Annotated in this window: 113 protein-coding genes, 1 tRNA gene and 5 pseudogenes (1 of these 119 running past the window's edge); 70 read left to right on the top strand and 49 right to left on the bottom strand. The window is 34.5% G+C overall.

All coding sequences use genetic code 11. The features are described from left to right. The 7 genes from pyrF to ATE47_RS12510 all read right to left on the bottom strand — a co-directional run. Positions 1–48: the 5' end (the start) of an orotidine-5'-phosphate decarboxylase gene (pyrF, locus tag ATE47_RS12540; protein WP_062162293.1), read on the bottom strand. Its footprint begins 1332 nt before the window's first position; only the first 48 of its 1380 coding nucleotides appear in the window; the start codon lies at positions 46–48; its stop codon lies off the left edge, out of view. A gap of 198 nt (positions 49–246) precedes the next feature. Further along, positions 247–594 (bottom strand): YkvA family protein, encoded by a 348-nt coding sequence (locus tag ATE47_RS12535; protein WP_062162292.1) that lies wholly within the window; start codon positions 592–594, stop codon positions 247–249. Between the two features lie 83 nt (positions 595–677). Beyond that, positions 678–1217 carry a TlpA family protein disulfide reductase gene (locus ATE47_RS12530; RefSeq protein WP_062162291.1) on the bottom strand — a complete coding sequence of 180 codons (540 nt, stop codon included), beginning with the start codon at positions 1215–1217 and terminating at the stop codon, positions 678–680. A gap of 22 nt (positions 1218–1239) precedes the next feature. Beyond that, positions 1240–1803, bottom strand: a complete 564-nt coding sequence (locus tag ATE47_RS12525) for a thioredoxin family protein (protein WP_062162290.1) — start codon at positions 1801–1803, stop codon at positions 1240–1242. Positions 1804–1820: 17 nt separating this feature from the next. Next, entirely contained in the window at positions 1821–2891 is a 1071-nt protein-coding gene (gene aroC, locus ATE47_RS12520) for a chorismate synthase (RefSeq protein WP_062162289.1), read from the bottom strand. A 43-nt stretch (positions 2892–2934) separates the two neighbouring features. Further along, positions 2935–4575, bottom strand: coding sequence for an LIC_10190 family membrane protein (locus tag ATE47_RS12515; RefSeq protein ID WP_062162288.1), 1641 nt, complete (start codon positions 4573–4575; stop codon positions 2935–2937). 53 nt (positions 4576–4628) lie between these two features. Beyond that, positions 4629–5174, bottom strand: coding sequence for a YMGG-like glycine zipper-containing protein (locus ATE47_RS12510; protein ID WP_062162287.1), 546 nt, complete (start codon positions 5172–5174; stop codon positions 4629–4631). Positions 5175–5476: 302 nt separating this feature from the next. Between ATE47_RS12510 and ATE47_RS12505 the strand changes: the two genes are divergently transcribed. Continuing rightward, positions 5477–5923, top strand: a complete 447-nt coding sequence (locus ATE47_RS12505; RefSeq protein ID WP_062162286.1) for a hypothetical protein — start codon at positions 5477–5479, stop codon at positions 5921–5923. Between the two features lie 511 nt (positions 5924–6434). Beyond that, entirely contained in the window at positions 6435–6716 is a 282-nt protein-coding gene (locus ATE47_RS12500) for a hypothetical protein (RefSeq protein ID WP_062162285.1), read from the top strand. Between the two features lie 70 nt (positions 6717–6786). Here ATE47_RS12500 and ATE47_RS12495 read toward each other — a convergent pair whose 3' ends face one another. Further along, positions 6787–7608 (bottom strand): glycosyltransferase family 2 protein, encoded by an 822-nt coding sequence (locus ATE47_RS12495; protein ID WP_228376277.1) that lies wholly within the window; start codon positions 7606–7608, stop codon positions 6787–6789. Positions 7609–8387: 779 nt separating this feature from the next. On the opposite strand from ATE47_RS12495, the gene ATE47_RS12490 reads away from it, so the two are divergent. Together ATE47_RS12490 and ATE47_RS12485 are read left to right on the top strand one after the other, a co-directional pair. Next, on the top strand, positions 8388–12161 hold the full coding sequence (locus ATE47_RS12490; RefSeq protein ID WP_062162283.1) for a fibronectin type III domain-containing protein: 3774 nt from the start codon (positions 8388–8390) through the stop codon (positions 12159–12161). An 820-nt stretch (positions 12162–12981) separates the two neighbouring features. Then, entirely contained in the window at positions 12982–14031 is a 1050-nt protein-coding gene (locus ATE47_RS12485) for a tyrosine-type recombinase/integrase (protein WP_062162282.1), read from the top strand. Positions 14032–14067: 36 nt separating this feature from the next. Here ATE47_RS12485 and ATE47_RS18920 read toward each other — a convergent pair whose 3' ends face one another. Continuing rightward, a complete protein-coding gene (locus ATE47_RS18920; RefSeq protein ID WP_185097094.1) occupies positions 14068–14253 on the bottom strand; it encodes a helix-turn-helix domain-containing protein in 186 nt (61 codons plus the stop codon). A 448-nt stretch (positions 14254–14701) separates the two neighbouring features. On the opposite strand from ATE47_RS18920, the gene ATE47_RS19390 reads away from it, so the two are divergent. The 46 genes and pseudogenes from ATE47_RS19390 (at position 14702) to ATE47_RS12265 (ending at position 53041) form a co-directional block, all read left to right on the top strand. Beyond that, a complete protein-coding gene (locus ATE47_RS19390) occupies positions 14702–15631 on the top strand; it encodes a hypothetical protein (protein ID WP_228376276.1) in 930 nt (309 codons plus the stop codon). Between the two features lie 97 nt (positions 15632–15728). Next, positions 15729–16295, top strand: coding sequence for a T9SS type A sorting domain-containing protein (locus ATE47_RS19385; RefSeq protein WP_228376275.1), 567 nt, complete (start codon positions 15729–15731; stop codon positions 16293–16295). A 12-nt stretch (positions 16296–16307) separates the two neighbouring features. Beyond that, positions 16308–19715, top strand: coding sequence for a hypothetical protein (locus ATE47_RS12475; protein WP_062162281.1), 3408 nt, complete (start codon positions 16308–16310; stop codon positions 19713–19715). 8 nt (positions 19716–19723) lie between these two features. Continuing rightward, a complete protein-coding gene (locus ATE47_RS12470; protein ID WP_062162280.1) occupies positions 19724–23227 on the top strand; it encodes a DUF6443 domain-containing protein in 3504 nt (1167 codons plus the stop codon). Continuing rightward, a complete protein-coding gene (locus ATE47_RS12465) occupies positions 23224–23670 on the top strand; it encodes a hypothetical protein (protein ID WP_062162279.1) in 447 nt (148 codons plus the stop codon). Before ATE47_RS12470 ends, ATE47_RS12465 begins: the two co-directional genes overlap by 4 nt. A 223-nt stretch (positions 23671–23893) precedes the next feature. Continuing rightward, the gene (locus tag ATE47_RS12460) at positions 23894–24970 is read left to right on the top strand and encodes an RHS repeat-associated core domain-containing protein (protein ID WP_082632593.1); all 1077 of its coding nucleotides are present in this window, start codon (positions 23894–23896) and stop codon (positions 24968–24970) included. 7 nt (positions 24971–24977) lie between these two features. Further along, positions 24978–25376, top strand: a complete 399-nt coding sequence (locus ATE47_RS12455; RefSeq protein ID WP_062162277.1) for a hypothetical protein — start codon at positions 24978–24980, stop codon at positions 25374–25376. Between the two features lie 431 nt (positions 25377–25807). After that, a complete protein-coding gene (locus tag ATE47_RS12450) occupies positions 25808–26116 on the top strand; it encodes a hypothetical protein (protein WP_150114830.1) in 309 nt (102 codons plus the stop codon). Further along, positions 26113–26520: a hypothetical protein gene (locus tag ATE47_RS12445; protein WP_062162275.1), complete on the top strand. Its 408-nt coding sequence runs from the start codon at positions 26113–26115 to the stop codon at positions 26518–26520. Before ATE47_RS12450 ends, ATE47_RS12445 begins: the two co-directional genes overlap by 4 nt. Positions 26521–26724: 204 nt before the next feature. Beyond that, positions 26725–26985: pseudogene (locus tag ATE47_RS19570) on the top strand (RHS repeat-associated core domain-containing protein); the annotation flags it as partial. Further along, positions 26980–27696, top strand: a complete 717-nt coding sequence (locus ATE47_RS19565) for a type II toxin-antitoxin system death-on-curing family toxin (protein ID WP_442857092.1) — start codon at positions 26980–26982, stop codon at positions 27694–27696. The pseudogene ATE47_RS19570 and the gene ATE47_RS19565, both read left to right, overlap by 6 nt. 9 nt (positions 27697–27705) lie before the next feature. Continuing rightward, positions 27706–27945 carry a hypothetical protein gene (locus ATE47_RS12435; protein WP_062162273.1) on the top strand — a complete coding sequence of 80 codons (240 nt, stop codon included), beginning with the start codon at positions 27706–27708 and terminating at the stop codon, positions 27943–27945. Positions 27946–27982: 37 nt separating this feature from the next. After that, positions 27983–28882 carry an RHS repeat-associated core domain-containing protein gene (locus ATE47_RS12430; protein WP_082632591.1) on the top strand — a complete coding sequence of 300 codons (900 nt, stop codon included), beginning with the start codon at positions 27983–27985 and terminating at the stop codon, positions 28880–28882. Next, positions 28879–29457, top strand: coding sequence for a hypothetical protein (locus ATE47_RS12425; RefSeq protein WP_062162271.1), 579 nt, complete (start codon positions 28879–28881; stop codon positions 29455–29457). Before ATE47_RS12430 ends, ATE47_RS12425 begins: the two co-directional genes overlap by 4 nt. Positions 29458–29676: 219 nt before the next feature. Further along, a complete protein-coding gene (locus ATE47_RS12420; protein ID WP_062162270.1) occupies positions 29677–30138 on the top strand; it encodes a hypothetical protein in 462 nt (153 codons plus the stop codon). 42 nt (positions 30139–30180) lie between these two features. Then, positions 30181–30897 (top strand): M91 family zinc metallopeptidase, encoded by a 717-nt coding sequence (locus ATE47_RS12415; RefSeq protein WP_062162269.1) that lies wholly within the window; start codon positions 30181–30183, stop codon positions 30895–30897. After that, positions 30887–31459: a hypothetical protein gene (locus ATE47_RS12410; protein ID WP_062162268.1), complete on the top strand. Its 573-nt coding sequence runs from the start codon at positions 30887–30889 to the stop codon at positions 31457–31459. Before ATE47_RS12415 ends, ATE47_RS12410 begins: the two co-directional genes overlap by 11 nt. A gap of 334 nt (positions 31460–31793) precedes the next feature. Next, the gene (locus ATE47_RS12400) at positions 31794–32558 is read left to right on the top strand and encodes an RHS repeat-associated core domain-containing protein (protein WP_082632588.1); all 765 of its coding nucleotides are present in this window, start codon (positions 31794–31796) and stop codon (positions 32556–32558) included. 4 nt (positions 32559–32562) lie between these two features. Next, the gene (locus ATE47_RS12395; protein ID WP_062162265.1) at positions 32563–33117 is read left to right on the top strand and encodes a hypothetical protein; all 555 of its coding nucleotides are present in this window, start codon (positions 32563–32565) and stop codon (positions 33115–33117) included. A 179-nt stretch (positions 33118–33296) separates the two neighbouring features. Beyond that, positions 33297–34295 (top strand): RHS repeat-associated core domain-containing protein, encoded by a 999-nt coding sequence (locus ATE47_RS12390; protein WP_062162264.1) that lies wholly within the window; start codon positions 33297–33299, stop codon positions 34293–34295. A gap of 16 nt (positions 34296–34311) precedes the next feature. Next, positions 34312–34866, top strand: a complete 555-nt coding sequence (locus ATE47_RS12385) for a hypothetical protein (RefSeq protein ID WP_062162263.1) — start codon at positions 34312–34314, stop codon at positions 34864–34866. Positions 34867–35236: 370 nt separating this feature from the next. After that, positions 35237–35560, top strand: a complete 324-nt coding sequence (locus ATE47_RS12375; protein WP_062162261.1) for a hypothetical protein — start codon at positions 35237–35239, stop codon at positions 35558–35560. A 10-nt stretch (positions 35561–35570) separates the two neighbouring features. After that, positions 35571–35918, top strand: a complete 348-nt coding sequence (locus ATE47_RS12370; protein ID WP_062162260.1) for a hypothetical protein — start codon at positions 35571–35573, stop codon at positions 35916–35918. Between the two features lie 256 nt (positions 35919–36174). Continuing rightward, the gene (locus ATE47_RS12365) at positions 36175–36630 is read left to right on the top strand and encodes a hypothetical protein (protein WP_062162259.1); all 456 of its coding nucleotides are present in this window, start codon (positions 36175–36177) and stop codon (positions 36628–36630) included. Positions 36631–36693: 63 nt separating this feature from the next. Next, positions 36694–36876, top strand: coding sequence for a hypothetical protein (locus tag ATE47_RS12360; protein ID WP_062162258.1), 183 nt, complete (start codon positions 36694–36696; stop codon positions 36874–36876). 31 nt (positions 36877–36907) lie between these two features. Further along, complete coding sequence (locus ATE47_RS19560; RefSeq protein ID WP_236847944.1) at positions 36908–36997, top strand: hypothetical protein; 90 nt, start codon at positions 36908–36910, stop codon at positions 36995–36997. Then, the gene (locus ATE47_RS19375; protein ID WP_228376273.1) at positions 36984–37667 is read left to right on the top strand and encodes a hypothetical protein; all 684 of its coding nucleotides are present in this window, start codon (positions 36984–36986) and stop codon (positions 37665–37667) included. The genes ATE47_RS19560 and ATE47_RS19375 overlap by 14 nt, the downstream gene beginning before the upstream one ends. Then, entirely contained in the window at positions 37654–38187 is a 534-nt protein-coding gene (locus ATE47_RS12350; RefSeq protein ID WP_150114829.1) for a hypothetical protein, read from the top strand. The genes ATE47_RS19375 and ATE47_RS12350 overlap by 14 nt, the downstream gene beginning before the upstream one ends. A gap of 132 nt (positions 38188–38319) precedes the next feature. Then, positions 38320–39315: an RHS repeat-associated core domain-containing protein gene (locus tag ATE47_RS19555; RefSeq protein WP_062162255.1), complete on the top strand. Its 996-nt coding sequence runs from the start codon at positions 38320–38322 to the stop codon at positions 39313–39315. Beyond that, positions 39299–39847: a hypothetical protein gene (locus tag ATE47_RS12340; protein WP_062162254.1), complete on the top strand. Its 549-nt coding sequence runs from the start codon at positions 39299–39301 to the stop codon at positions 39845–39847. Before ATE47_RS19555 ends, ATE47_RS12340 begins: the two co-directional genes overlap by 17 nt. Before the next feature lie 125 nt (positions 39848–39972). After that, positions 39973–40164: pseudogene (locus tag ATE47_RS19550) on the top strand (RHS repeat domain-containing protein); the annotation flags it as partial. Between the two features lie 669 nt (positions 40165–40833). Further along, the gene (locus tag ATE47_RS12330; RefSeq protein ID WP_062162252.1) at positions 40834–41373 is read left to right on the top strand and encodes a hypothetical protein; all 540 of its coding nucleotides are present in this window, start codon (positions 40834–40836) and stop codon (positions 41371–41373) included. Between the two features lie 40 nt (positions 41374–41413). After that, positions 41414–41602: pseudogene (locus ATE47_RS19545) on the top strand (RHS repeat domain-containing protein); the annotation flags it as partial. Positions 41603–42315: 713 nt separating this feature from the next. Next, positions 42316–42714, top strand: coding sequence for a hypothetical protein (locus ATE47_RS12320; protein WP_062162250.1), 399 nt, complete (start codon positions 42316–42318; stop codon positions 42712–42714). Positions 42715–42965: 251 nt separating this feature from the next. Then, a pseudogene (locus ATE47_RS12315) lies at positions 42966–43226 on the top strand (RHS repeat-associated core domain-containing protein); the annotation flags it as partial. Positions 43227–43234: 8 nt separating this feature from the next. Continuing rightward, on the top strand, positions 43235–43924 hold the full coding sequence (locus ATE47_RS12310) for a hypothetical protein (RefSeq protein WP_062162248.1): 690 nt from the start codon (positions 43235–43237) through the stop codon (positions 43922–43924). Between the two features lie 6 nt (positions 43925–43930). Further along, positions 43931–44590, top strand: a complete 660-nt coding sequence (locus tag ATE47_RS12305) for a hypothetical protein (protein ID WP_062162247.1) — start codon at positions 43931–43933, stop codon at positions 44588–44590. 96 nt (positions 44591–44686) lie between these two features. Beyond that, a pseudogene (locus tag ATE47_RS19540) lies at positions 44687–45062 on the top strand (RHS repeat-associated core domain-containing protein); the annotation flags it as partial. A gap of 177 nt (positions 45063–45239) precedes the next feature. Further along, positions 45240–46793, top strand: a complete 1554-nt coding sequence (locus ATE47_RS12300) for a DNA methyltransferase (RefSeq protein ID WP_062162246.1) — start codon at positions 45240–45242, stop codon at positions 46791–46793. Further along, complete coding sequence (locus ATE47_RS12295; protein WP_062162245.1) at positions 46786–47895, top strand: hypothetical protein; 1110 nt, start codon at positions 46786–46788, stop codon at positions 47893–47895. Before ATE47_RS12300 ends, ATE47_RS12295 begins: the two co-directional genes overlap by 8 nt. Before the next feature lie 419 nt (positions 47896–48314). Next, positions 48315–49112, top strand: coding sequence for a hypothetical protein (locus ATE47_RS12290; protein WP_062162244.1), 798 nt, complete (start codon positions 48315–48317; stop codon positions 49110–49112). Between the two features lie 83 nt (positions 49113–49195). After that, complete coding sequence (locus ATE47_RS12285) at positions 49196–49480, top strand: helix-turn-helix domain-containing protein (protein WP_062162243.1); 285 nt, start codon at positions 49196–49198, stop codon at positions 49478–49480. A 61-nt stretch (positions 49481–49541) separates the two neighbouring features. Further along, a complete protein-coding gene (locus tag ATE47_RS12280; protein ID WP_150114827.1) occupies positions 49542–50132 on the top strand; it encodes a hypothetical protein in 591 nt (196 codons plus the stop codon). Positions 50133–50237: 105 nt separating this feature from the next. Next, on the top strand, positions 50238–50975 hold the full coding sequence (locus ATE47_RS12275; protein ID WP_062162241.1) for a hypothetical protein: 738 nt from the start codon (positions 50238–50240) through the stop codon (positions 50973–50975). 238 nt (positions 50976–51213) lie between these two features. Then, positions 51214–52089: a sce7726 family protein gene (locus ATE47_RS12270; protein WP_062162240.1), complete on the top strand. Its 876-nt coding sequence runs from the start codon at positions 51214–51216 to the stop codon at positions 52087–52089. Between the two features lie 40 nt (positions 52090–52129). Continuing rightward, the gene (locus tag ATE47_RS12265; protein WP_062162239.1) at positions 52130–53041 is read left to right on the top strand and encodes a sce7725 family protein; all 912 of its coding nucleotides are present in this window, start codon (positions 52130–52132) and stop codon (positions 53039–53041) included. 430 nt (positions 53042–53471) lie between these two features. Here the strand turns inward: ATE47_RS12265 and ATE47_RS12260 are convergent. The 8 genes from ATE47_RS12260 to ATE47_RS12225 all read right to left on the bottom strand — a co-directional run bounded on the left by ATE47_RS12260 (position 53472) and on the right by ATE47_RS12225 (position 59046). Continuing rightward, positions 53472–53542 (bottom strand) — tRNA-Cys (locus ATE47_RS12260). A gap of 61 nt (positions 53543–53603) precedes the next feature. Next, the gene (locus ATE47_RS12255; RefSeq protein ID WP_062162238.1) at positions 53604–54092 is read right to left on the bottom strand and encodes an RDD family protein; all 489 of its coding nucleotides are present in this window, start codon (positions 54090–54092) and stop codon (positions 53604–53606) included. Positions 54093–54110: 18 nt separating this feature from the next. Next, positions 54111–55475 carry a DUF4403 family protein gene (locus ATE47_RS12250; RefSeq protein ID WP_062163546.1) on the bottom strand — a complete coding sequence of 455 codons (1365 nt, stop codon included), beginning with the start codon at positions 55473–55475 and terminating at the stop codon, positions 54111–54113. 37 nt (positions 55476–55512) lie between these two features. After that, a complete protein-coding gene (folB, locus tag ATE47_RS12245; protein ID WP_062162237.1) occupies positions 55513–55884 on the bottom strand; it encodes a dihydroneopterin aldolase in 372 nt (123 codons plus the stop codon). A gap of 7 nt (positions 55885–55891) precedes the next feature. Further along, entirely contained in the window at positions 55892–56359 is a 468-nt protein-coding gene (locus ATE47_RS12240; RefSeq protein ID WP_062162236.1) for a hypothetical protein, read from the bottom strand. 52 nt (positions 56360–56411) lie between these two features. Continuing rightward, complete coding sequence (gene nadA / locus ATE47_RS12235) at positions 56412–57431, bottom strand: quinolinate synthase NadA (protein WP_062162235.1); 1020 nt, start codon at positions 57429–57431, stop codon at positions 56412–56414. A gap of 104 nt (positions 57432–57535) precedes the next feature. After that, positions 57536–58099, bottom strand: a complete 564-nt coding sequence (gene gmk, locus ATE47_RS12230; RefSeq protein ID WP_062162234.1) for a guanylate kinase — start codon at positions 58097–58099, stop codon at positions 57536–57538. An 89-nt stretch (positions 58100–58188) separates the two neighbouring features. Continuing rightward, positions 58189–59046, bottom strand: coding sequence for a YicC family protein (locus tag ATE47_RS12225; protein ID WP_062162233.1), 858 nt, complete (start codon positions 59044–59046; stop codon positions 58189–58191). 252 nt (positions 59047–59298) lie between these two features. Here ATE47_RS12225 and miaA point away from each other — a divergent pair, with 252 nt between their 5' ends. Then, positions 59299–60219: a tRNA (adenosine(37)-N6)-dimethylallyltransferase MiaA gene (gene miaA, locus ATE47_RS12220; protein WP_062162232.1), complete on the top strand. Its 921-nt coding sequence runs from the start codon at positions 59299–59301 to the stop codon at positions 60217–60219. A 143-nt stretch (positions 60220–60362) separates the two neighbouring features. Next, complete coding sequence (locus tag ATE47_RS12215) at positions 60363–60974, top strand: LpxA family transferase (protein WP_228376272.1); 612 nt, start codon at positions 60363–60365, stop codon at positions 60972–60974. A 49-nt stretch (positions 60975–61023) separates the two neighbouring features. On the opposite strand, the gene ATE47_RS12210 is transcribed toward ATE47_RS12215, so the two are convergent. The 4 genes from ATE47_RS12210 to ATE47_RS12195 all read right to left on the bottom strand — a co-directional run bounded on the left by ATE47_RS12210 (position 61024) and on the right by ATE47_RS12195 (position 67933). Continuing rightward, positions 61024–62436 carry an efflux transporter outer membrane subunit gene (locus ATE47_RS12210; RefSeq protein WP_062162231.1) on the bottom strand — a complete coding sequence of 471 codons (1413 nt, stop codon included), beginning with the start codon at positions 62434–62436 and terminating at the stop codon, positions 61024–61026. A gap of 173 nt (positions 62437–62609) precedes the next feature. Beyond that, positions 62610–65792 carry an efflux RND transporter permease subunit gene (locus ATE47_RS12205; RefSeq protein ID WP_062162230.1) on the bottom strand — a complete coding sequence of 1061 codons (3183 nt, stop codon included), beginning with the start codon at positions 65790–65792 and terminating at the stop codon, positions 62610–62612. A gap of 44 nt (positions 65793–65836) precedes the next feature. Beyond that, complete coding sequence (locus tag ATE47_RS12200; RefSeq protein ID WP_062162229.1) at positions 65837–66997, bottom strand: efflux RND transporter periplasmic adaptor subunit; 1161 nt, start codon at positions 66995–66997, stop codon at positions 65837–65839. Positions 66998–67336: 339 nt separating this feature from the next. Then, complete coding sequence (locus ATE47_RS12195; RefSeq protein ID WP_062162228.1) at positions 67337–67933, bottom strand: TetR/AcrR family transcriptional regulator; 597 nt, start codon at positions 67931–67933, stop codon at positions 67337–67339. A gap of 301 nt (positions 67934–68234) precedes the next feature. Here ATE47_RS12195 and ATE47_RS12190 point away from each other — a divergent pair, with 301 nt between their 5' ends. Then, positions 68235–68789, top strand: coding sequence for a thioredoxin family protein (locus ATE47_RS12190; protein ID WP_062162227.1), 555 nt, complete (start codon positions 68235–68237; stop codon positions 68787–68789). Positions 68790–68897: 108 nt separating this feature from the next. On the opposite strand, the gene ATE47_RS12185 is transcribed toward ATE47_RS12190, so the two are convergent. Together ATE47_RS12185 and ATE47_RS12180 are read right to left on the bottom strand one after the other, a co-directional pair. Next, positions 68898–69191, bottom strand: coding sequence for a DUF3892 domain-containing protein (locus tag ATE47_RS12185; RefSeq protein WP_062162226.1), 294 nt, complete (start codon positions 69189–69191; stop codon positions 68898–68900). 109 nt (positions 69192–69300) lie between these two features. Beyond that, positions 69301–70206, bottom strand: coding sequence for an AraC family transcriptional regulator (locus tag ATE47_RS12180; RefSeq protein ID WP_062162225.1), 906 nt, complete (start codon positions 70204–70206; stop codon positions 69301–69303). Positions 70207–70328: 122 nt separating this feature from the next. Between ATE47_RS12180 and ATE47_RS12175 the strand changes: the two genes are divergently transcribed. The 3 genes from ATE47_RS12175 to ATE47_RS12165 are packed head-to-tail and all read left to right on the top strand — an operon-like array spanning position 70329 to position 75495. Further along, complete coding sequence (locus ATE47_RS12175) at positions 70329–71558, top strand: MFS transporter (protein ID WP_062162224.1); 1230 nt, start codon at positions 70329–70331, stop codon at positions 71556–71558. A 1-nt stretch (position 71559) separates the two neighbouring features. After that, positions 71560–73038: a trehalase family glycosidase gene (locus tag ATE47_RS12170; protein WP_062162223.1), complete on the top strand. Its 1479-nt coding sequence runs from the start codon at positions 71560–71562 to the stop codon at positions 73036–73038. Positions 73039–73056: 18 nt separating this feature from the next. Beyond that, positions 73057–75495: a TonB-dependent receptor gene (locus ATE47_RS12165; protein WP_062163544.1), complete on the top strand. Its 2439-nt coding sequence runs from the start codon at positions 73057–73059 to the stop codon at positions 75493–75495. Between the two features lie 234 nt (positions 75496–75729). Here ATE47_RS12165 and ATE47_RS12160 read toward each other — a convergent pair whose 3' ends face one another. After that, positions 75730–76365 carry an MBL fold metallo-hydrolase gene (locus ATE47_RS12160; RefSeq protein WP_062162222.1) on the bottom strand — a complete coding sequence of 212 codons (636 nt, stop codon included), beginning with the start codon at positions 76363–76365 and terminating at the stop codon, positions 75730–75732. A gap of 165 nt (positions 76366–76530) precedes the next feature. On the opposite strand from ATE47_RS12160, the gene ATE47_RS12155 reads away from it, so the two are divergent. Then, the gene (locus ATE47_RS12155) at positions 76531–77742 is read left to right on the top strand and encodes a type IX secretion system plug protein (protein ID WP_062162221.1); all 1212 of its coding nucleotides are present in this window, start codon (positions 76531–76533) and stop codon (positions 77740–77742) included. Between the two features lie 131 nt (positions 77743–77873). On the opposite strand, the gene ATE47_RS12150 is transcribed toward ATE47_RS12155, so the two are convergent. The 5 genes from ATE47_RS12150 to ATE47_RS12130 all read right to left on the bottom strand — a co-directional run bounded on the left by ATE47_RS12150 (position 77874) and on the right by ATE47_RS12130 (position 80902). Then, entirely contained in the window at positions 77874–78122 is a 249-nt protein-coding gene (locus ATE47_RS12150) for a hypothetical protein (protein WP_062162220.1), read from the bottom strand. After that, complete coding sequence (locus ATE47_RS12145; RefSeq protein ID WP_062162219.1) at positions 78123–78350, bottom strand: hypothetical protein; 228 nt, start codon at positions 78348–78350, stop codon at positions 78123–78125. A 201-nt stretch (positions 78351–78551) separates the two neighbouring features. Further along, positions 78552–79574 (bottom strand): ferrochelatase, encoded by a 1023-nt coding sequence (gene hemH / locus ATE47_RS12140; protein WP_062162218.1) that lies wholly within the window; start codon positions 79572–79574, stop codon positions 78552–78554. Further along, positions 79574–80017, bottom strand: coding sequence for a hypothetical protein (locus ATE47_RS12135; RefSeq protein ID WP_062162217.1), 444 nt, complete (start codon positions 80015–80017; stop codon positions 79574–79576). Before ATE47_RS12135 ends, hemH begins: the two co-directional genes overlap by 1 nt. A gap of 6 nt (positions 80018–80023) precedes the next feature. Continuing rightward, positions 80024–80902: a NifU family protein gene (locus ATE47_RS12130; RefSeq protein WP_062162216.1), complete on the bottom strand. Its 879-nt coding sequence runs from the start codon at positions 80900–80902 to the stop codon at positions 80024–80026. 95 nt (positions 80903–80997) lie between these two features. Between ATE47_RS12130 and ATE47_RS12125 the strand changes: the two genes are divergently transcribed. Together ATE47_RS12125 and ATE47_RS12120 are read left to right on the top strand one after the other, a co-directional pair. Further along, entirely contained in the window at positions 80998–81588 is a 591-nt protein-coding gene (locus ATE47_RS12125; RefSeq protein ID WP_062162215.1) for a hypothetical protein, read from the top strand. A 4-nt stretch (positions 81589–81592) separates the two neighbouring features. Further along, on the top strand, positions 81593–82132 hold the full coding sequence (locus ATE47_RS12120; protein ID WP_062162214.1) for a gamma carbonic anhydrase family protein: 540 nt from the start codon (positions 81593–81595) through the stop codon (positions 82130–82132). Positions 82133–82232: 100 nt separating this feature from the next. On the opposite strand, the gene ATE47_RS12115 is transcribed toward ATE47_RS12120, so the two are convergent. After that, a complete protein-coding gene (locus tag ATE47_RS12115; RefSeq protein ID WP_062162213.1) occupies positions 82233–82676 on the bottom strand; it encodes a hypothetical protein in 444 nt (147 codons plus the stop codon). 83 nt (positions 82677–82759) lie between these two features. Here ATE47_RS12115 and ATE47_RS12110 point away from each other — a divergent pair, with 83 nt between their 5' ends. After that, positions 82760–84886, top strand: coding sequence for a helix-turn-helix domain-containing protein (locus ATE47_RS12110; RefSeq protein ID WP_062162212.1), 2127 nt, complete (start codon positions 82760–82762; stop codon positions 84884–84886). Between the two features lie 47 nt (positions 84887–84933). On the opposite strand, the gene ATE47_RS12105 is transcribed toward ATE47_RS12110, so the two are convergent. Beyond that, the gene (locus ATE47_RS12105) at positions 84934–85389 is read right to left on the bottom strand and encodes a hypothetical protein (protein WP_062162211.1); all 456 of its coding nucleotides are present in this window, start codon (positions 85387–85389) and stop codon (positions 84934–84936) included. 224 nt (positions 85390–85613) lie between these two features. Here ATE47_RS12105 and ATE47_RS12100 point away from each other — a divergent pair, with 224 nt between their 5' ends. Next, positions 85614–86618 carry an LLM class flavin-dependent oxidoreductase gene (locus ATE47_RS12100; RefSeq protein WP_062162210.1) on the top strand — a complete coding sequence of 335 codons (1005 nt, stop codon included), beginning with the start codon at positions 85614–85616 and terminating at the stop codon, positions 86616–86618. Between the two features lie 72 nt (positions 86619–86690). Next, complete coding sequence (ribB, locus tag ATE47_RS12095; protein WP_062162209.1) at positions 86691–87812, top strand: 3,4-dihydroxy-2-butanone-4-phosphate synthase; 1122 nt, start codon at positions 86691–86693, stop codon at positions 87810–87812. Between the two features lie 112 nt (positions 87813–87924). On the opposite strand, the gene fmt is transcribed toward ribB, so the two are convergent. From fmt to folK, 5 genes are all read right to left on the bottom strand, one after another. Beyond that, the gene (gene fmt / locus ATE47_RS12090; protein ID WP_062162208.1) at positions 87925–88872 is read right to left on the bottom strand and encodes a methionyl-tRNA formyltransferase; all 948 of its coding nucleotides are present in this window, start codon (positions 88870–88872) and stop codon (positions 87925–87927) included. A 66-nt stretch (positions 88873–88938) separates the two neighbouring features. Continuing rightward, positions 88939–90840 carry a RecQ family ATP-dependent DNA helicase gene (locus ATE47_RS12085; RefSeq protein WP_062162207.1) on the bottom strand — a complete coding sequence of 634 codons (1902 nt, stop codon included), beginning with the start codon at positions 90838–90840 and terminating at the stop codon, positions 88939–88941. Between the two features lie 78 nt (positions 90841–90918). Further along, entirely contained in the window at positions 90919–92376 is a 1458-nt protein-coding gene (locus ATE47_RS12080) for an OmpA family protein (RefSeq protein WP_062162206.1), read from the bottom strand. Between the two features lie 33 nt (positions 92377–92409). Beyond that, a complete protein-coding gene (locus ATE47_RS12075; protein ID WP_062162205.1) occupies positions 92410–93912 on the bottom strand; it encodes an OmpA family protein in 1503 nt (500 codons plus the stop codon). A 17-nt stretch (positions 93913–93929) separates the two neighbouring features. Continuing rightward, positions 93930–94349: a 2-amino-4-hydroxy-6-hydroxymethyldihydropteridine diphosphokinase gene (gene folK, locus ATE47_RS12070; protein WP_062162204.1), complete on the bottom strand. Its 420-nt coding sequence runs from the start codon at positions 94347–94349 to the stop codon at positions 93930–93932. Between the two features lie 19 nt (positions 94350–94368). Here folK and sppA point away from each other — a divergent pair, with 19 nt between their 5' ends. Next, the gene (sppA, locus tag ATE47_RS12065) at positions 94369–96126 is read left to right on the top strand and encodes a signal peptide peptidase SppA (RefSeq protein WP_062162203.1); all 1758 of its coding nucleotides are present in this window, start codon (positions 94369–94371) and stop codon (positions 96124–96126) included. Positions 96127–96194: 68 nt separating this feature from the next. Here the strand turns inward: sppA and ATE47_RS12060 are convergent, their stop codons facing one another. The 6 genes from ATE47_RS12060 to lnt all read right to left on the bottom strand — a co-directional run bounded on the left by ATE47_RS12060 (position 96195) and on the right by lnt (position 100109). Next, complete coding sequence (locus tag ATE47_RS12060; protein WP_062162202.1) at positions 96195–96458, bottom strand: GlsB/YeaQ/YmgE family stress response membrane protein; 264 nt, start codon at positions 96456–96458, stop codon at positions 96195–96197. Positions 96459–96529: 71 nt separating this feature from the next. After that, the gene (gene ftsY, locus ATE47_RS12055; RefSeq protein WP_062162201.1) at positions 96530–97483 is read right to left on the bottom strand and encodes a signal recognition particle-docking protein FtsY; all 954 of its coding nucleotides are present in this window, start codon (positions 97481–97483) and stop codon (positions 96530–96532) included. Between the two features lie 177 nt (positions 97484–97660). Next, a complete protein-coding gene (locus tag ATE47_RS18915) occupies positions 97661–97813 on the bottom strand; it encodes a DUF4295 domain-containing protein (protein WP_002976755.1) in 153 nt (50 codons plus the stop codon). 20 nt (positions 97814–97833) lie between these two features. After that, positions 97834–98016: a 50S ribosomal protein L33 gene (gene rpmG, locus ATE47_RS12050; protein WP_027373683.1), complete on the bottom strand. Its 183-nt coding sequence runs from the start codon at positions 98014–98016 to the stop codon at positions 97834–97836. A 3-nt stretch (positions 98017–98019) separates the two neighbouring features. Continuing rightward, on the bottom strand, positions 98020–98262 hold the full coding sequence (rpmB, locus tag ATE47_RS12045; RefSeq protein ID WP_002976757.1) for a 50S ribosomal protein L28: 243 nt from the start codon (positions 98260–98262) through the stop codon (positions 98020–98022). A gap of 212 nt (positions 98263–98474) precedes the next feature. Next, a complete protein-coding gene (lnt, locus tag ATE47_RS12040; protein WP_062162200.1) occupies positions 98475–100109 on the bottom strand; it encodes an apolipoprotein N-acyltransferase in 1635 nt (544 codons plus the stop codon). Positions 100110–100164: 55 nt separating this feature from the next. On the opposite strand from lnt, the gene ATE47_RS12035 reads away from it, so the two are divergent. Then, entirely contained in the window at positions 100165–100584 is a 420-nt protein-coding gene (locus ATE47_RS12035; RefSeq protein WP_062162199.1) for a VanZ family protein, read from the top strand. 77 nt (positions 100585–100661) lie between these two features. Here ATE47_RS12035 and murB read toward each other — a convergent pair whose 3' ends face one another. From murB to ATE47_RS12020, 3 genes are read right to left on the bottom strand one after another with little or no spacing between them, the layout of a single operon-like run. Continuing rightward, positions 100662–101675 carry a UDP-N-acetylmuramate dehydrogenase gene (gene murB, locus ATE47_RS12030; protein ID WP_062162198.1) on the bottom strand — a complete coding sequence of 338 codons (1014 nt, stop codon included), beginning with the start codon at positions 101673–101675 and terminating at the stop codon, positions 100662–100664. 4 nt (positions 101676–101679) lie between these two features. After that, entirely contained in the window at positions 101680–102153 is a 474-nt protein-coding gene (locus ATE47_RS12025) for a hypothetical protein (RefSeq protein ID WP_062162197.1), read from the bottom strand. A gap of 18 nt (positions 102154–102171) precedes the next feature. Continuing rightward, complete coding sequence (locus ATE47_RS12020; protein WP_062162196.1) at positions 102172–103377, bottom strand: pyridoxal phosphate-dependent aminotransferase; 1206 nt, start codon at positions 103375–103377, stop codon at positions 102172–102174. A gap of 284 nt (positions 103378–103661) precedes the next feature. Here ATE47_RS12020 and ATE47_RS12015 point away from each other — a divergent pair, with 284 nt between their 5' ends. The 4 genes from ATE47_RS12015 to ATE47_RS12000 all read left to right on the top strand — a co-directional run bounded on the left by ATE47_RS12015 (position 103662) and on the right by ATE47_RS12000 (position 107996). Continuing rightward, positions 103662–106262 (top strand): T9SS type A sorting domain-containing protein, encoded by a 2601-nt coding sequence (locus tag ATE47_RS12015; RefSeq protein WP_062162195.1) that lies wholly within the window; start codon positions 103662–103664, stop codon positions 106260–106262. A gap of 121 nt (positions 106263–106383) precedes the next feature. Beyond that, entirely contained in the window at positions 106384–106839 is a 456-nt protein-coding gene (locus ATE47_RS12010; RefSeq protein ID WP_062162194.1) for a DUF1801 domain-containing protein, read from the top strand. Next, the gene (locus ATE47_RS12005; protein WP_082632586.1) at positions 106817–107473 is read left to right on the top strand and encodes a YiiX/YebB-like N1pC/P60 family cysteine hydrolase; all 657 of its coding nucleotides are present in this window, start codon (positions 106817–106819) and stop codon (positions 107471–107473) included. Before ATE47_RS12010 ends, ATE47_RS12005 begins: the two co-directional genes overlap by 23 nt. A 208-nt stretch (positions 107474–107681) precedes the next feature. Then, positions 107682–107996: a hypothetical protein gene (locus tag ATE47_RS12000; RefSeq protein WP_062163542.1), complete on the top strand. Its 315-nt coding sequence runs from the start codon at positions 107682–107684 to the stop codon at positions 107994–107996. A 105-nt stretch (positions 107997–108101) separates the two neighbouring features. Here the strand turns inward: ATE47_RS12000 and murA are convergent, their stop codons facing one another. Together murA and ATE47_RS11990 are read right to left on the bottom strand one after the other, a co-directional pair. Beyond that, on the bottom strand, positions 108102–109409 hold the full coding sequence (gene murA, locus ATE47_RS11995; protein ID WP_062162193.1) for a UDP-N-acetylglucosamine 1-carboxyvinyltransferase: 1308 nt from the start codon (positions 109407–109409) through the stop codon (positions 108102–108104). Continuing rightward, the gene (locus tag ATE47_RS11990; protein ID WP_062162192.1) at positions 109410–110072 is read right to left on the bottom strand and encodes a DUF4290 domain-containing protein; all 663 of its coding nucleotides are present in this window, start codon (positions 110070–110072) and stop codon (positions 109410–109412) included. 190 nt (positions 110073–110262) lie between these two features. On the opposite strand from ATE47_RS11990, the gene ATE47_RS11985 reads away from it, so the two are divergent. Further along, entirely contained in the window at positions 110263–111693 is a 1431-nt protein-coding gene (locus ATE47_RS11985) for an alpha-amylase (protein ID WP_062162191.1), read from the top strand. A gap of 135 nt (positions 111694–111828) precedes the next feature. Here ATE47_RS11985 and ATE47_RS11980 read toward each other — a convergent pair whose 3' ends face one another. Continuing rightward, a complete protein-coding gene (locus tag ATE47_RS11980; protein WP_062162190.1) occupies positions 111829–112242 on the bottom strand; it encodes a thiol-disulfide oxidoreductase DCC family protein in 414 nt (137 codons plus the stop codon). Positions 112243–112252: 10 nt separating this feature from the next. Beyond that, a complete protein-coding gene (locus ATE47_RS11975; protein WP_062162189.1) occupies positions 112253–112714 on the bottom strand; it encodes a heme-binding domain-containing protein in 462 nt (153 codons plus the stop codon). A gap of 337 nt (positions 112715–113051) precedes the next feature. On the opposite strand from ATE47_RS11975, the gene katG reads away from it, so the two are divergent. After that, positions 113052–115331, top strand: a complete 2280-nt coding sequence (gene katG / locus ATE47_RS11970; RefSeq protein WP_062162188.1) for a catalase/peroxidase HPI — start codon at positions 113052–113054, stop codon at positions 115329–115331. Positions 115332–115343 lie beyond the last annotated feature (12 nt).

Raw genomic sequence — 115343 nt, 5'->3', positions numbered from 1 at the left:
GATACCCAGCTTGTAGCACTCCAAAAAGAATTCTTTTTTACTTTCCATTATTTTTTATTAGATGTTGCAAATTTAAGGAAATGATGTTAAAAGGCAATTTTTTTAGGTCAATTGTCAATTTTACTTCGTAAGTCAATTGTTAATTTTTTAAAAATGAAATATTCAATATTCAAAATGATTTTAAACTGACTTAGAAGCATTAGCTATTCACATCACAAAAAAACCATCGTTAAAGATGGTTTTAAATTATTTTATTATTTCGGCGTCTATTACTTTCGTGTTGCCCGAATTGTATTTTTGCTCAGCCTCCCAAAGCAGAAACTTGTCTACTTCTTTGATGAGTTTTGGGATCGCCAGCGATAAAACGGCAAGATCATCCAAAACACCAATCACGGGAACGGCAACTTCGGGCAAAAGGTCAATCGGGGAGATGACATATAAAAGTCCCAACAGCGGCAGGATAATATCAATGGATTTCATAGGATAATTTCCTTTTCTCCACATTTTTACCATTCTGAAAATATCGGGAATCTTTTTCACAAAGCCCTTGTGATTGATTGCTTCTTTTGCTAGGTTTAATTTCGAATACTTCATTTTCTGTGTTTAGTTTTAAATAATTTTTTAACTCTTTAAAATTCGCAAATTCTGTACCAACAAATTATAAATTTAGTTAAAACTTATTTGATAATATTATCGATGAACTGGTGTACAGATTCTGTGTTCCAGTCTCTTGACGCATCTTCTTTAATGATGATTCTTCCATTTTTGTCGAGAAGGTAAGTAGTAGGGAAAACTTTAGGAAGAATTTTCTCCGAAATCGGGCTTTGAGCAATATAAACGGGAACGTTATAATTATTTTCTTTTAAAAATTTTCTTACCGCATCTTCCTGATCATTCATCGCGATCAGAACAAAATCTACCTGGTTTTTTCTCGTATCATATAATTTTTGGATAGAAGGCCATTCTTTTCTGCATGGAGGACACCAAGTTCCCCAGAAATTCAGGAAAACGGCTTTATTTCTGAAATTTTTAAGATTGGTGTTTGGTGTATTAATCCCTTGAAGCTCAATGTTGTAATCTTCTTCACTTACATGAACTGCATTTTCAATGGTTGCGATCGGGAAGAACGTGTCCTGCAGTTTTTCTTTTACTCCCGGCACAAATGCAATCACTCCGATGATGACGATTAAAACAAGATAAATTATATTTTTTTTCATTTTTTACTTTTAATAATTAAAATTACAACAATTCCAATATTTCCTGAACAGCATCTTTTCCCCTGTTTTTAGCATAGTAAATCTGAAGGTCATTATAAAAAGTTTCCTTTGGATAAGCTTCAGGATCTGCTTTGTATTTCATTAACAATTCTTTTCCGTATTTTGAACGTGGTCCCCATGAATTTTTTACATTAAAATCTTTATCCAGGATAATAACTTTCGGAATAGACTCTGTTCCGTTGGTCAAAAATTGATTAATTAAACTTTTATCGCTGTCTCTGAGAAAAATTTTCACTTCATTTTTGCCTTCGAAAAATTTAACCAAAGCCGGCACGGTCGAGCTTGCATCACCACACCAAACTTCGGAAATGATTAAAATTTTTCCATCAAAGTTTTTAGATTCCAATTCTTTTAGCTGGTCTTCATCCGGAACATATTTTTTTATGGTCCTGTCGATTCTTTGAAGTCCGAGTTCGTAATATTTTTTATAGTCGATTTCCTGTTGAGAAGCAGGACTTTCCAACCTTTTTTTCCCGATTGTAAGATACTCTTCGAAAGAGATACTTTTTTCCCAGTAATTTTTCATTACTAAAAATATTTATATTAAAAATTATTTATATTTCTTGTTTTATTGATCAGAAATAGATCAGCCAAAACAAAAGCTGCCAGATTTTCTACTATCGGAACCGCTCTTGGAAGCACACAAGGATCGTGACGACCTTTTCCTTCAACAACTACCGGGTTTCCATCTTTGTCAACACTTTCCTGGGGTCTCAAAATCGTTGCCACAGGCTTGAAAGCTACCCTGAAATAGATATCCATTCCATTGGAAATTCCCCCTTGAATTCCTCCTGAGAGATTAGATTTTGTGGTAAAATCTTCGTTGAAAAGGTCATTGTGCTCTTTTCCGGTCATTTTTGCGCCGCAGAATCCACTTCCATATTCAAAGCCTTTTGCCGCATTGATGTTCAGCATTGCTTTTCCCAGTTCTGCCTGAAGTTTGGAAAAAACCGGCTCACCAATTCCGACAGGAACATTTTTAATCACGCAAGTAATAGTTCCTCCGATCGTGTTCCCTTCTTTTTTGATTTCCTTGATTCTTTCAATCATTTTTTCAGCAGTTTCCGCGTCAGGACAACGAACTTCATTGCTTTCCGTTTTAGAAAAATCCAATGCCTGATAAGGTTTTTCGCAGAAAATTTCGCCTACGGAAGAAACGTATGCATTGATTTCAATGGTTGAAATGAGTTGCTTTGCCAAAGCTCCGGCAACTACCCAGTTTATTGTTTCTCTGGCCGAAGATTTTCCTCCGCCGCGATAATCTCTCAAACCAAATTTCTGATCATACGTAAAATCTGCATGACTCGGACGATAAGAATTCGCAATGTGATCATAATCTTTTGACTTCTGATTTTCATTTTCGATGATAAAGCCGATGGGAGTGCCTGTAGTTTTTCCGTCAAAAATTCCTGACAGAAATTTCACGGTATCACTTTCTTTTCGCTGGGTTACGATTGCGGATTGTCCGGGTTTTCTGCGGTCTAATTCGTATTGAATTTTATCGAAATCAACCGTTAAACCTGCCGGAAAGTTATTAATGATTCCACCGTAAGCCAGACCGTGACTCTCTCCAAATGTTGTAAGACTGAGAAGATTACCTAGAGTATTTAACATGATACAAATTTACGGCTTTTTCTTCAGATAGAAGGTGCTAGAATTACTTCTGTTTATACGAATTGTTGATAGAATTGATAATGTTTTTCGCCTCGTTTTTTTCTTTTTGATTTAATTTTTTCCAGATGAATCCTTTTCTGATATTTTTTTCATCGACGAGCTGTGGAAAGATTCCTGCTTTTACATCCTCAGAGATGTAGTTTTCTGAGATTGCAGGAAGCTGGGTTTCAAAATTATAAGGATATTTTTTTGAAACATTAAATTGTAAATTTCCTATTTTAAAAGAATTAAAGCTATTGTAATGATAAGCTGAAGGTGTATACAGCTGTTTTGATTCAAATTTTCCCATGAAACTTCCCAGCCTGAAACTTGGCAAATAAATTTGAACAATATTCGGTAGAGTGAAAAATGTGATGAAAATTATACTTAAAACAGAAAATAAAGCAATTGACTTTTTAAAATTAAAATAATTAATAAAAATCACAAAAAAGATTACAAAAAACACATCCATGAAAAATCGGTACTGAGCGGAAAACAGAAGGACTAAAATACTTTTAATAACAAGTGAAATGCAAATGAGGCTGATGATTTTATTTTTTTTAATATAACTGAAAACAATAAATATAACTAAGCTTAAAACAAAAAAGATATTGATTTTTGATTTAATTCCATCTAAAAAAAGCCAGTTTTTAATATAATCAAAACCGGAAAACTCTTTGATTTGCTGATAAGAATACTGCATGTCATACGTTTTCTGAATGGCATATTGTGAAGATGTTTTCAGCACTTCGGGATTGGGTTTCCAGTTTATACCGATATCACCAATCGAAACCGGAAAAACGGGATAACCGAAAGTATAAATATTTTTAACAAAAAATAAGAATATGATTAAAATCCCAGGTAGCAAATATTTAAAACTTGATTTAACAATAAAAATAGAGTAAAGGAAGCTTAGAACCGGCAGCCATATCATCGTAGGTTTTATGGCAAAAACAAAGACAGAAAAAATGAATAGAAGAGAAGTTTGTTTATTTTCTTTTATAATTTCATTTAAGATCATTAATGAAAAAACAATCACCGGCAAATCTGGACTCGGAGATTGTGAAAACAATAGTAATACTGGAATAAAACATAGATGAATCCAACTTTTTTTTTCTACAACATATAAGGTATAAACAATTAATAATATTGAATTCATCCTTAAAAACGGATCAGAAAAATTGGAAAATCCAGCCTGGAAAATATGCCAGATCGACATCTGTCCCAAAGTGAAATCCAGATTTGAAATACCCTTAATAAGACCAAATTCCGTAAGCCATTTTATAGTAGGAACATAATATCCAAAGTGATCCAGTATATAAGGATAGAAGGAGCCGCAAAGTAAAATTATTAATGAAATAATTAAAACTAGTGAAAATTCTTTTTTTGAAAACGGATAAAATTCCCGGTATAATTTATTCTTAAAAAAGAAAATCAATCCCAATAAAACTGTTGGGATTTCTACATATATATTTAAAGGAATAAAAAATGCAAGAATTGTCCAAATCAGACTAATTCCTAAGATCCCTGAAGCTATTTTTCCGGCAATTCCACCAAACAAAGATCCGGAAAAGCCTTCTACAGCCTTACCCAGCCCCATTAAGACGGGAATCAGAAAAATGGTTGACAGGAGAATTAAAATCATAAAAAAAGATTGCTTAAAAATAAGCAATCTTTCAGTGTTATCGTGAAAAATAATTAATTACTTGGCTGTACTCTTCCGTCTTTTCGGTCGCCGGCTCTACCAATGGTGTAACCTGTTGCACCACCTACTACACCTCCGATTACTGCACCAAGACCTCTGTTTTTCTTAGCAATAATCGCACCTGCCGCTGCACCACCTACTGTACCGATGATCGTACCTTTTGCTGCTTTACTCATTCCTTTTTTCTGGGTTGTTGTACCCTGAGATGCGCTGGTTCCGTTATCAGCATAATTTCCATTGCTTGAACTTTGGCTAGGTCTGTCTCTATATACGGTATGTGTTTCTCTTATTACCTGTGGTTTTGAATTTGCGGCTGCGGTTTTAGCTTTTTGAGCTTCTACTGCACTGTCTGCTTTTTTCTGAGCTTCATAAGCCATTTTCTCTTTCTCGATTGCAAGCTTTTGCTTTTCAATTTCAAGTTGCCTCATCTGGAATTCAATTTTCTGTTGGTCCAGAGATTTTTCAGCTACCTGATCGTCCTTTTTACAGGCTGTCAACATAAAAACTGACAATAGACCTGTCAATACTATATTTTTCATAATTCAAATTTTAATAAGGTTTCAAAAGTTACAAGACTTTTGACTGTATAGTATTTTCAATTATGAAGCCAAAATTTAGTTAACTAATGTTAAAAAATAAAAAAATATTAAAAGAATACATAAACTGCCTCAGTGCGCGAAATAATTTTTACTTATTTAAAATAAAAAAATACGGTGTTTTAAAAATTGATTTGTTTTTTTTAATACTACTAATTGAACCAAAGATGTAACCTTTCGTTAATTTTATCTTTTTCTTGAATTGATATTTATTGATTAATTTTGATCTACCAAATTACATTATTATGAAAAACATTACAGCAAAAGCCTTACTTTTTGTTGGGCTAATCAGTATCGTCACCTCATTTTCTTCAAATGATGATTTAAGAAATGTTGAGACACAGAAAAGTGCAGTGAATTCAAAAGAAGCTTCAAAAACGAAAACGTACAATATCCGTTATGGCCTTCTTTCGCAAAGCGGTACGAAAATTCTTTCGGGAAGTTATGACGTAGGAAGTTTTGTTGCTACCAACAATGCTACCGGAGAAACCTTTGAAACCTATGCTGGAGGAGGATTTCAGTCGATTCCGAAATTTTATGAGGGCATTCCTGCCGGAACTTATACTTTCACCGCAATGCAAGGACAGGGTGGCTGGGTAGGATACGGATCAGTAACGGGAGAAGTTTCTGATGCTCAGGTAGATGCCGACGGATACATTACAGTGTATATTCCTATTGTTTGGGAAGAATAATAAAATTCAGTTTTGTTCCTAAATTATAGTTTTATATTCATTTAAATGTATGATTTTAAGAAATTTTATTTAAAATAATACTTTTATTCACTTTATATCGAAATAAGTCTTAAATTTAAATGCCTAAAAAACTGAGAACTATATTATGGAAAATTCTGACTTTTCACTTATTTTATTGCCAACTATTTTGTTTATATCATTAATGCTTGTTATCTTTGGCCTCTCTCGGATACTTCAAAAGAGGAGTTATAGATCAGGTTTTTTATATTACAATGATTTTACTCACTGGAAAAAATATTGTAAAAAGAAAATATAATAGCTATTGAGCTACGTAAGAGTTCTGTTCAGTGTATTCTGAATAGATTTTTTTCATCATTTGTGTTTTTACGGCCTCCTGCAAGGGAGGCTATTTTTATTAAAAAAATTTACCTTTATGATTCTGCTCATATTTTGTAATCTTCTAACGTTATAATTTTGAGATATAAATATTTACACCATAAAAAATATTCATATGAAAAAAGTAATGCTATTAATGCTAGGAGTAAGTCTTTTTGCAGTAAGCTGTAAGAAGCAGGAAACGACACAAGATAATACAATGAGTGACTCCGCTACTTCGGATACGATGATGTCTGCGGATGATACAGGAACGAGTGCTATGCCAATGGATACTACTGCGAGTGTTCGTGATAGTGCTATGAACCAGGGAAATAGAGCCGGACAAACGGCAACCCCAAATCAGCCTGCCGGAACAACTAATAATGCTTCGGGCTCAAGGGCAGATTCGGTGAGATAAGAACACTTTTTTAGACCCCATATACTTTTTTAAAAACTCCTCGGCCTGAGGAGTTTTCTTTATAAATAAATTAAATATTAAGTGTTGTTTTAATTTTACTCATTAATCTGTAAGGTATTTTAGTCTGGTAGCTTAGCAGATTGTAAATTTCATCAGAATTGGTAAAATTTTCAGGGACCGGAATATTATTAATTTTTGTAATTCCTCTTCTTTTCATTGATTCGTGAATTACTTTAGCAAAAGAATCTTTTGCACTTTGCTTGGAAGATTGTTGGGAAATTCCGTTGGAATGAAGTCTGTATTTATACAAAACCTCTTCGATGAATTTTGCATCCCCAATTTCAAGTAATTTTAAATATAAATCCTGATCTACAGCATTTTTCAGATTTGGATTAATTCCGCTGGTTTTAAGGTAAGCTTCTCTTTTAAATATGAATAAAGCTGAAATCTGGATTGGAGTATTGAAAAAATATTTGTTATTGTAAACTTGTTTTATTTTGGAAAATATATCTTTCGTATTAAGCTTTTCATCACAAAATACCAATTGTGAATAGGTTGCTATAATTTTATTATTTTTCTCAAATTCACCTACTGAACATTCAAGCGAGTGGGGTACCAAAGCATCGTCAGGATCCAAAAACCCGCATAAATCGCCTGAAGCAAGCTCAACGCATTTTCTTTTTGTAAAGCCACAACCTCTGTTTGTTTCATTTTGGGATAATTTAAAACGCTCGTCATTTTTTATAAGTCCCTTAATAATATCTACAGAGTCATCTGTTGAGCAATCATCTACTATAATCACCTCCCAATTCTCATAGGTCTGTGAGATAATGGATTTATAACAATCTTCAAAATACTTACCATTGTTATAATTTGCAATTAAAATAGACACTTTATTCACTTGTTAATGATTTACTTAATAAAAACAAATTTATTCAATTAAATCGAGAAAAAAAATGATCTAAATCATCGCTTTTCTCAATTATAATTCCTATATTTTAGAATTAAATACATAAAACACTAGATCCTACAGCTTGAATGTCCCTATTCATCATTAGTTTTGTAATATTTGATTTTCAATGGAAAATATAATTAAGTACATAAAGCCTTCTTTTTTAAATAAAAATTAACATAATAATAAAGTAGAATTTTTAATTAATTCTTTTTAGTGTACTTTTTCAATAATTTTTTTACTAAAATTTGTGATTATGATTCGGCTCATAATACAATAGTGTTATTATGATTAATTTTACAATAGAATTAAATTAATTGATTCCGATATAAAAATTTTTTTTCATCATTTGTGTTTTGGGTCTCCTTTGGGAGACCTTTTTTTGTTAAATTGATAACAATACATCCTTATGTTAATACTAAAAACATAAAATCTTGTTCATTTTTGGATATATTTTGTTGAAATCACTTTTAAAATGGTTGTTTAATATTCGTGTAAATGTTGCTTTGGCGGTAATTCAATTTGTCATTTTATTTCGAAATAAGATATTTTTCTGTTAAAAGATTAATGTATATAATAAAATTAAATACTAAACGTTTGTTTTAAATAAATTGTATCTTGACGTTTTACAATAAATAAGTAAAAAACATTGTGATTTATACTATATATTATTAAAAAACGAATTAGATTTGCAACGGATTAATATTAAATGATAACTTATGAAGAAAATTTCTACTTTCTTAGTACTTCTTCTGTGTTTGATAAACCTAGGCGCCATACCGGATGCCTATGGTCAAGCACCTGCAACGTTACCGTATTCACAGGACTTTACTACCGCGAATGACTTCACGATTCTCAACGGAACTCAGACGAATAAGTGGTTTTATGGTGCAGTGACAGGAAATACGGGTAGCTCTCTTTACATTTCAAATGATAATGGAGTAAGCAATGCCTATACAATTAATACGTCCAGCGTTGTGCAGGCGTATAGAGATTTTACGATTCCGGCAGGATCGACAATTGCTAATTTTTCTTTTGACTGGAAAGGAGATGGAGAAAGTAGCTATGATTACTTGAAAGTCTGGGTGGTTCCGGCTACTTATACTCCAACACCGGGAACGCAGATTACTGCCGGAACGGGTAGGGTACAAATAGGAGGGGATTTCAACCAGCAATCTACATGGCAAACTTACAGCATTCCTAATTTAAATATTAGTGCTTATGCCGGAAATACAATGAGACTTGTATTCCAGTGGAGAAATGATACAAGTGCAGGAACTCAGCCTCCTGCTGCAGTAGATAATATTAACTTAAATATTCCTACATGTATCATGCCTTCTGCTCCTACAGTGTCTGCAATAGCAACTACTTCTGCTACACTATCATGGACAGCACCTTCACCAGTACCAGGAAACGGATACGAATATTATCTAAGCACAACCAATACAGCACCTGTAGCAGCTACAGTAGGTATTGCCAATGCAGGAACATCTGTAACTCCTACTTTAACAGCCAGTACAACATACTATTGGTGGGTACGTTCTATATGTAGCGGTACTGATAAAAGTGTATGGACAGCAGGGCCGAGTTTTTCAACAACTCAGGTACCGGCAACAATTCCTTATGTTCAGAACTTTTCTGGAGGTAATGATCTTCAGCTTGTTAACGGAACACAGGTTAATAAATGGTTCTATGGTTCTGTTGTAGGAAATCCTGCGAATGCTCTTTATATCTCAAATGACAATGGAGTTTCGAATACCTATACAACTAATACTTCAAGTACAACACAAGCTTTCAGAGATATTACTGTACCTGCGGGAACTACTGATGCAACATTATCTTTCGACTGGAAAGCTGATGGTGAAAGCGGTTATGATTATTTAAGAGTTTGGTTGGTGCCGTCTTCTTATATGCCAACGGCTGGAGCTCAAATTGCAGCTGGTGGTGGAAGAATTCAGGTAGGAGGTAATTTTGGACAGCAAACTGCTTGGCAGAATTATTTTAATACTGCATTAAACTTAAGCACATTTGCAGGGCAAACCATGCGTCTTGTTTTTGAATGGAGAAATGACGGCAGTGGTGGAACACAGCCACCGGTAGCTATTGATAATATTAATTTGAGTATTCCTACATGTAAGGTTCCTTCCAACGTGGTTGTGAACACTGTGGGAACTACTACGGCCACTATTAGCTGGACGGCTCCAACGCCGGCTCCTGTAGGTGGTTATCAATATTATTTATCAACTACAAATGTTCCGCCTACGGCAGGGACAACTCCTACGGGAAGTTCAGCAACTACTTCAGTTACATTGTCGACTTTAACACCGAATACTACCTATTACTTCTGGGTACGTTCTGTATGTGTTGGACCAGACAGAAGTTTCTGGATTGCTGGGCCTAGCTTTACAACAACTCAAATTCCTGCTACCATTCCTTATGTTCAGGATTTTACAGGAGGTAACGATCTTGGGTTTACAAGCGGAACTCAGGTAAATAAATGGTTCTACGGAAATGCAACAGGAAATACAGGAAATTCCATTTATATTTCAAATACAAACGGAACAACTAATGCTTACTCTACATCATCTACAAGTACAGTTCATGCATACAGAGATATTACTGTTCCTACAGGTACTACCACAGCGACTTTCTCATTCGATTGGAAAGCTGATGGTGAAAGTTCTTACGATTATTTAAGAGTTTGGCTGGTTCCGTCTACTTTCATGCCGGTTGCAGGAACTCAGATTACTGCAGGAGCAGGAAGAATTCAGATTGGTAATAATTACAATCAACAGAGTACTTGGCAGTCATTCCTTAACCCGACCCTGAATATTGCCAGCTTTGCAGGACAAACTATGCGTCTTGTATTCGAATGGAAGAATGACGGCGGCGGCGGTACACAACCTCCTGGAGCAATTGATAACATTAAATTGCGTATTTGCAGCACGGCAACTCCTACTGTTACATTGGGTACACCTACTCATAATTCGGTTGTATTGACTTGGCCTCAGGATAATGGCGGTGCAAATTATACAATCAGATACAGACCTGTTGGTACAACAACATGGCAGACTGTAAACGTAGCAGCGGCAGCTTACCCTACTCCTACTAATACAACGACATTAACAGGCCTTTTATCTGCCACTCAATACGAAGTGGAAATAGCAGCGGTTTGTAATGGTACAACTGGTGTATTCTCACACAACGTATTCTTAACAAGATGTGATCCTACACCTCCGAACGTAACAATAAGTAACATTACTCCTACTTCTGCTTTGGTTACATGGTCTCCATTGGCAGCAAGCTCTCATTATTTTATGAGATACAGAATCGTAGGAAGTGGAAATGCGGGGTGGAGTGCTAATATTGCATTACCAGTAGCACCAACAAATACTTATTCACTTACGGGATTAAATGTTTATACTACTTATGAGGTTCAGATTGCCAATATGTGTGACAATGAAACTACATTAAACACCTGGTCGAACCCTAAAGTATTTACAACGGAAAGAACTTGTGAAATTGCACCTCCGGGACTTACAATCACGAATCTTACTCCTACGACTGCTGTTGTAACTTGGGATCCTTTCCCTGGAGCAACTTATATCTTAAGATATAGAAAAGTGGGTATTCCGAGCTGGACAAATGTTCCTGCTTCTACGAATACTGTTACCTTAACAGGATTAATAGAATTGACTCAATACGAAATGCAGGTAGTAAACGTATGTAGCGGAACACCGGGTACTTATACTCAGCCTTACGTTTTCACAACACCTACAGTGGTTTATTGTCAAATGGAATCCACTACTTCATCTTCTGAATATATTTCAAAAGTGACAATGACTCCAAACGGTAAGCCTGAAATGGTAAACCAGTCACAAGCTTCAAACTATACCGACTACACAGGGGTACCTGACAAATTTATCGAATTGATCCAAGGTTCTGCAAATAACAAGATCACAATCGAGAAAAAGCTTTCAGGTAATACCAATGCCGGAGTTGCTGTATGGATTGACTTCAACAGAAACGGATATTTTGATATTAATGAAAGAGTATTTGTTTCATCTTCAAACAATGAGCAAACGGTAAGCGGAACATTCTCTGTACCTGCAGATGCATTCATCAGTATGACAGATTACAAATATGTTGTCATGAGAGTCGCATTGCAGAAAGACGGAATTCCGGTGAACTGTACAAGTTTCCCAACTGGAGAGGTTGAAGACTATACCGTGAGAATTTCTAAACCGATCGTTCCAAATCCTCTTAATCAGACTGAGATTTTGATTTATCCGAATCCAGTAAGAACAGTATTGAATGTGAAAAACATTAGCAAAAGAGCTAATTATAAAATCTACAATGCTGCAGGACAGATTGTATCATCAGGAATCATCTTAAACAACAAGATTGATGTACATGCATTAAGCAATGGCGTCTATGTAATTGATATTGATGATGCACAGGGCACGGCTCAAAAGAAGTTTATCAAAGAATAATAATTGATAATTCAATAATAGAATAAGCTCTCAGAAATGGGAGCTTATTTTTTGGTTAAAATACCAGTTTCGGTATATATAATTATTGTTAAAACTGCCGAACTTTTGAGTTCTTAAATTATTTTAAACTTTAATAAATAATGTTAATTGATGAAATTAATAGTGATTATAAGCCTTCACATAATATACATTTCATACATTTGCAGTCACTCATGTTTAATTTGAGTTTTCATGGTTATTAGTTTTTAGTCCTCGTTGAAAAACGGGGACTTTTTTATTATGAACTGAGTGTTGATTTAATGTTATATTAAACGTGATATAGAGGGTATTTTTGAAGATGAAGTATAAGTCTATTTTGATTCTAATTATTAAGATTAAAGTGTCAAAGTGTTAATTTATGACAGGAGTCATAATCCGAGCCCGAAAATGATATTAAATTTACTTATCATTATTATTTTCATCTAATACAATTATGCTTAACCTCTCGATTTCCGGGAGGTTTTTTATTTCTATAATAAAGTTTTGGAAGAGGGTGTACAATAAAAAAAACCTCTGATCCAAAGATCAAAGGTTTTAAGAGGTACCTAGCGTACCCGAATTAAACTATTTGTTAAAATCTTAAATCATTTAAAAAGGTGATAAACGATTGTATATATGGTGTTTATGATTTTATTGAATTGTAATTAATATAAGTGATTGGAGTAAAGAAAAGTCACTTCCTAAGCAAAACAACCCAGAAAACAAACAAATTACAACTCAATTAAAAAATCTTGAGACATATATTTTAACCGCTTATAATTCCGATTATGCAAAAGGTATTTTGTTTACCAAAGAATGGCTGGATGAAAAAATAAATTCTTTTTATAATCGAATCGATGAAAAAGGGGATGATAGTATTTTCTTAAATTACCTAAGCAGCTTTATTGACTTCAAAAAAAGTATTGCATCTTATACATACAGTACGATTGGTAAGTATAATAATCTAAAAGATCGGTTCTCAGAATATCAAAAGAAAAAAAAGAAAAACTTCCTAATTGAAGACCTCAGTGGAAAAGTTTTAATTAATTTTAAAAACTACCTCATCGTTGATTGTGGATTAATGGAAACTACGGCCACTCGCTTCATTAAAAATCTTAAAACGGTTATATTCGATTCCAGAAATAATGGGAAACAAATACATCATCAAATTACCGGGTTTTCTACCGGAACTACAAACAGCGAACATAAAGTTTTTTTATCACTTGAAGAGATTGGAAAAATAAAAGAAATTGTGACCCTTAATACAGACTGGAATCTTGCAAAAGATTGGTTAATTCTTGGTTGTTATTTGGGGCAAAGAGCGAGTGATTTATTAAGAATGACTAAAAGGATGATCTATACAAAAACTGATTCTGATGGTGACTCATTCAGGTTTATTGAAATTAAGCAGCAAAAAACAGGAGAAAAGGTTGTAATTCCTTTACATGATGAGGTTGAGGAAATCTTAAAGAAATATAATGGTAATTTCCCGCCTGTATTTGCAAATAACCAGGATTCTAATTCTGCACTTTTCAACAGGCACATTAAAAAGGTTTGTGAGTTGGCCGGAATTCATGATATGGTAAAAGGCAAATATTTTAATGAAGTCACTAAAAAGAATGAAATTGTCGAAACGGAGAAATGTAAACTTGTTTCTTCTCATGTTTGCCGCCGTTCGTTTGCTACAAATTTTTACGGAAATAAGATGTTTACAACACCTCAGCTTATGGCTATTACAGGACACAAATCAGAATCTCAATTTTTAAATTATATCGGAAGAACTGCTGATGATTGGGCAATGCAAACGGCTAAGACGTTTAAAGAGCTTTCAACTAAACATAAAATATCTTGATAGCTTTCTAAACCTAGCGTCATAAACAAAATATGCTTATAATTTTATTTCCTTTAGTAATTCACTAAGCGAAACTTCTAATGCTAGAGCAATTACGGCTACAGTAAAAATATTTGATTTTCCTTTTCCTTTTTTGATTTTATAAAGATATTGTCTGTCTTTCCCAATCATTACCGCCAATTCGGTTTGCGAAAGCTTCTTTTTCTCGCGAAACTTTTTCACCTGGTTGCCTACATCAACCGGGATTCTTGCCTTTAATTCATGATTGTATTTTCTTCCAAATTCTTAACTTATATGAAGTGAAATATAAAATACTGCATTTTTTGTAACCTTATATTACTATATTTAAATATTTGTAAAAAAATAAATAGTTTATGGAACCCCATAATGTATTTATTCTAAAGCTTTTTATTTTTGTTTCCAACCAGCAGCAATAAAAAAGCATCAGTAATATAATACGACATGGTTTGTCGTCCTACGTCTATAAATTTGCTACCGCAGGTCAGTGTAATTATTTAATAAAGAAAACATTTTTAACAAAAAAATAATATAGTATGAAACAGTGTATTCGGGCTAATAAGCATCTTCTTACAATCACAATTCATAATATGAGTTTTCTCCATATTAGGATTTAAAAAATAGTATTAAATTCGCGCATTAATAAACAGGTATGAAAAAAAATTACACATTGGCACTGTTCTTAGGTGCATTTCTGGGTATTTCTGCCCAGGAAACAAAAGTCCTTTGGCAGAAAGACATCAAATCCTCGACCCAGGATTTTCTAAGCCAGGTAACCACAACCATTGATCAGCAGTATTTAATTACAGGAAGCTCTATTCAGAGCAATAAACTTCAAGCTTCAGGCAGTAAGCAGAATAATGGCTACGACTATCATTTGGTCAAATTAAACCAGCAGGGAGAAGAAGTCTGGGAAAAATATTTTTCAGGACAAAACCATGATTTTTTATCTGCAACGGTGAATACTCAGGAAGGAGGCTTCCTTCTCTCCGGAACGTCTTATAGTGGAAAATCTTTAGACAAAAAAGAAGAATCCAAAGGCGGTTCAGATATTTGGCTGATTAGACTCAATGAATTCGGTGATGAATTGTGGCAGAAAACAATCGGTACTCAAGCAGATGAAGAAGCAAGAGCTGTAATTCAAACCACGGATTTTGGATTTTTTGTTGCGGGTAATATTCAAAACTCAGCAAAAGGTTACGGCTCCAAAGATGTTTTGATTGTAAGACTGGATAAAAACGGAGGCATAGCCTCTCAAATTATATTAGGTGGAAAAGGGCTCGATGAAGTAGAGAAAATGATTCCTACCAAAGATGGTGGAGCTTTATTGGGAGTGTATTCACGCAGTGGAAAAGCTGCAACCAACAACCTTTCATCTGCAACCTCAAAACAAACAGAAAACTTCGGTGAAGGAGATTACTGGATCATTAAACTTAACAAAGACGGAAAGGTAGAATGGGAAAGGAACTTTGGAGGAAAAAGTGACGATCATTTGCGAACACTCGCTTTAACATCAACAGGCTTTTTAATCGGAGGAGAATCGAGATCGGAGAGATCAGGAAATAAAACCGTGGGGAATTGAAGAAGGAACAGACCTTTGGCTTATTTCACTTAATGAAAAAGGGGAAGAAATCTGGCAGAAATCTTATAATTTCAAGAACAGGGATGTTTTGATGGGAATGAGTGTTATTACAAAGAGCCAGGATACAAGAACCAGGAATCAAGATATTACCACAGGGATATTGCTTGGCGGTTACACCCAGGCAGAAGGAAGAATAGAGAATGAAGACGAAACGTTTTGGATGCTTTATGTAGACCAGAATGGAAATGAGCAGTGGAGAAAGCATGTGAAGGGAGAATCCAGAAAAAAAGAGGAAAGGTTATCTGATATTAAATTAAACAGAGATGGTTCCATTATTCTGGCAGGAACCAGTGCAGAAGAGCTTGGAAAAGAAAACTGGAAGATTGTAAAGCTGGGAGATAAGCAAATTGATCAGCTGATCGAAAAGCAGGATATTAAGATTTATCCAAATCCTGTATCGGACTATGCTTATGTAGAAATAGGTTTTGATTTTAAGGAAGCAGATATTTTGTTGTATGATATGTCCGGAAGACAGTTGCAAAGTTTGAAAACCAAAAACAAGGTAACCAAGATCAATACCCAGCCTTTAATCCAGGGAGCTTATCTGATTACCATTAAAACGGATACCAATAAAACAGCTAACGCTAAATTGATTAAAAAATAACACTAATAATACATGAAAAAAACTATAATTTGTGCTGCCATTGTATTGGCTAACCTCTACAATGCGCAAGCAAACGACAGTCAAAAGAATATTCCCCAAATTATTCCGCCTTCTCCTACGGTAAATTCATTGATGAAGTTTGAAGAGGTTCCGGTAAGCAATTACACAGGAATTCCTGATATTACTATTCCTGTTGCCAATGTACCGGTAGGGCTGAGCAATGTAGATATTAATCTGGCATTAAAGTATCACGTCAACAATGCCGCTTCGGAGTCTAAAGCCAGTGAAGTGGGATTGGGGTGGAGCTTATTTGCAGGAGGAACTATTTCAAGAACGGTTATGGGAAGCCCTGATGAAAAAGTTGTCGCTTATTCTATCGGAACTAATACTAAGCTGGGAATTTACTGGGATGAAAATACCAATGTGAATGCTAGTAAAAATTACTTTAGTGCCATGATAGAAAATCCTAATCAGGCAGCTCTGATTTCCAATGCAATGAAAAGTGTTTTCGAGGCTCATTATAAGAACAGATATGATACCCAATATGACCTGTATCAATATAATTTCCTGAATTATACAGGAAGATTTATTGTTAAAAAAGTAAATGGAATTTTGCAGGTAATGAAGCTGGACAAAAATAATCTTAAGATTACGGTAAATGCTACACAGGATTTTGAACCGACCTCTTTTGATATTATTGATGAATTCGGAAACAAATTTATTTTTGATGTATTGGAAACATCGTCAACCTCATCTGTTACGGAGTCTGCAGGTTTAGAATCTTACCTGTATACATCCTCATCTGTAATGACGGGAACCTTTAATAGCGCCTTTCATTTAAGCAAAATAAAAAGTAGTGCTGATGAAGTAAAGGTATCATTAAAATACGATGAGCAGCCAGTAACCATACAATCTGCTGAAAACACCATAAATAATAATTTCATTGATTATCAGCCGGATCTTGCACTTACTGAAATAGTTAATCAAAACAAAGGTCTGCTGCCAAAAATTTCCGAGACATCTACTAATATCACCGTTACCCAAACTCGAAAAATAAGAGAAATAGAGATTACAGGAAAAGGAAAGATCATATTTGAATACGAAAACGGGAGAGAAGATACCAATTACGTAGGAGGAGATAATGCTACAAGACTTTCAAAATTAAAGAATATTATCATTCAGGGAATTGATGGCAAATATGACGAGAAATACAGCTTCAATTATACTTACAAGGAGAATGGCCCTTATAAGAGGCTCTTTTTATCTTCAGTTCAGAAGTTAAATAAAAACAATGGAAGCTACGTTCAGGATTTTAATTATCAACTGGATTATTATAATCATACATTATCAACGCCTTTGATTAGTGGAAAAGAAATTTTCTTTAAATGTCCCGGAAATTCCCCAGTTGGCTGTTCAAATATTGAACTGCTGAAATCAGTTACTCACCCTACAAAAGGAAAATCAGAATTTATTTATGAAACAGGTACATTCTCTTTTGTTCCGGAAATTAATTCCACAGCTCCTTCAACCGGAGCCGTAGAGCTCACCAACTTTGATGAAAATCCTTTGAACTGGGATGCTACTAATCAAACAACTGCCATTAATAATTTTACCGGTGGGGAAAAGTATGTATTTACCATTCCTGAAAACAATACACCGGTTACTATTTTTTTAGAAACAGCTTCTATCAATCAGTATGCATGGACTTTGAAACTATTGAAAAAAGAAGGGAGTACTTATGTTGAAAAAGGAGCTTTGGGTACGGCTTTATTAAGTCAGGGGGAACCCGTTCCTACCGAGTATAGCAAAACATTAGAAGCAGGAGAATATTACCTTAAACTGGTAAGTAATCAACAAGGAACTTCAGGGCTTACTTTTAATACCAGCTATAATTCATCTTTTAAGGTAAGAAACACCAATAATCTAAAATATTTGTTCGATTATAGAAATGTACGTATTAAGAATATCAATTATTATATAGAACAAGGCCATAGTACTCCTAACAGAACTATTAATTTTAATTATAATACTCTTTCAGATAATAAAAAAAGTACCGGAGCTCTTGTATTTCCAACACCTTTATATTCCTACAGCTCTCAATATGAAGCAGGAATGGAGTATGTTTGTTCTGCACATTCAACTATATTGTGTACATCTATATTTATTGCCGGAATGATTTATAATTCCGACAGAAACTTTCTGCCAACACAGAAAACCAAAGGCTCAGATATAGGCTATCAGTTTGTTACAGTTTCTGAATCCGGGAGAGGAAAAACTATTTATCAGTACACTTCGCCTATAGATCAACCTAATCCGTACACTATTCCTACTGTTGCACCTTTTAAGCCGGTTGCAAATTACGATTATACAAGAGGAAACCTGTTGAACAAGAAAATTTATGATAACAGCAGTACCCTTTTAACCGAAGACCGATATATATATACTTATGATGGATATGATGTAACAACAGGAGCAATTGTACAACCTATTCCTCACCCTGCAGTAGGAATGTATTTACATGGAGGAAGATATGTAAATTATGAAGATTTTGTAGCTGGTACTGACGGGATAAGGCCTTTCGTAGGGAATGATCCTTTTGCTTTCTTAAGCCTGATTTTTCAAACAGAACGTATTGGAACGGCTCATCTGACTGAGGAAAAGCATATCGAATATTTCCCTAATCAACATTCTTTAACCCAGATAACCAATAATACTTATAACACAAGGGACTATATCACAAAAAAGACCGTACAGTCACCGGATAACACCATCTCGGAAACCACTTATAAATATGCCCATGAAAAAGGAAACCAGAGGCTGATTAATGCAAATATGATCGCTGTTCCGCTGGAGGTTTCTTCAGTAGAAAAGGCAACTTCTTCTGATCCTGGCAATATTGTATCGAAATCAGAAACGAAATATGATGATGTTTCGCACCTTTTCCCAAGTTCAGTTGTATCCTATAAGCTTTCAAACGGGAATGCCGATACAGAGGTGACTTTCGATAAGTATGACAATAAAGGAAATATCTTGCAGTACACATCCAAAGGCAGCGTTCCGGTAGCCGTTGTCTGGGGGTATAATGGGACCCAGCCTATTGCCAAGGTAGAAGGAATCACCTATGACCAGCTGGTAAGTTTGGGGCTCGTTTCTACCATCGTGTCCGCTTCTGACGCCGATGCGGTCAATCCTACCAATGAACCAGCCTTACTTACGGCATTGGATAATTTCAGGAATAATTCCAGCTTATCGGGCTACCTTATTACAACAATCACCTATGATCAGCTTTTAGGAATTACGCATCTTACACCTCCTTCGGGAATCAGGGAAAAGTATATCTATTCGGCAAACAAGCTCGAAAAGATTGTTGATGAGCAGGGTAAAGTATTAAAAGAATTTCAGTACAACTACAAAAACTAAACACAGGCATGAAAAATATAGTAATTTTTACGCTTGCTTTATTGGCAGCGGCGACATACAGGGCACAGACGACTACGGAAAATTTTGTAAAAGCTACCACCTGCCTGGATGCGGATTGCGTTAAAAAACAGGTAACCGTTCAGTATTTCGACGGACTGGGAAGGGCAAAACAGGTTGTAAATGTAAAAGCATCGCCTTTAGGAAAAGATGTAGTAAATTATATTGAATATGACCAGTTCGGGAGACAGGTTAAAGACTACCTTCCCGTACCACAGTCGGTTACCCAGAATGGGGCTATTTATATAACACCATTAGCCAATGCATCATCAGTATATGGAGGAGAGAAGATCTTTGCAGAGAAAGTTCTTGAGAGTTCACCTTTAAACAGGTTACAAGAGCAGATACAGCCCGGGACAGCATGGAGTACAAAGTCCATAAAGTTTGGATATGATGCAAATGCTGCGGATGAGGTAAAGAAATATTCTGTTACCACGATTTGGGAAAACGGTGCTTCTAAATCTTCTATCAGTGGTATCGGAACCTATGGTGCAAACCAGCTGTATAAAAATACGGTAACCGATGAAGACGGAAACATAACCATAGAATATAAAAACGGGAAAGGTCAGACTGTTTTAGTAAGAAAGATGCTAAACAGCACCGAAAAGGCAGATACGTATTATGTATACAACAATTACAATCAGCTGGCTCTTGTAATTCCTCCGTTAGCATCTGTAGGGACAATGGATCAGACCGTACTTGATAACCTCTGCTACCAGTACCGATATGATGGGGACAGCAGGCTGGTGGAAAAGAAGCTTCCGGGTAAGGGCTGGGAATATATGCTGTATGATAAGCAGGATAGACTGGTAGCTACTCAGGATGCAGAGCTTAAAAAGAAAGGACAGTGGCTATATACAAAATATGATAAGTTTGGAAGAGTAGCTATTACAGGGATCAGCACGGGATCTGATAGAAATACAGAGCAAACAGAAATTAATGGTATAAGCCCAAATAATGTTAATAGAATACCTACAGTATTTTTTAACAGACAGGGAATGGATGTATACTATGATACACCGGACAGCACCTATCCTAATTCAAGTAAATGGGTCACTTTATTATCATTAAATTATTATGATACCTATCCTGGATACAGCTTTAATCCGGGGTTTCCGTCCACCATTTACGGGAAACAGATTTTAACGGACAATCCTGCCACCGTAGGAAAAAGCACGAAAAGCCTTCCTGTACTGAGTCTTGTTAAGAATATTGAAGATGATAACTGGACCAAGATGTATTCCTATTACGATATGAAAGGACGGGTAATAGGAACACACACCATCAACCATTTGGGTGGGTATACAAAAACAGAATCTGATCTTGATTTTGCAGGAATGGCCTTACAGACCAAAACCTACCATAAGAAACTGAGCACCGATCCGGAAAAGATAATTACGGAAACCTTTACCTATGATGACCAGAACAGACTTAAAACCCACAAACATAAAATCGATAATAATCCTGAAGAGATCCTGGCTCAAAACGAATACAATGAGCTTTCACAGCTGGCCAAGAAAAAAGTAGGAGGCACCAATATAGCAGTTCCTTACCAGACCATTGATTATGCTTATAACATCAGGGGCTGGATGACCCAGATCAATGATCCTGATAACCTAGGCGGTGATTTGTTTGGCTACAGGATAAAATACAACCAGGTTCAGGGGCTTGAAATTCCTGATGCTTCGGACACAGGTTTGAAAGTTTTACCTAAATTTAACGGGAATATTGCCGAGATAGACTGGAAAACAAGCACACAGGAAAATGAACCGTTAAAAAGATATGGATATGTTTATGATGGTTTAAACAGGTTGTCGGCAGGCTTTTACCAGAATTCTATCAATCCTTCGTTAAGGGAATATTATGAAAAAATAACATACGACCTGAACGGGAATATCAAAACCCTGAAACGAACTGCTGGAAAAATTGGTACCACTGTAAGGACTATTGATGATCTTACCTATAGTTATTTCTCAGGCAACGCCAGCAACCGTTTGCAGAAAGTAACGGAAACGGTCCAAATCTTTAGCGGGTATCCTTACACTGCGGTACCTACCGATATTGGATATGATGATAACGGCAATATGACAAGCCAGGTTGATAAAGGGATTTCCTCAATCCAATATAATTATTTAAATTTACCCAAACAGATTACCCAAAACGCTGTATCTACAAACTACACGTACAGGGCAGACGGGGTAAAAGTGAAGAAGCTCTTTGGAAGTGTAGAAACCCATTATCTGGATGGCTTTCAGTATAAGTACACCGAGCCGTGGGAAGATCCCAACGGAACGATGATAAACCCTGAAATGAAATTAAGGATTATCCCGACATCTGAAGGATATTATGATTCTTTACTGGAGCTTTACATTTATAATTACACAGATCACCTGGGAAATGTAAGGTTAAGCTATGCAGACACGAATCATGATGGGATTATACAGGGAAGAGACCTGAGAGTCAGGACTTGTACAGATCTGGGTAATGGAGAACAAGCCTGTGTAGATACCTTTACTCCGGGAGAGGTAGCGGAGGTAAATAATTATTATCCATTTGGATTGCTGCATGATTATAGCGGAACTACGCAGAATGCGTATCAGTATAAGTACAATGGAAAAGAACTTCAGGAAACGGGAATGTATGATTATGGCGCGAGATTCTATATGCCGGATTTAGGGAGATGGGGTGTACAAGACCCATTAAGCGAAAAATTCTTTGATTCTAATAATTATAATTACGTTCTAAATAATCCTATAAAATTTGTTGATAAAGATGGAATGGATGTTTATTTATTAAATGAAGAAGGAAAATTTATTCTAGCAAAAAAACAGGCAGGAGATGATCTAGTATATGGTTATAATAGTAAAACAAAAAAAATAAACGATAATAATGGAGATAAAAAAGGAGATTATAGAGATGGAATAAGAATAAAGACCAAAGGCTTAGTAGGTCAATTACGATTTTACAGAGATGGTAACAAAGATGATCAGTATCAAGCATATCACCAGTCTATAAAAGAATATAGCTCTCAAGTAGAAGATGACATGTTTAATTTATTTCATTATGCAGCTAATAATGCTAAAAATGTTGAATTCTCACTTATAGATTTTAATTTGGGAAAAAAAAGATATTTGTCTTTGCAGACTTATAATGACTCTGGTTTTTCACCAGGATCTGGTCAAATAGGGAGAGAAATCAAAACAAATGCTGAATATCATAATCACCCATTTAAAACAAAATATGAGGAAGATTATACAGAAATTAATTCAATGGGATCTAGAGGAAATGGTATATATTACGGAGCAGGAGGAGATTATAGAAATACGGTAGATTATAATGTTAATTTCCCTAATTATGTGTTTTTTCCTAAATCTACAAATCTTTATAATGTAACTAAAACTGGAATATATTTAATAAAGAAAATCAATAACGATAGTAAAAATTTTAAAAAATGAAAATAATCTCTTTATGTTTATTTGCTTTTGTTCTTCTAATAAGTTGCAATAAGGAAAAAAAGCAAGTTTTTTTTAAGGATAATCTATATAATGAAATATTGAAGTATCAGAAAAAAAATCCAATTCCAAATAAAGGCTTATATAAATTATTCCTTTATGAAATTTCCTTTTTAAAAAATAAAGATTCATTGCTTACAATAACAGTTAGTCCAACTGGTATTCGTTCAAAAAATAGCTATGGAATTTATAAAGACGAGGCCTTAAAATCATCTTATGTGATTGATAGTGAAAATATTGGAAATAAATTTATAAAACTTTATAAAAAAGATAGAATTGATCCATATATTTTGGAAGGTAGGCCACCTCATATTGACGTGATTTATCCGACTTATAAATATAAAATAAAAGGTGATAAATTGTTTTTTATTGATTCTATAAGATAATAATAAACCGTGTAAAATCAAAAATACTGGAAAGTGATTTAAGAAATCCACAAAATGTAAAATATATTAATTAATAAATCTTTTCTCAATGAGAACTTTAAGAATATTCCTAATTACCCATTTTCAATGAATTTAGAAGAAAATCACCGAATCCCTTTAAGTTAAACAATTGCAGCATTAGAGGAAATGTAGGTTAAGCTATGCAGACACGAATCATGATGGGATTATACAGGGAAGAGATCTGAGAATCAGGACTTGTACAGATCTGGGTAATGGAGAACAAGCCTGTGTAGAAACGTTTACTCCGGGAGAGGTAGCGGAGGTAAATAATTATTATCCTTTCGGGTTGCTGCATGATTATAGCGGAACTACGCAGAATGCTTACCAGTATAAGTATAACGGGAAAGAATTGCAGGAAACAGGAATGTATGATTATGGTGCAAGATTCTATATGCCGGATATTGGACGGTGGGGTGTTGTGGATCCATTAAGTGAATTACAATTTGCTTACAGCCCATACTCTTATGTTTATGGGAATCCTATAAGATTTAATGATCCAACAGGTATGATTGGTGAAGATCCGGACCCGAAAAAAATATATAATAGCGGTATAATTCCTGAGGTTACTATAAAAGGAGTTTCTAAAGCACAGAAAATGGATGCTTCTTTATCATTTATGGGTATTCAAAGTTTAAATACTTATCATTTATCTGAAGACAGGCTAGCAGCAGGAATTAGAGGAAGCAAAGCCGCCCTTGCTACAGAAAAGTTTGAAAGAAATCTTGCTTTTGCAATGGGGACTTTCATGATGGGAGGTAGTAATATTGTAGCTTCTGCTGGATGGGCTACTTTTGATACGTGGTTGGATTATCAAGATGATAAAACGAAAAATACTGTAGGAACTGTACAAGCAATGGCGCTTATTATACAGCTTAAACATGGAAATCTAAGCGGAATAAAAAGATTAGCGGATAATATTATAGCAGAAGGATTTTCCTTAAATAAACATGGGGAATTGACAAATGGAATATATACTGTCTCGCAAGAAGCCATGAAAAAACATGTTTTTGGAGGTATTGCAGGTAAAAGTCTTTTTTACTCATCTGTTGATGCTAATATTGCTGTTTTAAAAGCTGCTCAATATGCAGACGAAGCAGGCTTGTGGATTGGAAATAAAGCAAAGGTTACAGTTACGAATACAAATATTGGTGTTTTAGGTAATGGAACACATACAAATGTTATAAATGTTTATAAAAATTCTAATGGATATGTTCACGGTTCGCCAGGAACTATGAGATAATTTGAATATGGAAGATATTACAATAAAAATAAAAAATGCATTATCATATAAAGGAAATTGGAAAATTTCGGATTTCTTTTTTATCATTGAATTATTAGAAAAAAATAGAATAGATATTTCATTTTGGGAAAATGAAGAGAATTGGGCTACACTTCTTAATGATAATATTGCTATAGGTTATTTATGGAAAATGTTTCCAATTTTAATTATTGAAGATAATTATCTAAACCTTGTAAAGCTTAATTTACAAAATTATACTTTTATAAATACGATTAATGTGGAAAATTTAAGTTTTAAAACCTTAAAATTGGAGGATGGTATCTTGAGTGATTATTTAGATAATAATATAATTAATTATAATAAATTTTCTGCAAATGATTTATGGTTTTATACAAATAGTATCTAATTAATAGAATGTTGATAATATGCCGAAGGTAATGATGGATGTTTCCGAAATTGCAAAAAATTGTTAACTAAATAATATTATAATAATGGATTATATTAAAGAAATGCTTACTAAAAATTCTAATTTAGAAGAATTATTAATGTGTTTTGAAACAGTAAAAATAATGGAGATGTTGCCATTATTAAGTTTGACGGAATGAGAGAAAATAATCATTACACATTATTAATTACTTTTTCTGAAAATAAAAGAGAAATGCTAAGAATTGACAGTGATAACCTTAAAGAAGTTATGCAAAATATATTAACGCAATATATAACTGAATGATTACTGAATCAAAAGCCACCAAAAAGGTGGCTTTTCTATTACTCCGGGAGAGGTAGTGGAGGGTAATAACTATTATCCTTCCGGGTTACTACATGATTAAAATTAACATGAATGGGAATGTTCAGGCAGCTGGAAGATTTGATTTTGTGGTAATGGACTCTGGTGAAATTTTATTAGGTAGAAAACATACTTTTTTGTCTAAAGGTGCAGATGTTATAGCGGCTGGCGAATTAAAAATTAGAGATGGAAATATTGTGGGGATGAATAATTTGTCTGGTCATTATTTACCTAATTCTGATGTTTCAAGTAAATATTTAGACATTTTTAAAGCGCTGAATGTGGATGTGTCAAAAACACATCTAAAGATATATAACTCTCAAGGTCAAATTAAAAATCATATATTACCAACAAAATGAAAGAAATAATTATAAAAAGTGATAACTCACAAGTCATAATTGATAAGAACCTATCAAGTTATTTATTGTCTTATTTTTTTATTTTACTTATTGAAAACAAAAATAAAATTATAAATGACAACATAAAAATAACAGAGATAACTAAAATTAAAGGATTACATGATAAACTAAGTAATTATCTAGATAATATTTTAATCGCATGGTATGAAGAACCTAGTCAAAGAGAACTTCAAAAGTATTCGTCTCGATATGAAAAAATAAGATTAAATGATAAAGACTATAAAATTAATTATAGAATGTCTGAAATTGGAAGACTAGTTTATGTCATATTTTGTTTGTTACAAATTTTAAATGACACATATCATAAAAATAGCATTCTTAGTATTGAAATAAATAAAGAATAAAAATCTGGGCCAACCTCGTAAAACGTGAGATTTTATTCATTACAGCTTTATATTTATAACTACACGGATCATTTGGGAAATGTAAGGTTAAGCTATGCAGACACGAATCATGATGGGATTATACAGGGAAGAGACCTTAGGGTCAGGACTTGTACAGATCTGGATAATGGAGAACAAGCCTGTGTAGAAACCTTTACTCCGGGAGAGGTAGCGGAGGTAAATAATTATTATCCTTTTGGATTGCTGCATGATTATAGCGAAACAACGCAGAATGCGTATCAGTACAAGTACAATGGTAAGGAGTTGCAGGAGACAGGGATGTATGATTATGGGGCAAGAATGTATATGGCGGATATTGGAAGATGGGGTGTAAGTGACCCATTAAGTGAATTACAATTTGCTTACAGTCCATACTCGTATGTTTATGGAAATCCAATACGATTTAATGACCCAACAGGTATGATCGGGGAAGATCCAGACCCGAAAAAAATATATAATAGTGGTGTTATACCTGAAGTTACTATAAAGGGTATTTCTAAGGCTCAGAGAATGGATGCTTCTTTATCATTTATGGGAATTCAAAGCTTAAATTCTTTCCACGCTTCAGAAGATAGGTTTGCAGCAGGCATTAGGGGAAGCAAAGCAGCCCTTGCTACAGAAAAGTTTGAAAGAAATCTTGCTTTTACAATGGGGACTTTTATGATGGGAGGCAGCAATCTTGCAGCTTCTGCTGGGTGGTCCGCTTTTGATTGGTGGCTTGATTATCAAAGTGAAGAAGCAAAGAACAAAATTGGGAAAGTTCAAATAGCGGCGATTCTTTTAGTTATTGCAAGAAAAGGTAATGGACTGCAAACTTTGGCCGATGACATGGTAGCTATTAATAAAACTACTGATGGCGGTGGTGTGCTACTTAATAGTACACCAACCACTGCTATTTCCTCTGCTATGTACTATGAAACTGCAGCAGAACAAAGTGCCTCTATATTTAAATCTATAGCACATGGTCATATGTTTGAAAATGGTAATAAGCGTACGGCAGTGGCAATATTTGAAAAATTAGCCAAAGAGGCTGGAATACAAACAGTAAGCCGACAAGAAATGTTAGATGTTGCAACTCAGGTTGCTAAAGGAAAAATGACGGACGTGTCCGAAATTGCAAAATCATTAACTAAATAATATTATAAAATGGATTATATTAAACAGGTACTTAGCAAAGATTACAATTTAGAGGAATTATTAATGTGTTTTGAAACAATAAAAAATAATGGAGATGTTGCCATTATTAAATTTGATGGAGAAAGAAATGATGACCCCTATACGTTGTTGATTAGTTTTCCTACCAGCAAAAGAGAGATGCTAAGAATTGATGGTAATGACTTAAAAGAAGCCATGAGAAATATATTAACACAGTATATAGCTGAATGATTACTGAGTCAAAAGCCACCCATTTGGTGGCTTTTCTATTACTCTGGGAGAGGTAGCGGAGGTAAATAATTATTATCCTTTCGGGTTGCTGCATGATTATAGCGGAACTACGCAGAATGCGTATCAGTACAAGTACAATGGTAAGGAGTTGCAGGAGACGGGAATGTATGATTACGGGGCGCGTCAACTAATGGTGGATGCTCCTGGATTTTTACAAATGGATCCGCTTGCTGAAAAAATGCCTTGGATGTCGCCTTATGCTTACGCATTCAACAACCCAATCCGAAATACTGACCCAACCGGAATGGAACCGGAAGATGTGATTAATAGCGATGGTGGTGATGAAGATTGTTGTGGTGGTTCGTATGTCCAATTTCAGCAGGCAGCATACAAATGGTTCGATGCTGGTGGGGAATTAATAAATAGAGCCGGAGCAAAATTAGAAGGTTTTTTCACAACCGGTAAAGAAATTTCTAAGGTAGGGTCTAACACAACATCTATTGAAAATACTACTACTGCATCTGCCGGACTAGACGGTAATTTCTTTAAACCTATGGCAGTAAAAGATGAACGCGGAAATATTGTTGTTACTGCCCAATCAAAATCTCTTTTTAAGTTTGAAGTAAGGAATGAGAGTCTTGTTAAATCAGAATTCAAAAACGTAATCCCCACGGAAGCAGGAACAGTAACTATTAAAAATACAACAGCATATTCTTCGAAAAGCAGTACATCAAGTGGTAAAAGTAGCGGTAAGAGCAATACCACAAAAGCAATTTTCGGAGCGGGAGATAATGGTATAGTGGGTGCAGTAAAAGTAGAAAAGAAATCAACCACCTATTCAGGAGGACTTCAGGTCGAGCAAAAGGTTAATGTTGGAAACAGATACATTAAAATTGGAGCTAGTGCTACAACAAATATAAAAAAGGATAATAAATGAAAAATATAATTTTGGTAATTTTAACCCTATTAGTTGTAGGGTGTAAAAAAGATGAAAAAAAAGAACATAATGAGATAAAACAAAATCATTATGTAAAAGTCATTGAAGATTCGGTAGAAATTTCAGTGCCAAAGACTTGGAAAATTATTTCAGATAGCACTTACCACTTTGCCGCCTTAATGGATAAATCTGATGAAAAGTCTGAAGCAATATTGCTTTCAAATAGTATAAAAATAATAACTTTGAGAGATTATATGATACATGATTTAAGTACTGCAATTGAATTACAACAAAAAGAGGGACTACCTTATTACGTTTATAAATATTATGTAGAAAATAATAACTGGTGCTATATTTTAGAAACCTTTCCAAAAAATAAAAAAGGGATTTTTAGCTTTATTAGAGAATATAATGGGAATATCTATGATTTAACTTTTAAAACACCAGAAGGGCAAGAACAAATACCATTGAAAAAAGATAGCCTAATAGAAATTATCAAGACCTTAAAAATAAATAATCAATATTTATTTCCTAAAGATTCTAAAGCTGTCGTAACAGATTTAACGGACCTGTAAGTTGCTTCTGCTGATTGGGTTACTTTTTGATACGTGGTTGGATTACCCGCTGGTAATGTTGTAGGATGTTGTGCAGGAATTTCAACCAGGAAATAACTTATTATTGAATAACCCTTTGGCTACTCCTTCACAATTAACTTTACAGAAGCAATTAGACCAAGAACAGGTCAAACAATACCAATGTGTGAAAATTGCAAAGCAACTTTTGGAAAATAATATATGTATACAGAAATAGAACAAGAAAATTTAGATATAGATTGGTTTATTACAGATGGTGAATATGTGGGATTTATGGCCTCTGGCGGTGGCAAGCTAACCGACTCAGTAGCTAAGTCTAAAAAAAACAATGAAATATTGGTTGAATATTTTAGAAGTTTGCCAGAAATATCAGAGGTAGTGATTAATCCAAAATTAGACAATATATTGATTAAAGTATTTGGTTCAGGGGTTGATGAAAGATATTTGGAATATTATATGTCAATGACAAAAAAAGGACTATATTCTTTTGATAAAACATATCCAAATCAATTTTTGGAGCCTCACTATCATTTAGTTACGTATCCAAAAACTCCATTGAAATTGAAAGAATTACCACAAAACATATTAGACATAGTTATTGAAACAAAATATAGCAATAAGCTTATGGAAGTTCAAGAAATTAATATATTAGAAGTTAATTGAAATAACAAATCTAAAGGCTGGTGCGATCCACTAGCTGAAATGATGCGTCGTCATAGTCCGTATAATTATGCGTTTAATAATCCTATTAGATTTATTGATCCTGATGGTAGACAAGGAAAGGATATTATTTTATCATTAGGTCATGATAAGTGGGGAGCTGAAATAAAAGCAAGATATGAAGGAGGAAAGTTATATGCATATGCTAATGGAAAAAGAACGGATATTGAATATACTGGTGACACTTCCAAAGTGAGTGGAATTATTTCTGATCTGAATAAAATAAATGCAAATTCTGCTGGGAAATCCGAGCTTATTGACTTCTTTTCAAAAGAAGGAAACGACGTCACAATAAGATCAAATCCTGATAAGGAAAATCATTATGGGTATGGAACTGGAAGTATATCGGTTACCGGGGAAACTGTTCCGATAGCAACAACTGAAGGTATTAAAGACACAGATTCTTACATCGTTTTAGGGCATGAAATGGGTCATGCAAAATCAGATTTAAAAAAGGAAAAAGGCTCCTTAGATACATGGTACAACAAAAATGATGGATCGCCAGTAACAGTAGATGAAATAAATGCGACCCACATCGAGAATAAGATGAGGAAAGCTGCAGGTCTTCCTTTTAGGACTAAGTATAATCCTAATAGGGCAGATACTTCATTGTTAACGGATGATAATAAAAAGAGTCTATACATCGATAAAAAAGAAACATACCCAACTAAAGAAACCGTTAAAGATAATTATGAATACTAAAACTTTTATTTCTATGCTGTTTGTTTTGGCTATACTATTCAGTTGTAAAACAAAAGCTCAATGTGATATGTACGCAGACGCTCTCAATAAAGTTATTGAAAGTGAATACAACCAAAATCTGAATAAGAATAGAGAATTATTCAAACGAGAAAAGATTAGTGTTGAACCCTTAGTGGACTATACGAAATTTAATAATTGCGAAAGAAAAAGTAAACTATTTATATATCCAAAAGATTCTGTGATTGTGCTAGACAGAATTAGATTTGATGATTATGCAGGTATGAACACTAATCTTACAGGTGTTTATGTTGGCAATGAAATGATTTCGTATAACGCATTTAATAAAGGTTCCAAGACTATAAAGATTGACAAAGATTATATACTCAATAATAATCATTATAATTATGTTTTGAAACTTAAAAAAGGACAGTTTTCTAATAAAAGCTTATCAGAATTTCCAAGCTGTGCTTTAAAAGATATAACATTTGTTACCCTTATTGTCAATCAAAAAATAAGTAGTATCTATCGTGTATGTTCAAACGAACTGATTAAAATAAATTAAGAAAGCGTTTCCTACAGTCACGAAAGTGGAAGTGAACAATATCAATTTATATTACTTATAAGCCTCGCTACGCAAAGTCTTTGACTTTGAGTAGATAAAAATAACCCATCACAATTGCGATGGGTTATACTAAAAAGTATATTTACCAGTACCAAGATCACTTAGGAAATGTACGAGTGAGCTTTGGAAAAACCAGCGCAGGAGTTCTTGAAATTGTAGATAATAATGATTTCTATCCTTTCGGGATGAATCATTTAAAACGGGAACTGCTTACTTTGCCCAGGGTAGTTACAAGAACTATAAGTATAACGGGAAAGAACTTCAAGAAACGGGCATGTATGACTATGGCGCAAGATTCTATATGCCGGATTTGGGAAGATGGGGTGTGTTGGATCCATTGGCAGAGAAATATTCTGGATTATCATCTTACAATTATGCTGTGAATAATCCTGTGATGTTTATTGATCCTGATGGAAAAGATATAATTTTTGTACATATAATTAATGATAAAACCCAAGTTCAACTACAATATAGAAAAGGTCATTTTTATTATTTAAATGGTGACCTAGCTGGCAAAAGATACGACGGGAGAAATCAATCAGTAAGTCCTAACTTATTTAGATTAGCAAAGGCATATAGAAAAATTGAACATTCTAAAAATAAAGAGCTAAAAGCGATGCTTCATATTTTAGAGAACAGTGATAATAAACATTACATTTTTGATCCTTCAACTCCCTATGAAGGGTCAGGTATGGACGGCTCTCCAGGTGGTGGATCTAAAACAGTATATAATCTCAATAGTTCTTCAGAAAAGAAGAGGTTTAAAGAAACAGAGGGAGTTCCCAGTTCTGATCTAACTACAGTTGTACATGAAATGCGACATCAATTTGATAAGGAAGTAGATAATCAGTCTGATGCTACGGATGAACCTGGAGCTGAAAATCCAGCAGAACAAAGAGCGGTAAAAGCTGAAAATGAAGCGAGAAAAATAGAAGGATTACCACTTAGAACAACTTATGGAGGACAAAAAGTAACTCCCAATCCTCCAAATTATGTTTTACCACAAGAAATTATCGAAACTGACAAAAAGAAAAACTAGCATTATGAAACTATATTTTAGATATTTTGGATTGTTGATATTGCTATTGCTTTCATCTTGTAAAAGCAATAATGATAATATTGATTTTATAAAAAAATTGTCAACAGTAACGAACGGATTGCCCTCACCTTACTTTAATTATTATTTATACTTCGAGTTAGAAGATGGGGATTTATTAGAAACGAATATCGATCTGGTACACGAACTGTATAAAGATTATTATCAGCATCAATATAAAGATTTCAATGTGTACCTCGAAGATCTATTTAATAAAAAGCTTTTGTTAAAAAGTATGGATTTGGCAAAATATAATCGACAAGATTATTTTTTCACTATTAATAAATTTGACAATGAGATTGATAAAATGAATATTAGTAATATACAGAAAAAATATTTAATATCTGAAAAGCAATCTTATATTTTGCCCTTGAAGAAATATAAGCCAACTCAATTACGAACAATTCTTTATAAAATGTTTAGTCACGGCTATTTAATAAACTTCAATGATTATTCAGGATACTATTATATCTCTAAATATAGAGAAAATGACTTTAAATAGAGGAACTTTCAGAATTACTTTCAGAAAATTGGCTTATTGAAATGATGTTTTTATCCTTAAATAGTATTTAAGATAGATTTTACAGTACAGTACAAAGATCGCTTAGGAAATGTAAGGTTAAGCTATGCAGACACGAATCATGATGGGATTATACAGGGAAGAGACCTTAGGGTCAGGACTTGTACAGATCTGGTAATGGAGAACAAGCCTGTGTAGAAACCTTTACTCCGGGAGAGGTAGCGGAGGTAAATAATTATTATCCTTTCGGGTTGTTGCATGATTATAGCGGAACCACGCAGAATGCTTATCAGTATAAGTACAACGGGAAGGAGTTGCAGGAGACAGGCATGTATGATTATGGGGCCAGATTTTATATGCCTGATCTAGGAAGATGGGGTGTTGTTGATCCAAGAGGCCAATATACTCACGAATCCTACAGTTATGTTTGGAATAATCCAATATCTTTTAATGATCCTACGGGAATGCAAGGAGAATGGGGATTTCCGGGCCGTGATGGTAGGCAAGATGGTGAAGTTTGGAAAGACTCAGATGGAATGTTTTATTGGGATAAAAGTAATGGGGTATGGAAAGATTTCAATAATAATAGTTCGGTTATAACAGAAGTTACGGTAAGTGGAAAATCTAAAAACAGTAATTCCGGGCCGGGAGCGTTAGCAGCTACAGCTCTTTGGACTTCACAGGTTGATTCTCCTGCGCCAGGTCCAGCAGATATTGTAGCTGGTGTAATGTTAATAGGAGCCGGAGTTTGGTGGACATATAATCAGTTTACACCTCCAAGTACAGGATATACTACCATTGCAGATCCCGGTGCAGGTTACGGAAGTATGAATATCGAAGATACTGCTGAAGAAGATAAGGATGTAAATGGAGTAAAAGTACCACAAGAAGGAAAGCCTGATGCAAGATATGAGCCAAAAGATTTACAAGAACAGTTAGCTATTGAAGAAGCAGAATCAGGTGAAGGAGATACAATTATGAGTGGAAAACTGAAAGATCCTAAGTATAATTACAATACGAAAATGAAGCATACCCATGATCATGGTGATGGTACAAAAACAGAGGTTCATTATGACATTAATAATCAAACTGGGAAACGTTCAGGATTTAAAATAAAAGATGGAACAAATGCTAAAAGTAGAGGACATCGCTATCCTTAAAAATTAAAAAATTGAAATGAGAATTAAATATATTAAAATAGACAATCCAGAAAAGGTAAACTATAAAATAAACTGGCAAATACCTTATGAACGTTTTCCATTAACAATAGGGCAAGAATATACAGTTTATGCAATAGAGTATACAGAGGAGGGACGAATAAATTTTTTTATTATAGACGAAGGAGGAAATACTTATCCTCATAATTATCCCTCTGAATTTTTTATTGTTACAGATAATAGAATGTCCAAATACTGGGAAGGTCTTACTGGTAAAGAGAATTATCCTATAGATACTTTTTTTCCAAATCTAATTACCTTTAAAGAATGGAAATGTAATAAATTCTTTGAAGAGGAAATGATGGATAACATAGGTCAAGCAAATACTATTTTTAAAAAATATAAAAGCTTAATTGATAATGAATTTTCTAACAATCAATTGCAAAATGCTGTTCCTATCGGAGATAATTGGGTAATGTGTTTTAATTGTAATAATTCCTGGGAAATAGCTAATAATAATGGTGTAATTGAGTGCCCAAAATGCAAGACGAGACAAAATAATCCATATTATTAAAGCCATATCCTCCTTTGCTAGTACGAGCGTCTCGCTCGTGTCCTGTATAATAAAACAAAAACCTTCGCTTTTGCGAGGTTTTGTGTTTTATAAAGCTGCCGAATAAGCTTTAACAAAAAAGCAAACTCATTTGAGTTGGCTTTTATTATTTTATACAATGGAGCGACTGTAAAAAAAGAGCTCTTATTTGACAAAATGCAAATACTATTTTTTTCAATTGAAATCAAAAACTTTGCGAAAAAAATTGCGCGGCGACGGAATTTTATTTTTCAAATGAATAAATCTGTATTTTTGAAAAGCGACAGAAAGCGTTCAAAAAATAAACCGTCGCGCGAGGAAAAATGAAGTAGAGAAATCCTGAAAAATACAAATGAGTACTATTATAGGAAGTGGAGCTATGGATGGTAAAAGACTTGGACACACATTTACTAAGCATGGAGCAGAAAATACAACCCAACTTGAATTACAAGCAACAAATAGTGGCATAGCTCAGGGACAATGGATCGATAATGTGGCTGCAGAACAAATAATTTTTGATAATTTGAATAATTTAAAAAACGGAGCAATAAATGTTGAAATCCCAAATGGTGTAGGAAGAGTAATAAATCCTGATGGAACATTTTCACCTGCAACACATGCAAGATTAGTACCTAGTGGCTCAGGTGTAAAAACTGCTTACCCATTAAATCCTTAATAATATTAAAATGGAAAAACTAGAAATAATTAAAAAAATTTCCTCAGAATTAAATTTACAATATGAAACACAAGATTGGGGAATTATTAATGCTGATCCAAATAGAGTGAGAGAGTTTATTTCTTATTATAATAAATCGGATTGCCCAAACATTATAAAATATGAATTGTTTGAATTAATAATAGCTTCCTTTAATGAATTAATTTTAGAGGGAAAGAATGAAAAACTAATAAATGATTTTTTCACTGATTTTATTAATAATAATCTCACATTACCATTTACAGATATTTTAGATTATTGGAATAATATATACAATAAAGAGGAATTTCCTGTAGCAAAATATTTCCCTAAATATTAAAAAAATATTTTCGATAAAAATTTACCTCTATTATTGCTCCACAATTAGAAGATGTTGGGGGGGTGTCTTGTAATGAGAACAGGCTTTTTAAAAATCCAGTGCTACGTTGAATTTAATGCATGAAATGAATTGTTGTTAATAACCCATTAGCTACAACATCACAAGTTAATTTTTACTGAGACAATAAGATCAAGAAATGGTAAAGTGATTCCAATGTGTGATACTTCTAAAAAAACTTTTAACAAAAGATAAATATTTGATAACAGAAATAAAACAACAAACCTTAGATATAGATTGGTTTTTTACAGATGGTAAGTATATAGGGTTTACAGCGTCAGGAGCAGGAAAATTACCTGAATCAGTTGCTAGATCATCAGAAAACAATGAAAAACTAGTGTCATATTTTAGAAATTTACCAGAAATATCAGGCGTAATAGTGAACCCAAAACTGAATGACTTATTGATTGGAATATTTGGCACAGGTACTGATGAAAGATATTTACACGATTTTGTCTCTATGACCAAAAAAGGATTTTACTCTTTTGATAAAACTAATTTAAATAATTTTCTTGATTATGATTATCATTTAGTAACAAGTCCTATGAACCCTTTGAATATAAATGATTTGCCTCAGGATATATTAAATATTATTCTACAAACTAAGTATCCAGATGGTATGAACAATGTTATAAATATTAGTAAAATAAACTAATGATCTCCCCCTCCGCGCAAAGTCTGGACTTTCAGCAGATAACACAAGCCCATCGCAATTGCGATGGGTTATACTAAAAAGTATATTTACCAGTACCTAGATCACTTAGGAAATGTACGAGTGAGCTTTGGAAAAACCAGCGCAGGAGTTCTTGAAATTGTAGATAATAATGATTTCTATCCTTTCGGGATGAATAATTTAAAACGGGAACTGCTTACTTTGCCCAGGGTAGTACAAGAACTATAAGTATAACGGGAAAGAACTTCAAGAAACGGGCATGTATGACTATGGCGCAAGATTCTATATGCCGGATTTGGGAAGATGGGGGAGTAGTAGATCCGCTAGCGGAAAAGATGAGAAGGCATAGTCCTTATAATTATGCTTTTAATAATCCAATAAGGTTTATTGATCCAGATGGAAGACAAGGAAAAGATATTATTATTCTAACTGCAAATGGTTCTTTAAAAGCTTCAAAAGAAATGCTTTATAAGACAGCTGAAGGAAAAAGAATATGGGATAAATATGGAACAAGTAAGACTGATGATATTTATATAAACTCAAGCATTTTTCCTTCAAAATCATCTAGAGTAGCTGCTGAAACCTATACTATTACAGGAACTGAGTCTTTTATTAAAAATGGTAAAGTTGATGGTGTAAGTAAACCTTATCCTAGTATGGGAAGTTTTGAGGGAGTTGATATATCAAAGTCGAAAGAGAAAAAAGTTCATTTGATGGCTTTTAATGAAGCATTTTTTCAAAATGAGGCATCTGAAAAATACACTAAAACAACTGAGAGTGTTACATTAGGTACCGTTACAGAAGAATACAACTTAGAAGATTTGACTAAAGTTCTTTATCATGAAACTAAAGCGCATATTGAAGATGCAACAGGAGATGCGGATGCAGACCATAAAAAACTGGGAGAGTCAAAGTTTCAAGGCTATATAAGACCTAATTCTCCAATGGATATTTTTGAAAAGCAATTATATCAAGTTGTAAGAGCTATGAATGAAAATAAGAAACATGAAAATAAATAAAATTCTACTTTTCCTAATATTAGGATTTATAAATTTTGCCCAAGGTCAAGATTTAAAGCTTTTTAGCCCCATTGTTATTAGTAATCTCCCAAACGATATTATTAATAATGAAAAAGTCAATAAAGTAATCTTAGATTATTATAACCCGGAAGCCAATAAAATGGAATTGAGCTTTCTAAAATACAGTTCGGATGATAATGTTTTATATCTATTCGATTCTGAAAAAAAAGGATTTAAGCCTTTTATATATTTTAATAAAATTGGTAAAAATGTTTCTACTGAAAACTTTTTAGGTATTTTTAGATATTTTGATTTAACACAAGAATCTGAAAGGTGCTTTAAAGCTTCATCTGCAAGTGGTAATTATCCTAGTCATTTTGAAAAAATAGATTCTATAGAAGTTTTAGAAAAAGATAAAAGATTTTTAATTATAAAGATTAATTATTCAGATATTTATGACTTTAAGGGATATGGTGTTTTAGTTTTGCAAGATTACAAGCATACTATTAAATCTAACTAAAAAGCTGCCAGATTAATTCAAGATTATAAAATGGCTGAATTTTAAAGTATAATAATTATTCATTTCTGAAAAGCTATAAATACAAAAATACTGCACATGCGGTATTTTTTGTCAATATAAGATCATTGGGGAATGTTAAGCTATGCAGACACGAATCATAATGGGATTATACAGGGAAGAGACCTTAGAGTCAGGACTTGTACAGATCTGGGTAATGGAGAACAAGCCTGTGTAGAAACCTTTACTCCGGGAGAGGTAGCGGAGGTAAATAATTATTATCCTTTTGGATTGCTGCATGATTATAGCGAAACCACACAGAATGCTTACCAGTACAAGTACAATGGTAAGGAACTTCAAGAGTCTGGGATGTATGATTACGGCGCGAGATTTTATATGCCCGATATTGGAAGATGGGGTGTGGTGGATCCGCTGGCGGAGAAGATGCGTCGTCATAGTCCTAATAATTACGCACTCGATAACCCAATCAGATTTACAGACCCAGATGGAAGAGCTCCCAAAGATATTATTATCCTAACCGCAAATGGATCTTTCAAAGCATCAAAAGATATACTCTATAAAACTGCTGAAGGTAGAAGGATATGGGATAAGTATGGAACTAGTAAAACAGACGATATTTATATTAATTCCAAAAATTTTGGCACAAACTCCTCCACTGTAGCAGAGGCAATTAATGACGTTAAATTTATGGGGCTTGCAAAAGATGGCAAAGTTTCAATTCCTGAAGGATATACAAATTCCTCAGAATTCAACAATTTGGATATATCTAAATCAGGAGATAAAAAAGTTCATTTAGTATCCTTAAATGAAAACTATTTTAAAGAAGAGGCAAGTGATTCAAGATATAGTGCAACTCGTACAGATGATGAAGGTAACTCGAAAACAGTTGGATATAATAATTATGATTTAGCAGAAGCAATTTATCATGAAATAAAGTCTCATATAGAAGATTCTACAGGTGGGGCTGATGGGGATCATGTCAAATATGGAGCAGATAGTTTTAAACTTATAGCGCCACGTGCGCCAGGCTCTCCTTCGGAAACCATTATGAATCAACTTATACAAGTTCGAGAAGATACAAAAAAAGAAAAAAATGACAAGAAAAATTAAAAAAACAGCAATTTTATATATCCTGCTTTTATCTTTAACTACTATGGTAAAAGGTCAAATTTTAGAGTTTTATAAACCAATTATTGTAACTTATAAATCAGGGATTTTAAATAATGATAAAATTAATATAGGAGTGTTTGATTATTTTAAACAAGATACCTCTAAGATGAAATCTGAATATTTAAAATATGATTCTGATAAAGAAAGTTTATACAAATATGATGACGTAAATAAAAAATTTCAAAAAATAATATGTTTAAAATCTGAAAGTTTTAAATCTCAAGAAAAAATTAAATTGGGAATATTTGACGAATTTAATTTAGCTAAAGAAAGTAGTAAAAATTTTATAGCTTCTTCTCCTTATGGAAAATATCCTTCTCATCACAAAATAATTAATTCTATTGAAATACTTCAAAAAACAAAGAAAACATTAATATTAAAGATTAATTATCAAGATGAGTTCGAATGGCAATATTTGGGGATATTAGTTTTAACAGATTATAAGTATGAGAATTTAGAAGATGACGAATAAATGTAAAATTTAAATAATAATAAGGCTGTCTCAAAAGTCAAACTGATGCCCTGGGAATCTTCTAAATGACAAAAATTGTCAGACAGAAGTCCGGGATCGGGGGTACTTTTGATATAGCCTCTTTTTACAATTACAAGTACAACGGGAAGGAGTTGCAGGAGACAGGGATGTATGATTATGGAGCAAGGATGTATATGCCGGATTTGGGAAGATGGCGAGTCGTTGATCCGCTAGCGGAGAAAATGAGAAGACATAGTCCGTATAATTATGCGTTTAATAATCCTATTAGATTTATTGATCCAGATGGAAGAAGTCCTCTTACTGACTATTATAACTTAGCTGGAAAATTAGTAAAGCATGTGGAAGATGGTAAAACTGATAAAAAAGTAGTAATTACTAATAGTAAAAAAGAAGCTGATGCTGACGCAGCTATAAATAAAGGATATGTACTAAATCAACTGTCTAATGACGATTTATCAAAAATGGGATCAGTTGCTGATTTTGGATTAAAAGATAAGACAGGTACTGAGCAGGGATTCTATTTAGGACAAGGTGGGAAGTCTTCAAAAATTGTAACTGGTCTTCAAGCTGGACAAGTTGGTTCAAAGGAATGGGCTGAAGCTAAAAGGGATCTAAAAACACAGGGTGATGTTATTGCTTCAGATGTTCATCTGCATCCTCTCGAATATGATAATGATGGCAACGTTACAATGATTGGAACTCCTTCACCATCTACGGGTCCGGGCAAAGATACAGATCCTAAAAATAATGTTGGATTTACACAGCCGGCATTAGTTATAGGCTTTGACAAACAAGTAGGATCATTGCCGGCTGGACAAATTGGAGGAACTCCTCCTGTTTCTTACATTCCTACTGTAGGTTTTTATAACACATCTGGAAGTATCTCTGATGACAAAGGAAGGCCTATTACTATTCCTATTAAGAGTTTTATTAATGCAATGCAAAAACTTAATAAATAAATTAATATGCAGAAAATTATTATATTAGCAACAGTATTATTTCTTTTTACTTCTTGCAAATCCTATGTAGATTCTGATAAAAATAATAATCTACAAACCTCTAGTTTTCTCCTACAATATAATGATGAAAATAATATGTTTCATTATTACGATAATGTGAATGGAATAGCTGATAAACAGATTTTTTACAATACTCATTTTAAAATAAATCTTCCTAAAAAAATTATTAATTATAGCATAAAAGGACATGATTTTATTTTTGAATATGCTAACAAGCAAATTATCTATATCTATGTTCCATATAAAAATGAAATGCAGGGATCGAATTATTGGCAAGTAAAAGATAGTGATTATCATGATGCTTTAAGCTTAAATGATTATTGGGAAGAAAGAAATTATAATGATAATCATCTCTATAAAGAACATAACGGTCGTATATCGAAATTATACATAAATGGCAAATGCAAAATACTGCTTTACAATATAAAAACTGAAAATCTTTCAAGATTTATTGAGAGTGCAAAAACATTTAATATAATACCATAATTATAAAGAGACTATTTAATCTTTTTGATAGTCTCTTTACAGTGCTTATCAGTATAAGTACAACGGGAAAGAATTGCAGGAGACAGGGATGTATGATTATGGAGCTAGGATGTATATGCCGGATCTGGTAAGATGGGGTGTGTTGGATCCTTTGGCTGAGAAAATGCGACGTCATAGTCCTTATAATTATGCTTTTAATAATCCAATAAGGTTTATTGATCCAGATGGAAAGAAACCAGAACAATTTATGACAATAAATGATTTGATGAACGATGATAAAAAAAGCAGTATTCCTCCAAATGAATATGAAGTTGATTTGAAAACAGGAAAAACTAAACAGATTAGTAATTTAGGAGGGGATGAAATTGATTTTTATCATTATAAAGGAGGAGGACCGCAGTTTAATGGAAAAACACGAATTGTAGATAAAGCAACAGGAGAAGATCAATGGATGAGTTCTTCAAAAAATCTGAAAGGCTATACTCATAGAAGTAATAATGTGGATTGGGAAAAAATGTATGATGAGTTTATTGACGGTAATGGTCCTGAAAATAGTTTACTCGTAGGTCAACAAAGTGTTGCGGTAAATCAAATGATGGAAACACGGATATATAATGATGCTGTGGAATACTTCTTAAATACTTCAACAAACGAAAAAGTATCATATGCTGCTTCGTTTGGACTCTGGGGAGCGGCGCGAGAAAATACAAATTTTCAGGGTCAATTTATGGGAAAAACAAATTTTAGTTTTTATCCCGTTGGAAATAAAGTTGTTATAATGGCTTTTGATTCTAAATCGGTTTCATCATATTCATTAAACCCTTTTAATAAGGCAGAATCAAGAAACATTCCAAGGGTTAATGGCGTTGGACCAAGCCAAAGTACAACATATCAAACATATTTGTTGTGGGTGAATAAAAATAATATGTTTAAACATTAATAATGAAACAAATAATGAAACAAATAATTTTTCCTTTCTTATCTATTTTAATGATAGTTAGCTGTACTATAAGTAAAAAAGAATTAATTGGTAAATATTCTTTTACTGGGAATCAAATAAAAGATTCGTTAATTTTGCATGACAATATTTATGTTCACAAGATTTTTGATAAAGATCATAAGTTGATGTATACTGAAAGTAATAAGTGGATATTGGATAAAGACAGAATTACATTATTTGGATTTTATAATAATGAGAATAATCCTTTAGAAGAACATTTGTCAAATGAAGATGCTAAAAAATTTCTAATGATCACTTCCTTTCCTCTATATAAACAAAATAAAGATATAATAATCGAAGTAAACTCAGATGAGAATATTCTATATAGGAAAGCTAAGTAACTTACTCTTACATTCGCTAATGTCCTGTAGATAAGAAGACCTCTCGTATTTTGCGAGGGGATTTGTGTTATATAATGTTTTGTTTTGTATTAGGAAACAAAACTAAAGCGCCTCAATATTTTTAAGTTTAGCAGCTTTGATAAAGCATCGATGGTTGCAAATATGTGAGCCTTTGTGTTGCTATCCAGCTCCTGTATTGCTTTTAGTTAGGTAATGGAGAACAAGCCCGTGTAGAAACGTTTACTCCGGGAGAGGTAGCGGAGGTAAATAATTATTATCCTTTTGGATTGCTGCATGATTATAGCGGAACTACGCAGAATGCGTATCAGTATAAGTACAATGGAAAAGAACTTCAAGAGACAGACATGTATGATTATGGAGCTAGGATGTATATGCCGGATTTGGGCAGATGGGGAGTAGTAGATCCGTTAGCAGAAAAGATGAGAAGACATAGTCCTTACAATTATGCGTTTAATAATCCTATTAATTTTGTCGACCCAGATGGAAGAGAAGGTTTGGGATGGATAATCAAATTATAGATGGAAAACAAAAACTGACTTATGATGCTAATGTCAATACAATTCAAGAGGCAACAGCGGCTGGTTATGAACACGTTTATGAAGTTGCTGATTCAGGACAAATAACAAACTCAGATACAGGTTCATTAGCCTATTCCTTAAACTCGGACGGAACTGTTACAGACGCAACAGGAGATACTTCTTATGGTACTTTTACAACTACAGGAGGAATTGATGTACAGGCAAAAGGAGCTTTTGATCTTACTAAATGGTTATCACATTTAGGAAATGAAGGTGGAGATTTTTATACTAATTTAGGTGGTGCTGGCTTGGGTCAAGGAACTAATCCGTTTTTTAGAGGAGATATAGATAAAATAGTTGATGTAGAGGGCTATTTTGGAGGTATACACAATGGTTTGAGCAGAGGTGATAAAGGAGATCCTAGTTTAATGAACTTCATGGTAGACATAATGGCATTAGGTGATTTAGCACTTTCAGCACTTGGACAAAATAAAGCTCCTGATAGCATGGATGTTTCTAAAGATGCTAGTAATCTAATTGATACTATTCATAGAATTCCTAGAACAAATATGGGTATAAATAATTATTATGATAAAACTTCTCCAAAGTTAGATTCAATTAGTAGTTCGAGACTGCATAATTGGGCAATTAAAAATTATGGAAAAAAATAAAAAAAAATGAAAAGATATAGTTTATTATTGTTGGGTGGATTTATTTTATTCTCTTGTGAAAAAGAAGAAAATAAAGAATTTATTAGATCTAATAGTTTATTTAATGATATTACAAATTTGAAAAAATATAATAATATTCAGAAAAAAGATGTTGATACATTAATTAAAATTAGTGCAAGTAATGAAGATTACATAATTGATGGCTATTTAAGTAAAAGGTTAAATAAAAAAACTGGTTGGTGGAACATACAGGATAAACATAACAAGTTTAACAAAGCTAAAATACAATATCTTTATTTTGAAAATAAAGAGAAGGTTAATCAATTTATATTTTATAAAAATAATACTATTGATTCATCAAGAAGTAAGTTCTATGATTTAAGAAAAAGTGAAAATACGATAACATATACTTTTTGCACTCCAAAATCAAAAGAGACGGCTTTATCTGGAAAATTATTTTATATTGTTACAGATAAAAATAATGAAATTTTAACAGAATCAAAAATTGAAAGTAAAAAAAATAACAATTCTTATCAAATTAAAATAAAGACTCCTTTAATAAAAAAATTAATAATTAAAGGTCTGTTTTCTGAAATCTTAAATATTGAAAATAGCGATCTAGGCACGAATGAAATTTTTACTGAGGATTTAATTAACAATGAATAGGCTTTTATTATAGCTTATAATTTCCTAGCTGTTGTGAAACCGCTTGTGATTTAGAATAAAATAAACCACTGCGGAGGCAGTGGTTTTTATAGTTGAAAAAATCAATATATTTACCAGTATAAAGATCACTTAGGAAATGTAAGGTTAAGCTATGCAGACACGAATCATGATGGGATTATACAGGGAAGAGACCTTAGAGTCAGGACTTGTACAGATCTGGGTAATGGAGAACAAGCCTGTGTAGAAACCTTTACTCCGGGAGAGGTAGCGGAGGTAAATAATTATTATCCTTTTGGGTTGCTGCATGATTATAGCGGAACCACGCAGAATGCGTATCAGTATAAGTACAATGGTAAGGAATTGCAGGAATCTGGAATGTATGATTATGGCAAGGTTTTATATGCCTGATCTGGGACGATGGGGTGTTGTCGATCCATTAAGTGAATTACAATTTGCTTACAGCCCATATTCTTTATTTTTATGAAAATAGTTGCGTAAGAATTTAATAATCAAATAAATTTTTATATTAATGACGTTAATGGTTTTACGAAATTATTATAGATTAGATTGATGCAGTGCGTAAAGCCAAAAGTTAGGTACAAGCTTAAAAAACAACGATATTTGCAAAAAGAAACAGAAGACAAAAATAATGATGGTAGAAAAGCAAAAGAGAGATAGGTATGAAATGCACAAGTATTGGGGTAAAAAACCTTCAAGTAACTTAAAAGAATTGATAGAAAAATATTCTGCCGAAGGTGATACTATTTTAGACCCATTCTCTGGATATGGAGTTTTTTGTTGTGAAGCACTATTGCTTAACAGAAATGTTATTTCAAATGATCTGAACCCAATTGCAAACTTTATTAATAAGCAATTACTTTCAAGAGAAATTGATTTGAAAAAGTTAGAAAAGGAGTGGAAAAGTATCAAAAAAGAGCTTGCTCCATTTGTAAATAATTGGTATCAGTTTAATTTTGGTGCAGAAAAAGTGGAATTAATAAATATTCTTCGCGACAAAAATGACATTCCTTTAAAAGCAAGATTTAAAAGTACTGAAAGTAGAAAAACACAGGAAATTTCATTTACAAAGGAAGAAATTCAAGATTATATGCAATTTGAAAACGAGCAAATAATTGTTGATTGGTTTCCTAATACTGAATTAATTGAAAATTCAAGAATATCAGCAAAAAAAGGAATGACCATTGCTAGCTTGTTTACAAAAAGAACACTTGCTTGTCACTCAAGACTTTTGAGTTTGATTGAAAACAAATCCTCTGGAAACGAAAAAGAACTTTTTAAGCTAGCGTTCACCGCTAATCTTGCTAATTGTTCAAAATTAGTTCCGCCAATTAAATCACGAGGTGATATGTCACAAGGTGCTTGGATGACGGGTTTCTATATTGGAGAAACGTATTTAGAGAATAACGTTCTTCAATATTTTGAGAATAGATTTACTAAAATAGTCAAGGGTAAAAAAGATTACTTAAAGTTTTTCGAAGAAGGACTTTTTACAAATAAGACACATACTTATTCAGTAACACAATTTGACGCAAAGAAACTTAAAATACCAAACGATTCAATAGATTACATTTTCACTGACCCACCTTATGGTGATGCGGTGCCTTACTTTGAGCAAAGTATTATTTGGAATTCTTGGCTTAAGTTAACTCCTGATTATACAGAGGAAATTGTTATTTCAGATAGTAAATTAAGAAAAAAAAGTACGTCAAATTTTGAAATAGAAATAAACGAAGCGTTTTCTGAAATAAGAAGAGTTTTAAAACTCGGTGGTCATTTTTCATTGACATATCATTCTTTATCCGGATTGGAATGGAAAGCAATAACCAATGCTTGTATTAAAAACGGCTTCGAAATGGTTGCATTTGAATGGCTTGTACAGAAAACTTTCACACCGAGGCAAATTAATAGGTCAAAAAGCATTAAAGGAGATGTTTTGGTAACTTTTCAAAAGTCACCCAGTATCAAGCCAATTTTAATGGATGATAGTCAGATTGAAGCTTTTTTAAAAAAAGAAATCGAAGGCTGGCTTATCAAAGAGTCACTTGATACAAATGAAATCTTTTTGCGAATTATGAAAATAATATTTTCTAGAAAAATCATAATTGGCAATATTGACTTACTTAAAATACTTGTTAAACACTTTGTGTTTAACGATAATAATAAATGGATATTAAATGACTAACTTGAACTTTGCTGAACTAGACAGTTGCTTCAGAAATGATGATTTTCCGAGCATAGAAAACGATAATAGAGGCATTCGTTTTCTTAAACTAAGAAGTATGTCTCGAAGAGAGACAATGGAAGAATTTTGCTCCTTGCATAATATTGATTTGTCAGAATTGCCATCAAGACAATACTTTTCTCACATATTCGAACTTCCTAATATTACCAATGAAAATATAGATTCATTTATTAATCAGAAATATCAAGAAGAAAGACAAATAAGAATTGCAAATGAGGATTATTTAGTTGACCAGTTAAGTAGGTTACAATATTTTGATTGGGGTGGCTCGTTTGGCAACAGTCTTGAAAAAAATATAGTAGACAACTATGTAAAAAAAATTCAATCCTATGAGCGAATTAATGATGAAATAGAAGGCAGTTTATTAACAAGTCTAAGAGGTTATACTTTAAACTCTTGGTATAATCACTGGACTACGATTTTAATTGAGGATTTATTCAAAGATCACGCAAATGTATTACCAACAGTTGGATTAGTAAAAAAAATTGATTTTTTTATTAATAACATTCCTTTTGATTTAAAGGTGACTTACTTTCCAGAACAATTACTTGCACAGAAACTTAGAGATAGAGGTTTTGGTAATGAACTAACTAAACTAAAACAAGTTTGTAGAACACTTAATATTTTCATACCAAACGACTTAACTGACAAAGAACTTAGGCTGCATTTGTATAATAAAGTTTCAGAAGACCAAAGAGATATTGCAAGACAATTTATTTTAAATCTAAAGGAACTTAAGCGTGAAATTATTTCGGAAGCTGAAGCTAATCCAACCGAGTTAAAAGTTTGGCTATATGAAAATCAAGGTGAAGCAAGGTTTGACGCATCGAATAGATTCTTTTTGGTATTAACAGATGAAACTGATATTACTAATAGTTGGAAACTAAAAAGGAATATTGTTTTTCTAAGACAGAAAATAAATGAACATCTGGACACTATCACTTTGGATTTAGCAAGGCTTAATACAGAATTTTATTGGCGAAAAACCCAACAAACATTTAACTGTAAATCTGATATATTATTTATTAAACAGACAGAATAAAAGCCAGCACCTAACAACAGTTTGGCAATGGCGGGTTCAGTGCTAAATTGAAAGTAAGTGTTTATTAAAACTCTTTTAAAACCTGTAACGGTAAAAGGATTGAATATTTAATTGAAGGCAAAAGCTATTTAAAAGACTATTAACAGTGACTATCTTGTGCAATTTTTAGCTATAACTTATTTTCTATGCCCTTATTTTTGAGCATGTTGCCCCCGTGTTAAGTTATACACTCAAAAACTCTGATTTTAAACTTAACTGTGTTTTTTTTAACTTTTTCCAGCATCAATATTAAGGATTACGGAAGAAAAAATAATTTTAATACGACACAGTTTGTCGTAACTGAGGATTATTTTAGCTTCAAACACACTTATGGAACTTAATAATCTTAAAAGTATTAATGTAAGAAAGCAATTTGAGTTATGGAAAAGATAGATGAAAAGCCAATTATGTACTATTTTAGACACCCTTATTTTATGGTGTATTTAGAAGAATATATTAAAGAACTGGTTAACAAATTATTGTTCCGTAAGATAGTAGGTGTTGAAAGAGAATTGAAATATATTATTGAAAAAGAATTTAAGGAAAAATATTTATTGGAAAATATCTCCTTATATCAATCGTATGATTTCGCAATTTTTAAAATGAATCTAAAATTTTCAATTGATTATATTGATAGAGATGTAATCATGGATCAAGGATGGATGTTAAAAACGATAGAAGAATATGACAATAATTATAATGAACTTTTTACTATAGTTCCGCATCCTGATGTCTATTATGCAGAAGATGCATATAATTTTATACGAATTACTGAAGAAGAAGATATGTATGATAAGTTCGATAAATGTAAAGAGGGATATGTTGAGGTTTTAATTGATTTTTTATTTTATTCTTATCTGATAGAAAAGTTAGAAAGTTTGACAAAAACTTCTATGAATCATGATTATCAAGAGCCTATTAATATGAAGCAAAAACAAAAAATAGGATTACTAATTCAATCCGGTATTGTTGATTTTCTTAGGACAAAATATCCAAAACTCACTAATAACCAGATTGCTGGATTTTTTGAGCTTATTTCGCAGGAACCTTTAAAACAAAAGTCAACTAACACACACTTTACGCACGATAAGAATAGCTCCAAATACCCAATCCAAAATATGCAGGATAGAAGAGAGCTTAGTCTCATTCTTGCTAAATATGGAATGAAAAACAACTAAATACCATATTGTTCGGAGGAATAACTTTGTTCCGAATTTTTTCCGAACCCATCTTTGTTGCATAATATTTTAAACAATACATTATGACAACAATACAGTTTATAGGTACTACACCTACAGATTTAATTCAGGAAATTAAAAAAGAAATTATCCCGGAGCTTAAAGAACAATTATGCAGGGAATTTCAACCAAAGGAACCTACAAAATATCTTACCCGTGCTGAAGTATGTGATATGTTGCATATTGATCTCTCTACGCCTCATCGCTGGAGAAAAGAAGGGACACTTATTGCCTATGGGATGGGAAACCGAATCTATTTTAAAAGAAATGAAATTGATGAACTCATCAATCAAAATAGGTTAAGGTGATCTTCCTTAATAATTTAGGTTTCCATATAAATAGTAGTATCAAAAATAGATTCAATAAACAATGTCAAAATCTCCATCATTCCCAACAGTTATAGAAGATCTCCTTTGTTTTTCTATGTCGTTTTTAAAGAAGCATAATTACATTATATCAGATCAATATCAGAGTGGTACAATGAAATGGTCTAGAAATGGAGAGGAAAGAGCTAGTATAAAAATTTCAGTGCAAATTTATGAAGATAGAGGAGTTTTAACTCTTGATTATCTCTACAAAAAAGAACCTGTCAACTATAATATTCAAATAACCTCAAAGACATCTAATCTTGGAAAAGGAAAAATATGGTTCTTCGTTTGTCCTAATACCGGAAAACTATGCAGGAAATTATATGGCAAAAAATATTTTCTTCACCGTGAAGCATATTCTGGGATAATGTATCAGAAACAGATAGAGAGCAAAAGTTATCGTCTTATGGATAAACTTTATGGACCATATTTCGAATCAGAAAGACTTTATGAACAGTTATATACACCTTATTTCAAGAAATTTTATAAAGGAATACCTACTAAAAAGTATCTGAAAATTATGGAGAAATTAAATGCCGCTGATAAAATTTCACATCATGATATTGAAAGGTTATTGGTTTCTGGAATTTAGCCTACTCTTAATTTATTAGTCAGTTTATTTTATGTCTTAGCAAAAATAATACGACATCTTTTGTCGTAGCTCCGGCTTAATATTCCATTCAGAAAAATAAAAAATATGGAAACCTCTAGAAACAATATCAAGTACTTCAATTTCCCTATTCATTTAATGCAGGGGATTTTAAAATCCAATCAGGAAGGTAAGAAAGATTTTCTTAGTAATTTACTTTACTATTCGCTTTACGGGCATTCGATCTTTATTGAAGATTTGAATCAATATGAAGAAACAGAAGAAGAAAGATTTAAAAGGTCGGCATCATGGCTTAATGTGAAATTAGCAAATGTAGATTATGCTTTATCTCGAGGTAAACAATTACATTCAAAATATAGAAATTCTAAAGTCTATACCGGGCTCAATACAGATATTTTTTGGGACTTTTATAAAAACGATAAAACGGATTATATCTGGGAATGCCTATTTACATTTTTAGCTTTAAAATCAATTATTGGAAAGAAACAATATGCCAAGACAAATAATCAAATGATGTTTACCAGAATGGCAGGTAAGGAAAAAGTAAAAGACTACCTAGCCTTAAAAGGTTTTGACTTTACAAGATACCATTTAGACAAAATAAAGACTGAGTTACAAATTAATTGGGGATTAAAATACTATTCCCGATATACAAAAGGGTTTTATGTCGGATTTGATATTGATCTCAAAGAATTAGTGTTTGAAGCAGAGAAAAGAAAGGAAAGCATGAAGATAAACTTATTAAAAGAAAGTAAAAAAAGCGCTCTTAATATAGCTCTGGAAAAAATAAAGGTATCAACAACTCTTCAACAGCTTAAAAAGTAAATCAGCATCTTAAAAAGAAAAAACAATTATTTAGGAAATATTTTTTTTAATAGTAAGAACATTTTTTCAAAATATCAGCAGCTTAAAAAAGGTAATTAAATAAGATAATCAATAAATATATTTAATAAAAATAATAAATGGTCGTGTTTGTTCTTTTAGAAACAAACTTATCCCACTAATATATCAATTTTAATTTATAGTTTTTAATAATTTATTATCTTTGAACATTAGTTAAGAGATGAAGATAAAATCAAAACTTTGCAAATCTGAATTTATACAAATTTCAAAACTTTTCTCACCTGCAAATTTTAATTACTTAGCATTGCAGGATGAGGACAAGATTAATAGTATTGTGAATACATTTAAAAGCTTGTGTTTAGAATATCCGGAATTTACATTAGAAAAAGCATATACTGAATTTTATAAAGTTTTATCAAAGAAATATAAGAATGAATATATCTTTAAAAACATCATTTTTAAAGACGTAATTTTAAAAAATCATAATATAAATGATTGTGTTACTGTTCCAGAATTTTACGTCGGAAAATCTAAGGCCGACTTAGCGGTTTTTAATGGTGTTTCAACAGTGTATGAAATTAAATCTGAAATTGATACTACTGAAAGATTGTTTTCACAATTAGCTGATTATTCCAGTTTTTTTGAATTTGTAAATGTAGTAACTTGTGAAAAGCATCTCAAAAAAGTTGAAAAAATTGTCAGCACTGAGGTTGGAATTTTAATTATAGACAGTTTAAACAAAGTCCATATTTATAAGGAAGCAGTTTCTAATTTTCAAAATATTACTCATAAATCACTTTTTTACGCTCTAAGAAAAAATGAATATATTAATCTTATAGTTGACTGTTATGGGCCTATTCCTATAATGCCAAATACTAAGATATTTAATTATTGTTTTGATCTTTTTAAAGAAATTAATATTGAAGCTGCTTACAAAAGAACGTTATATTACTTAAAAAGAAGAAGCTTAAAGAAAGAACATATTGAATTAATTAGCGAACTACCAACAAGCTTGAAAAGCATGACAATTCAACACGGTTATAACAAAAAAAAATGTGAGAACATTAAAAGGAATATTCAAAAGGTTTTTATTTAAATATTTTTTATATTAGACAATTAATATAAAAATAAAAACCATGTATTTCCCAATTTTAACAGCAAAGCAAAATGAGATTTTTGCTTTAAGTGAACTGCCTGCTGCAGTATTTGAAACAACAATTCCTGTGCTTATTCCACCTAATAGCAAAAGCTTAAAATCACAAATCACAAGATTAGTAGAAAAGAACATCTATTTTATCTTGGTTGTTAACCCTCAAAAAGCAACTTATCCAAAACAAAATCAGATTCAGCATGAATTTATTCAAGGTGTCTTAAAGGGCTACAAAAATTATTCGCTAGGTTTTATATTAGACAATAAAACATCAACCTATGATTTAGATGATTTTTTTAAATCTAATCCTAAATTAGAAAAATCTTTATTACATTATGGTAAATTTAGTGACACATTGTTTTTAAGAAAAAATTCTAAAGCTAAATATGATATTTATTTAATAAATAAAGTAAATGATGATTATATAAACAATACAGCAAATGGTGAAATAGTTTATATCGAAGATGGATTCAAAAAACAAGAACGAAATACTGACTATCCGAGCCATTCTGAATTTTCACACTTAATATTCAAATATGAAAATGAAGGGATATATGGTTTCGGTGATTTTACTATTATCGGCAAAGAGGTTTCAGATACGGGAGGTTCGCCTTTTGCTATAGCATTGCACTTATCAAAAATAAATTCGAAAGATTTTGAAATTAGACATTTTATTTCCAATGACAATGAGGATAGAAAAAATCAAGCTAATAAATTTACTCAAGCATTAAATAAACTAATTAATTATATAGATGCCAATCCAATTTTTGAGGGCGTAGGTATTAAAGATTTTCGTGATAGACAAGCAGACGGCCATTATCCAGGGTTAGGGGTTTGTAAAAAAATGTCAATTAAAAACCATATAGAACAGGTAAGTAATCATATATCCATTTTATAAAGCAATCCCCACTTAAAGTGGAGACTTTTATTTTAAATTATAAAGTTTGAACCATTGCTTGAAAAAATTATAATTTTCATTACCACCTTCACATATACCTCCGTGTGGAGTCCACCCTAATCTAATCCATTCTCTCAAGATTGGCTAATGTTTCAATGTCATCTGCTTGGATTACTTTGTAGTCAACAATTTGTTTCATGGTTAAAATTTATTAACCAAAATACGAAAGTTTCAGTTCATCGTTTGGTAAAAGTTGATTATAAATATTTAATATGATTTACATTTATTACAGTTGTAGCCTACCACTTAATATTGTGCGTATATAAGCTTATAAAAACAGCACAAGTAAGATTATCGGGAAAATATCGGGAAAACAACAAATAAAAAACCTCTAAGGATCTATTAATAAGATGATTAGAGGTTTTAAGTGAGGTACCTAGCGGATTCGAACCGCTGTAGATGGTGTTGCAGACCACTGCCTAGCCGCTCGGCCAAAGTACCATGTTCTTACCATTTTTTAGGTGTGCAAATATAACAAAATATATGATTCAACAAAAATTTTTTAGACAATTTCTTTTGCGCCGATCCCTTCTATTTCGCTTTTTACCTGTTTTTCAGATTCATAGTTTTTGATATTGATTACCCTTGTTTCACTCCAACTGTCGTGTAAGCCATTTTCGCCAAAAAATGAAAGCTGATCTACGAGAATAATTCCCCGTATTATATTTCTTACAAAAAAATTTCCTATTTTAGGTTTGCTTCCGTCAATCATTATCACTTTAGTTCCTGTAATCAGTTTTCCAATGCTTCTGCCACCCGTTATGCTTTCCATTAAAAAGCAATAAGAAATGTACGATAATATTCCCATCAGCCTTTGTGACAATTCGCTGGAATTTGAAATCCAATGGTTAAAAGCAGGGCTTATGATCAATAAAATCCCGCCAAACATAAAGTACACAATATAAAAGCTGATAAGGTCTATAATGTAATTCCCAAATCTCTGTCCTTTCGTAGCCCGGTGATTGTCTACAATTCGTAAATATTTTCTCATGGTTAGTTATTAGTTTAATTAAATTCCTTTTAATATTAGTTTTAAAATAGCATTAGTATCAATAACAGCCGTAATACCCGAAGGATTAAGGTAGATATTACCTGGTTTTAAATTAAAAACCCTTCCGTTCATGTTTAAGCCTTTATAATATTCTTTGTTGAAGGCCTCTTCAATGCTTTTTCTGGAAGTATTTTCAAGATCCTGTGTAGGAATTCCGTATTCATCCTCAATCATCTTTACAATTTTCCCTTTGAATAGGAGAGTCGCTGTTTTTTGAAGAATATTTGATGTTTTTAAATTAAATTTTGTGTTTGAAAGTACAATTTTCTTTTTAATAGCATCATAAACCGGAATCCCCGAAATGAAAGCTTTACCCTTCACATATCCTTCGGTTTCAGCCTCAATCATTACCCTGTTTTCAACGCCGTAAACTTTGATATCATTAATTTTCACTTTAGATCCTCTCAAATCATATTCTTTATTCAAGAACATATTTCTGGCGATATTTGTTGCCTCTGTGAAGGGGATATTTGCCGTTGTCTGTAATAGAAACTTATCCGCCAAAATGGGAATAAAGTTGAAATTCATTGCAGTTTTTATCGGTTGGGATGCCTCAGGTTTACTTCCTGTAAAAGTTTCAGAATAAATGTCAATCCCGATGTTGGTATCAATTTGATTTCCGTAAAATTTTAAGGGAGTGATGTTTACATTGATAGGAGTTATTTTCAGCCATGTATTATATTCTTCCGAAATATTGAAAGGCTGTGAAAAAACATTCCAGGCCATAACAGCGTACTGTTGGAAATTCAGTTGGGTAGCCATTTGTTGATCAATGACTTTACCGAACTTTAGTTGTTGTTCTTTCAGGCTTTTTTCAACCAGAGAGGTGATGGGAACTTGTATTTTTCCGTAATTTAAGACTGGTTTCGTTACCCACCTGAAGCCGTTAGGTTGAGTACTTGTGGTAATTGTCCAGTTGTTGTTAAAATGCAAAGTGGTATTGAAAGACATCACGGTTTCAAAAGTTGTATTCTGATAGCTGTAAACTCCCAAAGTTCCGATACCTTTTTCTGCCCAGATTTTCAACGGGACCTCAATTAGGATATTTTGATTTGTTCCCCCAACCAGTCGGATAGGACGGGTTTTCCATACTTTTACCTTAAATTGATCGTTGTTATTATCTGTGTAAGAATCATCCTGATAAACAAGTTCTTTCACGGAAGCGTTAATCATATTGCTGATTTCCGAAAGCGGGATAGTCACCGGCATCGTTATGCTGGATTTTATTTTCGGAAAATTATAAGCTGTCAGTTGATTATTAACATTCGATTGCCCGAAAGTACTGATAAAAGCTAATAGAAATAATATTTTGATGAATTTCAATTCCTTATGTTTTTTAGAGAACGAAAATAATGATTTTTTAATTATCTGGTTTAAAACTTTTTTCAAGCTCAATACTTGCCCCTTTCATTTCGCCCTGCATTGGAGGAGAAGTTTTGGTGATTTTTAATTTAATGTAAGAAATATCTGAAAATTTTTCATGAATTTTAGAGATGATTCTTCCGGCAACATGCTCCAGCAATTTAGATTTAATTTTCATTTCGTTATGAATGATTTCATTAATATCGGCATAACTTATTGTATCATGTAAGTCGTCTGTTTCTGCGGCTTGCCAAAGATCAGTATGAAGTTCTACATTTAAAATATAATAAGTTCCGATAATATTTTCTTCCGGTAAAACTCCGTGATAAGCGTAGATTTTTACATCTTCAAGATAAATTTTACTCATGATTTTGTTTTTAATTTAATCGATCCTTCTCAATTTGACTTAATTTTAGCTGATTTAAAATGTTGTTTTTATTTGCTAAAAATAATATTTTAGCAGCAAATTCTCCAATAATTCTATCTTCATTTATATCAGTTAAAAGTTCTTCTAATGTAGTTTTATAAAGATTTGCTGGGAATTCATTTAGAAAATTGATGATTTCTGATAGAGCCTCATCAATTTTATGCTCGCTGAAAAGACAAAAATACTTCAGTTGAGATGCAAATTCATTTGATGTATTTTTTTTTGAAACTAGATCTGCATAATAAAAAGACTGCTCAAAATTATCCAGACTATAATAACTGTACGACAACAGTAAATATTGATATTCTTCTTGTTTAAGATTTAAATCTTTTAACGGCAAAAGTATTTTAATGACATCATTATATCGTCCCTCATCATTAAGTTTTTTAGCTTCGATTAATATTTTCTTTGCAGACATCGATTAATATTTTTCAAAGTAAAAAAGCGAGTCTTAAAAACCCGCTTTTCATTTATTTTATAGTTTTTGAAAGGTCAAGCATCGCTTCAATCGGTTTCAAAGCTCTCAATCTCAATTCTTCATCAATAAGAATCTCCGGAAGCTCATATTTCATACATAAATACAATTTTTCCATTGTATTTCGTTTCATATAAAAACATTCCGAACAGTTACAGTTTTCATCAAAAACCAAAGCCGGAATCAGTTCTTTATGAGGGGCGCGTTTTCTCATTTCGTGAAGAATTCCTTCTTCTGTCGCGATGATAAATTTCTGACAATCATCCTGTTCCACAAAATTCAAAAGTGCAGAAGTAGAGCCGATAAAATGAGCCAGCTTCAAAACAGCTTCTTCACTTTCCGGATGTGCAATTAGTTTTGCATCAGGATTTTCTGCCAGTTGTTTTGCAATTCTCTCCATCGAAAATGCTTCATGAACAATACAGCTTCCGTCCCAAAGAATCATATCTCGACCCGTTTTTTGAGACAAATATCTTCCCAGGTTTTTATCCGGCGCGAAAATAATCGGTCGGTCCTTCGGAAGCGCCTCAATCACCGTTTCAGCGTTTGAACTTGTTACGATAATGTCACTTTCAGCCTTCGTTTCAGCGTTACAGTTGATGTAGGTTGCGATTAAGGCATTCGGATGCTGTTCACGCATTTTTCTCAAACCTTCACCCGAACATCCGTCTGCTAAAGAGCATCCCGCCATTGTATCGGGAAGGACAACTTTTTTGGTTGGATTCAGGATTTTTGCTGCTTCTGCCATGAAATGTACTCCGCAGAATACGATCATATCAGCGTTTGTATCTTTTGCCTGTCTTGCCAATTGCAGGGAATCTCCTAAGAAATCGGCAATATCCTGGATCTCTCCAGGTTGGTAATAATGCGCCAGAATTACCGCATTTTTTTCTTCTTTCAATTTAAGAATAGCTTTTACCAGCTCTTCTCCTTGAGGAATTACCAAATCTTTTATATCTAAAAATCCTCTTACAGGAATTGCAGATTTAGCTTTTTCTAGTGTTTCGGTACTCATATGAACCCCATTTTTACAATAGAAAATTAGAAGTTAGAAATTAGAAATTAGAAATTGACGTTATTTTATTAAACCTCAAGCTTCCAACTTCCATCATCCAGCCTTTAACTTTCTATAAAATTTTTTATTAAACTTTCTATTTCTTTTTTTGCAATATCTAAATCGGAATTAATCACGATTTTATCAAATTCTTTTGCATAAGACATTTCTTCTTCTGCCTTTTCTACGCGGGTTTTGATGGTTTCTTCATCATCGGTACCTCTTGAAATCAATCTTCGTTCCAATTCTTCAATGGAAGGTGGCTCAATAAAAATTGATAACGCCTGTTCACCAAAATATTTCTTTAGGGAAATTCCACCTTTTACATCAACATCGAAAATTACCACTTTCCCCTGATTCCAGATTTTTTCAACCTCAGATTTTAAAGTACCGTAATATTTATCAGAATAAACTTCTTCAAATTCCACAAAAGCATCTTCCGCAATTTTCTGTCTGAATTCATCAGGCGTTAAAAAATGATAATCCACGGCATGAACTTCATTTCCTCTCGGCTGTCTCGTCGTGCACGAAATTGAGAACTGAAGATCATCAAATACTTCCAAAGAATGCTTTACTAATGTAGTTTTTCCGCTTCCAGACGGCGCTGAAAATATGATAACTTTATTCATTTTAAATGAGTTATGAATTATGAGTTGTGAATTATGAGTTTAACCAGCAACAAGCAACTTATAACTCATTATTCATAACTTATAACTTTTTACAAAACGTTTAACGTCTGTTCTTTAATTTTTTCCAAATCATCCTTCATCATGACCACCAGCTTCTGGATTTCTGCATGATTGGCTTTTGATCCTAATGTATTTATTTCACGTCCGATTTCCTGAGAAATAAACCCAAGTTTTTTCCCGTTGAATTCTTCATTATCCATTACTTCCTTGTAATATTTCAAATGTTGGGAAAGCCTTACTTTTTCTTCTGAAATGTCAAGCTTTTCAGTGAAATAAGCCATTTCCTGATAAAAACGCGTTTCATCAACGTTTTCAAACTCTTTTAAAGACTTTTGGTAACGTTCTTTTACTGAAGTAATTCTTTCTTCTTCGAAAGGCACAACTTCATTCAAATATTTATCAATATTCTGAATATTTCTTTCTAATTCTTCATGCAGAATTTTTCCTTCTGTTTTTCTAAATTCCTGAAAACGGTCAATAGATTGATGTACAATGCTTGCCAGTTTTTCCCATTCGCCTTCGCACAGTTCGTCAGGTCTTGAAGTGATAGCGTCCGGAAGTCTTACCGCCATTTTAAGATATTCAAAATCAGGTCCGTCCGGTGCAATGTTGCGGAGTTCATTCATGTAAGAATCAATTAAACTTTTATTGATTTTCACATCAGTAGATTCTTCCAGATTTTCTATATTGATATAGCAGTCTACCTTCCCACGAATAAGCCTGTCGTTGAGAATTTTTCTGATTTCAAATTCTTTTTCTTTATATCTTAAAGGAATTTTAATATTTAAATCAAAGCTTTTGCTGTTCAGTGACTTAATATCTATTGTAATTTTTTTCCCTTCAAAAACATCTTCGGCTCTGCCGAATCCGGTCATTGATAAAATCATAGTTTTTTATTGTCTTACAAAGATAAACATTTAAGTCTATAGTTTAACTAAAGTCGAATGGCTGGAAGCTAGAGGCAGTAAGCGGAAAGATGGTAATGTATATAAAAGAATACAAATATCCTCATCTCATCCTATGATGACTGCAAGCAATATTTTGACGAATCTTAACTTCCACCTCCATGCTTCCCTCCTCCAGCAAATTGACATTTCTTTTGCAGTTAAAAATAAAGCTCATTTTTGTAAATTAGCGCAGTGAAAAAGAAAAATTTAATTTCTGTTGTTGGCCCCACCGGAATTGGAAAAACGAGGTTGGCGATTGATCTGGCAAAACATTTCAACACGGAAATTGTTTCCTGTGATTCGCGCCAGTTTTTTAGGGAAATGAAAATCGGGACCGCGTCGCCATCGGAAGAAGAACTGGCGGAAGCACCTCATCATTTTATTGGAAATCTTTCGGTTGAGGAATATTATTCGATCGGGCAATATGAGGAAGATGCTTTAAAAAAACTCAATGAACTTTTTGAAAATCACGAAACCGTCATTTTGGTTGGTGGAAGTATGATGTACGAAAAAGCGGTGATTGAAGGTTTACATGATTTACCGGAAGCCGATGAAAACAACCAGAAAAAGTTACAGGAAATTCTCGAAAATGAAGGAATAAATAAACTTCAGGAACTAGTAAAAGAACTCGACCCTGAATATTTTGCAGTTGTAGATTTGCATAATCACAGAAGGCTTTTACGGGCAATTGATGTTATCTGGCAAACGAATCAAAAATATTCTGAATTAATTGCCGTTTCACAGGATTCCAGAGATTTCAACGTTATCCGAATCGGAATTGAAGCTCCGAGGGAAGAATTGTACGACAGAATCAATAGGAGAGTGGATATTATGATGGATAAAGGGCTGTTGGAAGAAGCGAAAAGCCTGGAGAAATTTAAGAATTTGACAGCTTTAAATACGGTTGGCTATTCAGAATTATTCAAATATTTTGATGGAGAATGGGACTTAGATTTTGCCGTTTCGGAAATTAAGAAAAACAGCCGAAGATATGCAAAACGTCAACTGACCTGGTACAGAAAAGCGGATGATATTCATTATTTGCAGTTAGGATATTCTCAACAGGATTTTGATGATTTGATTAAATATATTAATGAGCAGTTTAAAAAATAATTTCTTTTTTTGATGCAAAGATTTATTTTTAATGCTGGATATTTAAAGGAGCAAAGATTGAATCAATAATTGATTCTGACGAAGCTGTCTTTATCATTAACTTTTTAGCAAATTTTGCTTATTAAATTAATATAAAACAATAAATGATGATTACCATAAAAAATTTTATCAACAATTTCGATTCTGATGTTTTTAATACTGAAAATAAGTTTCCCTGGGAAATAACAGATCAATTGGAAGTTTTATTAATTGAAAAAATTAAAACCTTATCAGAAGATTATATTATTAACGGAAATATTGCCATTCACAAATCAGCAGATATAGAGCAGGGCGCCATTCTAAAAGGAACTTTAATTATCGGTGAAAATTGTCGTGTCGGAGCTTACGCGTATCTGAGAGGCCCAATATTTCTTGGAAAATCTGTAAATATTGGCCCAGGTTCGGAAATCAAGCAATCTATCATTCTGGATCACTCAGCTACAGCACATTTTAATTATGTCGGTAACAGCATCATTGGGAAAAATGTAAATTTTGAAGCAGGTTCAATCTGCGCCAATCACTTTAATGAAAGGGAAGAAAAGAATATTTTTATTAAATATAATGATCAGATAATTTCCACGGGAACTAATAAATTCGGTTCATTGGTAGGTGATGATTCAAAAATCGGAGCTAATGCAGTATTGTCTCCCGGAAGTATTTTGGACAGGAAAACGGTGGTGAAAAGATTAGAATTAATAGAACAAATTACTCCATAAAAAATGCGATCCCGAAAGACCGCATTCAAAACAAATATAATTAAATTTACTACTTCCAACCGCCTCCTAAAGCACGGTACAAATCCACAATGCTACTCAATCTCTGTCTTTTTACGGACGCAAGATTCAGTTCAGCCTGAAGAGAACTTGCCTGAGCTGTAATTACTTCTAAATAGTTTGCCATCCCGCCTTTGTAAAGCATTTCGGCACTTTTAATTCCATCTTTTAAGGTTTTCACCTGTTCAGTTGCTTTTTGTTCCTGAACTTTTAAGCTTTCATTTGAAACCAATGCATCAGAAACCTCACCCACCGCATTTAAAACAGATTGACGGAACGCCAACACGTTTTTCTCTCTCTGAATTTTGGCAACATTCAAATCTGTTTTCAACTGTCTTTTCTGGAAAATAGGCTGGGTAATTCCCCCTAAAACAGAACCGAACAATGAAGCCGGAATCTGAAACCAGTTGTCAATTTTAAATGAATTTACGCCTCCGTTTGCCGTGATTTTCAATGCCGGATACATATTTGCCTGAGCAATTCCAACCATCGCATTGGATTCCAATAACACCAATTCCTGCTGACGAACATCAGGACGACGGCTTACCATCGCTGCCGGAAGCCCCGCAGAAATATCCTGTGGTAAAGAAGTATCAGCCATTTCAATGGTTCTGCTGACTTTATTCGGATTTTCACCGATTAAAATACTTAACGCATTTTCCTGAATCGCAATATTCTGTTCCAATTGAGTGATCAAAAGTTCTGTCGATTGCTTTTGAGCGGTAGCCTGCTGAACTCCCAAAGAAGTTGTATCACCACTCTGCCACAATTTTTCTGTAAGAGAAAGGGTATTGTTGCTTAATTCTAAATTTGATTTTGCAATCTGCAATTGTTTATCAAGCATCAATAAATTATAATAACCTTGAGCAATCGCCGCAACAACCTGTGTCTGAATAGCTTTTGTAGCTTCATAAGTCTGCAGATACTGCATTCTTGAAACTTCCTGCTGGTTTTTTATTTTACCCCAAATATCGGCTTCCCAAGACAGATTGAAGGCGGCATTGTAGTCTTCAACGTGGCTTTGACCTAAAAATAAATTTAAGCTCTGCCCGTTCATGCTGTTTTTTGAAGGCCTTGAAATTTGCGCGGAAACTCCGAAACCAACATCAGGATATTGAAGATATTTTGCCTGTTTTAGTCTTTCCTGCGAAGAAGCAACTTGTTTTAAAGCAATCTGTAAATCGTAGTTATTTTTAATTCCTTTTTCAATTAAGCCTTGTAAAATCGGGTCGTTGAAAAATTGTTTCCATTCCAGATTTGCAACACTCGCTGTATCGGCAGTTGCTGTGTACTGGAATTTCTCTGGGAGCTGTAGGTCTGGCTCTGCGTATGCCAATTTGGAAACACACGAAACCGAGCCTAAAGCCAATATAAATGTGAGAAAAATATTCTTTATTCTTTTCATAGTTTTTAAATAAACTTTTAATTGAAAACAAAACTTTGAGAGGTTTTGTATATGCAAAAGATGTCTTTAGTAGGAGAAATTCTTTGCTTTTTTTATTTAACCACAGATTTTCTCAGATTGTGTTTAAATCTTTTGTGGTTTAAAATACTCTCAAAGCTTGTTTATCATTTTTATTAATGAGCTGTTGCCAAAAGTTCTTCCTGCTCTTTTTGTTTAAGCAATCTTCTTCTTTTTCTGCTCGGCATTTTTTCGTGTAAATACTGGAAGATCACGTACATCACAGGAATAATGAAGATTCCTAAGACAACTCCCGTAAACATCCCTCCAACAGTACTGATACCGATTGAGTGGTTACCTTTTGCCGCCGCACCCTGCGACCAAACTAGCGGAAGCATACCGATGATGAAGGCAAATGAGGTCATCAAAATTGGTCTTAAACGTAATCTTGAAGCCTGTAAAGCTGATTCAATTAATGTTTTTCCTGCTTTTCTTCGCTGGACGGCAAATTCAACAATCAGAATAGCGTTTTTGGCCAATAATCCGACGAGCATGATTAATCCTACCTGAACGTAAATATTATTATCAATTCCTGCTAATCCAGTGAAAAAGAAAACTCCGAAAATCCCTGTAGGAACCGTTAAAATAACGGCAAACGGAAGGATATAACTTTCATATTGAGCTGCCAACAGGAAATACACGAATAAGATACTTAACATGAAAACAAACGCTGTTTGTCCACCAGTTTTGATTTCCTCACGGGTAATACCTGTCCATTCGTATCCGTAACCTCTTGGAAGTGATTGTTTTGCAACTTCTTCCACGGCTTTAATGGCGTCTCCGGTACTGTAACCAGGTTTTGGAGTTCCATTAATTGTTACGGCATTAAACAAGTTATTTCTTGTCACGGTTTCAGGTCCGAAGGTTCTTTTTAAAGTCACTAAAGTCTTTACAGGAACCATTTCGCCTAAATTATTTTTAACATAAATTCCTTCCATAGAATTCGCATCCGTACGATAAGGAACATCTGCCTGAGCCATTACTCTGTAGTATTTCCCGAATCTGTTGAAATCTGAAACGAAACTACTTCCGTAATAAATCTGCATGGTCTGCATCAATTCTGTCACAGAAACTCCTAACTGATTTGCTTTATCGGTATCAACATCAATTGTATATTGAGGATTTCCAGCTGCATAAGTTGTAAAGGCAAATGCAATTTCCGGACGTTTCATCAACTCTCCGATAAATGCCTGAGTTGTTGTTCCTAATTGTTCGAATGAACCGTTCGTTTTATCCTGAAGCATAAATTCAAAACCGGAAACGTTACCAAAACCCTGAACAGTAGGGAAGTTGAAGAAAAATGCACTTGCATCTTTTACTTGCGCTACTTTTCCTGTTAATCCCGCTGCAATCTGATCAGGATCTTTCACTTCGCCACGATCTTTATAATCTTTTAGCTTAATAAAACCTGCAGAATATGGTGACGCATTGGCGTTACTGATGAAGTTCAAACCGTCGGCTACCCAAAGGTGATTGGTTGCTTTTTCGGCATTTACAATTTTATCGATCTGCTCGGTTGCTTTGTGAGTTCTGTCCAACGAACTTCCCGGAGGCGTATTCACGGCATACAAAACGAAACCTTGATCTTCAGTCGGGATAAATCCTGACGGTGCTTTTTTAATTAAGAAAATACTTGCCGCAGTGATTAAAGCTAAACCTCCGATAGCAACCCATTTGTTTTTAATTAAAAATTTAAGACTGTAAATATATTTTTTAGTCATATTATTAAAGGCAACGTTGAATGCGTTGAAAAATCTCGCTCCAAAACCTTTTTTATGACCGTGATCTCCACCTTCACCTTGAGGATCGCTCAAAATTAAAGCACATAAAGCCGGACTTAATGTCAAAGCATTTACCGCAGAAATCATGATCGCAATGACCAAAGTAAAGGCAAACTGTCTGTAGAAAACTCCCGCAGGACCCTGCATGAAACCAACCGGAATAAATACCGCACACATTACCAATGTAATGGAAATAATCGCTCCGGAAATTTCGCTCATGGAGTGTGTTGTGGCTTGCTCAACAGGCATTCCTGTGTGTTCCATCTTGGAATGGACGGCCTCGACGACGACAATCGCGTCATCCACTACAATACCAATCGCAAGAACCAATGCAAATAAGGTCAACATATTGATACTGAAACCAAACAGCTGAAGGAAGAAGAATGTACCGATAATCGCTACAGGAACCGCAATAGCAGGAATTAATGTAGATCTGAAATCCTGAAGGAAAATAAATACCACAATAAATACCAAAACAAATGCAATCACTAAAGTCTCAACAACCTGATCAATCGATGCATCCAGGAAATCCTTGGAATTGTACATGATAATCGGTTTTACACCTTTTGGAAGTGTTGTCGAAAATTCTTCGACCTGTTTTTCAATTTCAGTTAAAATCTCGTTCGCATTGGAACCTGCAGTTTGAAGGATTGCAAAACCTGCTACAGGCTTACCATCCACTCTGTTAGCTGCTGTATATGTATAAGAACCGAATTCTACTCTTGCTACATCTTTTAATCTTAAAAAAGAACCGTCATTATTGGCTTTAATAGCAATATTTTCGTAGTCTTCGTTTTTGTTTAATTTACCTTTATATTTAAGGATATACTCGTAAGTTTCCTTACTTCCCTGTCCGAGACGTCCCGGAGCAGCTTCAAGGTTGTGATCTTTGATAGCTGCCATTACTTCCTGTGGAGAAAGGTTATTGGCCGCTAATCTGTCTGGTTTTAACCAAATTCTCATCGAATAATCTCTCGTCCCGAAAACCTGAGCCTGGGCAACACCCGGAATACGCTGTATCTGAGGTATGATGTTGATCTTAAGGTAATTCTGTAAGAAAAGCTCATCATATTGTTTAGGATCATCACTGGAAAGCCCCATAAACATAATCATACTGTTCTGAACTTTCTGTGTTGAAATTCCCGCCTGTACAACTTCCTGCGGAAGCTGGCTCATCGCTTTTGATACACGGTTTTGAACGTTTACGGCTGCATTATCTGCATCTGCACCTTGTTTGAAAAATACGCTCAACGTCATGGTACCGTCGTTACTTGAGTTTGAGGTCATGTAAGTCATGTTCTCAACACCATTCACCGCTTCTTCAATAGGAACTGCTACCGAACGGGCTACAACTTCCGCATTTGCACCTGGATAAAATGCCGTCACCTGTACACTTGGTGGCGCGATATCCGGAAACAGGGTGATCGGAAGATTGAAAACCGACAGTGCTCCCAAGAGTAAGAGTATGATGGAGATGACCGTTGAAAGTACCGGTCTTTCTATAAATTGTTTTAACATAAGAAGTTTATTTTTTTAAGTCTTCTGTATTCTAAAAGTATTTTTTACAATGGTCTTGCTTTAAGCAAACTATCAGAAGAAATAGTTTTTGGCTGAATGACAGCACCATCTTTCAATGTTCCGATTCCTGTAAATACAACTTTATCTCCCACAGAAAGCCCTTCTGAAATGAAATAATAGTTATTCGTTTTTCCTGAGATCGTGATAGGTTTTGAAGTCACCTTTTTATCCTTTCCAACTACATAAACATAAGTTTTATCCTGTATTTCAAAGGTTGATTCCTGTGGAAGAACAAGCGTGTTGGTGAATAACTGAGGCATACGAACTCTACCCGTATTTCCTGTTCTCAACGTTCCGTTTGCATTTGGGAACACTGCTCGAACGCTGATTGCTCCTGTGCTTTTGTCAAACTGCCCGTCAACAATGCTCATTTTTCCTTTTTGAGGATAGGTGCTGTTGTCTGCGATTACCAAGTCTACCATCGGCATATTTTTCAGCTTCTCGTTTAAAGTGGCTCCGGGATATTTATTCTGAAAAGCAATAAAATCCAGTTCGCTCATAGAGAAATACGCATAAATTTCGCTGATGTCTGATAGTAAAGTCAATGGATTAGGATCTGTTCTTGAGATCAAGCTTCCTTTTTTGTAAGGAATTCTTCCGATATAACCGCTTACAGGAGCTGTAATGGTTGTAAATCCTACATTGATTTTTGCACCACCCACAGAAGCTTTTGCTTGTGATGCTGCGGCAACTGCTGCTGCATAATTGGCTTTTGCAGTTTTCAGCTGTACATCAGAAACTACTTTTGCGGCAACTAACGGCTGAAGTCTGTCAACCTCAACTTTTGCTTTCTGAATATTGGCGTTGGCAACCTGTAAATTGGCCTGCGCCATATTCATCTGCTCACCGTAAGCTCTGGAATCTATCTTAAATAATGGCTGTCCGGCTCTTACATAAGCGCCTTCTTCCACATAAATTTTATCTAAATATCCATCAACCTGAGATCTGATTTCTACGTTATTTTTTCCTTCTAAAGCTGTCGGGAATTCCTGATAAACAGTAGCAGGAGAGGTGATTACGGTATAAACGGGCAACTCTGGAGCAGGTGGCGCCTGATTGGTATTTTCGGCGGCCTTACTGCAACTTTGTAAAAGGATAATACTTGCGATAAGTACGATGATCCTCGTTTTTCCAAATATTTTCATTTTAAGTTTAAATTTTTAATGAAGTGTTTGTTTAATAATGTTGTTTTTTAATTCAAGTCCTGTTAATTTTTCTAACGGTGTTAATAATTAGTTCAAAAAAATTACAGGAATTTTAATAATGGGATTAGATTATCGGTTCCATGATTACAATTTTTAATGTTGATTTTAAATATATCTAAAGGTGAGGTGTGTTATTTTTACTAACGGTGTTAATGGCTTAAATAAAAAAATTGCTTAATAATTCCTAATTGATTGTATTTTAATTGTTTAAAATTAAATAACTTATAATTAATTTAGCGTTAATATTCCTAACAGTGTTAATTCCAGGTTCAAAAAAAATTACAAAGACTTAACGAAAGCGGAAACAGTTTCGTCCAAAGTCGTTTTATTCATTGTAGAAGGAATGTCATCGTTACGCATCATCATGATCGAAATCAAGCCATGTACCGCAGAAAACAAGGCGTGAGACATGTGACAGGCGTTTTCCGGATTTGATCCGTTTTTCTTAATAATTTCATACGTGCAGTCATACAGCATATCCTGAAATGACGAAAATTCTTCTTTCATCATTCCTTTTCCGCTGCATTGCATCCCCAATCCGAACATCAATTGATAATACTCTTTATTTTTGAATGCAAACTTCCAGTATGCATCCACAATAGCCTTCAGCTGGTCTTCCGGATTGTCGTGTTCTCTCTGGGCTTTCAACAATTCGATGTGTAAACAATGGAAACCATTCAACGAGATTTCATATAAAATAGCTTCTTTGTTTTCAAAGTAATCATAAACCACCGGCGCACTGTACTCAATGGCATCGGCGATTTTTCTCATGGAAAGTGAAGCCCACCCTTCGGTTTTAGCCAAGGAGAATGCCGCGTCCAAAATATTGGCTCGGATCGACTCTTTTTCTCTTTGACGACGTTCATATAGACCCATGATTTTTATTTACTAACAGTGTTAGCAAAACTACAAACTTTTCAATATATCTTCCAAACAAATTTTAGAATTTAATTTTTAAATGTCAGGTTTAAGAATTAATATAAATTGGATGGATGCTGGAAGAATGGGGGGCTGAAGGTTATTTTGAATGGTTAATTTATAGATTATTGTAAAAATTAATGAAGCTTATAGCCCAACTCAATAATTGTAATTTGGATAATCTCCAGAATCCCCGCTTCGAGCTTCCTTACTTATATAATCAAGAAAATCTTTATCTTTGTGGACAAATAAAAAAGATATGAATACTCCCTCAAATATGTTAGCATTGGGTACAAAAGCACCTTTTTTTGAGCTTCCAAACCCATCAAAAAGTAACGAAATCCAGTCATTGGATGACTTAAAAGGTGAAAAAGCCACTTTGGTGATCTTCATGTGCAACCATTGTCCGTTTGTTCTTCATGTAATTGACAAATTAAATGAATTATATGAAGACTATCATGAAAAAGGGATAGAATTCATCGCCATAAACTCCAATGATGTAGAAAAATATCCTGCAGATTCTCCGGAAAAAATGATCGAATTCCAGATTGAAAGAAAATTTGATTTCCCTTATCTATATGATGAAAGTCAGGCGATTGCAAAAGCTTACGACGCAGCCTGTACACCGGATTTCTTTTTCTTTGATGAGAAACTAGACCTTATTTACAGAGGACAAATGGATGATTCCAGACCGGGTAACAATAAGGATGTGACGGGTGAGGATTTAATTATTGCTTTTGAAAATCTTCTGTTGGGCGAACCGCAGGAGGAAATTCAAAGACCGAGCATGGGTTGTAATATTAAATGGAAGTAATTATAAAGTTGATTGTTGCAGGTGTCAGTTGATAGTCTTGCAATCCGATGATATATAAAGCTGTTCTATTTATAGAACAGCTTTTAATTTAAAAAAACATGCTGAGGGTTACTTACATTCAGGAAGTGATAATAAATTATTTTTTGTTGAACTATCTGCTTCAGTTTTTAAATATTTAGTACCACTAAAAGTTTCTGCAGTAATGACTTTTACTCTATTTCCGTAACTGTCTATAACGTAAGCTATCCCATTTTGGTTTTTTATCCAAAAATAAATTTCTAACCTAGTGCTTTTCCCAGCCTCTCTAGTTTCTTCATTTGTCCAGCCTAGATGTGTAATTGCCAAGTTTGGATTTTCGTGGTATCCATTGTCTTTGTTGATACATGTAATTCTAATTGCCATAATTTTGTAATTAAGTTGTTAATAAATTATTTTTACGAAAATAATTTATACTAACTGTCTTTCCTTACGGGTTTCCATAAACAAAGAAATTATTATTAAACAAAAATTTTTAAAACTCAGCCTTAACCTTATTCTCAACCTCAGCCTTCAAACCCACATTCACCTTATTATTGGAATAGCTTTTAATAAATTCCGAAGGCGTTTTCTGCGTGTATTTTTTAAACATTCTGTTAAAATAAGTCACATTGTTAAACCCACAACTGTAGCTGCTTTCCGAAATACTTTTATCCTGCGCCATCAACAAACACGCCTTATTAATACGATACCGATTCACGAACTCCGTAAACGTAATTTGAGTAGCTTTTTTGAAAAAATTACAAAACGCGGGTAACGTAAGATTTGCCAACTTTGCCACCTCTTCAATATTAATTTCCTTGTCGTAATGGTGCTCTACATAAGTGAAGATGTTTTCCAGTCGGGTTTTATTTTTTGAAATGATCGTGTAGGGCATAATTTCCTTATTTAAAATCTCATAATTTGTACATTTTGAGAGTTCAAAAAGAATTTCCAACAGCAATAAATATCGTTTATAACCTTCGGAATCGAGCATCAACCGTAATTTTGGAAGCATTGCTTCTTTGATGTTATTATGAAATTGAATACCAAATTTTGAAAGCTCCAACAGATTTTTAATCAATCGTGCTTCAACTTCCTGTTGGGGAAACTGCAAAATTTCTTCCTTAAACTGAAGCACGATTTCCTCGTGAGGATCAATAGAATTCAAGCCGAATCCGGAGTGTGGAATATTGGAACCGATCAAGACCAAATCACCATTCGTATAATTGCTTTTATGATACCCGACATGCCGCGTTCCGCTCCCGGAAATCACGCACACCAGCTCAATTTCGGGGTGATAATGATACTCCCATTTGAATTCTGAAATAGGAGAATTGTTATGAATCGTGCGAAAAGAGCTCTTTTCATCGGGGATTACGCGTTCGAAAGTAACTTTCATTCAGTTAATCGTATTTTATCTTCTAAAATAATAATTATATTAATATAGTTCAAATATTCATTTACTGTGTTAAATTATTGTTAAACCAAATGCTTTTATCTTAGCCGATAAGAAATTATTTAATGAAAAATTTCAACATAAAGGCAGTTTTATTTTTAAATTATTTTGTTTTTGCAATTCTTTTGAATTCTGTAGGCACGGTAATTTTACAGATGCAGCAGAATTTCGGGATTTCAAAATCTTCTGCAAGCGTTTTGGAAGGTTTTAAAGATCTTCCGATTGCCATCTGTTCATTTATTTTAGCATCATTTTTACCTAAAATAGGAATCAAAAATTCAATGTTGATTGCTTTGTTTTTGGTGAGCTGCATGTGTTTTATAATGCCTTTTGCGAATGATTTCTGGTTTTTCAAACTCTTGTTTACAATTGTTGGAATTTCTTTCGCTTTAATAAAAATTTCAGTCTTCACATCCATCGGATTGGTGACCAATACAGATAAAGAACACTCAAGTTTTATGGGTTATCTGGAAGGTTTTTTTATGATCGGAGTTTTGATGGGAAATGTACTTTTCAGCTTATTTATTGATGATCACAATCCGAAATCTACACATTGGCTCAACGTGTATTGGGTATTGGGCGGACTTTCGGTGTTGTCGTTTTTATTCCTTTTCTTTTCTAAATTAAATGAAAACGAAGCCAAAAGCGAGAAAACAGACCTGCTCGGAGATGTGAGAAACAGCATCAGCTTATTCAGTTATAAAAAGGTGTTGTTCTTTTTACTGTGCGCGTTTCTTTTCGTTTTGGTTGAACAAAGTTTCCAAACCTGGACTCCAACTTTCTATAAAGAAATTTTAAAAGTTCCGACCTCGATGAGTATTCAGGCGGGAGCGGTTTTAGCGGGAGCTTTTGCTTTGGGACGATTTTTATCGGGGTTTTTCTCGAAAAGATTCAGTTGGATTTATGTGGTTTCTTTCTGTGTGGTTGGCTTTGCAATCAGCATTTTACTCGTTTTACCTTTAACTCATAATACTCTTATAAATACAAATACAACTTGGTTTAATGCGCCGCTTGTGGTCTATTTATTTCCATTAATGGGTGGTTTGCTGGCGCCAATTTATCCGAGTATCAACTCTGTGATTTTAGCCTCAATTCCGAAATATTTGCATAGTGCAATGGCTGGTTTGATCGTTGTTTTTTCAGCGATCGGTGGAACGATAGGATCAATTATCACAGGTTTTGTGTTTCAGGAATTCAGTGGGCAACAGGCGTTTTATCTGTCGTTAATTCCGCTTTCCTTGTTGATTATTTCAGCAGTAATTATGAATAAATTAAAAATAAATCCTAAAAATTAAAATGAATAAGCAGCTATATATCAATGAAATTCAGACACTTTTTGATGATGTTCAACGGTCAAAAATCTTTGAAGATCAAAAAACAATGACCGATGCTGTCCCGCTATTTCCGATTTCTGAAATTAATAAGAAATATGAAGAGGAAAAACAAGCAGAAGGTTTTGATTTAAAGGATTTTGTATTATCTAATTTTGATTTTTTAGGGGCGAAAATTTCTATACAGAGGGAAGATCATTTGCCGATCAATGAACATATCGAAAAGCTTTGGGATGAATTGACAAGAACAGCTTACGAAGAAAAAGGAACATTGTTGAAACTTCCTAAGCCTTATATCGTTCCGGGAGGCCGTTTCAATGAGTTTTTTTACTGGGACAGCTATTTTATCATGTTGGGTTTGCAGGTTTCCGGAAGGGTAGAAATGATGGAAAATATTGTTGAAAACTGTTCTTATTTAATTCAAAAAGTAGGATTTATTCCGAATGCGAGCCGAACTCATTTTCTGAGCCGTTCTCAGCCGCCGTATTTTTCATTAATGCTTGATCTTCTTTTTGAAACCACAAAAGACGAAAATATTTACATCAAATATCATGATACTTTGGAAAAAGAATATGCTTTCTGGATGAATGGGGAAGAAAATCTGGAAAATGGTTCGAATAAAAACAGAGTGGTGAAAACGATTAACGGAGATATTTTAAATCGTTATTATGATGCAGAAAATGAACCTCGCCCTGAAAGTTATTTAATTGATATTGAAGATAGTAAAAATGCGGGCGAAGAATTTTACAGAAACATAAGAAGTGCTTGCGAATCGGGTTGGGATTTCTCCAGCAGATGGTTTGCCGACGGTGAAAATATAAAGGCGATTGAAACATTGAATCTCGCTGAGATTGATCTAAACTGTCTTTTGTGGCATTTGGAAAAAACATTAGCAAAATCTTCATCGCTTCAAAATTGGACTGAAAAAGAAAATCATTTTAAAGAAAAAGCGACACAGCGAAAACAGATCATTGATCAATATTTCTGGGATGAAAAAGCCGGGACTTACAAAGATTATCACACGAAAAAAAATACACAAACACTGTCCGAACATATTGCTGCACTTTATCCTCTATTCCTTGAGTTGGCGAGTGATGAACAGGCAAAAGCTGTCTCAGAAATTATCGCTGAAAAGTTTCTATATCAGGGAGGATTGGTTACAACAACTAAAAATTCCGGTCAGCAATGGGATCTTCCGAACGCTTGGGCGCCTTATCAATGGCTGGGTTTTAAAGCAATGAAAAACTACGGTTTTGATGATTTAGCTCAAAAAATTAAAAATAATTGGTGCTCAAATGTCGAAAGAGTGTACAACAACACCGGAAAACTGATGGAAAAATACAACGCTTTGGATACAGAAACAATTGCCGGAGGCGGGGAATATCCTAATCAGGACGGCTTTGGCTGGACGAACGGTGTTTATCTCAAATTAAAACAAAATTAAAACTATAATAATATGGCTATGAAAAAAAGATCGATTTTCTTACTTGCCGGTATTGCAACGCTTTATTTTAATAACACGTATGCACAGGAAACTCCTATGGATTCCACCAGAACGGCATCTATAGATCAGGTAGTAATCACGGGTAACTCAAACCCGAAAAAGAAAATAGAATCCAGCACGGCGATTTCCACATTCAGTGCGAAGGAAATTCAGAAACAAAACCCGATCAGTGCGGCGGCTTTGTTGCAGAGAGTTCCGGGTTTTGCGGTAGAAACTTCGGGTGGTGAAGTGGGAAACAACCTTTTCGCGAGAGGGATACCTTCTGCCGGAGCGTACGAATTTGTGCAGGTTCAGGAAGACGGGCTGCCTGTTTTTGAAGACGGAGCTTTACAGTTTGCCAATGCAGATAATTTCTTCCGTGTAGATAATTCTGTGAGCAGATTGGAAGCCTTGAGAGGAGGTTCAGGATCTATTTTTGCAACCAATTCTCCCGGAGGTTTAATCAACTTTATTACGAAAGAAGGAACAAATGATTTCAAAGGAACGGCGAAGCTTGAAACAGGGACTTACGGTTTAATGCGTACCGACGTCAACTTGGGAGGCGCTTTGGTTGAAGATAAATTGTTTTTTAATATAGGCGGATTTTACAGGACAGATAACGGAATCAGGAAAACAGGATTTAAAGCAAACAACGGCGGACAAATCAGGTTGAATCTGAAATATGTGTTCGATAAAGGGTATGCTAAAGTGTATTATAAGAAACTGGATGACAGAAATACGTTTTTCCTCCCGATTCCTTTGGTGCAAAACGGTAATGATTTAAAAGAATTTAACGGCTTTGATCCTAATTACGGAACATACAGCTACAGAGCGATCAGCCAGTTGAATATTCCTCAGGCTGGAGGAGGTTTTTTCAGCAGGAATTTAGAAGATGGAATCCATCCGAAAGTTGATGTGTTGGGAGCTGAATTTAAATATGATCTGGGAAATAATTTCTCTGTTTTAAACAAAACGAGATACACCAACATCAATATGAATTACACGGGGATTTTCCCTGCAGGCGGACCGCAATTGGCTGCTGATTTTGCTAATTCAAACGGAATTTCGGGAAATAATTTCCAATATACATCGGTAAGTTCTGGGGCAATCGTAAATCCTGCCTACGTTCAAAAACTGGGTTTCTGGGCGATTGACAAACAGATGAATAATTTTGTAAATGACTTACAATTTAATTATAAATTTGATAAAGGAAATGTAACGGCAGGTTTCTATAAATCCAACTGGAAATCCCATCAATACTGGAACTGGAGCAATATTTTAACAACAGCAACAGACAGACCGCAACTTCTTAATCTGGTAGATACTTCGCTGGCTCAGACCGATACCGGATATTCTAAAACGTATAATGGGGTTACGGATATGTCTTTTTTGATCAGAGATTCTCAGATTCAGGGAAGTTTGAATGATTTATATTTAAATTTAGATTATAACATCACGGATAACTTAAGTTTTAATGGAGGAATCCGCTACAGCCGTGATTTCTACAAAGGATATGGCGTAAGCACGACCACTTCCAATTTAAATAATTCAGGCTTAACAACAGACGGAACCCATTCTTTTTTGACCACAACGGCCGATGATAATATGTCTGTTTTAGGGAATAGATACACGTATTGGAACTATGATGTAAACAGGGTTTCTTTCACAACCGCTTTGAACTATAAAATCAACAGAGAAAATGCGGTGTACGCCCGTTTTTCCAACGGTTTCAGATCTCCAAACGAAGAAGCGTATTATAATAATATGAATAATCTTTCGGCGATAAAGCCTGTAACCACCAATCAATTGGAAATTGGATATAAATACTATTCAAGAACATTTGATGTAGCGGTGATTCCGTTCTATTCTACATTGAAAAATCTTTCATTTACAGATGTTTTCTCTGACGGAACTTCAGAAAATAAATTTGCCAATACCACCAATCTTGGAGTGGAATTGGAAGGATATGCCAGACTGTTCAATAATCTGTTGGAAGTAACTTTCAATGGAACAATTCAGAGTCCGAAATATCAGGATTTTACAGGAAGAAACGCGGATGGAACAACATTCGATTATGATGGAAACTCAGTGAGAAGGATGCCGAAGTTCTACTTTAATATTTCTCCAGCCGTGAATATCACAAAACAATGGAGAGCTTATGTAAGCATGAATTATTACGGAAAACGCTTCCAGGATGAGAAAAATACGCAGACTTTGCCATCATTCTCAGAATTTGGGGCGGGAACTTCTTATCAATTAGGAAAAATTCGTTTTGCAGTTGACGGAACCAATATTTTCAACACCATTGGTATCACGGAAGGTGATCCAAGAGCCGGATCTCCGACTGGTGACGGGATTATTATGGCAAGACCAATTATGGGTGCTGCCGTGAGGGCTTCCATTACTTTGGATTTTTAATCTTAGTTTTCTTTATTATAAATTGAAACCGCCGGAATTTCTTCTGGCGGTTTTTGTTTGATTTTTTTAAAGTGAGATGCTTCGGCAAATTCAGCATGACACCGATACAAATTAACCGTTAATAAAAAAACAGTTAGTATTAGAAGTGTCATGCTGAATTTGCCGAAGCATCTCTATAACTTACAATAATCGATCTCTCATTCAACTCAAAAAAACTCTCCAACCCTCAACCTATTAAAAAAACGGATTATACTCCTTCTCAAAACCAATCGACGTAGGATTTCCGTGGCCGGAAAAAACCTGTGTCTCATCATCAAGAATAAAAAGTTTTGTTTTAATTCCTTCAATTAATTGCTCATAATTCCCTTTGTACAAGTCTGTTCTTCCTATGCTTCCTTCAAATAAAACATCACCGGAAATCATAAATTTCTGAGCTTCATTATGATAAACCACACTTCCCGGAGAATGTCCCGGAACATGATATATTTTGAATTTTTCTCCATCAAGATCAAGCTCATCACCTTCATTAATGTATTCAATATCAACCTTTACGGGATTAACCTGAAAACCAAACCTCATTCCGCTTGCCTGAAGCATATCCAGAACTTCTTTGTCTTCCTGATGCATCGTTACGGGAACTTTAAAAGTATCAAAAGCCCACTGCAAACCTAAAACATGGTCAATATGAGCATGAGTTAAAAGGATTTTCTGAATTTTCAAACCGTTTTCTGTGATGAAATTTGAAATAGCCTGAGTTTCCTGCTCGTTCATATTTCCCGGATCAATCAACCAGGCATTTTTATTTTCGTTGTAAATGATGTATGTGTTTTCGCTTGCAAAGTTGAATACGAAACCTTGAATTTGAAGCATGTTCTGAATGTTTTTAATTAAGGCAAATTTACCATAATTTTTAGTTTAATATTCAATTATTGAGATACTGAGCTTGCCGAAGTATTTTATTTAAGTTTAATTAAAATCACTTTAAAAGATATTTTATCATACCAAAAACCCCGATTTTTCGTTATCTTCGTAATAATGAAAACTTTGCGAATACTTTTACTTTCTTTGGGTGGATTGGTTTTTGGACAAAACATCCAAAGTATACAGTTGTTTAATCCTCAGACGAATGACGAAACGCCTGTCATTAGTTTTAATCAGCAATTGGTGTTGAGCTTTGACGACCTTACCAATGCCAGTGAAATCTACAGATATACCATAAAGCATTACAACAGAAACTGGGAAGATGACAATCTTTTCTTTACAGAATTTGCCAATGGAAGCCTGAATGGTTTGCTGGATAAATTTCAATATTCCTTCAATACGCTACAAGCTTATACACACTATAAACTAACGTTTCCCAACGAAAAAATACAACCTAAGATTTCAGGAAATTTTGAAATTATTGTATATAAGGATTCTGCAGAAAAGCCTCTTTTTAAAAGAAGGTTTTATGTGGTGGAAGACGCTGCTACGTTAGCCTTAAATATTTCAAGAATTTCTGACGCAAGAAATCCTGATGCCAACCAAAGGGTAGAGGTTAAGGCCGTTTCAAAAGGTGGCGATCTGTCTTCAAACGTGAATTCAATGACGTTGAATGTAATACAGAATAATAACCCGAATGTTACGGTAAATAATTTAAAGCCAAGCACTACGATGGGAAATCAGTTGCTTTTTCAGCAAATGAATCTGGTTTTTCCGGGTAATAACGAATTCTATTATTTCGATAATAAAAATATGAATATGGCTGCTGATATGGTTCGTGCCACGGAATTGAAAGAGGGTGTAAATCAGACATATCTGCATCCGGTTTGGGCTTTTCCTTTGAATTATCAGTATCAGCCGGACGTGAACGGAGCCTGGTATTACAGGAGAAATGATCTTGGAAGAGAAAGAGATGCGGAAAGGGAAGCGGATTATTCATGGGTGTATTTTTCTTTAGATTCTGATCCTGTGGATAAAGAAATTTACGTGCTGGGAGGTTTTAATGATTTTAAACCAAACAAAGAAAATCAAATGCAATACGATGCCGCGACCAAGCAGTATGTAGCAAAAATGTATTTAAAGCAAGGTTTCTATAACTATATTCTGGCCACAAAAGAGCCTAACGGACGCCTGAATTTTGGTGAAGTGAACGGGAATTTCTGGCAGACGGATAATCTTTATCAGGCATTTTTATATTATGCACCTTTCGGGAGGAATTATGATGGTTTGATGGGGTATGGCGAGTTCAGAACGCCTGTGAGGTAGTGTTGGGATGGAGAGTTGTAGTGTTCGAGAGTTTTTAGGTTTTTTTTTAATAATCTTATCAATTTAAATATAAATAAAAACCTCGCAGAAAAGTCCTGTGAGGTTCGATATAATAATAGTCTGAAAAATCTTCAATTTTTAAAAACCGCAGTTACAAACAACGTTGTCTCATTCTCAAAAATATAATAAATATTAACAGGGAAATTGCTCATTTCATAAATGCTGATCTCCTCCGGTCTTTCCGTTTGCTCTAGAATTTCATTAACAGATTCCTTTAGATCTTCAAGAAAATAAGCTCCCATGCTTTCCTTTTCTGCGTTGAATACTCTTATAAGAAGCCTTATATCATTTTTTGCAATGGAAGAAAGAAGGACATTCATTTAGGCACAATACTTTTTAAGCTCAGAAATATTTTCATAGAAATCCAGCTTTGTTTTTGGGTTTTCGTTATGAAATTCTATTCTGTATAAAACCTCATCGATTTGAAACTGCGGAACGGAGAATTTGTTCTGGGCTTCCAGTTTTTCTACTATTCTTACCAAAGTTTCAAGTAATTCGGGAGTGAGGCTCTCAATCTTATGTTTTAAAATTTCGGTAGTTGCATTCATTATTTTTTATTTTTAAAAGTTAATGATGTTCTTTTGATAGGATAAAGGTAGTAAAAAATATAATATTTTGAATATATGTTTAAAAAATATAGGGGTAATTTTAAAAAAACTGTTTTTATTTAAATTGGATGTGGAATAAAAGGGGGTGTTCATTAAATCAAAAAAATAGCCTCCATTTCCGAAGGCTATATTTTTTATATTTTAGACCAGATAAAATTCATTGAGTTTTTCTTCACATAAAGTCTTTACAACTTCTATCCATCGGTCTTCATCATTAAGACACGGAATGTAATGGAAGTTTTCACCACCGCCGTGGAGAAACTGCTCTTTACCTTCCACCGAAATTTCCTCCAGCGTTTCCAGACAGTCTGAAACGAAGGCCGGACAAACAATAGCCAGGTTTTTTATTCCTTTTTTCGGAATAGTCTCCAAGGTTTCATCTGTATAAGGCTCGATCCATTTATCTTTTCCTAATCTTGATTGGAAAGAAACGATGGTTTTTTCCCTTGGTAAATTAAGTTTTTCAATCACTTTATTGGTGGTATCAAAACACTGATGACGGTAGCAGAACTGATGGCTCGGATTACTTTCTCTTGAGCAGCAATCGTTTAAGTTACACGTTTTTGTAGGATCGGTTTTATAGATATGTCTTTCCGGAACGCCGTGATAAGAAAACTGTAAGGCATCAAAATTTTCAGGAAGTTTTTCCTTAATACTTTCTGCAAGACAATTAATATAAATATCTCTGTTGTAAAACGGTTGGATATAATTAATCTTTACTTTCGGGAATTTTTGTTTCCTTACTTCTTCCGCTTTTTCGATCACGGTTTCCGTTGTACTCATCGCATATTGAGGATAGAGAGGAAAAAGTACGATCTCAGAAACACCTTTGTCCACCAGCTTTTGGATTCCTGTTTCAATGCTCGGTTCTGCATATCTCATCCCGATTTCCACCGGAACATCAACCAGTTTTTGTAATTTTTTCTGAATTTTTTCAGTAATGACAATCAGAGGTGAACCCTGATCTGTCCAGACTGTTTTATAAGCTTCGGCAGATTTTGCAGGCCTTGTTTTTAAAATAATTCCACGAACGAGAAGTGCACGGAAAATCCATCGGTAATCAATTACCTTTTCATCCATCAGGAATTCATCAAGATATTCCTTTACATCATTTACGGCCGTAGATCTTGGCGATCCCAGGTTTACTAATAGAATTCCCTTCATTATTTGTCTAAACTTTGCAGTCGTCCATCAATAGTCGGACCATATTTCTTTTTTAAACGTAAAATATAAATTTCGAGTGCTAAATGCTTTTCTTCATCAGAAATACCAAAAGATTTCAAGTATTCATCACTCTTTTGAGTAATTGTTTTTGTAAACATTCTTTGATATTCTTCATTGGCATCGTACACGAATTCTTCTCCTTTTAATTTTTTTATTTCATCATGAGCTTCTTTATCCAGTACATAATAGTGATGAAAATAATAATCAAGAAACGTTGTGTTTTTCTTGTTCATTTTTTCCAGAATAATATCCATTTTTTGAAGACTGTCCTTCGCAACGCCCATTTCAACAAGGTCGTCATGAATTCCGTCATTCAGTTGTGGCTCTTTTTTGCATGAAAAAAGGTTTATGCTAAAAATAATTAAAAGAAAAAATATTCTCATAGATGATTATCCGTTTACAGCTTCCACTCTTTCCACTAAGTCCGGCGCGAATTGTTTTAAAATATTTTCGATCCCGTTTTTCAATGTAGCGGTAGAGCTTGGGCACCCGGAGCATGCACCTTGTAATAGCATTTTTGCAGTTTTATGTTCCTTATCGTATTCCATCAAAGAAATTTTCCCACCGTCATTTTCCACTGCAGGAGCAACATATTCATTTAAAATATCTGAAATTTTCTGTTCGTCCTCCGTATAATCTCTGTTGATCAGTTTTTCAACAGGACTTTCGTGTTTTTGAGGTTCGAGGTTTGAAATCTCACCTCCGTTTTGAAGATATTCCGCAATCAGGGCACGAACAGTCATCATTACCTGATGCCATTCTACGGAAGTATTTTTGGTAACCGCTACAAAATTATCAGAAATAAAAACTTCAGTAGCAAAATCAAATTCCTTGAAAATAGCCTCAGCCAAAGGAACTCCATCTGCCTGCTCTCTGGATTTTACTTCCACAAAACCGTCTAGTAATAACTTGCTTGAAACAAACTTCATTACATTCGGGTTCGGAGTCATTTCAGCATAGATCTGGTACATTTCCTTTTTCTTTTGAAGATAAATTCGTGGATTTGCCAGCAATTCGTCTTCAACAACATTTTTCAGGCTTTCTGCCACGTGTTCCCATTCTACGGTGTCCTGCTTGGCAACGGCCACAAAATTAGCCGTAATGAAAACTCTTTCCACAAACGGATAATTGAAAAGCTCCTGCGCCAAAGGAATTTCTGAAATATCTGAATTTCTGTCCAACTCCAAAGATCCCGGGATCAGGTTGTAATCCGCAACGAATTTCATTACTTTCGGGTTTTCGGTTGGTTCTATAAGTATAGTATGCATTTTTTCGTTAAATTTGAGATACAAAAATACGCAATTAGAAATTAGAAGCTGGAAGTTAGGAGTTAGATTTTTGCTATTAACGTCATTTAGAAATTATGGGTTGGTATTATTCGTTTGGAATTATTGTTGAAAATGAAAAAATAGCTCTTGAATATAAAAGAGAGTTTCCACAAAACATTATATTGAGCAACAGTAATATTGTTAAAATTTCGTCTTATATTAATAAAGTTGTGGATTCTGATCATTACACAATTCAATTTTCACCAATTGGTTTGGGGACAGATAAGGCCCAGGGAAGAGACATTCTATTTGATAAGCCTTATTTTTATGAGATCAGAGATTTCTTTTACAAAGAATTATTCAGTTTAAATATAAATTTTAAAATAGCATTATTTGAATTAGAAGCTGGAGATTATTTGGGTGAAAATGTTGTGATTGAAGAGCTGAATGCAAAGGAAGTCCATGAAATAGCCTACGGCTTTCAATATATTTCTAATGGAGATGCTAACGCTTCTAACATATCATGGAAAAATCCACCTGAATATTATATTGCTAAAAGATATCTGGATGGATTGATTTTAAATAAAAATGAATTCGATAGCTTAACAAAAAACATGTCTGAATTTCAATTGTTTAAAGAAAACTATTACTGGCTTCCAATTCAGGAATTTAAAATATTAAATTAAAATTATGGCTTTAATAAAAGAACTTTTAGGAAAAATACCACAAATAGGAGAAAATACTTTTTTGGCTGAAACTGCAACCATTATCGGTGATGTTACGATGGGAAAAGACTGCAGCATCTGGTATAATGCGGTGATCAGAGGTGATGTTCATTATATCAAAATGGGTAATAAAGTGAATGTTCAGGATAATGCTATGCTGCACTGTACCTATCAGAAACATCCTTTAAATATCGGAAATAATGTTTCCATCGGTCATAATGCCATTGTCCACGGATGTACAATTCAGGATAATGTCCTGATCGGGATGGGAGCTATTGTAATGGATGAATGCCTTGTTGAGGAAAATTCTATTGTGGGAGCCGGTTCTGTGGTGACTCAGGGAACTCATATCAAATCCGGAGAGGTTTGGGGTGGTGTTCCTGCAAAGAAAATTAAAGATATTAGTGCCCAGTTATTGGAAGGTGAAGTAAACAGAATTGCAGATAATTATGTGAAATATTCTTCATGGTATAAGGAAAATGTGAAACATGTGAACGGTGAATAATGAATTGTGAATAATCAATTAACTTCGCAAGTGAATTGACTATCACATTATAATAATTCACAAAAAAAATCTCTGTCAAAATTAATTGACAGAGATTTTTTTAAGAGTTTACCAGCTCAGGTTTTCCGTTCACACATTTAATGGAAGTCGGTGGCATGATCATCATACAATCCGACATGATGTTGTATTTTTGGTTGAAAGCTTTCACTTTTTCCGTATAATCATTGATTTTCGGAAGAATTGTAGCTTCCTGATTTTTAGGATAAGCGATGTATAATTGAGGCCCGCCGCAAGCTTTTGCACCCATCGGAGCAAACGTCCACTCATTGGCTTTGGTACATTTTTCTTTGGAAATTTCAGTTTCAATAGATGCCTTTATTTTATCCAGCTGAGCCTGATCGTATTTTTGGCTGTTTTCATCGGCCGGTCTTTCGGAAATATCTTTGGGTAAATTAGCATCGATTTTTTTTGCTGTATTACATGAGACTAAACTTAATGTAGCACAAAATATTAAAGCAGATATCTGTAGGAAGAAATTTTTCATAATAATTTTTTTTGTGAGCAATAATTTTCAAAAGTTATGCCAAGATAAAAAAAACAAATTCATTTTCCGTAATTTTGACGACGATGAACAATCATTTTTTTGACTTAATAGAACATACCAACCGAAGCGTATTTTTAACGGGAAAAGCAGGAACAGGAAAAACGACCTTTCTTAATGATTTTGTAAAACGAACACGCAAAAAACATATTGTAGTGGCTCCGACGGGGATTGCTGCAATCAATGCGGCTGGCGTTACCATTCATTCCATGTTTGGATTGCCGTTGAGGACTTTTTTACCGACCACAGATAGGATTGATACCAGTTTGGCGAATAATATTGCCGATCTGATGCCGCATTTCAAATATCGGAAAGATAAGCTTAAACTTTTAAGAGAAGTAGAAATCATTATTATTGATGAGGTTTCCATGCTTCGTGCCGATGTTTTGGATATGATGGATTTTTCTCTGCGGTTTATCAGAAGAAATAATCAGCGATTTGGGGGTGTTCAGATGCTGTTCATTGGGGATTTGTACCAGCTTCCGCCAGTGGTAAGGGATGAGCATATCCTGAAAATGTATTACAATTCGCCTTTCTTTTTTGATAGTCTTGCGATTAAAGAAATTCCTTTAATCACCATTGAATTAACGAAAGTTTACCGTCAAACCGACGAGGAATTTCTAGATGTTTTGAATGCAATCCGAAACGGAGACGTCGCCAATATTGATTTCGACCATTTAAATGAAAGATACGACCCAGATTTTGATATGGGTACCGAATCTTACGTTTATTTGTGTTCGCACAACAAAATGGCGGATGAAATCAATCAGCAAAAATTAGCGGAAATAAAAACTGATGCGAAAAGCTATGAAGCCAAGCTCTTCGGTGAATTTAAAGAAAACCAGTTCCCGAATGAGCAGTTTTTAGAATTAAAAATAGGGGCACAGGTCATGTTTATCCGGAATGATATTTCAGGAGAAAAGAAATATTTCAATGGAAAACTGGGTGAAATTTCCGCTTTGGATGAAAATGAAATCAAAGTTATTCTCGACGGCAGCGAAAGAGAAATTACCGTAAAAAGAGAAATTTGGGAACAGAAAAAATATTTCCTGGACACTGAAAAAAATATTAAAGAAGAAGTATTGGGAAGCTTCGAGCAGTTTCCGATAAAACTGGCTTGGGCGGTGACCATTCATAAAAGTCAGGGCCTGACGTTTGATAAAGTGATTATTGATGCCGGAAAAAGCTTTACGGCAGGTCAGGTTTATGTGGCATTATCCCGTTGTAGAACATTGGAAGGGATTGTTTTAAAATCCAGAATTACACCTGAAGTTATTTTTAAAGATAACAGAATTTTAAGTTTCCATACGGATACGGTGGCGAACGACCATGTAGAAAATATTTTAAATAAAGAAAAATACGATTACAGTATTAAGAAAGTGCTTCGTACTATTGACTGTCAATGGCTTCTCAATGAAGTAGAGGAGTGGAATAAACTGTCGATGGTCACGAAAAGTATTGATAATTTAAAGACAAATCAGCTTTATCAACATCTGAAACCTGAGATTGTCAATCTGGGTAAAATTTTTGAAAAACTAGACCGGGTAATTTCTCAAAAAGTTAATAATTTTATTGAACAGAAGGAAGAATGGTCTGAAATTGAAAACAAAACCAAAGGTGCGGTTAATTTCTTTTTTACCGAAATTAAGGATAAAGTTTTCAGTCCGTTGAAAGAATTCTATGCTGAAATAAAAGGAACAAAAGGCTTAAAACAATACAACGAAGAATTCAGAGTCTGGCTGGAAGATATTGAAGAATATTTAAACAGTTTGAAGGACGTTAATCTGTTGGAAACCAAGTTACTGGACGAAAAGAATGATAAAGAAGTCAGCATGAAAATTGCGAAAGTTCCGTCTCAGGTTCTTACTTTTCAATTGTTCGAACAAGGAAAAACAATTTCCGAGATTGCACTGGAACGAGGTCTGGTAAAGGAAACGGTGATTGGTCATTTGGCGAAATTCGCTGAGCAGGGCTTGCTGGATATTTCAAGAGTGATTACATCAGATAAAATCAAAGCGTTTGAAGAAATTTTTCACAAAGACCCTAAAGAAACCTTAACGGAGTGGAAGAATGTCCTGCCGAATGATTTTGAATTTAATGAGATCAGGATTTTGATTAATCATTTTAATTATCTGAAGGAGAAAGCGAAATAATATTAAGAAAGGTTTAATAATTAATGTATTACTAAACCTTTCTGTTTTTATTTGCTTAATAAATTCTGATTAACTCTATAGCCAACGATTTTTATGTTTCCGTCTTTATCTTTTTCTAAAGTAAACGATTCTTCCGTTTTCTCGACACCTCTTTTTACTTCATACACAAAAAAATACTGACTTCGGGCGTTACTTCCTTTTATAACCATTGTTTCCCATTTTACAAGATTATATTCCTGAATGGGACCAATTTTATTGGTGATGTTAAGAAGTTCCACAAGCTTTTCTTTATCAGTTACAGTGAAAAACTTTTCACCAAATAACTTATAAATGTCATCCTGATTAGCTCCATGCCGAAGTTCCCAGTAAAATTTTTGAGAAACTTTTTCTCCATCTTTTTTATCGGATTCCCTGTCTTTATAAAATTCATTAAAAGAACAGCTTATAAGCAGAAAAGAAATTATTAAAAAATAAATTTTTTTGAATTGGGTTATTGCTTTCATGGTTAAATTAATTCAGCAATATTAATAAATTTAACAATAACAAAATATTAATAAACGAAATTTCCCATAGTTTTTCCCTGAACTAACCAATCAATCCTATCAATTACAAAAAGTAACTAATGCAATTTATAAGTTTTAAATTTGTCTGGTTTTAAACCTAAAATTTAAAATATGAAACCGACGAAGGAGATTCCATATCACCTTTAAAAAATTATATACTTGATATGAAAAATTTTGAAATATCAGTGTTGGATCTTGCCCCTGTAAAACAGGATAAGACTATTCACGATACGTTTCAGGACAGTTTATCTTTAGCAAACCATACTGAAAATTTAAATTATAAAAGATTCTGGCTCGCCGAACATCACAATATGGAAAGTATTGCCAGCTCTGCTACTTCTGTTCTCATTGGTTTTATCGCCAACGGAACAAAGAAAATAAGAGTAGGATCGGGTGGAATTATGCTCCCGAATCACAGTTCACTCGTTATAGCCGAACAATTCGGAACACTTGAGTCGCTTTTTCCCGGAAGAATAGATCTTGGACTTGGAAGAGCTCCCGGGACAGACGGCCTTACAGCTCAGGCGTTGGGAAGAAATCCGGCGATTATCAACCAACAGTTTCCTCGGCAAATTTTAGAGCTTCAAAAATATTTTTCCAAAGAGAATTCTGATGCATTGGTTCGGGCCATTCCGGGAGAAGGACTGGATATTCCGTTGTATATTTTAGGATCAAGTACGGATAGTGCATTTTTAGCTGCAGAATTGGGGCTTCCTTATGCCTTCGCCGGACATTTTGCTCCGGAACAAATGGAAATGGCCTTCAATATTTACAGGGAACATTTTGAGCCTTCCAAGCAATTGGCTCAACCTTACATTTTAGCTTGTGTCAATGGGATTGCTGCCGAAACTTCTGAAGAGGCACACAAAATTTCCACTACTTTATTTCAGGCGTTCATTAATATTGTAAGAAACGACAGGAAACCTTTCGCACCGCCGGTTGATGATATGGATGAGATCTGGTCACCCATGGAAAAAGCGATGGTTTTACAGAAATTGAGATATACTTTTATCGGAAATCAAACTGAAATTGAAGAAAAGCTTAAAAATTTTCAGGAGAAATTCAATGTTGATGAATTAATTATCAACTCTCATATTTACGACCATCAGAAAAGACTGGAGTCTTATGAAATTATCAGAAAGGCAAAAGACTCTTTATTCAAAGCCTAACAAACCGTTTATATTAATTGGAAGATGCCTTTTTTTATAAGTATCTTTGCAAAAATTTTTTAAAAAGTAAAAATGTCAGATATTAAATTAAATACCATTCCCGAGGCTATTGAAGACCTTAAAAATGGTAAAATAATCATAGTAGTGGATGATGAAGACAGAGAAAACGAAGGTGATTTTCTTTGTGCTGCAGAGTTGACAACTCCGGAAATCATCAATTTTATGGCGCTTCACGGAAGAGGATTGATCTGTATGCCGCTTCCTGAAAAAAGATGCGACGAATTGGGCCTTGATGTGATGGTAAGCAGAAGCAGCGATCCTAAAGAAACAGCTTTTACCGTTTCTGTTGACCTTTTGGGGAACGGAACTTCAACGGGAATTTCTGCAAGCGATAGAGCGAAAACGATTTTAGCTTTAATGGATGAAAAATCCAAGCCTACAGATTTTATGAGACCTGGTCACATTTTCCCGCTTCGTGCAAGAAAAGGAGGTGTTTTGAAGAGAGCCGGACATACGGAAGCTGCCATTGATCTGACTTGTTTAGCAGGTTTGAAAGAAGGTGGAGTAATCTGCGAAATCATGAATGAAGACGGCTCAATGTCTCGTTTGCCGGATCTTTACGCGTTTGCTCAGAAGCACGATATGAAAATCGTTTCTATTGAAGATCTGATTCATTATCAGCTTAAAAAAGGAAACCTTATTGAAAGAATCGAGGAAAGAAAAGTAAAAACTGCTTACGGAGAATATGATTTCTTTGCTTTCAGGGAAACTTCTAACGATCAGATTCACTTTGCTTTAACGAAAGGAACCTGGACGGTTGATGAACCGGTTTTGGTAAGAGTTCAGTCTTCTGATTCTTATTTTGATGTGTTGACAAGATTGAATAACGGTGAAAAACCTTTATTGGAGAAAGTAACCAACATGGTAAATGAAGCTGGAAAAGGAGCAATTATCTTCATTAATAATGTTTCAAATTCTGAAAACACATTAAGAAAATTACAGCAATTCCTTAATTATCAGGATGGTCAGGAACAACACCCGACGTTGGCGTATAACTACAGAGACTACGGAATCGGAACTCAGATTTTAAAGAATCTCGGAATTAATAAGTTTAAAGTAATCACTCAAAATCCAAATATCAAACCTCAGGTTGGAGGATATGATGTTGAGGTGACGGAGATGGTGCAACTATAAATGTGAATGGGCAATAGTGAATTAACTTCGTTGTCAATTCTCAAACGTTTTAAATTCACTTGCAAAGCAAAATTGACTTATTGACAATTGACATAAAAAATGGCTTGAGAAATCAAGCCATTTTTATTTCTTCAAAATTTCTGAATCCGTTCAAGAAATCTTTGATATTCATTCTTTTTTTACCTTCCAATTGCAATTCTAATGGAAAATAAACGCCATCCAGAGTGTAAATTTTAAAATCATTTTTTGAAATTTCTAAGCTTCCAACGGGTTTCCCGTGATTTTCAATTTCAAACTTTCCTCCAAATATTTTCAATCCTTTTTCCTCTTCCCCGATTTTTAAAGTTGTAAAAGCTGCAGGATAGGGTGACATTCCCAAAATAAACTGATGAACTTCCTTTGAATTTTTTGTCCAGTCGATTCTGGTATCTTCTTTGAAAATTTTAAAAGCATTTTTAGGATGTTCAACGTGGGGCTGAGGTTTTTCAACAATTGAATTTTCTGCCAAGCCATCCAATGTTTTCACCACCAATTTTGCTCCCATTTCCATTAATCTGTCGTGAAGACTTCCCGCATTTTCATCAGGTAAAATTGGCAATTCTTCCTGTAATAAAATATTCCCCTCATCGATTTTTTCGTTGATAAAGAATGTGGTTGCCCCGGTTTTTTCTTCACCGTTAATGACTGCATAATTAATCGGAGCTGCACCTCTGTAATCTGGAAGGAGGGAAGCATGAAGGTTGAAAGTTCCCATTTTTGGCATTTCAAAAAGAACCTTAGGCATCATTCTGAAGGCAACAACTACAAATACATCAGCTTCCAGTTTTCTCAATTCTTCTAAAAATTCAGGGTTTCTCAACTTTTCTGGTTGAAAAACAGGAATATTATTTTCTACCGCAAAAACTTTTACTGGTGACTGATTGATTTTTTGCCCGCGTCCGCTTGCCTTGTCTGCAACGGTTACAACACCTACAACTTCATGATTTGACTGATGAATGGCTTCCAGCGAAGTCTTAGCAAACTCCGGAGTGCCTAAAAAAACGACTTTCAATGATTTCATGTTGCAAAGATAAGTTCTTTGATTTTAAGTTATGAATTATGAATTGAATTACTTATTACCCATTACTCATGTTAAAGCGTACGTCCTGAAATTCAACATTTTTACTTTCCCGGAATCAAGTAGAAATATTAAATTTTCCAGAATATTTTCTTTTGAATGATAATTCAACTGGATAGAAAGTTCTTCTATCGTGGAAGGTTTGTTAGCCAATAAATTAGTAATCTGTACAGAAATGTTCTTTCCAAAAATAGATTGCTTATTCTTTTCGCAAACAGAACATTGACCACAATTTTTAGAATTTTTTTCTCCAAAATAGGCAAGAATCAATTTCATTTTACAATATTGATTATCTTCAATAAAGAACTTCATTTCTTCCCATTTCTGGATTTTATTTTTCTGAATATGCTCAAAAAGTTTCCAGTATATAGAATTATTGACTCTTTCGTCCCGTGGTTTTAAAAATTTAATGCTTGTCAAAGCTCCGTCAACATATTCCACATAACCTTTTTCCTGAAGTTCCTTTAATCTTTCCTTGATCAACAGAATGCTTACCCCGATTTTATTGCTTGCCTGCTGTTCACTGAACATTACCTTGTGAGTAGTAATTCCTGATATGGTACGAAGCATTAACTCTATAAAATAGGCGTCTTTCCGCGGTAATTGATCTATTTCATCAGCCTGCATTAATAGTTGTAATGATGAAAGGCTTTTGTTGTCGTTGAAATAAATAATTTCCTGATTATGAAGGAAGTTTAGTACATTTTTAATCTTTGCAGTCGATAGTTTCGTAAAGCTTTGAATTCCGTTGATATTTAATTGAAAAACTTTTTCAGGTAATTCAAACTCGGCAACTTGAAAAATAGAATACAGATAAGTGATAATCTTTAAAAATTCTGCTTTATTTGGAATTTGATTTTTTAAAATTTGATCAAAGTTTGAGAGCTCCTGCTTATTCCATAGCATAAAAGCAAAACTGTCTTTTCCGTCCCTTCCTGATCGACCGATTTCCTGATAATAATTTTCAATCGATGGGGAAGGAGAATAGTGGATCACAAAACGTACATTGTCTTTGTCAATCCCCATTCCGAAAGCGTTTGTTGAAATTAAAACATTATTATTGCTGTTGTTCCAAATGGTTTGTTTAGCATTTTTTTCCTTCGTAGTCAATCCCGCATGGTAAAAATCAACGTTTTTCAATTGATTTTTATGTAAATATTCGGTCAGTTGTTCAGCTTCTTTTCTGGTTCGGGTATAAATAATTCCTGATTCATTGGTATACTTAAGAACATCGAGAATCCTTTGAAATTTATCTGAAACTTCTTCTGTGAAAATTTTAATATTATCTCTTCTGAAACTTTTTTGAAAAACTTTAGGATCTTTAAGCTCGAGTTTGACTTTTATCTCTTCTAAAACTTTTGTAGTTGCTGTAGCAGTTAAAGCTAAGCAGGGAATCTTAGGATTATTTTTTCTAAAATCTTTAATATTTTGATAGCTGGGCCTGAAATCCTGTCCCCATTCTGAAATACAATGTGCTTCGTCCACTGCAATGAATGAAAGCTGAATTTCCTCAATATTTTGAAGAAATTGTTTGTTAGTAAGTCTTTCCGGTGAAATATAAAGCATTTTTGTTAAGCCATCTTTGCAACGGCCATAGATTGTTTCTGCATCATATTCATCTAATTCGGAAGATAAATATTCTGCTTCAATGCCTCTAAATTTTAATTGGTTCACCTGATCCTTCATTAATGCCAAAAGCGGTGAAATGATAAGGCAGGCTCCTTCTTTTAGCAAAGCGGGAAGCTGATAACAGAGTGATTTTCCTGCACCGGTGGGTAGGAGAACAAGAGTATCTTTTTCATTGATTATAGAATCAATAATTGCTTCCTGAGAGTCACGAAAGTTGTCGTAACCCCAAAAATATTTTAAAGTTTTAAATTTTAATTCCTGAAAATCTTGCTGAGAAATCATTGGATAAAAATAGTGAAAGTATTATAATAAAAAAAGCCACGCAGTGCGTGACTTTTATATAATTTACGAATAAGTTTATTATTTAGCTTCGAAGTAAACTCTTCTGTTTGCTCTGTTTTTCCATTCAGGACATTTAGTAGCAGGTTCGCACTCAGGGTATTTAAGGTCTTTTTCACCTCTACCGATTGCGTTAAGTTTACCAGACTGAACACCATTTTGAATTAAATAATTCTTAACGTTGTTTGCTCTTCTTTCAGATAATTTCTGGTTGTAAGCATCAGAAGCTCTTGTATCTGTAGCTCCGATCACATTATAACTACCGCTTGAAGAATTAATATAGCTAACAGCGTTGTTAAGGATAGGAGTGTTAGAAGGTAAAATTCTGTCAGAGTTTAGATCAAACTCGATACCGTCTAATTTAGTTTCTGTTTCTGTTACAGGTCCTGTAATAGGAGCTGTAGTTGTAGGACATCCTTGATTTTCTACAGGTCCAGGAACCGTTACACACTTATCGTAAAGGTCGATTACACCATCAAGGTCTGTATCAAGGGCAACACCAGCACCGTCAACTCTTGCACCAGCAGGAGTATCAAGCTGTCTATCCCAATCGTCGCAAACACCATCGTTATCAAGATCTCCTTTTTTACAAACTTCAATATCTTGATTTTTGTTAGCCAAAACATCTAGCTTGTAATAGATTTCCTGAAGTGGGTCATGCCACATTAAGTGAGATTCGTGTTTTCCTAATTTTAAAGAAACACCTAAAGTTGCGTTGAAGAAGTTGTCAGAAACCTGCTCTTCACGTTGGTTGATATCGCTGTATTTGTGACCTCCACCATCGAATTCATCATCACCAGTCATTACATACATTAATCTACCTTCGATGTCAATTCTTCTGTTAACTTTGAATTTAAGACCAGCACCAGCCTGACCAAACATTGATCCAAGTTTGAATGGCTTGATTTCAGTCATTAATCTCTGGCCTGCAGCGTCTTTTTGATAAGCTCTGTATGCAAGAGTACCAACACCCGCATATCCGTGTAATGCCCATCTGAAAGGAGAATGATTATCAACTCTTCTCAAAAGGTTTGAGAAGTTAATATCTCCTAAAATTGAGATCGCATCATATTGAGTTCTGGCTCCTACTTCCTGATATCCCATACCGCTAGGTGCAGAATCTTTTGTATTGAACCAGCCTTGTCTAGTTTCCCCTCTGTCATATTGTAATTTAAGACCAAAAGCATGAGTAATAGCTTTGTCAATACTTACATACGCTGAATAACCAAAAAGGTTTTTACCGTTACCGTTTTTTATAGATGTTAAATCTGCAGATTGTACTAATGGAACACCAGCACCCACTGAAATTGACCAGTCGTTGAATCTTTTTGATTTATTTGTAAAGGGGGAAACATTCGCAGAGCCTGAAGAAAATGTGTTTGGATATTCTCCATTTGAAACTACTGCAGTTGAGTCTTGTGCAAAGCCTGCCGTCGGAACAGCTAATGCAAATGCAACAATTGCTAAACTTAATTTCATAATGTATTTTTTATTTAGTTAATTAAATGATTTTTATTTTGCTTGAAAGTAAACTCTTCTGTTTGCCTCGTTTTTTTCTTCAGAGCATTTAGAAGCTGGATCACATTCAGGATACTTAAGGTCAGTTTTACCTCTTCCTTCAGCAATAAGCATACCAGAAGAAACCCCTTTGCTATTAAGGTATTTTACAACAGCATCAGCTCTTTTCTGAGATAGTTTCAAGTTGTAAGCAGCTGAACCTCTAGCGTCAGTAGCTCCAATTACCAAAAACTTATCACTAGAATTCAAACTTTTAATAACGTCTGCAGCGTGATCTAGCTTTCCATAAGATACAGGTCTGATCTTATCACTGTTAAGCTCAAATTCAATACCTTCAAAGTTTTTGTTGATTTCATCTACAGCAGTTGCAGAAGTTGAAACTGCAGCAGGAGCTGGAGGACAACCTTGATTTTCTACAGGTCCTGGAACGGTTACACATTTATCGTATAAATCGATGACACCGTCAAGATCCATATCTAATGCAACACCGGCACCGTCAACTCTTGCACCAGCAGGAGTATCAAGTTGTCTGTCCCAATCATCACAAACGCCATCATTGTCATTATCTCCTTTTTCACAAACTACAAAATCAGTTTCTTTGCTTTCCAGCACGTTGGCTCTGTAATAAGCTTCTTGTAAAGGATCATGCCATGTCAGGTGTGAAAGTTTATTACCTAATTTAAAGGTAAGTCCTAAGTTTACAGTCAGCATATTATCTGATCTTCTCTTGTTGATCATGTTATACTTAGAAACTTTGGATAAAGGATCGTAATCTGCTTTACCAGCATTTCCACCACCATCGAACTCATCATCACCACTGATGGTATACATTGCTCTGGCTTCGATATCAATAAGCTTAGAAACATTATACTTCAGACCAGTACCGAATTGGTAATAGAAAGATGCTAAGTCTAATTTCTTATCAATGAACAAAGGAATTCTTGCTGGAGAAGTACTCCATCTGAATTCGTTGTTGTCGTGCAAGGACGTGTTGAAGTTCATAAAACCGATACCAGCGTAACCATGCAATGCCCATCTGTACGGAGAATGATTATCAACTCTTCTCAAAAGGTTTGAGAAGTTGATGTCTCCCATTAAAGCAATTTGATTGTACTTGGTATTGGCTTCTGCAACTCCGGCAGCAACACCTGCAGCTCCTTCTAGCTGAGCTTTTTGTTTCGTTTCTCCTCTCTGGTAAATAAGGCTTAAACCAAAAGCGTGGCTGATTTGTTTGTCTAAACTCACGTAAGTGTTGTACCCCCAGTTGATCTTTTTATCATAAACTGATACAAGATCTGAGTGAACCATTAAGGCAGTACCACCACCGACTGAGATAGACCAATCTCTAAATCTTCTAGCCTTGTTGTCGAAAGGTTGGACATTGGCGGAACCTGATGAGAACGTATTCGGGTATTCGTTAGTAGAACTAACTGCGATACTGTCCTGAGCATAAGCTGCAATAGGCAATGTGGCCAATAATAATAAACCTAATTTCATACAATATGTTTTATGTTTTATTCAGATAAATCTTTTAATAATACTTTTGAGAATTCCCTTTCAAAAAGATGTTTTATGTGAGGGATTTCCAATCTTTCTGAGACGAATTTCAGTTCATTATATGTAACGATATCTATGTCTATTACCCTGTCCGCATATCCTCCTGTGACCCTAGAATCGTTACTTCTGCCCATCTCAATTTCAATACTTTTAACAAAATCAAGTAGTTGAATAGGTGAAAGACTTGTCAATATTATTGATGCAATATTACAAAAAATATTGGAACTGACAAATTCTACAGCCTCGGATGTCAAAAATTCACTTATTTGTAATATTTCATTCCCCCCTTCTTTAATCTTCTGAAGGGCGGTTTCTAAATTTTTTTTTTGATCTCCAATATTACTTCCGAGTAACAAAACTACCTTATGTTGCGACATATAGGAAAATGATTGATTTATGAAAAGTTTTTTTAAAAATGTACTGGCAAATATAGTGGCTATTGTTATATTATGTGCCGTGTTTTTCTTCTTTTTTATCATAATGCTTGTATTTAGCGCGATGGGAAATGACAAGTCTGTAGTGGTGAAAAAAGATTCTGTGCTTACAATTAATTTAAAAACAAATATAATAGACAGCCCTACGGAAGAACAGGGAAGTTTATTTAATATTAATGACCAAAATAAAAGTGTCTTGATTTATGACGCGATTGAGGCGATTAATAAAGCAAAAACGGATGATAAAATTAAAGGGATAAGTATCGAAGCAGACGACCTGAATGCCGGGATTACCCAGATTGATGACCTTAGGAATGCAATCGCAGATTTTAAGAAAAGCGGAAAATTTGTGTATGCCTATGGAAACGGGGTGTCGCAGGCAGCTTATTATTTAGGGTCTGTTGCGGATCAGTACTATCTGAATCCGTCTGGAATGATCGAGCTTAAAGGCTTGGCAACGGAAGTGACTTTCTTAAAAGATTTTGCGGATAAGTACGGAATCGGGATCGAGGTAATCCGTCACGGGAAGTTCAAATCAGCGGTAGAACCGTTTTTAAGAAATGATATTTCTCCCGAAAATAAAGAACAATTAAGCACACTTCTAAATGACATCTGGAAAAATACATCTTCAAAAATGGCTGTTTCAAGAAAAATTGATACCGCCCAGTTCAGAACAGTTGTTGATAGCTTATACGGAATGATTCCTGAGTTGGGATTGAAGTATAAATTAGCTGATAAGTTAATTCAGAAAACAGAATATGATGAATTAATTAAATCAAAATTAAACTTAAAAGAAAAAGATAAGTTAAATAAAATCTCTTTAGGAAAATATATAGCATCTTATTCTGAGGATGAAAAATCAGGGGATAAAGTTGCTGTCTTATATGCTTCAGGATCTATTAATGGTGGAGATAATTATAATGATATTCATGCCGAAACTTATATTAAATATATCAAGGAACTTCAGGAAAATGATAAAGTAAAAGCTGTTGTTTTCAGGATCAATTCTCCTGGTGGAAGTGCCAATGCGTCTGATGAAATTTTGTTTGAGCTTCAGCAATTAAAAAAGAAAAAGCCACTTATTGTTTCTTTTGGTGATTATGCTGCTTCAGGAGGATATTATATTGCAATGGCCGCGGATAAAATTTATTCGGAGCCTAATACCCTTACAGGATCTATTGGTGTTTTTGGGGTGATTCCTTACTTTAAAGATATTGCCAATAAAAACGGCGTTCGTTCTGATATTGTTTCTACAAATGCAAATTCTCAATATTATTCTTCTTTAAACGGTGTTACGCCTTATGGAGTAAGCCTGATAACGAGAAGTGTTGAGGGAACTTACAAGAGATTTGTTCATTTTGTAACTCAAAACAGGAAAAAAACTTTTGATCAGATTGATAATGTAGGTGGAGGAAGAGTATGGAGTGGAACAAGAGCAAAGCAAATCGGTCTTGTGGATGAATTGGGAACCCTGAATGATGCAGTGAAATTTGCGGCTCAAAAAGCAGGTTTGAAATCGTACGCAATTTCATCTTACCCAAAAAAGATGACACCTTTCGAGCAGATATTTAAAGATCTGAATGAAGATGATATCTCTGCAAAGGTTATTAAAAATAAGATAGGAAAGGCTAATTATGAAATTATGCAGCAGATTATAGAAGAAAGAAAGCTACAGTCTGAAGTGAAAATGGAAATGCCTTATCAGATTAAGATCAACTAAATTATATTTTGTACAAAAACGGCGGATTTGAATTTCAAATCCGCCGTTTTATTTTTATTTTAAATTATTTAGGTGCTTTTCTTCGTAGCCATTCCGTAAATCCAAAGAACTATTAAAGCTCCCCCGATTGCCAGAATCCAGCTTCTGAAGTTCCAGAAGGAATCTACATCACCCCAATGAAGGATATAAACCCCGATTGCACCTCCTATAAAGGCGCCTATAATTCCTAAAATAATGGTGATCAGCCATCCTCCTCCCTGGTTTCCGGGCATGATAAGTTTTGCGATAGCTCCGGCAATAAGCCCGAATAAGATCCATGTTAAAATTCCCATAGTTGCAAATTTTTTAATTGTTAATATTTATGATTTTAATAATTGCTAAATTAGGGAAAACATGATATAAATCATCTTTTCTTGAAGAACGAATCAACAAATTCCGTACCATTAAACAATTGCAGATCCTGCATCTTTTCTCCGACACCGATATATTTTACCGGAATTTGAAACTGATCCGAAATGCCTATTACAACACCGCCTTTGGCCGTGCCGTCTAGTTTTGTTACAGCAAGAGCGTTTACTTCTGTCGCTGCCGTAAACTGTTTGGCCTGCTCAAAAGCGTTCTGACCTGTAGAACCGTCCAGAACCAAAAGTATCTCATGAGGAGCATCAGGAATCACCTTTTGCATCACCCTTTTAATTTTGGAAAGCTCATTCATCAGATTGATTTTATTATGAAGTCTTCCCGCTGTATCAATGATGACAACATCTGCTTCCTGTGCAACTGCACTTTGTACCGTATCAAAAGCTACAGAAGCCGGATCTGAGCCCATATCCTGCTTTACGATAGGAACGCCGACTCTCTCACTCCAGATTACCAGTTGATCAACAGCTGCCGCTCTGAAGGTATCTGCCGCTCCCAGAACAACTTTCTTTCCTTCAGATTTAAACTGATGGGCAAGTTTCCCGATTGTAGTTGTTTTTCCGACGCCGTTTACCCCGACAACCATTATTACATAAGGCTTTTTGGAGGTGTCAATATTTCCTGTTCCTTTGTGTGGGTTTTCAAGCAATAATCCTGAAATTTCTTCACGAAGAATATTGTCCAGTTCGCTTACGCTGACGTATTTGTCTCTGGCAACACGTTCCTCAATTCTTTCTATGATTTTAATGGTTGTGGATGCGCCTACATCAGATGCAATCAGTATTTCTTCAAGATTATCCAGAACTTCATCGTCAACCTTGTTTTTACCGACAACGGCTTTCGTCATTTTTTCGAAAAAACCTTGGCTGGATTTTTCCAATCCTTTATCTAAAGTTTCTTTCTCTTCTTTTTTAAAAATATTTTTAAACCAACTCATTTTTATGAATTACGGAATTTATTGTTTAATGTTGGAAGGTGGATGTCTGCAATTCTACCGTTTAGTAGAAGAGTAACTTCCAGCCTCGGCTTCTGACTTCCAGCTAGATTAGAAGCAAAGATAACAAAAAAACTACCCAAATATGAGTAGTTTTTTATATTGTAAATAAAGTGTAGATTATTTTTTCAAATAACCGTCTACTTCGTCTGCATTCATTACTTTTTCTTCGAAAACGTAAGCTCCTGATTTAGAAGACTTCACCATTTTCACAACTTTAGTCATTTTTTTAGACTGTCCGCTTTGTAGGGTTGCTACTACTTTCTTTGCCATGGTAAATTATATTTTATAAATTACTTGATTTCTTTGTGAAGGGTAGATCTTTTAAGAACAGGATTGTATTTTTTCAATTCCAATCTCTCTGTAGTGTTCTTTTTATTTTTAGTAGAAATGTATCTAGACATTCCTGGCATACCACTTTCTTTGTGCTCTGTACATTCAAGGATTACTTGAACTCTGTTTCCTTTTTTTGCCATGATTTAGTTCTTTTTAATCAATCCGTTTCTAGTAGCTCTTTCAATAGCTTCTTCGATTCCAATCTTGTTAATCACTCTCAATCCATGAGCTGATACTTTCAGTGTTACGTGCTTATCTTGCTCCGGAAGGTAAAATTTCTTCTCCAATAAGTTAATTTCAAAACGACGCTTCGTTTTGTTATTAGCGTGAGAAACGTTGTTACCAACCATTGCACGCTTTCCTGTTATTTGGCAAATTCTTGACATATCTCGATGTTCTTTATTTGTATAATATTTGAGGTTGCAAAATAACGAAGAATTTTTTAGATAGACAAATCTTTTAGAAAATTATTTGAAATAACTTATTAATATTGACTGGAATTAATTTCATTTTTAAATCTCAAAAGTCAATGATTGTTTTTGTTTTAAAGTGTTTTCAAAAAAAATTACAGCTTTTGTGATTAAAATAATTGATAAACTTAGCTTTTTTTCCTCTTATTCTGGAACCATTTAATTAAAAAATAAAACAACAGAAAGCCCAGAGCGAAAACAGAAATTCTTGAAAGAAAATCTCCGGCTCTTGTGTAAAAGGTCATTTCATCGTAAAGATTCACTTTTGCAAATAAGGCGGTCTGATCTCCATAAAAAGTATCAGCTACAATCTCACCTTTTGCGTTGATATGTGCAGAAATTCCACTGTTGGCTGCGCGGGCAATTTCTCTTCGGGTTTCTATAGCTCGCAGTTTTGCATAAGATAAAAGCTGTTTGTGGCCTTCCGTAACGCCCCACCAGGAATCATTGGTCATGATGGCCAGGAAATTGGCTCCTTTTTTTACATAATCGGTGGTGAATTCTCCATAAATACTTTCATAGCAAATGATAGGAGCAATTTTTCCTTTATTGAAGGGGTTTGAGAATGCAACACGTTCTTTATCCGTTCCCAGAGAAGCGACAGTACCTCCCAGATTAAGCATTGCATCACCTAGAATTGGTTTTAAATAATTCATGTAAGGGAAAATTTCAACACCGGGAACCAGCTTTCCTTTGTGGTAAACCACTACCTTCTGGTTCGGAACAATTTGAATGGCTGAGTTGAAGCTCTCCACCCAAAGTCCCGGATTCAGCTGATAGGCTTCTTTTGGTAGATTTTCCTCGCTGGTATAGAATTTATGTGAAGAAATTCCTGTCGCAAAAACAGAGCCCGGATGTTTTGATAAAAATCCTTTGATATTATTAAGAAGAAAGCTCTTTTCAAAAGCCGCCTCTGAAATAGAGCCTCTTCCTGGAAGAGCAGTTTCCGGAGCGATGTAGTAATCAATTTTCCCTGCTGAGTTTTTTTCAGCCAGGTTTAGTAGGTCATTTTCAATAACGAGACTGTCTTTAGAATATTTTTCGGCATAAGGGTCAAGATCAGGCTGAAGCAGTAATACATTTACCTGCCCGATTGGTTTTTCATTAAAGCTATTATATTTAATGACAGAAATAATCATTGGAATGAAGATCAAAGCAGCTACAATAGAAGAGTTTTTAATCAAATCTTTCCTTTTTCTTCCGGCTTGCCAGGTTCTTATCGTATAGAATAGTAAAATATTAATCAATAGAATCCAGAAGCTTCCTCCGGTTGCGCCTAATGTATCATACCATTGAATCAATTTTGGATAATCTGAAAATACATTTCCGAGATTCAGCCACGGCCAGGTAAGTTCCCAGCCTAAATGAAATTTTTCAAAGCTCATCCAGATGGCAATGAAAAACGCTAATCCCCAATAGGTTCCCTGAGCGTTTTTGTACCAATGATAGCATTGGAAAACAAGTGAATATAAAAAGGAATTGACCAAAACCGGAAATACAACCGCCATCAGAGAATGGCTGCCGTCAGGGTTTTTTGAGCCGTACAGCCAGCCTGTCGTTACTACATTCCAGATTACAAAACATACGTAGGAAAGCCCAAAAACCACCCAGCTTTTTCTTTTGTACGCCGAGAATTTTGAAACTCCGTGCTCCATCATCAGTAATGGAACAAGGGCAAAAAATATAAAAAATGGAACCCCGTAAGTCGGCCATGAAATGGACAACAGCATTGCTGAAATCAGTGTAAGTAATACGTATTTCATTAAATTAATTTAACATACAAATTTAATGTTTTTGAAATGAATAAATTTGCAATCGATGTTAAAGAAATTTTATAAAATTATTATCGTTCCCTATACTTTATTTTTATTGTACCTCCTGTTTCTCGGGATGGGCAGATTTCAGTATGACGATAATCTTCTTACGATAAAACCGATCGTATCGACCATTAATTTCATCAAAGGCGCTTCCTCGTGGATGGATATTGTCACTATTGTCCTCGGAAATATCATTATGTTTATTCCGTTTGGGTTCCTGGGATGGATTTTTCCTACACTTAAGGATTTAAAAAGCCTGCTTTTTACTTTTATTTCGGTAATTTTTATTGTGGAAGCGCTTCAGTATTTTACAAGAATGGGGATTTTTGAGATCGATGATATTATCCTGAATACTTTTGGGGTGTATCTGGGGTTTTTGCTTTGCCGGTTTGTGGAAAAGAGATTTGAGGAGCTGGTTTGAATGAATTTGTTTAGATAATTGAGGTGCTTCGGTAAGCTCAGCATAACACTGTGGACATTATTTTGTAATTTAATAAATCAAATAATATTCACCTCTCTCTCTAGCTCAATCCCGAATTTTTCTTTTACAGAATTAATAATCTCCGTCGAAAAATCGAAAATTTCCTTTCCTGTGGCTTTTCCGGTTGCGTTGATGATTACCAGAGACTGTAATTTATGAGAAGCAACATTCCCGATCTGTTTCCCTTTCCAGCCGCATTGCTCGATCAGCCAGCCTGCAGGGACTTTCACGAAATCTCCGTTGGGGTAACCTTGGATGGCAGGGAATTCTTGTTGTAATTCTTCGAATTCAAATAAAGTGATGGTGGGATTTTTAAAAAAGCTTCCGGCATTTCCTATTTCTTTCGGATCTGGCAATTTGCTTTGTCTGATATGGATTACAGCGTTGGAAACATCCTGAATGGTAGGATTTTTAATACCCGAATTTTCCAGTTCGGATTTAATTGCTCCATATTCTGTTTTTATTTTGTGGGCTTTTCTGGTCAATTTAAAAGTAACTTCCAAAATCACATATTTTCCTTTTCCTTCCTGCTTAAAAACAGAATCTCTATACCCGAATTTACATTGCTCGAGATTAAAAGATTCCAGTTGAAGATTTTCAAGATTTAACACTGTGCAGCTTACAAAAGTATCTTTAATTTCCGTTCCGTAAGCACCGATATTCTGCATTGGTGAAGTTCCTACATTTCCCGGAATCAGGGAAAGATTTTCCAGCCCGCCAAAGTTTTTTTTCAAACAATGCATCACGAATTCATGCCAGTTTTCCCCCGCTTTTGCCGTAACTAAAACTTCATTTTCACCGGTAATGTCTTCGTGGATTCCTTTTAAGCTTAGTTTAACGGCTAATCCGTCGAAATCTTTTGTTAAAAGGATATTGCTTCCGCCTCCGAGAAATAAAATTTTGAGAGCTTGAGAGTTTGAGAATTCAAGGGCTTCTTTTAATTCTTCGATGGAATGAATTTCGATAAAATATTTTGCTGCTGCATCTACGCCGAAGGTATTGTAAGGCTGAAGTGAAAAATTTTTGTGCATGATTTTATTTGTATTCTTTTGGAAGAATGTTTTGAAGTTGATCCTTTAAATTCTGTAATTGCTTATAATGAACGGTGTCAACATAAGAATTTACATAAGCATGGTATTTTTTCGGAGTCCTGATCTGGAATGTTTCGTCAATTCCGTCCACAGATTGCTGGCTTGGTGAGCTTTTGATCTTATCCAGTGTTTTTACGTCGATACATGAGATCAGCCGTTGCCAGATTTCGGGAGTTATTGCAGATTTCCATTCTTTATGAGCTTTGATGTCCGTAGCTCCTTTTTCCAGATGGATGGAATCTTTTGTGGCTTTAATGATTTTATAATTTCCCAGCTCTCCACCGATGTCTGAATAGCTTATAAAAGTAATTTCGTTGGGTTGGGATGTTGTTTCAGTTTTTTGATTGCAGGAAAAAAATATCAGCAATAAAAGGGTAGGGAAGAAGAGTTTCAAACCTGTATTTTTTATTGCTGACATCTTAATTAAGCTTTTAAATTAAAGATTAAATTCCAATTTATATTTTTCAAGTGCATCTTTTAAAATTGCAACACTTCTTTTTAAATCTTCTTCTTTTAAAACATAAGCGATTCTCACCTGCTTTTTACCTAATTCCGGATTGCTGTAGAATCCTCCTGCAGGTGCAACCATGATAGTCTCACCGTGATTGGAGTATGTTTCCAGCAGCCATTGAGCAAATTTTTCAGTATCATCCACAGGAAGCTCTGCAACACAATAGAAAGCTCCTTTCGGTTTTGGACAGATAACGCCAGGAATTGCATTCAACAAATCAACTAAAACATTTCTTCTGTGCGTATATTCTTCTCTTACGGCTCTGATGTAGGCTCCGTCGTTTTGGTGGGCAGCAGTAGCCGCAATCTGACCCAATAAAACAGGACTCAGTCTGGCCTGTGCAAAAAGCATAGCCGCATCGTGGATTTTTTTAGAACGGGTAATCAAACATCCGATTCTTACGCCACACATTGAATAACGCTTGGACTCTGAGTCGATTATGATACAGTTTTCACTTAATTCAGGAAAGGCAAACATTGAGATCTGCTGTTTTCCGTCGTACACATATTCTCTGTACACTTCATCGGAAATGATAACAATATCATGTTTTACGGCAATATCCGCCAGCTTTTGAAGCTCTTCGCGGGTATAAAGGTAACCCGTAGGATTTCCCGGATTACAAATAATGATTGCTCTGGTTTTATCCGTAATTTTTTTCTCAAATTCTTCGATCGGAGGAAGTGCAAACCCAGTATCAATCGTGGAAGGAACGGCTACTACATTGACATTGAATGTACTTGTAAAACCGTTGTAGTTGGCATAATACGGTTCCGGGATGATTACCTCATCACCATCATCGCACAACGTTGAGATCGCGAAATTCAACGCTTCTGATCCTCCGTTTGTTACAATAAAATTATCTGGGGTAAGATCTTCAAAACCTAGAGAATGGTAATATTCTGTAAGTGCTTTTCTGTATTCTATATTTCCTTCAGAAAGAGCATATTCCAATACTTTTAAATCAATATTTTTTAAAGCGTTAAGAGCCGTTTCCGGAGTTTCAATATCGGGTTGTCCGATATTCAGGTGATATACTTTTATCCCTTTTTGTTTTGCTTTCAGGGCAAAAGGAACCAGTTTTCTTACCGGCGACGGCGGCATGTGTTGTGCTCTGTTTGAAATATTCGGCATTGTTCAAATAATTTGTATGGCAAAAATAAGATTTAATTTCTCAATATTAAAATAAAGCTTAGGCTGAATGGATTTTTATGAGATTTTTAATATGTTCAGTTTTCTATCATTATTTGTAAGAATTTAATAGGTATTTGTAATTATATTTTTGATTAATTATTTCTTTAATTGGTGATTAAATAGTGATTTTTTCATGATAATTAATAAATTCTTAAAAATTTTTCATCAAAACTATTTTTATATTGTTTTTTTTATAAATTTACAGCGACAATAACTAGTAAATTATGAATTTAAAACTACTTTTTGGAGCTTTCAATGCGATCGCTCTATTGACTGCCGGTTCTGTGGCAGCTCAAAATTTCCAACAAATGCCTATTGCTTCTGGTTTTACAGCGGATGTAATTGCAAACGGAATAGGATCTTCAAACACCTCTACAAATAATGATGTAGACGGTGTTTCTTATGCTTTTGTAGCTAAAGATTTTCAGCTAACATCCACAACCCCAGCTATTACATACGGTATTCCTGTGGATGGAATTATCAATTCTGCAGTAGCAGCAACGCCCGGATTGAGTTATCAATTGGCAAGTTTAAATGCAAATAATTCTTTGAGATTATCTGCAATAAGTGATGCCGGGACATTAGTATTTACAACACCGAAAGCAGCTACTAAATTGTATATGCTCGCTGTTAGCGGTAGTGGTACTTCTACGGTAAGTGTGGTTGTGAATTTTACAGATGGTACTTCACAAACGTTTGCAAGCATCAGTCTTGCAGACTGGTATGGCGGAACCAATTTTGCGATTCAAGGGATCGGAAGGATAAAAAAACCAGGGGTAACTCCTGCTGCTGGTGATGATGTTCCATCTCCTGAAGGCGGAACAAACCCTAGATTATATCAAAGTGAGTTGGCAATAGATGCTGCAAATCAGGCAAAACTAATACAAAGTGTAACAGTAACCAAAGCAAGTGGTTCGGGCCTTCCGAACATTTTTGCTTTCTCGGCGGATTTGTATTCAGATTGTGCGCCTCCAACTTTGCAGGCTCCTGCAAGTATAACGGCTAATTCTGCATTGGTTTCCTGGTCGACTCTGGCAAGTGCAGTAAGTTATGACGTATATCACAGCACTTCCAACACAACACCTGCGAGTACAGTAACGCCTACTTATCCTGGAGTAACGGGTACAAGCACTACGATTGGAGGCCTTAACTCAAATACAAATTATTATTATTGGGTAAGAACCAACTGTAGTTCAGCAACAAGCCAGAGTGTTTGGTCTTTTGCGGGAACATTTAAAACAGCTTGTTCTACTTTCACTACTCCGTACACGGAAAATTTTGATACAACAAGTACAGGCTCTTCAACCAATAATAATGCGCCTAGCTGCTGGTCTTATTTAGAAAGTGCTTCGTTTTCAGGGTATGGTTATGTATCTGCATCAAATTCATATTCAGCGCCGAATTCTTATTATATGTATAATTCGTCAGCTTCTACGGGCAGTCAAATGTTGGTTTCACCTCCGACGATAAACCTTTCGGATGGTACTAAGCGTGTAAGATTCTACGCAAAATCAGGGTCAAACGGTTATACAGTATTAGTAGGTACTTTATCAAACCCTACAGATCCTGCTTCTTTTACTCAAATTGGTTCTGCTATTTCATTAACAACTACTCAAACATTATATACTGTTAATATCCCTGCGGGCTCTGATGTCCAATTAGCATTTAAGCATGGCTTGGGAGGAACTTTCCGTGGTATTTATCTTGATAATATTACTGTTCAGGATATTCCTAGCTGTTTAGAGCCATCTGCAGTTACTTCATCGAATGTCACTTCGAATTCGGCGGCTATTGGCTGGACGGCACCTGGTACAGTTCCTGCAAACGGGTATGAGGTTTATTACAGCACAAATAATACGGCACCTACTTCTACTACCGTTCTGGATGCCAGCAACTCTGCAACTTCTACTACAGCTTCTGCACCGTTGAATTCACTGTCTCCTTCAACAACATATTATGCTTGGGTGAGATCGAATTGTACTGCTACAGATAAAAGTATCTGGAGTGCTTCTCCAACAACATTTACAACACTTTGTGTTCCGATCACCACATTGCCTTGGAATGAGAATTTTGATGCAATGGCAAGTACAGGATCTGCAATAATTCCGAATTGTTGGAAACAAACTCCTGGAGGAAGCTCATCTACGTATAACTTTACATCAGGAAATGCTTCTCAGCAAGGTTATAATGATCCTAAATCTGCACCAAACTATGTGACAATTTATTATCCATATACTAATGCTGCTTATTTGTGGACACCTACATTTACTTTAACGGCTGGAAATACATATGAGTTTACGTTCTTTTGGGTAGGGGATAACTACACGGGATGGCAGAATGAGGTTCTGGTAAATAACGGACAAACACCAACGAATGCTACAAGTTTATCCACATTTATTACCCCTGATCAGACAGCTACCGGTGGAAGTGATAGTACAAACTATACGAAAGTAACCGTAACCTATACGCCTACAACTACAGGAGATTACTCTTTCGGTATCAAGGCTTTCAATACTACAACAGATCCGTATTATATGGGATTTGATGATTTCTCTCTTACAATGACTACTTTGGGAACTGCTGAAACTTCTGCTAAGAAAAATGAAGTTAAGGTATATCCAAATCCGTTCAAAGATGTTTTATATATTGCTGAAACAAAGGATATCAAATCTGTTTCTGTAATGGATGTATCTGGAAGAGTAGTGAAAACTATTGAAAACCCAGGTAAAGAATTACAATTAAGTGAATTGAATTCAGGGTTGTACTTAGTGACTGTTACGTTTAAAGACGGTTCTAAATCAACAACGAAAGCAATCAAAAGATAATTTTTAGATTTAATAATTTTACCAAACAGCTAGACAATATGTTTAGCTGTTTTTTTATTTTGTTTAAATTTAATTTCATTTAAATTTTGTTAATTTGAAGAATTATTTAAACTAAACGAATATGCAGATTCAAGCTGTTTCTATAGAAGATTATATCTCGAAAATTCCTGAGGAAAGACAGGAGATTTTCAGAAAGATATTTGATACAATTAATGATAATTTACCGGAAGGCTTTCGAGAAAATATCAGCTACGGAATGGTAGGTTGGGGAGTTCCTTTGGAAACTTATCCTGCAGGATATCACTGCACACCGGGTTTGCCGCTTCCATTTATGGGATTGGCTTCTCAAAAGAATTTTATCGCATTTTACCATATGGGAATGTATGCCAATCCGGAACTGCTGAACTGGTTTGTAGAAGAATTTCCGAAACACAGCAAAAGGAAATTAGACATGGGAAAATCTTGTGTCCGCTTCAAAAAAATGGATGATATTCCTCTGGAATTATTGGCTGAAGTGAGCAAAAAAATGACTGTGCAGGATTGGATAAAATGTTATGAATCAAATTTTAAAAAATAAATTTATCCTGAAATTATATGCAGCTGTTTTTCTCTTAAATGTACTTTTAAATTGTAAAAACAATGCGGTTTCAGATTTAAAAAACGGAGATCTGCTTTTTGTGACGGCCAAAGCAACCGGCCTTTCGGGAGCCATTAATAATGTAACTCAAAAACAGGAAAATGCATCCTTCGATCATATCGGGATTTTGGAGAAAACTAAAAATGAGGTGTTTGTACTTCATGCAGCTCCCAAAGGGGGTTCTCAAAAGCAAATTTTAAAAGAATTTCTGAAAGATCAGGCAGATGACGGACAAAAAGTAATCGTTTATCGTTTAAAAAAGCAATATCAAAATGCAATTCCTGCTGCATTGGAAAGGGCAGAGTCAATGGTGGGGAAACCTTATAATTTTAACTATATCTTAGATGAAAATTCATATTACTGTTCAGATTTTATAGAAAGAGCTTTTAGAAAAGATGCTGTTTTCAAGCTTGAACCCATGACTTTCATTGATCCGAAAACAGGAAAAACTAATGATTTCTGGGAAGAGTTTTACAAAAAGAAAAACCTGAAAGTTCCTGAAGGTGAACCCGGCTGTAATCCCAATGGTTTGGCCGCTTCTGATAAATTGGAAAGAGTTAGGGAATTAAAATAATTTAAGAATAATATCTACAATAGGAGCGGGCTTTAGCCCGTTTTTTTATGAATGAAATTCAAATGGTTTTAGCCGAATCTTAAATTTAAATGTTAAAATTAAAAATTAATACCCTACTAATTTTGTAGACTAATAATTTTTTATATTTTTGCTAAAGATTTAACGCACTAGAGCAGAGAATCTGATGTCTAACCCAAAGCAATTAGTTATGATTACACCAAATCCGAACCTGCAGGTTTTACAAAACAAAATAAGCCTGCCGAAAAAAGAATTTATCGTGGAAATAGAATTGAATGGTAAAATGAAGTTTGAACATTTGATGAATACTATTTACAATAAATTCGGGATCTGTCACAGGGTGTTGTCGGCTAATGTGGAGTATGATACGAAAGGAAACAGTTTTGGTACTGTTCAGCTGTATATTAATGTAAATTCAGAAGATTACGAGCAACTGGAATTTTATCTGAATAATAATAAACTTTTGAATACCACTGTAGAATATGTCTGCAGAAAATATTCATAAGAGATTCATATAGTTTTAATTACAAAAAAGCGTTCAGATTTCTGAACGCTTTTAATATTTATAAAACCCAAGGCTAAAACTAACTTCTAACCTCTAATTTCTAACTTAAATTCTCTCAATATCAGCTCCGATAGCTTTCAGTCTGCCGTCGATATTTTCATATCCTCTGTCAATTTGCTCGATATTGTGGATGATCGATTTTCCTTCTGCAGAAAGAGCAGCGATAAGAAGAGCATTCCCAGCTCTGATATCCGGAGAAACCATGGTTGTTCCTCTTAATGGAGCTTCCTGATTCAACCCGATTACTGTTGCTCTGTGTGGATCGCAAAGGATGATTTGAGCACCCATATCAATCAGTTTATCAACGAAAAATAGTCTTGATTCAAACATTTTCTGGTGTACCAAAAGACTTCCTTTCGCCTGAGTTGCTACTACTAAAATAATGGATAGTAAATCCGGAGTGAATCCCGGCCATGGTGCATCAGAAATCGTCAGGATCGAACCGTCAATAAATTTCTGAATTCTATAATTTTCCTGAGCAGGAATAAAAATATCGTCATTACTTTGCTCAAGCTGGATTCCTAATTTTCTGAATGTATTGGGAATAACGCCTAGTTGGTTCCAGTTTACATTTTTAATGGTAATTTCAGATTTTGTCATGGCTGCAAGACCAATCCAGGACCCGATTTCTACCATATCCGGAAGCATAGTGTGTTCGGTACCGCGAAGGTAATCAACTCCTTCGATGGTCAGTAAATTTGACCCGATTCCTGAAATATTGGCTCCCATTCTGTTCAGCATTTTACAAAGCTGTTGAAGGTAAGGTTCACACGCAGCATTGTAAATTCTTGTTTTTCCTTTCGCCAGGGTCGCCGCCATCACAATATTTGCAGTTCCCGTTACGGAAGCTTCTTCCAGAAGGATAAATTTTCCTTTAAGTTCTTTGGCTTTTAATGAATAGAAATATTCTTCTTCATCATAATTAAATTCCGCGCCGAGCTCAACCAATCCCTGAAAATGGGTGTCTAATCTTCTTCTCCCGATTTTGTCACCACCCGGAGTTGGCATATAAGCTTCGCCGTATCTTGCCAGCATTGGACCCATCAACATAATTGAGCCTCTTAATTTAGCTCCGTCTTTTTTAAATTCGCTGGACTTTATATAATCAAAATTAACTTTATCAGATTTGAATGTGTAATCTCCCTGTCCATTTTTAGTCACTTTTACCCCAAAATCTCCTAAAATCTCAATCAGTCTGTTGACATCGTGGATATCCGGAATATTTTTAATTCTAACTTCTTCATCAGTTAACAAAACGGCACAAAGGATTTGAAGAGCTTCATTTTTTGCTCCTTGTGGAGTGATTTCACCATGCAATCTTTTTCCTCCTCTTATTTGAAATGTCCCACTCATTTACTTTCTGTTTTTATGATTATTATTGTTGTTGTTATGTCTTTTTTTGTTGTTAGACTGGTTTTTGTTGTTATTTCTGTTGTTGTTATTATTATTCCTGTTGCTGCTGTTCGTATAGTAAATTTTACTTTTTTCCAAAGTTTCAATTCCTGTAAGATCCAGTCTGTTTTCTGAAAGCTCCTTCAGGTGACGGAAAATCACATCATCCGTTACGTGTTCCTTATTATATACATTGTAAGACTTCTTCATATTGTTGGCAATCACCTCGATCAGGGCTTCTTTTTCATCACCCGGTTCAAGCTCGATGGCTTTTTCTATTAATTGAAGAATACTTTTCCCGTAAAATTTAAAATCACCCTGTAATTTTGGGTATTCCATCCTTTTAGGTTTTTCGGCCAGCTGTTCTCTTGTCGGGAACGGATACGGTGAATCTACATCCAGATCATACTCTGCCAGAATAAAAAGATGATCCCAAAGTTTATGCTTATAATTTTCTTCGTCTCGGAGCTGTGGGTTTCTTTGACCCATAAAATCAATAATTGCCATTGCCATTTCGCTTCTTTCTTCTTTTGTAGGAAGCTCTTTGCAACGTTCAACCAACTGTTGTATAATTCTGCCGTATTCCGGCAAATGAAGCTGAGTTTTTTGGGTATTATATTCCATAGTCTGCAAATATATGGATTAATGGAAAAATTGTACCGAAAATCTTAAAAGTTTATGATTTTTTAATGAAAATTAAAAATAAAGTTTTTATTATGTTTATTATTAAATATGAAAATTATTTCACTGCGGTTAGAATTTATTTTAATAAAATTGTAATTTAGTTAATGGTTTAATAATTAATACTTTCGATATGAAAAAAACACACTTCTTACTTTCATTGATGGCCTTAGGATTTATCAATTCTTGTCAGAATATTGATGAAATGGCTGTTGAAAATCAAAAGCAACAGGAAATTCATAACAAAACGGTGAATGTCACCAATCATGACGGCCGCCCTTTCAGCACAGGAACTCCGGTCAATGCAAAATTTGTTGCCGGACCGGGTGGGAGCGTTCTCATGCAGGGTTTTTATTGGGATGTTCCAGATGGTGGAAACTGGTGGAATACTGTAAAAGGAAAAATTACCGATTGGTCTAATGCAGGAATCGGAGCTGTTTGGTTGCCGCCTGCTTCAAAAGCTCAGAATGGACCATATTCAATGGGGTATGATCCTACAGATTATTATGATTTCGGAAATTATAATCAAAATGGAACCATTGAAACCCGGTTTGGATCAAAAACAGAGCTGGAAGCATTAATTACAAAAGCTCATGCTGAAAATATGCAGGTTTATGCAGATATTGTCATTAATCATAATAGTGGTGGGCAGTCCGAAGCAAATCCTTACACGGGAACAAACACCTGGACTAATTTTACAGGAGTAGCTTCAGGAAAATTCCCGAGAAGTTATAATGATTTTTATAAAAATGCTTACGGAAATAATGATGAGGGGGCTTTTGGAGGCTTTCCGGATCTTTGTCATGCCAACCCGAATGTTCAGGACTGGTTGTGGGGAAGAGATGATTCTGTAGGAAAATATTATAAAAATGTGATGAAATTTGATGGATGGAGGTTTGATTATGTAAAAGGTTTCGGGCCTTGGGTAGTTAATACCTGGAACGCAAACGTCGGCGGATTTTCTGTGGGAGAATTGTGGGATTCAAATGTAAATACACTGGAATGGTGGGCAAATAACGCAAATAGTTCTGTCTTTGATTTTGCAGCGTATTATAAAATGGATGAAGCTTTTGATAATGGAAATTTAAATGTCTTAAATGACGACATGATGTGGAAAAGAAATCCTTTCAAAGCGGTAACTTTTGTAGCCAACCACGACACTGATATTATTTACAATAAAATGTTGGCTTATGCATATATTCTCACCCACGAAGGCTATCCGACAATTTTCTACAGGGATTATGAAGAGTGGCTAAGCAAAGAAAGATTAAATAATCTAATTTGGATTCATAATAACAAAGCAACAGGTACAACCTCAATTTTATACACCGATAATGACGAATATGTTGCAAGAAGAAACGGATACAACGGAAATCCCGGATTGGTGGTTTACATCAATAATTCTTCAACCTGGCAGGAAAGATGGGTTGAAACAAATTGGAGCAATCAGCAGATAAAAGATTTTACAGGGCACTCAAGCTGGTATCCAACAACGCAGGGTGACAAATGGGTGAAAATCCAGTGTCCGCCGAATTCTTATTCTGTCTGGTCTTTGAATCAGTAAAAAATAAAGGCTATTTCAAATTTTGAAGTAGCCTTTTATTTGTAATTTTCAATCTCAGATCCTTAAAATTTGTTTTATTGAGAATCTTAAATTTGTGATATTCGTGTAAAAAATTAGTGAATTTGTGTTTAAAAATCAAACCTGAATAAATTTAGCTCTTTGATGCGGTGTCGGCAAATAACATTTCTGGTTTGCCAGTTTCATCCGGTTTCTTGAAATAATATCATAAAGTTTGTCACTCAAAAAGGCCGGAACGATTTTTCCAAGCCACGAAAGCTTATAAATTCCGCCAAGTAAATTAGCAATCTGTAAAACTGCTTTTGATTTTTGCAAATAATACTGATTGGGCTTCCAAAGATACATTGTGTTAAAAACTTTTGTATCCAAGCCTCTTTCGGATAAAAAATTTTGCCCGAAATCAGACTGAAGAGAAGCAAACAAGAATTGATCTTTTTTATCCCTCTCCAAAATCCATTGTACCCAGAAATTGCAGACTCCACAATCTCCGTCGAAAAATACAACATACTTATTTTGCCATTGTTCCTCCATAATGTTGATGTTAAAGGGCCATTTTTCTCTCTGTTTCTTTTTTCTCTCTTTTAAAATAATCAATTAAGATTTTTCTTTGTTTATCAGTCAGTTTTGCTTCCTGATGTCCTATGAAATAAGATTCCAGCGGCATTTCTTTTTTCTCAAGCATTTCAATACATTCCTGCAATTTTTGTGCCTGTATTTTAGGATCATACATAGCAAAAGTAGAAAAGTTCAGATGTTTCCTTCCTTCATTGATATGATTTTTCAAAAACCAGGAAGCCGGGGCAAAATTAGAATACCACGGATATTTGGTTTCGTTAGAATGGCAGTCGTAACAAGAGCTGTTGATGATTTTTGCGACTTCAGGAGGCGTGTTTTTTATTTTTAAAAAATCCATTCCCGGTGTAGGAGCAGGATTTGTTTTGTCTATCGGGAAAAACTGGATGATGATAAATGCTACCAGTAAAACGGTTAGTATTTTTTTCATGCTAAACTTTCATGTTTTCTGAATAGATAAAGTTAAGTAAAATTTTGATAAATAAAAACTTGGATTTTATGTGGTATTAACAATAACTTGAATTATTCTAAATACGCTCTTTTGTCATTTTATTTTAATTAATCTAAATGTAAATTTTACTGACATCTTTGAAATATTATAATTTTTATTCCTGTATTGTCAGATAATCAATGATTTGTGATATGTTATTGTTTTTAACTATCGTAAAAATTTTTTCAATAGATTGTATTTATTGCAAAAACTATTGTAAGTTTGAATTGCTTTTTAAAGAAAAAAATTAACTGTAATAACATAAAATTTGAACTAAATGGAAAAAGATTTAAATGACATCAGTAAATGCCCTTTTCACAACGGAACAATGAAAAAACAGAGCGTCGCAGGCGGTGGGACTAAAAATTTAGATTGGTGGCCAGATCAGTTGCGGGTAGATATTCTTCGTCAGCATTCTGCGCTATCAAACCCTATGGATAAGGACTTCAATTATGCCGAAGCCTTCAAAAGCCTCGACCTTGAAGCTGTAAAAAAAGATCTTCATGCTTTAATGACTGATTCTCAGGATTGGTGGCCCGCAGATTTTGGACATTATGGGCCGTTATTTATCCGTATGGCGTGGCATAGTGCCGGAACTTACCGCGTCGGTGATGGTAGAGGAGGAGCGGGAGCAGGGCAACAACGTTTTGCACCTTTGAACAGCTGGCCGGATAATGTGAACCTTGATAAAGCCAGAAGGTTATTATGGCCGATCAAACAAAAATACGGGAACAAAATCTCCTGGGCAGATTTATTAATTCTTACCGGAAACATTGCTTTAGAATCAATGGGCTTCAAAACATTTGGTTTTGCGGGTGGCCGTGAAGATGTTTGGGAACCGGATATGGATGTTTATTGGGGCTCGGAAAAGACCTGGTTGGGCGGAGATTTGCGTTATTCTCACGGATCTCCGGGAGTGATTGAAAACCACGGTGTTCTTCCAAGTGATGACGATGCAGACGGAAATATCCATTCCAGGGATTTAGAAAGACCTTTGGCCGCCGTACAAATGGGGCTGATTTATGTAAACCCTGAAGGACCCGACGGAAATCCGGACCCAATTGCAGCAGCCAAAGATATTCGCGATACGTTCGGGAGAATGGCGATGGATGATGAAGAAACCGTTGCTTTGATCGCCGGTGGACATACTTTTGGTAAAACTCACGGCGCAGGTCCGGCTGATCATGTTGGCAGAGAACCCGAAGGTGAAAGTATTGAATCACAGGGCATAGGTTGGAATAGCTCCTATAAATCAGGTAGAGGGGGCGATACGATTTCCAGTGGATTGGAGGTAACATGGACAGAAACGCCGACGCAGTGGAGTAATTCTTTCTTTAAAAATCTTTTCGAAAACGAATGGGAACTAACAAAGAGCCCGGCTGGCGCACATCAATGGGTTGCAAAAAATGGGGCAGAGACTATTCCTGATGCCTTTGATCCGAATAAAAAACACAGGCCAACAATGCTTACCACAGATCTTTCATTAAGATTTGATCCGGTGTACGAAAAAATCTCCAGAAAATTTCATGAAAATCCGGATGCGTTTGCAGATGCATTTGCAAGAGCATGGTTTAAATTAACACACAGAGACATGGGTCCGAAAGCCCGTTATTTGGGTCCGGAAGTTCCTCAGGAAGAATTGATCTGGCAAGATCCGATTCCGGAAGTTGATCATGTTTTGATCAATAATTCTGATGTAGAAGCTTTAAAATCAAAAATTTTAAGTTCAGGTTTAAATATTTCTGAATTGGTTTCGACAGCTTGGGCATCAGCTTCTACATTTAGAGGAAGCGATAAAAGAGGTGGCGCAAACGGGGCAAGAATACGCCTGGCTCCGCAAAGATATTGGGAGGTAAATAATCCTGCTCAGCTTCAAAAAGTTTTAAGCGCTTTAGAAAATATTCAGAAAGAGTTTAATGAAAATCAAACAGGTGGTAAAAAAGTTTCATTAGCTGATTTAATCGTGCTAGCCGGAAGTGCAGCTATTGAAAAAGCAGCAAAAGATGCGGGCCATACCTTAATTGTTCCTTTTGTACCTGGAAGAATGGATGCTTCTCAGGAACAAACCGATGTTGAATCAATGGGTTATCTTGAGCCTGCGGCAGATGGATTTAGAAATTATTTAAAGAAAAAACTTTCTGTTTCTACTGAAGCACTATTAATAGATAAAGCTCAGCTTTTGAATCTGTCTGCTCCGGAGCTCACGGTATTAATCGGTGGAATGAGAGCGCTAAACACCAATTTTGACGGTTCTGCACACGGTATTTTTACTCAAAAACCGGGTATTCTTACTAACGATTTTTTTGTAAATCTTTTAGACATGAATACACAATGGAAGGCGGCTTCTCAGGATAACGAGCTGTATGAAGGAACCGATCGCAAAACCGGTGAGAAAAAATGGACTGCAACCCGTGCAGATCTTGTTTTTGGTTCAAATTCTGAGTTGAGAGCAATTGCTGAGGTGTATGCAAGTTCTGACGCACAGGAAAAATTCGTAAAGGATTTTGTAAGTGCTTGGGTGAAAGTGATGAATGCTGATAGATTTGATTTAATTTAACATATTTAATAC

Source organism: Chryseobacterium sp. IHB B 17019 (assembly GCF_001456155.1).
GTDB lineage: Bacteria > Bacteroidota > Bacteroidia > Flavobacteriales > Weeksellaceae > Chryseobacterium.
This window is presented reverse-complemented; position numbering and strand designations above follow the sequence as displayed.

Excerpts from the sequence above, each read along its gene's own strand:
- ATE47_RS12535 (WP_062162292.1), bottom strand. The coding sequence starts at position 594 with ATGAAGTATTCGAAATTAAACCTAGCAAAAGAAGCAATCAATCACAAG.
- ATE47_RS12530 (WP_062162291.1), bottom strand. The coding sequence starts at position 1,217 with ATGAAAAAAAATATAATTTATCTTGTTTTAATCGTCATCATCGGAGTG.
- ATE47_RS12525 (WP_062162290.1), bottom strand. The coding sequence starts at position 1,803 with ATGAAAAATTACTGGGAAAAAAGTATCTCTTTCGAAGAGTATCTTACA.
- aroC (WP_062162289.1), bottom strand. The coding sequence starts at position 2,891 with ATGTTAAATACTCTAGGTAATCTTCTCAGTCTTACAACATTTGGAGAG.
- ATE47_RS12515 (WP_062162288.1), bottom strand. The coding sequence starts at position 4,575 with ATGATTTTAATTCTCCTGTCAACCATTTTTCTGATTCCCGTCTTAATG.
- ATE47_RS12510 (WP_062162287.1), bottom strand. The coding sequence starts at position 5,174 with ATGAAAAATATAGTATTGACAGGTCTATTGTCAGTTTTTATGTTGACA.
- ATE47_RS12505 (WP_062162286.1), top strand. The coding sequence starts at position 5,477 with ATGAAAAACATTACAGCAAAAGCCTTACTTTTTGTTGGGCTAATCAGT.
- ATE47_RS12500 (WP_062162285.1), top strand. The coding sequence starts at position 6,435 with ATGAAAAAAGTAATGCTATTAATGCTAGGAGTAAGTCTTTTTGCAGTA.
- ATE47_RS12490 (WP_062162283.1), top strand. The coding sequence starts at position 8,388 with ATGAAGAAAATTTCTACTTTCTTAGTACTTCTTCTGTGTTTGATAAAC.
- ATE47_RS19390 (WP_228376276.1), top strand. The coding sequence starts at position 14,702 with ATGAAAAAAAATTACACATTGGCACTGTTCTTAGGTGCATTTCTGGGT.
- ATE47_RS19385 (WP_228376275.1), top strand. The coding sequence starts at position 15,729 with ATGAGTGTTATTACAAAGAGCCAGGATACAAGAACCAGGAATCAAGAT.
- ATE47_RS12475 (WP_062162281.1), top strand. The coding sequence starts at position 16,308 with ATGAAAAAAACTATAATTTGTGCTGCCATTGTATTGGCTAACCTCTAC.
- ATE47_RS12470 (WP_062162280.1), top strand. The coding sequence starts at position 19,724 with ATGAAAAATATAGTAATTTTTACGCTTGCTTTATTGGCAGCGGCGACA.
- ATE47_RS12465 (WP_062162279.1), top strand. The coding sequence starts at position 23,224 with ATGAAAATAATCTCTTTATGTTTATTTGCTTTTGTTCTTCTAATAAGT.
- ATE47_RS12455 (WP_062162277.1), top strand. The coding sequence starts at position 24,978 with ATGGAAGATATTACAATAAAAATAAAAAATGCATTATCATATAAAGGA.
- ATE47_RS12450 (WP_150114830.1), top strand. The coding sequence starts at position 25,808 with ATGAATGGGAATGTTCAGGCAGCTGGAAGATTTGATTTTGTGGTAATG.
- ATE47_RS12445 (WP_062162275.1), top strand. The coding sequence starts at position 26,113 with ATGAAAGAAATAATTATAAAAAGTGATAACTCACAAGTCATAATTGAT.
- ATE47_RS19565 (WP_442857092.1), top strand. The coding sequence starts at position 26,980 with ATGATCGGGGAAGATCCAGACCCGAAAAAAATATATAATAGTGGTGTT.
- ATE47_RS12435 (WP_062162273.1), top strand. The coding sequence starts at position 27,706 with ATGGATTATATTAAACAGGTACTTAGCAAAGATTACAATTTAGAGGAA.
- ATE47_RS12425 (WP_062162271.1), top strand. The coding sequence starts at position 28,879 with ATGAAAAATATAATTTTGGTAATTTTAACCCTATTAGTTGTAGGGTGT.
- ATE47_RS12420 (WP_062162270.1), top strand. The coding sequence starts at position 29,677 with ATGTATACAGAAATAGAACAAGAAAATTTAGATATAGATTGGTTTATT.
- ATE47_RS12415 (WP_062162269.1), top strand. The coding sequence starts at position 30,181 with ATGCGTCGTCATAGTCCGTATAATTATGCGTTTAATAATCCTATTAGA.
- ATE47_RS12410 (WP_062162268.1), top strand. The coding sequence starts at position 30,887 with ATGAATACTAAAACTTTTATTTCTATGCTGTTTGTTTTGGCTATACTA.
- ATE47_RS12400 (WP_082632588.1), top strand. The coding sequence starts at position 31,794 with ATGTATGACTATGGCGCAAGATTCTATATGCCGGATTTGGGAAGATGG.
- ATE47_RS12395 (WP_062162265.1), top strand. The coding sequence starts at position 32,563 with ATGAAACTATATTTTAGATATTTTGGATTGTTGATATTGCTATTGCTT.
- ATE47_RS12385 (WP_062162263.1), top strand. The coding sequence starts at position 34,312 with ATGAGAATTAAATATATTAAAATAGACAATCCAGAAAAGGTAAACTAT.
- ATE47_RS12375 (WP_062162261.1), top strand. The coding sequence starts at position 35,237 with ATGAGTACTATTATAGGAAGTGGAGCTATGGATGGTAAAAGACTTGGA.
- ATE47_RS12370 (WP_062162260.1), top strand. The coding sequence starts at position 35,571 with ATGGAAAAACTAGAAATAATTAAAAAAATTTCCTCAGAATTAAATTTA.
- ATE47_RS12360 (WP_062162258.1), top strand. The coding sequence starts at position 36,694 with ATGGGTTATACTAAAAAGTATATTTACCAGTACCTAGATCACTTAGGA.
- ATE47_RS19560 (WP_236847944.1), top strand. The coding sequence starts at position 36,908 with ATGTATGACTATGGCGCAAGATTCTATATGCCGGATTTGGGAAGATGG.
- ATE47_RS19375 (WP_228376273.1), top strand. The coding sequence starts at position 36,984 with ATGAGAAGGCATAGTCCTTATAATTATGCTTTTAATAATCCAATAAGG.
- ATE47_RS12350 (WP_150114829.1), top strand. The coding sequence starts at position 37,654 with ATGAAAATAAATAAAATTCTACTTTTCCTAATATTAGGATTTATAAAT.
- ATE47_RS19555 (WP_062162255.1), top strand. The coding sequence starts at position 38,320 with ATGTTAAGCTATGCAGACACGAATCATAATGGGATTATACAGGGAAGA.
- ATE47_RS12340 (WP_062162254.1), top strand. The coding sequence starts at position 39,299 with ATGACAAGAAAAATTAAAAAAACAGCAATTTTATATATCCTGCTTTTA.
- ATE47_RS12330 (WP_062162252.1), top strand. The coding sequence starts at position 40,834 with ATGCAGAAAATTATTATATTAGCAACAGTATTATTTCTTTTTACTTCT.
- ATE47_RS12320 (WP_062162250.1), top strand. The coding sequence starts at position 42,316 with ATGAAACAAATAATGAAACAAATAATTTTTCCTTTCTTATCTATTTTA.
- ATE47_RS12310 (WP_062162248.1), top strand. The coding sequence starts at position 43,235 with ATGGATAATCAAATTATAGATGGAAAACAAAAACTGACTTATGATGCT.
- ATE47_RS12305 (WP_062162247.1), top strand. The coding sequence starts at position 43,931 with ATGAAAAGATATAGTTTATTATTGTTGGGTGGATTTATTTTATTCTCT.
- ATE47_RS12300 (WP_062162246.1), top strand. The coding sequence starts at position 45,240 with ATGATGGTAGAAAAGCAAAAGAGAGATAGGTATGAAATGCACAAGTAT.
- ATE47_RS12295 (WP_062162245.1), top strand. The coding sequence starts at position 46,786 with ATGACTAACTTGAACTTTGCTGAACTAGACAGTTGCTTCAGAAATGAT.
- ATE47_RS12290 (WP_062162244.1), top strand. The coding sequence starts at position 48,315 with ATGGAAAAGATAGATGAAAAGCCAATTATGTACTATTTTAGACACCCT.
- ATE47_RS12285 (WP_062162243.1), top strand. The coding sequence starts at position 49,196 with ATGACAACAATACAGTTTATAGGTACTACACCTACAGATTTAATTCAG.
- ATE47_RS12280 (WP_150114827.1), top strand. The coding sequence starts at position 49,542 with ATGTCAAAATCTCCATCATTCCCAACAGTTATAGAAGATCTCCTTTGT.
- ATE47_RS12275 (WP_062162241.1), top strand. The coding sequence starts at position 50,238 with ATGGAAACCTCTAGAAACAATATCAAGTACTTCAATTTCCCTATTCAT.
- ATE47_RS12270 (WP_062162240.1), top strand. The coding sequence starts at position 51,214 with ATGAAGATAAAATCAAAACTTTGCAAATCTGAATTTATACAAATTTCA.
- ATE47_RS12265 (WP_062162239.1), top strand. The coding sequence starts at position 52,130 with ATGTATTTCCCAATTTTAACAGCAAAGCAAAATGAGATTTTTGCTTTA.
- ATE47_RS12255 (WP_062162238.1), bottom strand. The coding sequence starts at position 54,092 with ATGAGAAAATATTTACGAATTGTAGACAATCACCGGGCTACGAAAGGA.
- ATE47_RS12240 (WP_062162236.1), bottom strand. The coding sequence starts at position 56,359 with ATGTCTGCAAAGAAAATATTAATCGAAGCTAAAAAACTTAATGATGAG.
- nadA (WP_062162235.1), bottom strand. The coding sequence starts at position 57,431 with ATGAGTACCGAAACACTAGAAAAAGCTAAATCTGCAATTCCTGTAAGA.
- gmk (WP_062162234.1), bottom strand. The coding sequence starts at position 58,099 with ATGAATAAAGTTATCATATTTTCAGCGCCGTCTGGAAGCGGAAAAACT.
- ATE47_RS12225 (WP_062162233.1), bottom strand. The coding sequence starts at position 59,046 with ATGATTTTATCAATGACCGGATTCGGCAGAGCCGAAGATGTTTTTGAA.
- ATE47_RS12215 (WP_228376272.1), top strand. The coding sequence starts at position 60,363 with ATGATGATTACCATAAAAAATTTTATCAACAATTTCGATTCTGATGTT.
- ATE47_RS12210 (WP_062162231.1), bottom strand. The coding sequence starts at position 62,436 with ATGAAAAGAATAAAGAATATTTTTCTCACATTTATATTGGCTTTAGGC.
- ATE47_RS12205 (WP_062162230.1), bottom strand. The coding sequence starts at position 65,792 with ATGTTAAAACAATTTATAGAAAGACCGGTACTTTCAACGGTCATCTCC.
- ATE47_RS12200 (WP_062162229.1), bottom strand. The coding sequence starts at position 66,997 with ATGAAAATATTTGGAAAAACGAGGATCATCGTACTTATCGCAAGTATT.
- ATE47_RS12195 (WP_062162228.1), bottom strand. The coding sequence starts at position 67,933 with ATGGGTCTATATGAACGTCGTCAAAGAGAAAAAGAGTCGATCCGAGCC.
- ATE47_RS12190 (WP_062162227.1), top strand. The coding sequence starts at position 68,235 with ATGAATACTCCCTCAAATATGTTAGCATTGGGTACAAAAGCACCTTTT.
- ATE47_RS12185 (WP_062162226.1), bottom strand. The coding sequence starts at position 69,191 with ATGGCAATTAGAATTACATGTATCAACAAAGACAATGGATACCACGAA.
- ATE47_RS12180 (WP_062162225.1), bottom strand. The coding sequence starts at position 70,206 with ATGAAAGTTACTTTCGAACGCGTAATCCCCGATGAAAAGAGCTCTTTT.
- ATE47_RS12175 (WP_062162224.1), top strand. The coding sequence starts at position 70,329 with ATGAAAAATTTCAACATAAAGGCAGTTTTATTTTTAAATTATTTTGTT.
- ATE47_RS12170 (WP_062162223.1), top strand. The coding sequence starts at position 71,560 with ATGAATAAGCAGCTATATATCAATGAAATTCAGACACTTTTTGATGAT.
- ATE47_RS12165 (WP_062163544.1), top strand. The coding sequence starts at position 73,057 with ATGAAAAAAAGATCGATTTTCTTACTTGCCGGTATTGCAACGCTTTAT.
- ATE47_RS12160 (WP_062162222.1), bottom strand. The coding sequence starts at position 76,365 with ATGCTTCAAATTCAAGGTTTCGTATTCAACTTTGCAAGCGAAAACACA.
- ATE47_RS12155 (WP_062162221.1), top strand. The coding sequence starts at position 76,531 with ATGAAAACTTTGCGAATACTTTTACTTTCTTTGGGTGGATTGGTTTTT.
- ATE47_RS12150 (WP_062162220.1), bottom strand. The coding sequence starts at position 78,122 with ATGAATGTCCTTCTTTCTTCCATTGCAAAAAATGATATAAGGCTTCTT.
- ATE47_RS12145 (WP_062162219.1), bottom strand. The coding sequence starts at position 78,350 with ATGAATGCAACTACCGAAATTTTAAAACATAAGATTGAGAGCCTCACT.
- hemH (WP_062162218.1), bottom strand. The coding sequence starts at position 79,574 with ATGAAGGGAATTCTATTAGTAAACCTGGGATCGCCAAGATCTACGGCC.
- ATE47_RS12135 (WP_062162217.1), bottom strand. The coding sequence starts at position 80,017 with ATGAGAATATTTTTTCTTTTAATTATTTTTAGCATAAACCTTTTTTCA.
- ATE47_RS12130 (WP_062162216.1), bottom strand. The coding sequence starts at position 80,902 with ATGCATACTATACTTATAGAACCAACCGAAAACCCGAAAGTAATGAAA.
- ATE47_RS12125 (WP_062162215.1), top strand. The coding sequence starts at position 80,998 with ATGGGTTGGTATTATTCGTTTGGAATTATTGTTGAAAATGAAAAAATA.
- ATE47_RS12120 (WP_062162214.1), top strand. The coding sequence starts at position 81,593 with ATGGCTTTAATAAAAGAACTTTTAGGAAAAATACCACAAATAGGAGAA.
- ATE47_RS12115 (WP_062162213.1), bottom strand. The coding sequence starts at position 82,676 with ATGAAAAATTTCTTCCTACAGATATCTGCTTTAATATTTTGTGCTACA.
- ATE47_RS12110 (WP_062162212.1), top strand. The coding sequence starts at position 82,760 with ATGAACAATCATTTTTTTGACTTAATAGAACATACCAACCGAAGCGTA.
- ATE47_RS12105 (WP_062162211.1), bottom strand. The coding sequence starts at position 85,389 with ATGAAAGCAATAACCCAATTCAAAAAAATTTATTTTTTAATAATTTCT.
- ATE47_RS12100 (WP_062162210.1), top strand. The coding sequence starts at position 85,614 with ATGAAAAATTTTGAAATATCAGTGTTGGATCTTGCCCCTGTAAAACAG.
- ribB (WP_062162209.1), top strand. The coding sequence starts at position 86,691 with ATGTCAGATATTAAATTAAATACCATTCCCGAGGCTATTGAAGACCTT.
- fmt (WP_062162208.1), bottom strand. The coding sequence starts at position 88,872 with ATGAAATCATTGAAAGTCGTTTTTTTAGGCACTCCGGAGTTTGCTAAG.
- ATE47_RS12085 (WP_062162207.1), bottom strand. The coding sequence starts at position 90,840 with ATGATTTCTCAGCAAGATTTTCAGGAATTAAAATTTAAAACTTTAAAA.
- ATE47_RS12080 (WP_062162206.1), bottom strand. The coding sequence starts at position 92,376 with ATGAAATTAAGTTTAGCAATTGTTGCATTTGCATTAGCTGTTCCGACG.
- ATE47_RS12075 (WP_062162205.1), bottom strand. The coding sequence starts at position 93,912 with ATGAAATTAGGTTTATTATTATTGGCCACATTGCCTATTGCAGCTTAT.
- folK (WP_062162204.1), bottom strand. The coding sequence starts at position 94,349 with ATGTCGCAACATAAGGTAGTTTTGTTACTCGGAAGTAATATTGGAGAT.
- sppA (WP_062162203.1), top strand. The coding sequence starts at position 94,369 with ATGAAAAGTTTTTTTAAAAATGTACTGGCAAATATAGTGGCTATTGTT.
- ATE47_RS12060 (WP_062162202.1), bottom strand. The coding sequence starts at position 96,458 with ATGGGAATTTTAACATGGATCTTATTCGGGCTTATTGCCGGAGCTATC.
- ftsY (WP_062162201.1), bottom strand. The coding sequence starts at position 97,483 with ATGAGTTGGTTTAAAAATATTTTTAAAAAAGAAGAGAAAGAAACTTTA.
- ATE47_RS18915 (WP_002976755.1), bottom strand. The coding sequence starts at position 97,813 with ATGGCAAAGAAAGTAGTAGCAACCCTACAAAGCGGACAGTCTAAAAAA.
- rpmG (WP_027373683.1), bottom strand. The coding sequence starts at position 98,016 with ATGGCAAAAAAAGGAAACAGAGTTCAAGTAATCCTTGAATGTACAGAG.
- rpmB (WP_002976757.1), bottom strand. The coding sequence starts at position 98,262 with ATGTCAAGAATTTGCCAAATAACAGGAAAGCGTGCAATGGTTGGTAAC.
- lnt (WP_062162200.1), bottom strand. The coding sequence starts at position 100,109 with ATGAAATACGTATTACTTACACTGATTTCAGCAATGCTGTTGTCCATT.
- ATE47_RS12035 (WP_062162199.1), top strand. The coding sequence starts at position 100,165 with ATGTTAAAGAAATTTTATAAAATTATTATCGTTCCCTATACTTTATTT.
- murB (WP_062162198.1), bottom strand. The coding sequence starts at position 101,675 with ATGCACAAAAATTTTTCACTTCAGCCTTACAATACCTTCGGCGTAGAT.
- ATE47_RS12025 (WP_062162197.1), bottom strand. The coding sequence starts at position 102,153 with ATGTCAGCAATAAAAAATACAGGTTTGAAACTCTTCTTCCCTACCCTT.
- ATE47_RS12020 (WP_062162196.1), bottom strand. The coding sequence starts at position 103,377 with ATGCCGAATATTTCAAACAGAGCACAACACATGCCGCCGTCGCCGGTA.
- ATE47_RS12015 (WP_062162195.1), top strand. The coding sequence starts at position 103,662 with ATGAATTTAAAACTACTTTTTGGAGCTTTCAATGCGATCGCTCTATTG.
- ATE47_RS12010 (WP_062162194.1), top strand. The coding sequence starts at position 106,384 with ATGCAGATTCAAGCTGTTTCTATAGAAGATTATATCTCGAAAATTCCT.
- ATE47_RS12005 (WP_082632586.1), top strand. The coding sequence starts at position 106,817 with ATGAATCAAATTTTAAAAAATAAATTTATCCTGAAATTATATGCAGCT.
- ATE47_RS12000 (WP_062163542.1), top strand. The coding sequence starts at position 107,682 with ATGATTACACCAAATCCGAACCTGCAGGTTTTACAAAACAAAATAAGC.
- murA (WP_062162193.1), bottom strand. The coding sequence starts at position 109,409 with ATGAGTGGGACATTTCAAATAAGAGGAGGAAAAAGATTGCATGGTGAA.
- ATE47_RS11990 (WP_062162192.1), bottom strand. The coding sequence starts at position 110,072 with ATGGAATATAATACCCAAAAAACTCAGCTTCATTTGCCGGAATACGGC.
- ATE47_RS11985 (WP_062162191.1), top strand. The coding sequence starts at position 110,263 with ATGAAAAAAACACACTTCTTACTTTCATTGATGGCCTTAGGATTTATC.
- ATE47_RS11980 (WP_062162190.1), bottom strand. The coding sequence starts at position 112,242 with ATGGAGGAACAATGGCAAAATAAGTATGTTGTATTTTTCGACGGAGAT.
- ATE47_RS11975 (WP_062162189.1), bottom strand. The coding sequence starts at position 112,714 with ATGAAAAAAATACTAACCGTTTTACTGGTAGCATTTATCATCATCCAG.
- katG (WP_062162188.1), top strand. The coding sequence starts at position 113,052 with ATGGAAAAAGATTTAAATGACATCAGTAAATGCCCTTTTCACAACGGA.